General features: G+C 69.1%; 111 protein-coding genes, 6 tRNA genes and 8 pseudogenes (2 of these 125 cut by a window edge). 46 read left to right on the plus strand and 79 right to left on the minus strand.

What is annotated here, in order from left to right; all coding sequences use genetic code 11:
• On the minus strand, positions 1-911 hold the 5' portion of the coding sequence (locus tag ACFJIX_RS29695; protein WP_377156484.1) for an LD-carboxypeptidase. It extends 100 nt beyond the left edge of the window; only the first 911 of its 1,011 coding nucleotides appear in the window; it begins with the start codon at positions 909-911; its stop codon lies off the left edge, out of view.
• Positions 908-1,606 (minus strand): tRNA adenosine(34) deaminase TadA, encoded by a 699-nt coding sequence (gene tadA, locus ACFJIX_RS29700; protein WP_377156485.1) that lies wholly within the window; start codon positions 1,604-1,606, stop codon positions 908-910. The genes ACFJIX_RS29695 and tadA overlap by 4 nt, the downstream gene beginning before the upstream one ends.
• 48 nt (positions 1,607-1,654) lie before the next feature.
• Here tadA and ACFJIX_RS29705 point away from each other — a divergent pair, with 48 nt between their 5' ends.
• Positions 1,655-2,791, plus strand: a complete 1,137-nt coding sequence (locus ACFJIX_RS29705) for a DUF72 domain-containing protein (protein WP_377156487.1) — start codon at positions 1,655-1,657, stop codon at positions 2,789-2,791.
• Positions 2,792-2,836: 45 nt separating this feature from the next.
• Here the strand turns inward: ACFJIX_RS29705 and ACFJIX_RS29710 are convergent, their stop codons facing one another.
• The 3 genes from ACFJIX_RS29710 to ACFJIX_RS29720 all read right to left on the minus strand — a co-directional run bounded on the left by ACFJIX_RS29710 (position 2,837) and on the right by ACFJIX_RS29720 (position 4,446).
• Entirely contained in the window at positions 2,837-3,388 is a 552-nt protein-coding gene (locus ACFJIX_RS29710; protein ID WP_377156490.1) for a 2'-5' RNA ligase family protein, read from the minus strand.
• Positions 3,389-3,417: 29 nt separating this feature from the next.
• Positions 3,418-3,630 carry a hypothetical protein gene (locus ACFJIX_RS29715; protein WP_377156491.1) on the minus strand — a complete coding sequence of 71 codons (213 nt, stop codon included), beginning with the start codon at positions 3,628-3,630 and terminating at the stop codon, positions 3,418-3,420.
• Between the two features lie 75 nt (positions 3,631-3,705).
• The gene (locus tag ACFJIX_RS29720; RefSeq protein WP_377156492.1) at positions 3,706-4,446 is read right to left on the minus strand and encodes an NIPSNAP family protein; all 741 of its coding nucleotides are present in this window, start codon (positions 4,444-4,446) and stop codon (positions 3,706-3,708) included.
• Positions 4,447-4,688: 242 nt separating this feature from the next.
• On the opposite strand from ACFJIX_RS29720, the gene ACFJIX_RS29725 reads away from it, so the two are divergent.
• Together ACFJIX_RS29725 and ACFJIX_RS29730 are read left to right on the plus strand one after the other, a co-directional pair.
• The gene (locus ACFJIX_RS29725) at positions 4,689-4,904 is read left to right on the plus strand and encodes an AbrB/MazE/SpoVT family DNA-binding domain-containing protein (RefSeq protein WP_377156494.1); all 216 of its coding nucleotides are present in this window, start codon (positions 4,689-4,691) and stop codon (positions 4,902-4,904) included.
• On the plus strand, positions 4,891-5,391 hold the full coding sequence (locus ACFJIX_RS29730) for a type II toxin-antitoxin system VapC family toxin (protein WP_377156497.1): 501 nt from the start codon (positions 4,891-4,893) through the stop codon (positions 5,389-5,391). Before ACFJIX_RS29725 ends, ACFJIX_RS29730 begins: the two co-directional genes overlap by 14 nt.
• A gap of 67 nt (positions 5,392-5,458) precedes the next feature.
• On the opposite strand, the gene guaA is transcribed toward ACFJIX_RS29730, so the two are convergent.
• The 3 genes from guaA to guaB all read right to left on the minus strand — a co-directional run bounded on the left by guaA (position 5,459) and on the right by guaB (position 9,916).
• Positions 5,459-7,072, minus strand: a complete 1,614-nt coding sequence (gene guaA / locus ACFJIX_RS29735) for a glutamine-hydrolyzing GMP synthase (RefSeq protein ID WP_377156499.1) — start codon at positions 7,070-7,072, stop codon at positions 5,459-5,461.
• Between the two features lie 70 nt (positions 7,073-7,142).
• Positions 7,143-8,438 carry an MFS transporter gene (locus ACFJIX_RS29740; RefSeq protein ID WP_377156501.1) on the minus strand — a complete coding sequence of 432 codons (1,296 nt, stop codon included), beginning with the start codon at positions 8,436-8,438 and terminating at the stop codon, positions 7,143-7,145.
• A gap of 5 nt (positions 8,439-8,443) precedes the next feature.
• On the minus strand, positions 8,444-9,916 hold the full coding sequence (guaB, locus tag ACFJIX_RS29745; protein WP_377156502.1) for an IMP dehydrogenase: 1,473 nt from the start codon (positions 9,914-9,916) through the stop codon (positions 8,444-8,446).
• A 60-nt stretch (positions 9,917-9,976) separates the two neighbouring features.
• On the opposite strand from guaB, the gene ACFJIX_RS29750 reads away from it, so the two are divergent.
• The gene (locus ACFJIX_RS29750; RefSeq protein WP_377156504.1) at positions 9,977-10,495 is read left to right on the plus strand and encodes a DUF4124 domain-containing protein; all 519 of its coding nucleotides are present in this window, start codon (positions 9,977-9,979) and stop codon (positions 10,493-10,495) included.
• A gap of 124 nt (positions 10,496-10,619) precedes the next feature.
• On the opposite strand, the gene ACFJIX_RS29755 is transcribed toward ACFJIX_RS29750, so the two are convergent.
• Both ACFJIX_RS29755 and ACFJIX_RS29760 read right to left on the minus strand, forming a co-directional pair.
• Positions 10,620-10,943 carry an RnfH family protein gene (locus tag ACFJIX_RS29755; protein ID WP_377156506.1) on the minus strand — a complete coding sequence of 108 codons (324 nt, stop codon included), beginning with the start codon at positions 10,941-10,943 and terminating at the stop codon, positions 10,620-10,622.
• The gene (locus ACFJIX_RS29760) at positions 10,930-11,394 is read right to left on the minus strand and encodes a type II toxin-antitoxin system RatA family toxin (RefSeq protein WP_377156507.1); all 465 of its coding nucleotides are present in this window, start codon (positions 11,392-11,394) and stop codon (positions 10,930-10,932) included. The genes ACFJIX_RS29755 and ACFJIX_RS29760 overlap by 14 nt, the downstream gene beginning before the upstream one ends.
• Positions 11,395-11,530: 136 nt before the next feature.
• Between ACFJIX_RS29760 and smpB the strand changes: the two genes are divergently transcribed.
• Together smpB and ACFJIX_RS29770 are read left to right on the plus strand one after the other, a co-directional pair.
• Positions 11,531-11,995 (plus strand): SsrA-binding protein SmpB, encoded by a 465-nt coding sequence (gene smpB, locus ACFJIX_RS29765; RefSeq protein ID WP_377156508.1) that lies wholly within the window; start codon positions 11,531-11,533, stop codon positions 11,993-11,995.
• Positions 11,996-12,278: 283 nt separating this feature from the next.
• A complete protein-coding gene (locus ACFJIX_RS29770) occupies positions 12,279-13,625 on the plus strand; it encodes a hypothetical protein (RefSeq protein ID WP_377156509.1) in 1,347 nt (448 codons plus the stop codon).
• 7 nt (positions 13,626-13,632) lie between these two features.
• Here ACFJIX_RS29770 and ACFJIX_RS29775 read toward each other — a convergent pair whose 3' ends face one another.
• Positions 13,633-14,841, minus strand: coding sequence for a PLP-dependent transferase (locus ACFJIX_RS29775; RefSeq protein ID WP_377156510.1), 1,209 nt, complete (start codon positions 14,839-14,841; stop codon positions 13,633-13,635).
• 271 nt (positions 14,842-15,112) lie between these two features.
• Here ACFJIX_RS29775 and ACFJIX_RS29780 point away from each other — a divergent pair, with 271 nt between their 5' ends.
• A complete protein-coding gene (locus ACFJIX_RS29780; RefSeq protein WP_377156511.1) occupies positions 15,113-16,195 on the plus strand; it encodes a hypothetical protein in 1,083 nt (360 codons plus the stop codon).
• On the opposite strand, the gene rimO is transcribed toward ACFJIX_RS29780, so the two are convergent.
• Positions 16,137-17,564: a 30S ribosomal protein S12 methylthiotransferase RimO gene (gene rimO / locus ACFJIX_RS29785; RefSeq protein ID WP_377156513.1), complete on the minus strand. Its 1,428-nt coding sequence runs from the start codon at positions 17,562-17,564 to the stop codon at positions 16,137-16,139. The two genes, ACFJIX_RS29780 and rimO, sit on opposite strands and share 59 nt — an antisense overlap.
• Positions 17,565-17,776: 212 nt before the next feature.
• Between rimO and ACFJIX_RS29790 the strand changes: the two genes are divergently transcribed.
• The 3 genes from ACFJIX_RS29790 (at position 17,777) to ACFJIX_RS29800 (ending at position 20,481) form a co-directional block, all read left to right on the plus strand.
• Positions 17,777-19,537 (plus strand): ATP-binding protein, encoded by a 1,761-nt coding sequence (locus tag ACFJIX_RS29790; protein ID WP_377156514.1) that lies wholly within the window; start codon positions 17,777-17,779, stop codon positions 19,535-19,537.
• 56 nt (positions 19,538-19,593) lie between these two features.
• Positions 19,594-20,061, plus strand: coding sequence for a GFA family protein (locus tag ACFJIX_RS29795; RefSeq protein WP_377156516.1), 468 nt, complete (start codon positions 19,594-19,596; stop codon positions 20,059-20,061).
• A 150-nt stretch (positions 20,062-20,211) separates the two neighbouring features.
• Complete coding sequence (locus ACFJIX_RS29800) at positions 20,212-20,481, plus strand: hypothetical protein (RefSeq protein ID WP_377156517.1); 270 nt, start codon at positions 20,212-20,214, stop codon at positions 20,479-20,481.
• An 18-nt stretch (positions 20,482-20,499) separates the two neighbouring features.
• Here the strand turns inward: ACFJIX_RS29800 and phaR are convergent, their stop codons facing one another.
• From phaR to ACFJIX_RS29870, 14 genes and pseudogenes are all read right to left on the minus strand, one after another.
• A complete protein-coding gene (gene phaR / locus ACFJIX_RS29805; protein ID WP_377156519.1) occupies positions 20,500-21,090 on the minus strand; it encodes a polyhydroxyalkanoate synthesis repressor PhaR in 591 nt (196 codons plus the stop codon).
• Between the two features lie 138 nt (positions 21,091-21,228).
• The gene (locus tag ACFJIX_RS29810) at positions 21,229-22,233 is read right to left on the minus strand and encodes a tripartite tricarboxylate transporter substrate binding protein (RefSeq protein WP_377156520.1); all 1,005 of its coding nucleotides are present in this window, start codon (positions 22,231-22,233) and stop codon (positions 21,229-21,231) included.
• Positions 22,234-22,380: 147 nt separating this feature from the next.
• Positions 22,381-23,412, minus strand: coding sequence for a LacI family DNA-binding transcriptional regulator (locus ACFJIX_RS29815; protein ID WP_377156522.1), 1,032 nt, complete (start codon positions 23,410-23,412; stop codon positions 22,381-22,383).
• 63 nt (positions 23,413-23,475) lie between these two features.
• Positions 23,476-23,847 (minus strand): hypothetical protein, encoded by a 372-nt coding sequence (locus ACFJIX_RS29820; protein ID WP_377156523.1) that lies wholly within the window; start codon positions 23,845-23,847, stop codon positions 23,476-23,478.
• Positions 23,844-24,104: a ribbon-helix-helix protein, CopG family gene (locus ACFJIX_RS29825; RefSeq protein WP_377156525.1), complete on the minus strand. Its 261-nt coding sequence runs from the start codon at positions 24,102-24,104 to the stop codon at positions 23,844-23,846. Before ACFJIX_RS29825 ends, ACFJIX_RS29820 begins: the two co-directional genes overlap by 4 nt.
• Before the next feature lie 55 nt (positions 24,105-24,159).
• Positions 24,160-24,792 (minus strand): hypothetical protein, encoded by a 633-nt coding sequence (locus ACFJIX_RS29830; protein ID WP_377156527.1) that lies wholly within the window; start codon positions 24,790-24,792, stop codon positions 24,160-24,162.
• Between the two features lie 19 nt (positions 24,793-24,811).
• Positions 24,812-25,420: a VWA domain-containing protein gene (locus ACFJIX_RS29835; protein ID WP_377156528.1), complete on the minus strand. Its 609-nt coding sequence runs from the start codon at positions 25,418-25,420 to the stop codon at positions 24,812-24,814.
• Between the two features lie 30 nt (positions 25,421-25,450).
• Entirely contained in the window at positions 25,451-26,410 is a 960-nt protein-coding gene (locus ACFJIX_RS29840) for a substrate-binding domain-containing protein (RefSeq protein ID WP_377156529.1), read from the minus strand.
• A complete protein-coding gene (locus ACFJIX_RS29845; RefSeq protein ID WP_377156531.1) occupies positions 26,407-27,663 on the minus strand; it encodes a toxic anion resistance protein in 1,257 nt (418 codons plus the stop codon). The genes ACFJIX_RS29840 and ACFJIX_RS29845 overlap by 4 nt, the downstream gene beginning before the upstream one ends.
• A gap of 22 nt (positions 27,664-27,685) precedes the next feature.
• Positions 27,686-28,810, minus strand: coding sequence for a hypothetical protein (locus ACFJIX_RS29850; RefSeq protein WP_377156532.1), 1,125 nt, complete (start codon positions 28,808-28,810; stop codon positions 27,686-27,688).
• Positions 28,811-29,029: 219 nt separating this feature from the next.
• A tRNA-Val gene (locus ACFJIX_RS29855) sits at positions 29,030-29,106 on the minus strand.
• Between the two features lie 107 nt (positions 29,107-29,213).
• Positions 29,214-29,290, minus strand: a tRNA-Val gene (locus ACFJIX_RS29860).
• 104 nt (positions 29,291-29,394) lie between these two features.
• Positions 29,395-31,668, minus strand: a complete 2,274-nt coding sequence (locus ACFJIX_RS29865; protein WP_377156533.1) for a RelA/SpoT family protein — start codon at positions 31,666-31,668, stop codon at positions 29,395-29,397.
• A 45-nt stretch (positions 31,669-31,713) separates the two neighbouring features.
• Positions 31,714-32,578: pseudogene (locus ACFJIX_RS29870) on the minus strand (alpha/beta fold hydrolase).
• A gap of 48 nt (positions 32,579-32,626) precedes the next feature.
• Between ACFJIX_RS29870 and ACFJIX_RS29875 the strand changes: the two are divergent.
• A complete protein-coding gene (locus ACFJIX_RS29875) occupies positions 32,627-33,397 on the plus strand; it encodes a 3-hydroxybutyrate dehydrogenase (protein WP_377156535.1) in 771 nt (256 codons plus the stop codon).
• 3 nt (positions 33,398-33,400) lie between these two features.
• Here the strand turns inward: ACFJIX_RS29875 and ACFJIX_RS29880 are convergent, their stop codons facing one another.
• Complete coding sequence (locus ACFJIX_RS29880; protein WP_377156536.1) at positions 33,401-34,138, minus strand: SIMPL domain-containing protein; 738 nt, start codon at positions 34,136-34,138, stop codon at positions 33,401-33,403.
• Between the two features lie 237 nt (positions 34,139-34,375).
• Between ACFJIX_RS29880 and ompR the strand changes: the two genes are divergently transcribed.
• Genes ompR through ACFJIX_RS29895 form a run of 3 tightly spaced genes read left to right on the plus strand, consistent with a single transcriptional unit; the run spans position 34,376 to position 36,436 of the window.
• Complete coding sequence (gene ompR / locus ACFJIX_RS29885) at positions 34,376-35,104, plus strand: two-component system response regulator OmpR (RefSeq protein WP_067269272.1); 729 nt, start codon at positions 34,376-34,378, stop codon at positions 35,102-35,104.
• Between the two features lie 4 nt (positions 35,105-35,108).
• The gene (locus ACFJIX_RS29890) at positions 35,109-35,726 is read left to right on the plus strand and encodes a hypothetical protein (protein ID WP_377156537.1); all 618 of its coding nucleotides are present in this window, start codon (positions 35,109-35,111) and stop codon (positions 35,724-35,726) included.
• The gene (locus ACFJIX_RS29895) at positions 35,708-36,436 is read left to right on the plus strand and encodes an ATP-binding protein (protein ID WP_377162049.1); all 729 of its coding nucleotides are present in this window, start codon (positions 35,708-35,710) and stop codon (positions 36,434-36,436) included. Before ACFJIX_RS29890 ends, ACFJIX_RS29895 begins: the two co-directional genes overlap by 19 nt.
• A gap of 114 nt (positions 36,437-36,550) precedes the next feature.
• Here the strand turns inward: ACFJIX_RS29895 and ispF are convergent.
• The 3 genes and pseudogenes from ispF to ispD all read right to left on the minus strand — a co-directional run bounded on the left by ispF (position 36,551) and on the right by ispD (position 38,580).
• A pseudogene (ispF, locus tag ACFJIX_RS29900) lies at positions 36,551-37,040 on the minus strand (2-C-methyl-D-erythritol 2,4-cyclodiphosphate synthase).
• An 83-nt stretch (positions 37,041-37,123) separates the two neighbouring features.
• Positions 37,124-37,879, minus strand: a complete 756-nt coding sequence (gene map, locus ACFJIX_RS29905) for a type I methionyl aminopeptidase (RefSeq protein WP_377156538.1) — start codon at positions 37,877-37,879, stop codon at positions 37,124-37,126.
• Positions 37,876-38,580 carry a 2-C-methyl-D-erythritol 4-phosphate cytidylyltransferase gene (gene ispD, locus ACFJIX_RS29910; protein WP_377156539.1) on the minus strand — a complete coding sequence of 235 codons (705 nt, stop codon included), beginning with the start codon at positions 38,578-38,580 and terminating at the stop codon, positions 37,876-37,878. Before ispD ends, map begins: the two co-directional genes overlap by 4 nt.
• A gap of 136 nt (positions 38,581-38,716) precedes the next feature.
• On the opposite strand from ispD, the gene ACFJIX_RS29915 reads away from it, so the two are divergent.
• A complete protein-coding gene (locus ACFJIX_RS29915; RefSeq protein WP_377156541.1) occupies positions 38,717-39,775 on the plus strand; it encodes an RNA methyltransferase in 1,059 nt (352 codons plus the stop codon).
• A gap of 42 nt (positions 39,776-39,817) precedes the next feature.
• On the opposite strand, the gene ACFJIX_RS29920 is transcribed toward ACFJIX_RS29915, so the two are convergent.
• Complete coding sequence (locus ACFJIX_RS29920) at positions 39,818-40,837, minus strand: ShlB/FhaC/HecB family hemolysin secretion/activation protein (protein WP_377156543.1); 1,020 nt, start codon at positions 40,835-40,837, stop codon at positions 39,818-39,820.
• 543 nt (positions 40,838-41,380) lie between these two features.
• Here ACFJIX_RS29920 and ACFJIX_RS29925 point away from each other — a divergent pair.
• From ACFJIX_RS29925 to serB, 8 genes and pseudogenes are all read left to right on the plus strand, one after another.
• A pseudogene (locus ACFJIX_RS29925) lies at positions 41,381-42,631 on the plus strand (transcription-repair coupling factor); the annotation flags it as partial.
• 220 nt (positions 42,632-42,851) lie between these two features.
• Positions 42,852-43,250 carry a CarD family transcriptional regulator gene (locus ACFJIX_RS29930; protein WP_377162051.1) on the plus strand — a complete coding sequence of 133 codons (399 nt, stop codon included), beginning with the start codon at positions 42,852-42,854 and terminating at the stop codon, positions 43,248-43,250.
• A pseudogene (locus ACFJIX_RS29935) lies at positions 43,217-44,701 on the plus strand (TRCF domain-containing protein); the annotation flags it as partial. The gene ACFJIX_RS29930 and the pseudogene ACFJIX_RS29935, both read left to right, overlap by 34 nt.
• Positions 44,692-44,919, plus strand: a complete 228-nt coding sequence (locus ACFJIX_RS29940) for a hypothetical protein (protein WP_377156545.1) — start codon at positions 44,692-44,694, stop codon at positions 44,917-44,919. The pseudogene ACFJIX_RS29935 and the gene ACFJIX_RS29940, both read left to right, overlap by 10 nt.
• Before the next feature lie 16 nt (positions 44,920-44,935).
• On the plus strand, positions 44,936-45,487 hold the full coding sequence (locus ACFJIX_RS29945) for a hypothetical protein (RefSeq protein WP_377156547.1): 552 nt from the start codon (positions 44,936-44,938) through the stop codon (positions 45,485-45,487).
• Positions 45,474-45,836: a type II toxin-antitoxin system VapC family toxin gene (locus ACFJIX_RS29950; RefSeq protein ID WP_377156548.1), complete on the plus strand. Its 363-nt coding sequence runs from the start codon at positions 45,474-45,476 to the stop codon at positions 45,834-45,836. Before ACFJIX_RS29945 ends, ACFJIX_RS29950 begins: the two co-directional genes overlap by 14 nt.
• Complete coding sequence (locus ACFJIX_RS29955; protein ID WP_377156550.1) at positions 45,815-46,054, plus strand: hypothetical protein; 240 nt, start codon at positions 45,815-45,817, stop codon at positions 46,052-46,054. The genes ACFJIX_RS29950 and ACFJIX_RS29955 overlap by 22 nt, the downstream gene beginning before the upstream one ends.
• Positions 46,055-46,202: 148 nt before the next feature.
• Positions 46,203-46,925, plus strand: a complete 723-nt coding sequence (gene serB / locus ACFJIX_RS29960; protein WP_377156552.1) for a phosphoserine phosphatase SerB — start codon at positions 46,203-46,205, stop codon at positions 46,923-46,925.
• Here the strand turns inward: serB and ACFJIX_RS29965 are convergent.
• Positions 46,882-47,229 (minus strand): hypothetical protein, encoded by a 348-nt coding sequence (locus ACFJIX_RS29965; RefSeq protein ID WP_377156554.1) that lies wholly within the window; start codon positions 47,227-47,229, stop codon positions 46,882-46,884. The genes serB and ACFJIX_RS29965 overlap by 44 nt on opposite strands.
• On the opposite strand from ACFJIX_RS29965, the pseudogene ACFJIX_RS29970 reads away from it, so the two are divergent.
• From ACFJIX_RS29970 to ACFJIX_RS29980, 3 genes and pseudogenes are all read left to right on the plus strand, one after another.
• Positions 47,228-47,950, plus strand: a pseudogene (locus tag ACFJIX_RS29970) (diguanylate cyclase domain-containing protein); the annotation flags it as partial. The gene ACFJIX_RS29965 and the pseudogene ACFJIX_RS29970 sit on opposite strands and share 2 nt — an antisense overlap.
• A gap of 82 nt (positions 47,951-48,032) precedes the next feature.
• Positions 48,033-48,629 carry an EAL domain-containing protein gene (locus ACFJIX_RS29975; protein WP_377162053.1) on the plus strand — a complete coding sequence of 199 codons (597 nt, stop codon included), beginning with the start codon at positions 48,033-48,035 and terminating at the stop codon, positions 48,627-48,629.
• The gene (locus ACFJIX_RS29980) at positions 48,514-48,822 is read left to right on the plus strand and encodes an EAL domain-containing protein (RefSeq protein WP_377156556.1); all 309 of its coding nucleotides are present in this window, start codon (positions 48,514-48,516) and stop codon (positions 48,820-48,822) included. Before ACFJIX_RS29975 ends, ACFJIX_RS29980 begins: the two co-directional genes overlap by 116 nt.
• A gap of 25 nt (positions 48,823-48,847) precedes the next feature.
• Here ACFJIX_RS29980 and rraA read toward each other — a convergent pair whose 3' ends face one another.
• From rraA to ACFJIX_RS30010, 6 genes and pseudogenes are all read right to left on the minus strand, one after another.
• Positions 48,848-49,384 (minus strand): ribonuclease E activity regulator RraA, encoded by a 537-nt coding sequence (rraA, locus tag ACFJIX_RS29985; protein ID WP_377156557.1) that lies wholly within the window; start codon positions 49,382-49,384, stop codon positions 48,848-48,850.
• Positions 49,385-49,388: 4 nt separating this feature from the next.
• Positions 49,389-49,622: an RNA-binding S4 domain-containing protein gene (locus tag ACFJIX_RS29990; RefSeq protein WP_377156560.1), complete on the minus strand. Its 234-nt coding sequence runs from the start codon at positions 49,620-49,622 to the stop codon at positions 49,389-49,391.
• A 14-nt stretch (positions 49,623-49,636) separates the two neighbouring features.
• Positions 49,637-51,360 (minus strand): annotated as a pseudogene (locus ACFJIX_RS29995) (thiamine pyrophosphate-binding protein).
• 112 nt (positions 51,361-51,472) lie between these two features.
• Entirely contained in the window at positions 51,473-51,919 is a 447-nt protein-coding gene (locus ACFJIX_RS30000) for a hypothetical protein (protein ID WP_377156561.1), read from the minus strand.
• A 17-nt stretch (positions 51,920-51,936) separates the two neighbouring features.
• Entirely contained in the window at positions 51,937-52,410 is a 474-nt protein-coding gene (locus ACFJIX_RS30005; protein ID WP_377156562.1) for a Panacea domain-containing protein, read from the minus strand.
• A gap of 184 nt (positions 52,411-52,594) precedes the next feature.
• The gene (locus tag ACFJIX_RS30010) at positions 52,595-53,860 is read right to left on the minus strand and encodes an MFS transporter (RefSeq protein WP_377156564.1); all 1,266 of its coding nucleotides are present in this window, start codon (positions 53,858-53,860) and stop codon (positions 52,595-52,597) included.
• Between the two features lie 229 nt (positions 53,861-54,089).
• Between ACFJIX_RS30010 and ACFJIX_RS30015 the strand changes: the two genes are divergently transcribed.
• The 3 genes from ACFJIX_RS30015 to ACFJIX_RS30025 all read left to right on the plus strand — a co-directional run bounded on the left by ACFJIX_RS30015 (position 54,090) and on the right by ACFJIX_RS30025 (position 56,426).
• Positions 54,090-54,836 carry an AraC family transcriptional regulator gene (locus ACFJIX_RS30015; RefSeq protein ID WP_377156566.1) on the plus strand — a complete coding sequence of 249 codons (747 nt, stop codon included), beginning with the start codon at positions 54,090-54,092 and terminating at the stop codon, positions 54,834-54,836.
• A gap of 12 nt (positions 54,837-54,848) precedes the next feature.
• Complete coding sequence (nadA, locus tag ACFJIX_RS30020) at positions 54,849-55,961, plus strand: quinolinate synthase NadA (RefSeq protein WP_377156567.1); 1,113 nt, start codon at positions 54,849-54,851, stop codon at positions 55,959-55,961.
• 177 nt (positions 55,962-56,138) lie between these two features.
• Positions 56,139-56,426, plus strand: a complete 288-nt coding sequence (locus ACFJIX_RS30025) for a late competence development ComFB family protein (RefSeq protein WP_377156568.1) — start codon at positions 56,139-56,141, stop codon at positions 56,424-56,426.
• Position 56,427: 1 nt separating this feature from the next.
• Here ACFJIX_RS30025 and nadB read toward each other — a convergent pair whose 3' ends face one another.
• Positions 56,428-58,047, minus strand: coding sequence for an L-aspartate oxidase (gene nadB, locus ACFJIX_RS30030; RefSeq protein ID WP_377156570.1), 1,620 nt, complete (start codon positions 58,045-58,047; stop codon positions 56,428-56,430).
• Between the two features lie 7 nt (positions 58,048-58,054).
• Complete coding sequence (locus ACFJIX_RS30035; RefSeq protein WP_377156571.1) at positions 58,055-59,068, minus strand: GlxA family transcriptional regulator; 1,014 nt, start codon at positions 59,066-59,068, stop codon at positions 58,055-58,057.
• A gap of 136 nt (positions 59,069-59,204) precedes the next feature.
• Between ACFJIX_RS30035 and ACFJIX_RS30040 the strand changes: the two genes are divergently transcribed.
• The 6 genes from ACFJIX_RS30040 (at position 59,205) to ACFJIX_RS30065 (ending at position 63,316) form a co-directional block, all read left to right on the plus strand.
• Positions 59,205-59,774: a GNAT family N-acetyltransferase gene (locus tag ACFJIX_RS30040; RefSeq protein WP_377156572.1), complete on the plus strand. Its 570-nt coding sequence runs from the start codon at positions 59,205-59,207 to the stop codon at positions 59,772-59,774.
• A 19-nt stretch (positions 59,775-59,793) separates the two neighbouring features.
• Positions 59,794-60,534 carry a TenA family transcriptional regulator gene (locus ACFJIX_RS30045; protein ID WP_377156573.1) on the plus strand — a complete coding sequence of 247 codons (741 nt, stop codon included), beginning with the start codon at positions 59,794-59,796 and terminating at the stop codon, positions 60,532-60,534.
• Positions 60,531-61,055, plus strand: coding sequence for an MFS transporter (locus ACFJIX_RS30050; protein ID WP_377156574.1), 525 nt, complete (start codon positions 60,531-60,533; stop codon positions 61,053-61,055). Before ACFJIX_RS30045 ends, ACFJIX_RS30050 begins: the two co-directional genes overlap by 4 nt.
• Positions 61,056-61,241: 186 nt before the next feature.
• Positions 61,242-61,811, plus strand: coding sequence for an MFS transporter (locus ACFJIX_RS30055; protein ID WP_377162056.1), 570 nt, complete (start codon positions 61,242-61,244; stop codon positions 61,809-61,811).
• A 56-nt stretch (positions 61,812-61,867) separates the two neighbouring features.
• The gene (locus ACFJIX_RS30060; protein WP_377156575.1) at positions 61,868-63,088 is read left to right on the plus strand and encodes an aminotransferase class V-fold PLP-dependent enzyme; all 1,221 of its coding nucleotides are present in this window, start codon (positions 61,868-61,870) and stop codon (positions 63,086-63,088) included.
• Positions 63,089-63,097: 9 nt separating this feature from the next.
• Positions 63,098-63,316, plus strand: coding sequence for a hypothetical protein (locus ACFJIX_RS30065; protein WP_377156576.1), 219 nt, complete (start codon positions 63,098-63,100; stop codon positions 63,314-63,316).
• 56 nt (positions 63,317-63,372) lie between these two features.
• Here the strand turns inward: ACFJIX_RS30065 and ACFJIX_RS30070 are convergent, their stop codons facing one another.
• From ACFJIX_RS30070 to ACFJIX_RS30080, 3 genes are all read right to left on the minus strand, one after another.
• Positions 63,373-63,717, minus strand: a complete 345-nt coding sequence (locus ACFJIX_RS30070) for a response regulator (protein WP_377156578.1) — start codon at positions 63,715-63,717, stop codon at positions 63,373-63,375.
• Positions 63,718-63,890: 173 nt separating this feature from the next.
• Positions 63,891-64,058, minus strand: a complete 168-nt coding sequence (locus ACFJIX_RS30075; RefSeq protein ID WP_377156579.1) for a hypothetical protein — start codon at positions 64,056-64,058, stop codon at positions 63,891-63,893.
• Positions 64,059-64,186: 128 nt separating this feature from the next.
• Entirely contained in the window at positions 64,187-65,605 is a 1,419-nt protein-coding gene (locus tag ACFJIX_RS30080; RefSeq protein ID WP_377156581.1) for an aldehyde dehydrogenase family protein, read from the minus strand.
• Positions 65,606-65,734: 129 nt separating this feature from the next.
• Between ACFJIX_RS30080 and ACFJIX_RS30085 the strand changes: the two genes are divergently transcribed.
• Both ACFJIX_RS30085 and ACFJIX_RS30090 read left to right on the plus strand, forming a co-directional pair.
• On the plus strand, positions 65,735-66,646 hold the full coding sequence (locus ACFJIX_RS30085; protein WP_377156582.1) for a LysR family transcriptional regulator: 912 nt from the start codon (positions 65,735-65,737) through the stop codon (positions 66,644-66,646).
• 360 nt (positions 66,647-67,006) lie between these two features.
• Positions 67,007-69,136 carry a PKD domain-containing protein gene (locus ACFJIX_RS30090; protein WP_377156583.1) on the plus strand — a complete coding sequence of 710 codons (2,130 nt, stop codon included), beginning with the start codon at positions 67,007-67,009 and terminating at the stop codon, positions 69,134-69,136.
• A gap of 83 nt (positions 69,137-69,219) precedes the next feature.
• Here ACFJIX_RS30090 and paaZ read toward each other — a convergent pair whose 3' ends face one another.
• From paaZ to ACFJIX_RS30145, 11 genes are all read right to left on the minus strand, one after another.
• Positions 69,220-71,268: a phenylacetic acid degradation bifunctional protein PaaZ gene (gene paaZ, locus ACFJIX_RS30095; protein WP_377156585.1), complete on the minus strand. Its 2,049-nt coding sequence runs from the start codon at positions 71,266-71,268 to the stop codon at positions 69,220-69,222.
• Between the two features lie 151 nt (positions 71,269-71,419).
• Complete coding sequence (locus tag ACFJIX_RS30100) at positions 71,420-72,583, minus strand: ABC transporter substrate-binding protein (RefSeq protein WP_377156587.1); 1,164 nt, start codon at positions 72,581-72,583, stop codon at positions 71,420-71,422.
• Between the two features lie 117 nt (positions 72,584-72,700).
• Positions 72,701-73,363 carry a TetR/AcrR family transcriptional regulator gene (locus ACFJIX_RS30105; RefSeq protein WP_297530878.1) on the minus strand — a complete coding sequence of 221 codons (663 nt, stop codon included), beginning with the start codon at positions 73,361-73,363 and terminating at the stop codon, positions 72,701-72,703.
• A gap of 21 nt (positions 73,364-73,384) precedes the next feature.
• A complete protein-coding gene (gene paaE / locus ACFJIX_RS30110; RefSeq protein ID WP_377156589.1) occupies positions 73,385-74,464 on the minus strand; it encodes a 1,2-phenylacetyl-CoA epoxidase subunit PaaE in 1,080 nt (359 codons plus the stop codon).
• Positions 74,465-74,518: 54 nt separating this feature from the next.
• The gene (paaD, locus tag ACFJIX_RS30115) at positions 74,519-75,109 is read right to left on the minus strand and encodes a 1,2-phenylacetyl-CoA epoxidase subunit PaaD (RefSeq protein WP_377156590.1); all 591 of its coding nucleotides are present in this window, start codon (positions 75,107-75,109) and stop codon (positions 74,519-74,521) included.
• Between the two features lie 34 nt (positions 75,110-75,143).
• On the minus strand, positions 75,144-75,917 hold the full coding sequence (paaC, locus tag ACFJIX_RS30120) for a 1,2-phenylacetyl-CoA epoxidase subunit PaaC (RefSeq protein ID WP_377156591.1): 774 nt from the start codon (positions 75,915-75,917) through the stop codon (positions 75,144-75,146).
• A 10-nt stretch (positions 75,918-75,927) separates the two neighbouring features.
• Entirely contained in the window at positions 75,928-76,233 is a 306-nt protein-coding gene (paaB, locus tag ACFJIX_RS30125) for a 1,2-phenylacetyl-CoA epoxidase subunit PaaB (RefSeq protein WP_377156593.1), read from the minus strand.
• Between the two features lie 65 nt (positions 76,234-76,298).
• A complete protein-coding gene (paaA, locus tag ACFJIX_RS30130) occupies positions 76,299-77,300 on the minus strand; it encodes a 1,2-phenylacetyl-CoA epoxidase subunit PaaA (protein ID WP_377156594.1) in 1,002 nt (333 codons plus the stop codon).
• Positions 77,301-77,378: 78 nt separating this feature from the next.
• The gene (gene paaK / locus ACFJIX_RS30135; RefSeq protein ID WP_377156596.1) at positions 77,379-78,689 is read right to left on the minus strand and encodes a phenylacetate--CoA ligase PaaK; all 1,311 of its coding nucleotides are present in this window, start codon (positions 78,687-78,689) and stop codon (positions 77,379-77,381) included.
• Between the two features lie 45 nt (positions 78,690-78,734).
• Positions 78,735-79,202 carry a hydroxyphenylacetyl-CoA thioesterase PaaI gene (paaI, locus tag ACFJIX_RS30140; RefSeq protein ID WP_377156598.1) on the minus strand — a complete coding sequence of 156 codons (468 nt, stop codon included), beginning with the start codon at positions 79,200-79,202 and terminating at the stop codon, positions 78,735-78,737.
• Positions 79,202-80,065, minus strand: a complete 864-nt coding sequence (locus ACFJIX_RS30145; RefSeq protein WP_377156600.1) for an enoyl-CoA hydratase-related protein — start codon at positions 80,063-80,065, stop codon at positions 79,202-79,204. Before ACFJIX_RS30145 ends, paaI begins: the two co-directional genes overlap by 1 nt.
• A gap of 151 nt (positions 80,066-80,216) precedes the next feature.
• Here ACFJIX_RS30145 and ACFJIX_RS30150 point away from each other — a divergent pair, with 151 nt between their 5' ends.
• On the plus strand, positions 80,217-80,828 hold the full coding sequence (locus tag ACFJIX_RS30150; protein WP_377156602.1) for a phenylacetic acid degradation protein PaaY: 612 nt from the start codon (positions 80,217-80,219) through the stop codon (positions 80,826-80,828).
• 84 nt (positions 80,829-80,912) lie between these two features.
• Here ACFJIX_RS30150 and ACFJIX_RS30155 read toward each other — a convergent pair whose 3' ends face one another.
• A complete protein-coding gene (locus ACFJIX_RS30155; RefSeq protein WP_377156603.1) occupies positions 80,913-81,875 on the minus strand; it encodes a carbohydrate kinase in 963 nt (320 codons plus the stop codon).
• Positions 81,876-82,043: 168 nt separating this feature from the next.
• On the opposite strand from ACFJIX_RS30155, the gene moaA reads away from it, so the two are divergent.
• From moaA to ACFJIX_RS30170, 3 genes are read left to right on the plus strand one after another with little or no spacing between them, the layout of a single operon-like run.
• A complete protein-coding gene (moaA, locus tag ACFJIX_RS30160; RefSeq protein ID WP_377156605.1) occupies positions 82,044-83,180 on the plus strand; it encodes a GTP 3',8-cyclase MoaA in 1,137 nt (378 codons plus the stop codon).
• A complete protein-coding gene (gene mobA, locus ACFJIX_RS30165; RefSeq protein ID WP_377156606.1) occupies positions 83,180-83,797 on the plus strand; it encodes a molybdenum cofactor guanylyltransferase MobA in 618 nt (205 codons plus the stop codon). The genes moaA and mobA overlap by 1 nt, the downstream gene beginning before the upstream one ends.
• Positions 83,772-84,332 carry a GNAT family N-acetyltransferase gene (locus ACFJIX_RS30170; protein ID WP_377156608.1) on the plus strand — a complete coding sequence of 187 codons (561 nt, stop codon included), beginning with the start codon at positions 83,772-83,774 and terminating at the stop codon, positions 84,330-84,332. Before mobA ends, ACFJIX_RS30170 begins: the two co-directional genes overlap by 26 nt.
• A gap of 157 nt (positions 84,333-84,489) precedes the next feature.
• Here the strand turns inward: ACFJIX_RS30170 and ACFJIX_RS30175 are convergent, their stop codons facing one another.
• Positions 84,490-85,254, minus strand: a complete 765-nt coding sequence (locus ACFJIX_RS30175) for a hypothetical protein (protein WP_377156610.1) — start codon at positions 85,252-85,254, stop codon at positions 84,490-84,492.
• A 190-nt stretch (positions 85,255-85,444) separates the two neighbouring features.
• On the opposite strand from ACFJIX_RS30175, the gene ACFJIX_RS30180 reads away from it, so the two are divergent.
• Together ACFJIX_RS30180 and ACFJIX_RS30185 are read left to right on the plus strand one after the other, a co-directional pair.
• A complete protein-coding gene (locus ACFJIX_RS30180; protein WP_377156611.1) occupies positions 85,445-85,975 on the plus strand; it encodes a DUF962 domain-containing protein in 531 nt (176 codons plus the stop codon).
• Between the two features lie 166 nt (positions 85,976-86,141).
• Complete coding sequence (locus tag ACFJIX_RS30185; protein WP_377156613.1) at positions 86,142-86,570, plus strand: CBS domain-containing protein; 429 nt, start codon at positions 86,142-86,144, stop codon at positions 86,568-86,570.
• 3 nt (positions 86,571-86,573) lie between these two features.
• Here ACFJIX_RS30185 and ACFJIX_RS30190 read toward each other — a convergent pair whose 3' ends face one another.
• The 19 genes and pseudogenes from ACFJIX_RS30190 to tolB form a co-directional block, all read right to left on the minus strand.
• Positions 86,574-87,152 (minus strand): nitroreductase, encoded by a 579-nt coding sequence (locus tag ACFJIX_RS30190; RefSeq protein WP_377156614.1) that lies wholly within the window; start codon positions 87,150-87,152, stop codon positions 86,574-86,576.
• 37 nt (positions 87,153-87,189) lie between these two features.
• Positions 87,190-88,824 (minus strand): phosphonate ABC transporter, permease protein PhnE, encoded by a 1,635-nt coding sequence (gene phnE / locus ACFJIX_RS30195; protein ID WP_377156616.1) that lies wholly within the window; start codon positions 88,822-88,824, stop codon positions 87,190-87,192.
• A complete protein-coding gene (locus tag ACFJIX_RS30200; RefSeq protein WP_377156617.1) occupies positions 88,821-89,636 on the minus strand; it encodes a phosphonate ABC transporter ATP-binding protein in 816 nt (271 codons plus the stop codon). Before ACFJIX_RS30200 ends, phnE begins: the two co-directional genes overlap by 4 nt.
• 15 nt (positions 89,637-89,651) lie before the next feature.
• Positions 89,652-90,539, minus strand: coding sequence for a putative selenate ABC transporter substrate-binding protein (locus tag ACFJIX_RS30205; protein WP_377156619.1), 888 nt, complete (start codon positions 90,537-90,539; stop codon positions 89,652-89,654).
• A gap of 185 nt (positions 90,540-90,724) precedes the next feature.
• Positions 90,725-90,820, minus strand: a tRNA-Sec gene (locus ACFJIX_RS30210).
• A 16-nt stretch (positions 90,821-90,836) separates the two neighbouring features.
• Positions 90,837-92,831, minus strand: coding sequence for a selenocysteine-specific translation elongation factor (selB, locus tag ACFJIX_RS30215; protein ID WP_377156621.1), 1,995 nt, complete (start codon positions 92,829-92,831; stop codon positions 90,837-90,839).
• Complete coding sequence (gene selA, locus ACFJIX_RS30220) at positions 92,828-94,366, minus strand: L-seryl-tRNA(Sec) selenium transferase (RefSeq protein WP_377156623.1); 1,539 nt, start codon at positions 94,364-94,366, stop codon at positions 92,828-92,830. Before selA ends, selB begins: the two co-directional genes overlap by 4 nt.
• Positions 94,367-94,368: 2 nt before the next feature.
• Entirely contained in the window at positions 94,369-95,376 is a 1,008-nt protein-coding gene (gene fdhE / locus ACFJIX_RS30225) for a formate dehydrogenase accessory protein FdhE (RefSeq protein ID WP_377156624.1), read from the minus strand.
• On the minus strand, positions 95,373-95,993 hold the full coding sequence (locus tag ACFJIX_RS30230) for a formate dehydrogenase subunit gamma (RefSeq protein ID WP_377162058.1): 621 nt from the start codon (positions 95,991-95,993) through the stop codon (positions 95,373-95,375). The genes fdhE and ACFJIX_RS30230 overlap by 4 nt, the downstream gene beginning before the upstream one ends.
• A 105-nt stretch (positions 95,994-96,098) precedes the next feature.
• Positions 96,099-96,992 (minus strand): annotated as a pseudogene (fdxH, locus tag ACFJIX_RS30235) (formate dehydrogenase subunit beta); the annotation flags it as partial.
• 12 nt (positions 96,993-97,004) lie between these two features.
• Positions 97,005-100,073: a formate dehydrogenase-N subunit alpha gene (gene fdnG / locus ACFJIX_RS30240; protein ID WP_377156626.1), complete on the minus strand. Its 3,069-nt coding sequence runs from the start codon at positions 100,071-100,073 to the stop codon at positions 97,005-97,007.
• Positions 100,074-100,418: 345 nt separating this feature from the next.
• Positions 100,419-101,522 (minus strand): iron-sulfur cluster carrier protein ApbC, encoded by a 1,104-nt coding sequence (gene apbC, locus ACFJIX_RS30245; protein ID WP_377156627.1) that lies wholly within the window; start codon positions 101,520-101,522, stop codon positions 100,419-100,421.
• A 170-nt stretch (positions 101,523-101,692) separates the two neighbouring features.
• Positions 101,693-101,768: transfer RNA gene (locus ACFJIX_RS30250), tRNA-Lys, on the minus strand.
• Between the two features lie 177 nt (positions 101,769-101,945).
• Positions 101,946-102,021, minus strand: a tRNA-Lys gene (locus ACFJIX_RS30255).
• Between the two features lie 34 nt (positions 102,022-102,055).
• Positions 102,056-102,131 (minus strand) — tRNA-Lys (locus tag ACFJIX_RS30260).
• Positions 102,132-102,231: 100 nt separating this feature from the next.
• Entirely contained in the window at positions 102,232-103,044 is an 813-nt protein-coding gene (locus ACFJIX_RS30265) for a ThiF family adenylyltransferase (RefSeq protein WP_377156628.1), read from the minus strand.
• Positions 103,045-103,092: 48 nt separating this feature from the next.
• On the minus strand, positions 103,093-103,902 hold the full coding sequence (ybgF, locus tag ACFJIX_RS30270; protein ID WP_377156630.1) for a tol-pal system protein YbgF: 810 nt from the start codon (positions 103,900-103,902) through the stop codon (positions 103,093-103,095).
• A gap of 9 nt (positions 103,903-103,911) precedes the next feature.
• Positions 103,912-104,445 carry a peptidoglycan-associated lipoprotein Pal gene (gene pal, locus ACFJIX_RS30275; RefSeq protein WP_377156631.1) on the minus strand — a complete coding sequence of 178 codons (534 nt, stop codon included), beginning with the start codon at positions 104,443-104,445 and terminating at the stop codon, positions 103,912-103,914.
• A 274-nt stretch (positions 104,446-104,719) separates the two neighbouring features.
• Positions 104,720-105,974 (minus strand): annotated as a pseudogene (tolB, locus tag ACFJIX_RS30280) (Tol-Pal system beta propeller repeat protein TolB).
• A gap of 320 nt (positions 105,975-106,294) precedes the next feature.
• Here tolB and ACFJIX_RS30285 point away from each other — a divergent pair.
• From ACFJIX_RS30285 to ACFJIX_RS30295, 3 genes are read left to right on the plus strand one after another with little or no spacing between them, the layout of a single operon-like run.
• Positions 106,295-106,483 (plus strand): hypothetical protein, encoded by a 189-nt coding sequence (locus ACFJIX_RS30285; protein WP_377156632.1) that lies wholly within the window; start codon positions 106,295-106,297, stop codon positions 106,481-106,483.
• A gap of 7 nt (positions 106,484-106,490) precedes the next feature.
• Positions 106,491-107,135, plus strand: a complete 645-nt coding sequence (locus tag ACFJIX_RS30290) for a hypothetical protein (protein ID WP_377156633.1) — start codon at positions 106,491-106,493, stop codon at positions 107,133-107,135.
• Positions 107,132-107,734 carry a hypothetical protein gene (locus ACFJIX_RS30295; protein WP_377156635.1) on the plus strand — a complete coding sequence of 201 codons (603 nt, stop codon included), beginning with the start codon at positions 107,132-107,134 and terminating at the stop codon, positions 107,732-107,734. The genes ACFJIX_RS30290 and ACFJIX_RS30295 overlap by 4 nt, the downstream gene beginning before the upstream one ends.
• Here ACFJIX_RS30295 and rng read toward each other — a convergent pair.
• The 4 genes from rng to rsfS all read right to left on the minus strand — a co-directional run.
• Entirely contained in the window at positions 107,713-109,206 is a 1,494-nt protein-coding gene (rng, locus tag ACFJIX_RS30300; RefSeq protein ID WP_377156636.1) for a ribonuclease G, read from the minus strand. The genes ACFJIX_RS30295 and rng overlap by 22 nt on opposite strands.
• A gap of 127 nt (positions 109,207-109,333) precedes the next feature.
• The gene (locus ACFJIX_RS30305; protein ID WP_377156638.1) at positions 109,334-109,954 is read right to left on the minus strand and encodes a Maf family protein; all 621 of its coding nucleotides are present in this window, start codon (positions 109,952-109,954) and stop codon (positions 109,334-109,336) included.
• Between the two features lie 56 nt (positions 109,955-110,010).
• A complete protein-coding gene (gene rlmH / locus ACFJIX_RS30310) occupies positions 110,011-110,481 on the minus strand; it encodes a 23S rRNA (pseudouridine(1915)-N(3))-methyltransferase RlmH (RefSeq protein WP_377156639.1) in 471 nt (156 codons plus the stop codon).
• A 4-nt stretch (positions 110,482-110,485) separates the two neighbouring features.
• A protein-coding gene (gene rsfS / locus ACFJIX_RS30315; RefSeq protein WP_377156641.1) for a ribosome silencing factor crosses the window boundary here: on the minus strand, positions 110,486-110,676 show its end. It continues 751 nt past the right edge of the window; 191 of the gene's 942 nt are visible here — the last part of the coding sequence; the start codon falls outside the window, past its right edge; the stop codon is at positions 110,486-110,488.

A 110,676-nucleotide genomic window follows, 5' to 3' on the forward strand; every position in this document is an offset into this window, starting at 1 on the left:
TGATCGACGTGGCCCCAGGCGACGATGACGTCGCGGCCCTCGACCATCATCTCGGCCTTCGCGCCGACGGGCAGGCAGACCTTGGTCGGCACGTGACCGAAGGGCAGGCCGGTGAGGATGGGCACCTTGACGCGCTCGCGCAGCGCCGCGACGCAGGCCTTCATCGAATAGCCGCGATCCAGCGGCGACTTCTTCCAGCCGCTGAAGCTGCCCAGCAGCACCGCCTTCTGCGCGTCCAGCACGCCCGCCTGCCAGAGTTGCAGCAGCATGCGCTCGACGCGATACGGGTGCTCGTTGACGTCCTCGAGGAACAGGATGCCGCCCTTGATGCGCGGGAAGTGCGGCGTGCCCAGCAGCGAGCACAGCACCGCCAGGTTGCCGCCCCACAGCGTACCGCGGGCCTCGACGCCGTCCAGGCCGGCTTCGGTGCGGAAGCCGATGGCCTCGAGCGATCCGTCCATCGCCTCGAGGAAGCAGTCGCGGGTGATCTCGTCGACGCCGCCGTCCGTGTCGGCGCGGCCGAAGTCGTCGCAGGCGAGCGGGCCCGCCCAGCTCGTCTGCTTCGTGTGGGCGAGCAGCGCCAGCTGCAGCGCGGTCACATCGCTCAGGCCGACCCAGCGCGTGCCGCGCTCGACGCTGCGGGCGATCGTCGGCCAGTCGATGCCGTCCAGCAGACGCGTCAGGCCGTAGCCGCCGCGCGTGGCCAGCGCCACCGACGGCGCGGCCTGCGCGACACGGTGCAGCGCGGCCAGCCGCGTCTCGTCGTCGCCGGCGAAGCGCTGATGCTTCGCGAGCGCCGCGTCGTCGATCGCCACCTCGAAGCCGAACGCCGTCAGCCGCTTGGCCGCGCGCTTGAGCGCTTGCGATTGCGCCAGGACGCCGGACGGGGTGTAGAGGGTCAGGGAGCTCATCGCTGCGTGTCGTCCTGCGTGTCGTCCTGCGAGGGATCGGAATTCATGGGAAGGTACTGCGCGTCACCGACGGGGATCTCGGGAAACTCCTGGACCTCGGGCAACGCGCTCAGCGTGTCGAGGCCGGCGTCATCGAAGCCGTCGCCCGTGGCCCCGGTCTCGACCGCGGCGCGGCGGCGGGCCTCGCGCAACTGGCGCGCCGCCTCGCGGCGCTCGGCGAAGAACTCGCGCAGCAGCCGCGACGAGGCCTCCGCGAGCACGCCGCCGTGCAGCGCGGTGTGGTGGTTCAACTGCTTCTGCCCGAACAGGTCGAGCACCGAGCCGGCGACGCCGGTCTTCGGATCCGGCGCGGCGAAGACGACGCGCTTGAGCCGCGCATGCATCATCGCCATCGCGCACATCGCGCAGGGCTCGAGCGTCACGTAGAGCTCGCACTCCGGCAGCCGGTAGTTGCCGAGCAGTTGCGCAGCGTGGCGCAGCGCGACGATCTCCGCGTGGGCGGTCGGATCGTGGGTCGTGATCGGACGGTTGTAGCCGGTGGCGATCACCTGGCCGGCCCGCATGATCACGGCGCCCACCGGCACCTCGCCGACGAGCCAGGCGTTCTGGGCCTGGTCGAGGGCGAGCCGCATCGCGTATTCATCCGCGGGGTCGGCGGGGTCGGCGGGGAGGATCTGGGGGGACTCGGTGGTCATGGCGGCGCTCGCGCGGCAGTGTAGCCGCGCCCGCTATGCTGCCGGCCCATGCAACAGGAGTTCCCCGGTCACCAGGACGATCTCTTCGGCGAGCTGCTGCCGCCCGCGCCCGCCGCGCCGGCGCCGCGGGTCGCCGATCGCGACGACCTCGACGGCGATGATGACGTCGGCAGCGACGGCGCCGACACGCCCGCAGCCGGCGTCGCGCCGAAACGCCGTCGCGCCGGCATCCAGGCCCAGTCGCCGGACGAGACCCAGGTCGCGCTGGCGGCGGCGTTGTCGCCGAGGATCCGGCTGGGCACCTCGTCGTGGAGCTACCCGGGCTGGCAAGGCATCGTCTGGGAGGGCCGGCATGGCGAGTCCAACCTCTCCCGCAACGGCCTGACCGCCTATGCGCAGCAACCGCTGCACCGCGCGGTGAGCATCGACCGCGGCTTCTACCAATCGCTCACGGCCAGCCAGTACGAGCGCTACGCGCAGCAGGTGCCCGAGGACTTCCGGTTCACGGTCAAGGCCCCCAGCGTGATCACCGACGCCCAGGTGCGCGCCGAGGACGGCCGCGGCCGCCAGGCCAACACGGCCTTCCTCGATCCGCGCCTGGCGATCCAGGAGTTCCTCGAGCCGGCGATGGCTGGACTGGGCACGCGCATCGGCGCGCTGGTGTTCCAGCTGAGCCCGCTGCCGCTGGCGATGCTGGACCGCATGCCGGAGCAGCTCGACCGCCTGCACGCGATGCTGGCCGCCCTGCCCTCGCTGCGCGACGTGGCGCCGGAGGCGGTCGTGGCCGTCGAGGTCCGCGACCCGGAATGGCTGACACCGGCATTCGTCGCCGTGCTCAAGGACTGCGGCGCGCGCTACTGTCTGGGCCTGCATCCGAAGCTGCCGACGATCGAGGAGCAGCTGCCGCTGCTGCGCGCGATGTGGCCGGGACCGCTGGTTTGCCGCTGGAACCTGCACCGGATCCACGGCCCCTTCGGCTACGAGGACGCGGAGAAGAAGTACGGGGAATACGCCGAGCTGATGGATCCGGATCCGGAGACGCGGGCCGTGCTCGCGAAGGTGATCCGGGCGACGGCGCAGGCGGGCCACCCCGCCTACGTCACGATCTCCAACCACGCCGAGGGCTCCGCGCCGCTGAGCCTGCGCGCACTGGCGCGGGAGATCGTCGCACCAGGCGAGGCCTGACCCCCGCGCATTGCGGCGCATGACGACGAATCGCGGCTGACCGGCTCAAGCGAGCGGCCAGCGCGCGAGCTCAACGTGTGTGGACTGTCCCTGCAGACTGTCCATGAGCAGGACCTCCGTCGCCGTCCAGCCGGGCACGATGAACGGCTGCGGCTCCACGACATGATCGTCGTAGAACAGCGTCAAGTGCGGCGTGAAGTGGGGATCGGTCCGCAGGCCGCTGGCGCGCAGGCGCTCGCCGAGCGCGGCCCGCATCGTGCGCACGGGGTCGAGACACGCGCCGCCGCTGAGCACGAGCGGCAGGTTCCGCCGCTTTCGGGTGAAGCTCAGGAGCTGGTCGAAGTCCACCTGGACCGGACCGTGCCGCAACGAGGCGGCAGCGACTTCGGCAAGCAGCCTCACCTCCGCCATCACCTCGGCCTGGTCGGTCTGGTCGTCGTACCAGCCCAGGTGGTGCAAGGTCACGTGGAGGCGTTCGATGCGCGCCGCCTTGGCGCGCAGGCCGAAGCGCCGCACGAGCTCCCCGGAGATCGCGCTCAACCGCGCCGCGGTACCTGGATCGGGCCGCAGGCAGAAGAAGAGCGCATGGACGGTCACGATGCGATCACGACGCCATCACGGCGCGCTCATTCCGCTTCGGACGCGCGCTGCTCGCCCTGCTTCATCAGGTCCTGCACCTGGCGGCCGACGGCCTCCGGCTGAGGCAGCGCCGTCGATGCCGCGGACGCCGCCGGGTCCGCCGAGACCGGCGGCTTCATCGCCTGCATCTGCTTCTTCGCGGTCAGCATCACGATGGCGAGCACGATGACGAGGGCGAGGATGGACAGGGCGCTGCGCATGCAAGAACTCCGGAGTGGAAGCGGGGATGACGCGAAGCATAGCCACACTCCGCCGACCCGCCGTCACCCGGCGGCTCAACGCGGCACCGAGGCGATGCCCGGTCGCAATCGCAGGATCTGCGGCGATCGCTCCTGCGCGTCACGCCAGCGCGGCTCGAGCGCACGCCACGCGGTCGAGTGCCGGCAGGCGCTCCACCGAATGGCCCAGTCGTCGGCGTCCGCGGCGCGGGTCATCCAGACGAAGACCTTCTCCCCCTCGCGGACCGGCAGGCGTGGGAAGTTGTTGGGCGAGCGCTCCGGCACGAAGCTGCCGATCACCGGCAGGCCCGCCGCCTCGATGACCGGCGCGACCTCGTGCTCGAAGAAACGCGCGAAGCCGTCCTCGGGATCGGCCGGGTCCTTCCAGAGGGTGCAGAGGTGCAGGACCACGAGCCCCGGCGACGCTCCTCGCCGGAACATGCCGGCATCGCGCGCGCCATCGATGCGCGCGGGCTGCGGCCCGACGCCCGGGCTCCTCATCAACAGCACGTTGTCGTTATCGACGAGCATCGGATTCGCTTCGTCGCGATGCGCCTGCCACACGGGGCCGAAGTAGAACTCGCTCAGCGTCTTCTCGCGCGCCGCCATGTCGTCGAAGCCGCGGATCCAGACAAAACGGTCCGGGTCGTCGAGATCGGCGAACTGCCCGTACAGCCGCATGCCGACGGCCTCCTGCGATTCGACGAAGGCCGCGTCGAACAGCCGCATGAAGCGTTCGCGCTCGCCCTTGACGATCTTGTACTGGCGCAGCTCGTAGACGGGGTGGTCGTCGGCCATGGGGTCTCCGGAGTGGTGGCTAAGCGATCCGCCGATTCTGGACAGAGGCCCTGACATCGCGTGTCAGCACAGGAACTTCGTGAATTCATCCTATGGCCATGAACGTCAATCACACAAGCAAGTTGAAGCGATACCGATCGTCGCCAGTACAGACTGAATGACCACCGATCGAGGCCGTGGATCAGGAAGAACCGGAAGCGAAGAATCGCCAGTCTTGTTTCGCTAGACGCACTGGAGTCCACATGCCCGCGCCCGTCGCCATCCTGTCCTCACGACACCGCGTCGCGCTTCCGAAAGAGATTCGAGACACGCTCGATTGGAAGCCAGGAGAGGAACTCAAAGTCGTCCGACACAAGGACGGCATCTTCATCTACAAGCGCATCACCATCGACCAGATCATGGGCATTGCAAAAGGCGCTGACACGGGCAACTACCGGGATCGCAATGACCGCTACTGACCACTCCGGCTCACAGAATTCAGGACGAAACGTGGTCGTAGACACGTCCGCCTGGATCGAGTGCTTTGCCGAATCTGACTTGGGTCGATTGATCTGGCCCAACCTCCCGCCCTTGCAGCACTGCATCGTCCCGACGATCGTGCAACACGAGATTGAGAAGTGGGCACTCCGAACCTTGGATGCCGAGCGCCATGAAAGTCTTGAACGGACCTTGGAAGATTGCCCTGTCGACGAGCTCGACACCGCCACGGCCAAGGAAGCCGCAAAGATCAACGCCAAGTACAAGCTCGCGTCGGCAGACGCTTTGATCTACGCGACAGCGCAGAAGTTCGGTGTCGAAGTGATCACCTGCGATGCTCACTTCAAAGACCTTCCCTCGGTCAGGTTCTACCCGAAGAACGCCAAGCCCCGCAGCGTCGGCATCGGACCTGACGGGTGTTGGGAAGGCTGGCCGACATCGGCTCAAATGTCTCCGCTGATTCAATGAATGGGTTGAGAGCTCAAAAGCAAACAAGGGCCCGACGGGCCCTTGTTTGCTTGTCAGCGCGAAGCGCTCATTCCCATTCGATCGTCGCCGGCGGCTTGCTCGAGACGTCGTAGGTCACGCGGTTGATGCCGCGCACCTCGTTGATGATGCGGCCCGAGCAGCGCTTGAGCAGGCTGTACGGCAGTTCCGCCCAGTCCGCCGTCATGAAGTCGCTGGTCTGCACCGCGCGCAGCGCGACCACGTAGTCGTAGGTCCGGCCGTCGCCCATCACGCCCACGCTCTTCACCGGCAGGAACACCGTGAAGGCTTGGCTCGTGAGCTCGTACCAGGTCTTGCCCGTCGCCTCGTCGCGCGTGTTGCGCAGCTCCTCGATGAAGATCGCATCGGCGCGGCGCAGCAGGTCCGCGTACTCCTTCTTCACCTCGCCCAGGATACGCACGCCCAGGCCCGGGCCCGGGAACGGGTGGCGGTAGACCATCTCCGGCGGCAGGCCCAGCGCCACGCCCAGTTCACGGACCTCGTCCTTGAACAGCTCGCGCAGCGGCTCCAGCAGCTTCAGGCCCAGCTGCTCCGGCAGCCCGCCCACGTTGTGGTGGCTCTTGATCGTCGTGGCCTTCTTCGTCTTCGTGCCGCCGCTCTCGACCACGTCCGGATAGATCGTGCCCTGCGCCAGGAAGGTCGCGCCCTTGTGGACACCCTTGCCGCCGTCGCCGGACTTCAGGCGCTCGGCCTCGGCCTTGAACACGTCGACGAACAGGCCGCCGATGATCTTGCGCTTGCGCTCCGGATCGGTCACGCCGGCCAGTTGGCCGAGGAACAGCTCGCTCGCATCGACGCGGATCACCTTCGCGTGCAGCTTGCCCGCGAACATGTCCATCACCGCGTCGCCTTCGTTCAGGCGCAGCAGGCCGTGATCGACGAACACGCAGGTCAGCTGGTCGCCGATCGCGCGATGGATCAGCGCCGCCGCCACCGACGAATCGACGCCGCCCGACAGGCCCAGGATGACTTCCTCGTCACCCACCTGCTCGCGGATCTTCGCGACGGCTTCGGCGATGTAGTCGCCCATGATCCAGTCGCCCTTGCAGCCGGCGATCTCGCGCACGAAGCGGTTGAACACCGCCGCGCCCTGCACCGTGTGCGTGACCTCGGGATGGAACTGGAACGCGTAGTAGCCCTTGTCCTCGTTGGCCATGCCGGCGATCGGGCAGCTCGGCGTCGAGGCCATCAGCTGGAAGCCCGGCGGCAGCGCGGTGACCTTGTCGCCGTGGCTCATCCAGACCTTGAGCATGCCGTGGCCTTCGGGCGTGGCGAAGTCCTGGATGCCGTCCAGCAGCTTGGTGTGGCCGTGCGCGCGGACCTCGGCGTAACCGAACTCGCGGTGATCGCTCCACTCGACCTTGCCGCCCAGTTGCACCGCCATCGTCTGCATGCCGTAGCAGATGCCCAGCACCGGCACGCCCAGGTCCCACACCGACTGCGGCGCGCGCAGCTCGTGGTCCTCGTAGGTCGAGGCGTGGCTGCCCGACAGGATGATCGCCTTCGGCGCGAACGAGCGGATGAAGTCGTCGCTGACGTCGTTGGGATGGATCTCGCAGTAGACGTGGGCCTCGCGCACGCGGCGCGCGATCAGCTGCGTCACCTGGGAGCCGAAGTCGAGGATGAGGACTTTGTCGTGCATGGTCAGCTTCTGGGGATGCTTGGGAATGCTGGGATGTCGGGGATCGGGCGGAAGCCGGTGGCGCGCCGGCTCAGGCCTTGGCCGCGGCGGCCTGCGCCGGCGGGTCCGTGTTGAAGTGGCGCCACGCGAAGGCCAGCGAGGCCAGTTGCAGCAGCGCGCAGAGGTAGAACGGCGCGCCGATGCGCCAGTCGGTCTTGGGGAGCTCGGCGACCAGCGCCATCAGCCCCAGGCCGGCGATCGGCGAGATCACCGCCATCAGGCTGTTGATCGCGGCCACAGCGCCCATGGTCTCGCCCTGCGTGCGGGCGTCGGCGGCATTGGAGATCAGGCTCTGCATCGCCGGGGCCGCGGCCACGCCGGCGATGTTCAGGAAGATCGCGCCGACCATCATCCAGGCCTCGGTCGACAGGCCCCAGATCAGGTTGGTCAGGATCGAGGTCGTCAGACCGATCAGCACCAGGCGCCGCGCGCCCAGCCAGCGCATCAGCGGCTGCAGCAGCACGCCCTGCACCACCACCGCGACCAGGCCCACGACGAACAGCGACAGGCCGTTCTCGCGCGGTCCCCAGCCGAACTTGTGCTGGTTGTAGAGCACCCAGCTGGTCTGGATCACCAGCTGCGCCAGGCCCGAGCACGCGATCACGTAGATCAGCGGCCCGACACCGTTCAGCTTGCGCAGCCGGCCCAGCGCCACGACCGGATTGGCCTTGCGCCACTCGAAGGGTCTGCGGTGCTCCGGCGCCAGCGACTCGGGCAGCACGAAGAAGCCGTACAGCCAGTTGAGCAGCGCCAGCGTGCCGGCGACGTAGAACGGCAGGTGCAGGTCGATGCTGCCCAGCAGCCCGCCCATCACCGGACCGAGGATGAAGCCCATGCCGAAGGCCGCGCCCAGCATGCCGAAACGCTTGGCACGATCCGCCGACGGCGTGATGTCGGCGACGTAGGCGTTGGCGACGGCCGCGTTGGCCTGCATCGCGCCGGAGAACAGCCGCACCACGACCAGCATCCACAGCGCGTTGGCCAGCGCCGTCACGAAGAAGCTCAGCGCGAGGCCGCTGAAACCGATCAGCATCACCTTCCGACGGCCGAAGCGGTCGGACAACCCGCCCAGGATGGGCGAGCCGAAGAAATTCGCGATGCCGAAGGCGAACGCCACGGCCAGCTGCGCCAGCGTATGCTGCGTCTCGCTCTGCGTGAAGGTTCCGACCAGCGGCGGCAGCACCGGGATGATCAGGCCGATCGACACCATGTCGATCAGCACCGCGATCAGGATGAACGACATGGCGGCCTTGCGGCCGCCATGCGTCGTCGTTGCTGCGGCGGCGTCGGGGCCGGAGCCCCGCGCCGCGTCGACCTGTTCGGACAAGGGCGTCACTCCAGGCGGTAGTTGGGCGCTTCCTTCGTGATCTGCACGTCGTGGACGTGGCTCTCACGGATGCCCGCCGAGGTGATCTCGACGAACTCGGCCTTCTCGTGCATGTCCGAGATGCTGCCGCAACCGCAGTAACCCATCGAGGCGCGTACGCCGCCGGCCATCTGGTGCACGATCGCGACCATCGACCCCTTGTACGGGACGCGGCCTTCGATGCCTTCCGGCACCAGCTTGTCCGCGTTCGGGTTGGTCGTCTCGTCGTTTTCCTGGAAGTAGCGGTCCGCCGAACCCGCCTTCATCGCGCCGATCGAGCCCATGCCGCGGTAGCTCTTGTAGCTGCGGCCCTGGTAGAGGATCACTTCGCCCGGGGCTTCCTCGGTGCCGGCGAACATGCCGCCCATCATCACCGTGCTCGCGCCGGCGGCGATGGCCTTGGCGATGTCGCCCGAGTAGCGGATGCCGCCGTCCGCGATCGCCGGCACGCCCGTGCCCTTCAGCGCGGTGGCGACGAAGTCGATCGCCGCGATCTGCGGCACGCCGACGCCGGCCACGATGCGGGTCGTGCAGATCGAGCCCGGGCCGATGCCGACCTTGACCGCGTCCGCGCCGGCTTCCACCAGCGCCAGCGCCGCGGCGCCGGTGGCGATGTTGCCGCCGATGACCTCGACGCCGGGGTAGTTCTTCTTGACCCAGCGCACGCGTTCGATGACGCCGCTGCTGTGGCCGTGCGCGGTGTCGACGACGATCGCGTCGACGCCGGCCTTCACCAGCAGCTCGACCCGTTCCTCGGTGCCCTCGCCCACGCCCACCGCCGCGCCGACGCGCAGCTTGCCGTGCGCGTCACGCGCGGCGTTCGGGAAGTTGGTCTGCTTGGTGATGTCCTTGACGGTCATCAGACCGCGCAGTTCGAACGCGTCGTTGAGGACCAGCACGCGCTCCAGCTTGTGCTTGTGCATCAGCGCCTTGCCATCGCTCAGCGAAGCGCCTTCCGACACGGTGATCAGGCGCTCGGCCGGGGTCATGATCTCGCTGACCGGCACGTCCATGCGGGTCTCGAAGCGCAGGTCGCGGTTGGTGACGATGCCCACGACCTTCGCGCCCACCAGCACCGGGAAACCGGACACGCCGTGGTGCTCGCTCAGTTGCTTGACCTGGCGGACGGTGGTCTCGGGCGTGATCGTGATCGGGTCGCGGAGCACGCCGGACTCGTAACGCTTGACCCGGGCCACTTCCGCGGCCTGCTGCTGCGGGGTCAGGTTCTTGTGGACGATGCCGATGCCGCCTTCCTGGGCGATGGCGATCGCCAGGCGCGCCTCGGTCACGGTGTCCATCGCGGCGGACACGAGCGGCAGGTTCAGGCGGATGCCACGCGTGAACTGCGTGGCCAGACTGGTGTCGCGCGGCAACACCTGGGAGAACGCCGGCACCAGCAACACATCGTCGAAGGTGAGGGCCTTTCCGAGTAGGCGCATGAGGGAAGCTCCAGACGCAAAGGCGCATTATAGAGAAGCCCGGCGGTACACTCCACGACCATGATGAATCCCCCACTCCCGCGACGCCCGCGACGCCCGCTGGGCATGATCTGCGCGCTCGCGCTGATGGCGCTGACCTCGGTCGCGCACGCCCAATGGAAGTGGCGCGACGCCGATGGCCGCACGCAATACAGCGATCGTCCGCCGCCGCCGAGCGTCGCCGAGAAGGACATCCTGCAGCGCCCGTCCAACGCGGCGCGTGCCGCCCCGTCGCCGGCGCAGGTGGCGCTGGCAGGCGCCTCCGCGGCGGCTTCGGCCGCTTCCGCGCCGGCCCGTGCGGCGAGCGAGGCCTCCTCGCGCGAGAAGGTCGAGCGCGAGCGCAAGGCCCAGGAAGACAAGGCCCGCGCGGACGCGATGGCCGAGAACTGCCGTCAGGCCCAGAACCGCCAGCGCGTGCTCGAGTCCGGCGTGCGTCTGCGCAGCGGCACCCAGACCGGCGACTCGCAGCCGATGACCGAGCAGATGCGCCAGGAAGAGATCCGCAACATGCAGGCCGTGGTCACGGCGAACTGCAAGTAAGGCCGGAACGAGTCCCGGAAACAACACCGGCGGGCAAACCGCTCGTAAGTCCGGTGACCGCTGGTAAGACGACAGGCCGCTGATGCGGCCTTTCCTGTTTCCAGGCCCGGACCTGCGTCCGGTGTCAGGCCTTGCGGCCCAGCGGTCGATGCCGCGTGACGATGCGGCTGCCCGCGGCCTGGAAGCGCTGGCGGCGTGCTTCCTTCGGATCGACCGTCAACGGACGGTAGACCTCGACCCGGTCCTGTTCGCGCAGCGGGGTCTCCAGCGGCACGGTGCGCCCCCAGATCCCGGCCGTCAGCGCGGCGATCTGGTCCGGCGCGAACCAGGCGCTGGCCGCCAGGGCGTCGCGCAGGGTGCTGCCGGCGGGCAGGGTCAGTCGTTGCTCGCGCAGTTCGCCCTGGGCCGGGCTCCAGAAGAGCTCGATCGACAGGTCAGCGGGCGCCATGGACCTGCTCGGCGCGCTTCACGAAGCTGTCGACGAAGGTGTTGGCGATGCGGTCGAACACCGGACTGACGACGGCCTCGAGCGCAAAGCTCGAGAACGCGTAGCGCAGCTCGAACTCGATCTTGCAGGCGCGCGGTTCACCGTCGGCCGGCGCACCGGGGCGGCTCAGCGGCAGGAACTGCCAGTCGCCGTCGAGCATCGAGAACGGCCCGTCGACGAGTCTCATGCGCACGCGCTGGTTCGGCTCGTTCGTGTTGCGGGTGGTGAACGCATGACGCAGGCCGGCGTACTGCAGGGACAGCTTCGCGGTCACGCCGTCGTCGTGGCGTTCCAGGACCTCCGCGGACGAGCACCAGGGCAGGAACTCCGGATAACGCTCGACCTGGGTGACCAGGTCATACATCTCGCGCGGCGAGTACCAAAGGAGGACGGTCTTCCGGACGTGCTTCATGGCGGTTCTTAGAATGGCGGGATTGTAGGCGGCCCGATCGACCCCATCTGGGCGTCACCGGGCCGCCATCCGGCCCGCCTGCCCTCGGCGCTTGCGCCGACCTGGCGCGCCCGCGACCCGCACAAGAAGAGCTCCCATGTCCATTGCAGAAAACCGTCGCGCCCGATTCGAGTACCACCTCGAGGAGCAGTACGAAGCCGGCATCGTCCTCGAAGGCTGGGAGGTCAAGGCCATCCGCTCCGGCCAGGTGCAGTTGCCGGACGGTTATGTCGTCATCCGAGACGGGGAACTGTTCCTGATCGGCTGCCGGATCGATCCGCTGCGCACGGCGTCGACGCACGTCAACCCGCTGGCCGACCGCACGCGCAAGCTGCTGATGAGCGGCGCCGACATCCGCCGGCTGATCGGCAAGGTGGAGCAGCGCGGCTTCACGCTGATCCCGCTGGACCTGCACTACAAGAATGGCCGCGTGAAGGTGCAGATCGCGCTGGCCAAGGGCAAGGCCCAGCACGACAAGCGCGAGACCGAGAAGAAGCGCGACTGGGAACGCGAGAAGGGCCGCCTGATGCGGCACAAGGTCTCGGGGCCGTCGAAGGACTGAACGGCCGGCGGCCCCCGGCCAACTCAGCGCGCCTTCGTCGACGAGCGCGCGCCGCTTCGTCGCTCCTCCAAGCAGCGGCAGCGGCAACGGTGCCGGGGAGTCGACCGTGTTCATCCCGTCCAATCCAGGCCCAGCGACATCGCCTCCATCGGATGACCCGTCGCCGGAGGCCTCGTCCGCAGGTCCCGATCCGTCATGCGATCCGGACGGGCCTGACAAGCCTGGGCAGCCCGATCGCTTGCGCCTCGGGTCGGCCCCTCGGCTTGCGGCCACCAACTCCCTGTTGGTCGCAAGAGGACTGACCGATCTCGACGCCACGCTGCGACGCGTCGTCCTGCCCCTGCCACCGGGCAGGGACGGCAGCGCCGAGACCCTGATCCGCCTTCGCGCGATCAGTGCGCACCTGGCGCAGTCCGCTGCGGACACCGCCCAGCGTCGCGCGCTGGCCGAGCAGTTGATCCGGTGGGATGTGGTGTCGCACATGATCCGGATGAACCGCGCTGATGGCCATCAACAAAGGTTCCCAGACTCCGCGATCGGCGGACGCGACCAGGAATGCTGGCATCAGCTCGACGCCGTGCAGGCCTGCGCGAACGCCAACTACATGACGCTGCTGGGACGCCTCGCGACGAGCGGCGCGCTCACGCCCGAGGAGGTCTGGACCGCCCTGTCCACGGTGCCGCCGGGACGCACCCTCGATGCCTACCTGAACGTGGCGGCCAACACGCTGTGCATACGGCCGCCGCAGCCCCATCGGCGGCTCCTCGCGACCTTGGATCTCGGCGACGCGGGGGCCCTGGCGCAACTGCTTGGCGACCTGCTCCCGCGGCTCTCGGGCCTGGACGACCGGAGCCCCTTCGAACGGCTGGCCGCCGTCGGCAGATCCAGCCGTGACGATGCGCGCACGGCGCCGCCACGCTTCTACGACCGACTGTTGCCGGAGAACTCGCGGACCACGCCGCTCCCGCTGGCCCTGTTCTGCCGCGAGCTGGACGCATTGGACGCTGGCGTTCCACCGCCGCGTCGCGCGCCGATGCTGCTCGGCTGCTGCGCCGGCGCGCCGCCTCCTTCCCTGGCTCGCCGCTTCGAGGCGGCATTGAAGGCCGCGCCTTCCTCGGACGAGTTCCCCCGGCTCGGGCAACGGCATCCAAAGGCTTTCGCGGCGATCAGCGATGACCTGGCGGGTGCACTCGACTGGGACGAACCGCGATCGCGCTGGGGTTACCGCAACGCGGTGTCGCGATTCCCCTTGCCCCTGTACCGGCGATGGAAAGCGGAGGACTTCGTCGATCGGCAGATCCGCGACGTGCTTCAGCGTCAATGGCAGTCGGAGGCGCGGCGAACTTCGCGGTCAGGGGACCGCTGCGGTCCGGCGCACATGCCCGCCGCGCTGATGGAGACGCTCTGCGGCGAGACGATGAGGTCCGCCGTCGCCGCCCATTGGATCCGGGAGATGACAAGGGCCCCGGAGGAGCTGTTGCCGTCGGTCCAGGACCGATCCATGAGCGCCATCGAGACGCACCTCGCGCACAACGGCGGCCTGACGGCACGTGTGGCCTACGCGGCCGTCGCCGCGAAAGAGCGACCGGCCGGCCCACCGGTCGTGAGGCAAGCGCGCGACACGCCCTGAACGCGGCTCACGCCAGCGCCGACAGGGCCTGCGTGAGGTCGGCCCGCAGGTCCTCGACCTCCTCGAGCCCGATCGCGAAACGCACCAGCGTGCCGCCCTCTTCCGCTGTCCACGGCAGCCCCAGCGAGCGGCTGCGACTGAGGTCGTAAGGCACGACCAGACTCATCGGACCGGCCCACGAATAGCCGATCCCGAAGCAGGTCAGCGCGTCCACGAAGGCGTCGACGCGACGCGCGTGGAACTCGGGACGGAACACCGCGGAGAACAGGCATCCGCCTGCCTGCGGGCAGACACGTTGCCAATGCACATGGCCGGGCGAGTCCGGCAACGCCGGATGCAGCACCCGCGCCACTTCCGGTCGCGCGGCCATCCAGCGCGCAAGTTCGCGGGCAGCCGCATCCTGCGCGCGGTAGCGCAGCGCAATGCTCGGCAGGCCGCGCAGCACCGCCTCGACGTCGTTCTGGCCGACGCCGTAGCCGAGGTACTCGTGCGTGGCCACCAGTTGGCGGTTGAGCACCACATCGCGCGTGCAGACCGCGCCCATCAGCAGGTCCGCGCCGCCGGACGGGAACTTGGTCAGCGCCTGCATGCTGATGTCGGCACCGAGTCCCGGCGCGACGTCCGGCGCCACCTCGAAGGCATTGAAGGCCAGCCCCGCGCCCCAGGTGTTGTCGAGCGCCGTGAGCACGCCGCGCGCGCGGCAGGCCTGGAGCAGGCCGATCAGATCGGGGAACTCCAGCGTGATCGATCCGGCGGCCTCGAGCCAGACCAGCTTCGTGCGTGGCGACAGCAAGGCCTCGAACGCCGGCACGTCCAGCGGATCGTAGAAGCGGTGCGTGATGCCGAGCCGGGTCAGCAGGCCGTTGGCGAGGTGCCGGTTCTGGCCATAGACGTTGTCGGGCAGCAGCACCTCGTCGCCGGGCCGCAGGAAGGCCAGGCTGGTCAGCGTGATCGCGGACACGCCGCTGGGGGTGAGCACGCAGTGCTCGGCATGCTCGAGCGTCGCGATGCGCGCGGCCAGCGTGTAGGTCGTCGGTGTGCCGGGCAGGCCATAGCGATAGCTGACACCGTCCTGCGTGCGCGGCCGGTGCAGTTCGGCGGTGTTCCTGAACAGCACCGTCGACGCCTTGGCCACCGGGACGTGCACGGCGTCCCAGCCCTCGGGCGCCCGGTACGGGTGATGGATCTGTTCGGTGGACGGGCCGCGTCGGGTCACGACATCTCCTTGGAGTCAGGGGAACCAGACGGGCATTCTCCGGCACGCGTCAGGTCCGATGTCGAATGCGTCAAGCGGGCGCCCCGTGAACGGCGCCTGCATGGCGCCAGATGGGTTGTCGACCGGAAACACCCACTGAGCCCGACGACTCCACTCCCAAGGACCCGCGATGCCGTCGATTTCACGCCTGCTCTCACACCTCATTCCCTGCTTCAGGCAGTCACCGCCGCAGACGCCACCCGGCCGGCCGCGCCCTTCCGACGACGGCCCGGTGACGCTGTCCGATCGGCTCGCCCCGTTGAAGGAGGAATGGCCTGCGGCCGATTGCGCGGCCAGCGCCAGGATGAAAACGCTGAACCAGAGGACGGCCATGCCCACCGCGACTCAACAGCTGCTGCACGCGATGCACCTTCACCTGGCGCTGAGAGCAACGGTGAGACGCGGCGGGAGCGATTCCGGCCCGCCACCACCCGACCTGACTCGAGCCATCACGCAGGCTGCCACCGCGCTGACCCAGACCGAACGCCGGGCGTTGCAGCCCCATCTTGCGGAGCCGCAAGGATGGCTGGAATGGTCGAGATCCCAGCTGCTGCGCCGAGGCGAGAAGGCCGCGGTCGCGCGGAAACAGGGCGTCCTTGTCGAGACCGATGCCCAGCGCCTGCTGCAGTCGTTACGAGACGCCTTGAGGTCGCCCGCCCCGCGTGACGGGACGAGGATTTCCGCGAAAGCCGCGCAGATCGACGATCCGGAGGACGTGCATCAACAGCTTCGGAAAGCAGCGGCGGAGATCCGCACCTCCGGACATTGGACTGGAGCGGGGGGCGACCTGGCGCCGCATCTGGTCACGACCATGCCGGGATGGCCCGAAGGCCTCTCACTGCGAATCGAGGACAAGGCGGGGGTACGGGCGCCGATGGAATTCGGTCAATTGGCGCCGGGCCGGACGCCCGTCACGGTCCAGATCGACCATGTCCGCCACCACTATTCGCCGATCGTCGATGGACGACCGCGCGACGTGCCGGCGAAGGGAGACTGCTTCTACGAATCGGTCCTCCGGGCGATGCGAGTGGAAGACCAGCGCGCGCTCTTCAAAGGCATGCGCTTCCAGAAAGGCGCCGGCATGGGCGATCTGATCCGGGCCATGCGTCGCCAGGTGGCGGATGAACTCGAACGCCAGATCGAGCGTCCGGGCGGTCCACCGGATGAACTGTGCGCACAGGTGATCGCCCGGTGGGAGCGGGCGGATGTCCGCGCGCTTCCGGAGCGGCGCGCATCCCACGGATTGACCCAGGGATTCAGATCGGCAATGCGATCAGGTCGTGGCCCTCGACACCCACGATGCGGGCGCGGGTGAACTCGCCGACGCGCAGTTGCTTGCTGGCCTTTTCGGGCGGCAGCAGGCGCACGGTGCCGTCGATCTCCGGCGCGTCCGCGTACGAGCGGCCGACGCCGCCCTTGCGGCCGAGCGCCGGCGCGGAGTCGACCAGCACCTGCATCGTCGCGCCGATGCGGCGTTGCAGCTTGGCGATGGAGACTTCCTCGGCCACGGCCATGAAGCGCGCGCGGCGTTCCTCGCGGACCTCGTCCGGCAGCGCGCCGTCGAGCGCATTCGCCGGCGCGCCTTCAATCGGCGAATAGGCGAAGCAGCCGGCGCGGTCGATCTGCGCCTCGCGCATGAAGTCGAGCAGGTACTGGAACTCCGCCTCGGTCTCGCCGGGGAAGCCGGCGATGAAGGTCGAGCGGATCACGAGCTCGGGGCAGATCTCGCGCCAGCGCAGGATGCGCTCGAGGTTCTTCTCGCCGTTGGCGGGGCGCTTCATGCGCTTCTGCACGTCGGGGTGCGCGTGCTGGAACGGCACGTCCAGATACGGGAGGATGAGGCCCTCGGCCATCATCGGCACGATCTCGTCGACGTGCGGGTAAGGGTAGACGTAGTGCAGGCGGACCCACGCGCCGTAGGGCTTGGCGATCTCGCCGAGCTGGGCCACGAGGTCGAACATGCGCGTCTTGACCGGCTTGCCGTCCCAGAAGCCGGTGCGGTACTTGATGTCGACGCCGTAGGCGCTGGTGTCCTGGCTGATGACCAGCAGCTCCTTGACGCCGGACTCGAACAGCGCCTTGGCTTCGGACAGCACGTCGCCGATCGGGCGCGAGACCAGGTCGCCGCGCATGCTCGGGATGATGCAGAAGCTGCAGCGGTGGTTGCAGCCTTCGGAGATCTTCAGGTAGGCGTAGTGCTTGGGCGTCAGCTTGATGCCGGCGATGCCGCGGGCCTCGGGCACGAGGTCGATGAACGGGTCGTGCGGCTTGGGGACGTGGGTGTGGACGGCGTCCATCACTTCCTGCGTCGCATGCGGCCCGGTCACGGCGAGCACGCTCGGGTGGATCTCGCGGACCATGTTGTCGGAGCTCGCGCCGGCCTTCGCGCCGAGGCAGCCGGTGACGATGACCTTGCCGTTCTCGGCCAGCGCCTCGCCGATGGTGTCCAGCGATTCCTTGACGGCATCGTCGATGAAGCCGCAGGTGTTGACGATCACCAGGTCGGCGCCGGCGAAGGTCTTGGAAGTCTCGTAGCCCTCGGCGCGGAGCTGCGTCAGGATCAGCTCGGAATCGGTCAGCGCCTTCGGGCAGCCGAGGCTGACGAAACCGATCTTGGGCGCCTGGCTGCCGGTGGGGCTGCCAGTCTTCGCGGCGGCGGTGGGGTCGTAAGTCGTTGATTCCATTTGGGTTCCGCCGGGCGATCTGGCTGATGGGCTGGGGCGGCATTGTAAGCGAGGCGCTACTTTCCAGACAGGGGCCGGTGCTTTGCGCCCCGCCCGCCACCGTGGACGAGTGCCGCTGCACGCGCCCGGCCACGGCCCCCGTCCGCCGCGTGCCGGCCCTGCCGGTCGCTGCGTGGATACTCGCGCTCCGGTCTCTCCTCACGTCCGCCTCGATGTCCGACCCTTCCTCGCGCTCCGAGCTCCTGCCCCTGATCGGCGACCGTGCCTCGGTGGAAATCGCCGCGCTGGTGATTCCGCCGGCCGTGATCGCGAGCACGCAGGCGGGACCGGCCAGTGGGGCGTGGACGTGGGCGTGGGCCTGGGCGACCGCCTGTGCGCTGGGCTCGATCGGCGTCGCCGTTGCGCGCCGCCGCTTCCGGCGCGAGGCCGCGCTCATGAAGCCCGACGACTTCGTGACGCGCTGGTCGCGACCGCTGGAGCGCTTCGCGCTCGCCTCCGGTCTGCTGTGGGGTCTGCTGCCCTGGGTCGCCGCCACCGGCGGTGTCTTCGAACACGCGGTCTTCCTGTACCTCCTGCTCGCCGACACGACGGCATCGATGGCGGCCTTCGCGGCCGCGGACCTCCCGTTCTTCGCCCGCTTCCTCTGTCCCGCGTGGGCGATGGCGGCGGTGGCGGTGCCGTTTGCCTTCCCCGCGCAATGGACGATCGTCCTGCCGCTGTGCCTGCTCTTTCCGTGGCTCGTGTGGCGATACGCACGGACGTCCAACGGCCTCCTCGTCCAGCAGTCCCAGCTCAAGCGCCAGAGCGAGTCCCTCGCGCTCGCGCACAAGGAGGCACGCGATGTCGCGAACGCCGCGTCGCGCGAGAAAAGCCTGTTCCTGGCCACCGCCTCGCACGACCTGCGTCAACCGCTCTACGCGCTGACGTTGACCGCGCAGGCCGCGCTCCAGCGCAACCAGGATCCGTCGCTGCGGCCGCTGCTGGTCGACATCGCCCAGGCCGCCGGCCACGTCAACGATCTGCTGAACTCGCTGCTCGATGTCTCCGTGCTGGACAGCCGCAGCGCCGAGCTCGCGCTCCAGCCATTGGCGCCGGCGCCACTGCTGTCGGAACTGCATGAGCGCTTCCAGCCGGAGGCGCAGGCGCGCGGCCTCGACTGGCGCATCCGGGTCCCGGAGGCGCCCGCCTGGGTCATCGCCGAGCCGATGCTGCTGCGCCGCGCGCTCGCCAACCTGTTGCACAACGCCTTGCGCTACACGCCCGAAGGCGGCGTGCTGCTCGCGGTACGGCGCCGCGGCGGGAACTGGGCCATCGAGGTCTGGGACACCGGCATCGGCATGGCCGCGGCCAAGCGCGAGGCGCTGTTCTCCGAATTCCGTCGCGGCGACGACGCCGCGCAGGTCACCGGCGACGGCCGGGGCCTGGGCCTGTCCGTCGTGCGCGATTGCGTGCAACGGATGCAGGCGTCGATCGATTGGCACTCCACGCCGGGGCGGGGTTCCTGCTTCCGCATCACCTTGCGCGGCGCGGCCGTCCCGACAACGCCGGTGAAACGCGCGCCCATGGCGCCGCATGCGTTCGAGCCGCTCATGGGCCGCGTGCTCGTGGTCGACGACGACCTCGGCGTGACGCGCGGCCTCGTCCATCTGCTGGGCGAATGGGGCCTCGATTGCCGCGTCGCCGGTGACGCCGCCCAGGCGCATGCGGCCCTTGATGCGGGCTTCGAGCCCGATGTCGTGATGAGCGACCTGCGGCTGCGGCACGACGACGGCGGCTACGCGCTGCTGCAGGACCTGCTGGACCGGCTCCCGCTCGCGCGCGGCCTGGTGGTCACCGGCGAGCTCGACCTGCCCGACCTGCGCCGCGCCGAAGCCGATGGCCACCTCGTGCTGCGCAAGCCGGTGCAACCGGGCCCTCTGCACGCGGTGCTGCGGTCGATGCTCCCGTCGCGGGGGCGGTCGTCACCAGGCTGATCGAGCACCCGTGGCATGCGCGTTGCCGGCACAGAGCGATGAAGGAGAGCATCCCCATGCACCTCGAAGGCTCCTGCCACTGCGGCCGCATCCGCTTCTCGGTCGACTCGACCGAGCCGTATCCGTTCATGCGCTGCTACTGCACGATCTGCCGCAAGACGGCCGGCACGGGCGGCTACGCGATCAACATCGGCGCCGACCACCGCACGTTCAAGCTGATCAAGGGCCAGCGCGACCTGCGGGTCTATCGCGCCCTCCTCGACGGCAAGGAAAGCAGCGGCCAGCGCCACTTCTGCGGACATTGCGGCACCGCGCTCTGGATGTACGACGACAACTGGCCGGACCTGATCCATCCGCACGCCAGCGCGATCGACACGCCGCTGCCGGAGCCTCCGGAGAACGTGCACGGCCTGCTGGACTCCAAGGCGTCCTGGGTGAAGGTCGAGGGCCAACCGGGCGATGCCCGCTTCGGGCACTTCCCCGACGAATCCCTGGCCGACTGGCACCGGCGGCACGGCTTCTAGGGCAGCGCTTGTGCCGATCACCGGCGAGCGTTGCCGGCCCCCTCGACCCGGGGGACCGCGGCGCCGGATCCTCGCGCGCCGCGCATTCGGTCACGGCGACGCGGACGCCACCCGCCGACGATGCAGGACCGGCTGACTAGCATCGCGCCCATGTCGAACACACGCCCCGCCCCGCTCCTGGACGTCGCGCCGCGCACGCGCGCGCAGCCCTTCGCCTGGATGAAACGGCGACCCGTGCTGGCGGCGATCGCCCTGAGCGCGGCGATCGTGCTGCTGGCGGTGTGGACGGGGCAGGACCCCTACGCCGATCGCGACGACTGCCTGGCGCGGCAAGGCACGCCGGTGGTCGTGAACGCAGCCCTGCATCAGACCCAGTGCCGCATCGTCGGCGAAGGCGCCGACGACGGGCTCAAGCGCTGAAGGTGCCGAACGCGCCGTTCACTTCTTGGGCGGCGGCGGCGGGAAGCCCGGCATGCCGGGAACGCTCGGGAAGATGTTCCCGGCGCTCTGGAACTGCTCCTGCATCTGCAGGAACAAGTTCTTGGACTGCTCGAGATAGTTGCCCATCAGGCCCTGCATCATCGGCGCCTGACCGCTCATGAACTGCGACCACAGCTGCGGATCGAAGCCCCCGCCCTTGCTCGGGTCGGCGAAGCGGCTCTGCAGCTCGGTGACGGCCTGCAGGTTCTTCTCGAGGTAGGCCCCCATCAGGCCCTGCATCGCATGGCCGTAGAAGCGGATGATCTGCGCCAGCAGCGGCGTCGAGAACATCGGCATCCCGCCCATCTCTTCCTCCAGGATGATCTGCAGCAGGATGGAACGGGTCAGCTCATCGCCCGACTTCGCGTCGCGGACCTCGAAGTCCTCGCCGCCGAGCACCATCTTCTTGACGTCCGCCAAGGTGATGTAGCTGCTGGTCTGCGTGTCGTACAGCCGCCGGTTGGGGTACTTCTTCAGCACCCGCGGCCCCTTGGGGTGCGCGGGGTCCTCGCTGCCGGTTGCGGTCTTGCCGCGTCGGGCCGTCGCCATGCTGTCTCCTCTGAGGGTCTTCAACCCATTCTAGGAGGCGCCCGGCAAGCGGCCCGCCGGGGTGATTTCCCTTGCTGTGCGGGAGGCGGATGGGGCTGCCGTCGATGAGCCGCCAGTCTCCCGCCAGCTCCGTCCGGCTCAGTCCGGCTTGACGTTGCCGTCCTTGATCACCTTCGCCCACTTGGCCTGCTCGGCCTTCTGGAATTCGAGGAACTGCGCCGGCGTGTTGGGCGTGTACTCCAGGCCCAGCGATTCCATCTTGGCCTTCACCTCGGGCAGCGCGACGATCTTCTGCACTTCGGCATTGAGCTTGGCCACGATGGGCGCCGGGGTGCCCGCCGGGAAGTACAGCGCCTGCCAGCTCGAGACGTCGAAGCCCGGCACGCCGGATTCGGCCAGGGTCGGCACATCGGGCAACTGCGCGCTCCGCTTGGCCGAGGTCACCGCCAGCGCCTTCACCTTGCCGCCCTTGATCTGAGGCAGGGCCACGGTCACCGTCTCGAAGCTCATCGGCACCTGGCCGCCCATCACGTCCTGGATGGCCGGCGCACTGCCCTTGTAGGGCACGTGCGTCAGGTCCGCGCCGGTCATCAGTCGGAACACCTCGCCCGAGAGATGCTGCGACGTGCCCTGCCCCGCCGACGCGAAGGTGATGTCGCCGGGCTTGGCCTTCGCGGCGGCGATGATGTCCTTCACCGTCTTGGCCTGCGAGCCGGGCCCGATCAGCAGCACGTTGGAGATCTTGCCCAGCAGGATCACCGGCGCGAAATCGCGATCGGCCTTGTACGGCATCTTGGGCAGCAGCGAAGGATTGATCGCATGCGTCGCGATCGTGCCCAGCAGCAGCGTGTAGCCGTCCGGCGCGGCCTTGGCGACGCTGTCGGCACCCAGCACTCCGCCGGCGCCGGCCTTGTTGTCGACCACGATGGTCTGCTTGAGCGAGACCTGCAGCCGTGCCGCGATCTCGCGCGCCAGCACGTCGGACGTGCCGCCCGGCGCGAAGGGGACGATCAGCTTGACCGGCTGGGCCGGCCAGTTGCCGGCATCGGCGGCCTGCGCCGCCGTCATCGCCGCCATGCCCAGCACCACCGTCGCCGCCGCAGCGGCCAGGGCGCGCACGCGACCCCGCATCACCGAATTCATGTCGCTTGTCTCCATCCATGACGGCACGCAGCCCTCGCCGTGATCGACTCGGTACCGATACCATCTTCTTGATGAGAGGAATGGTATCGGTACCATCCATCGCGTCAAGATCGTGTTGATGAGGGATTTCACCCGGTCAGTGGCCGTTCATGCGCTGGCCCGCTGGACGAGTTCGAAACCGATGTCGACGGTGCGGCGATCGACCGTGCCGCCGGCCCGGTCGAGGATGAAACGCGCCGCCTGCCGGCCGATGGCGAAGCCGTCGATGCGCACCGTGGTCAGTGCCGGTTCGAGGTCCCGCGCCAGCGCCAGATCGCCGAAGCCGACGATCGCGAGGTCGTCGGGGATGCGCAGGCCGCGCGCCTGCGCCTCGATCACGACGCCCAGCGCCAGCGAGTCCGAGCTGCAGAACACCGCGTCGACGCCGTCCGGATGCGCCAGCAGTTCGGCCAGGCCACGGCGGCCGCTGCCCAGCGTGGTCGGCGTGGCGACGGTGGCCACGGGCACGTCGGCGATGCCGAGCGCCCCGGCCTGATCCTGGAAGGCGCGGAAACGCCGCATCGCGCGCTCGTCGCTGCCCGCCACGCCGGCCAGGCGGCGGTAGCCGCGCGCATGCAGATAGGACGCGACCTGCCGGCCCACCTCGACATGGGAGAAGCCCACCAGCATGTCGATCGGATCGGCGCTCTGGTCCCAGGTCTCGACGACGGGGACGCCGGAGGCGCGCAGCCGGGTGCGCGCCTGCTCGGAATGGCTGGTGCCGGTGAGCACCAGGCCGTCGGGCCGCCGGCCGATCATCGCGTCGAGCCAGGCTTCCTCGCGCGCGTTGTCGTAGCCGGTCTGGCCGAGCAGCACCTGGTAGCCGGCCTCGAACAGCGCCTCGGTGAGGCTCTGCACGGTGTCGAGGAACACCGGCCCGGCGATCGTCGGCACGGCGACGCCCACCATGCGGCTCTTCATCGACGACAGCGCGCCGGCGAGCAGGTTGGGGACGTAGCCGGTCTTGCGCACCGCCTCGGACACCCGTTCGCGGACCTCGGGCGACACCTGCGCGGGGGTGTTGATCGCGCGGGACGCGGTGATCGGCGCCACGCCCGCGAGCTGCGCCACGTCGCGCAGCGTGACGGCGCCACTGCCCTTGCGGCGGCGGGGACGGGGGAAGGTCTCGATGTCGGACATATGGCGGCTGATTATGGCGGTCGGGCGCAGGCGCGCCGGCGGACGATCGCGCGTCCGGCGTGTTCAGCGACGCCCCTCGTAGGCCATCACGACGTTGCGCCCCGCGCCCTCGATCCCGTCGCGGCGCGAGGTCACGAATATCAGCTGATTGACGTTGGCCGTCGCCCAGGCGATCGCACGCGGATGATCGAGCGACGGCGAAACGAGCCGCAGCCGCAGCGCCTCGTCGGCGACGGCTTCGCTGATCGACAGGCGCTCGAAGGTGCGGAGAAAACCGCGCGTCGGCTCCAGCAGTTCAGGCGGGCAGCGCGCCATCACCGCGAGCCAGGTGAGCACGCTGATCGAGCGGTGCGTGCAGGCGTCCAGCGCCCGCGCCGCCGTCGGCACGCCGTTCAGGTAGTCGAGCAGCACGTCTTCGTCGATGACGGCATTCATCGCCGGGAACTCCGCCGGGGCGCGTCGTCGTCGGATCTGCCCGGCCGGCCCGCCCCGCCCGCCTCGCCCGCCGGGTCGACGGAGGCGCCGCGCGAGGCCCACAAGCCGAAGGCCTCCGGGGTCACGTCCGCGTGGCCGTCCGCAAAGGCGACCAACGCGCGTCGCACGGCTTCGGCGCGGGAGATGCCCATCAGCTTGCACAGACGGTCGATCTCGACGAGCTGCGCGGCCGGGATGTCGACGATGGTGCGGGTCATGCGGGCCTCCGGGTTCTACGCTGAGGGTTCTGCGCTGACGGGTGCCGCGCCCGGCTCAGCGCGCGAGGAAGTCGGGCTGGCGGAACTTCTCTTCGAGGAAATGCCCGTTGGCGATCAGCGCCTGCGCGTCCTGGCGGGCGACGTTGGCGACAATCTCGCGCATCTGGGTCTCCAGCAGCGACAGCTGTTCCGCGAGCAGTTGCCGCGCCGTCTTTCCGTCCTTCAGCGCATGGCTGACGCGGAAGGCCGGCGGCAGCGCGACGTAGTTCGCCAGCGTCTCCGGCAGATAGCGCAGCACCGTCTGGCGGACGGTGAACAGATCCTCGTTGTGCAGGCCGGTCGCGCGCAGCCGCGGCAGCACCTCGGCGACGGCGTCGCGGATCGCGGCCAGACGGGGCTTCACGTCCTCGGGCAGGTGCGGTGAGGCGTGCGCGATGACCTCGTCCAGGCGCTGCATCGTCTGTTCGAAGCTCAGGCTGTCCTCGATCGCGCGTTCGAGCTCGGGCTGGCGACGACCCAGCAGCAGACCCGCGACGTACAGGCCCGCCGTGATCGCGAGCCAGCCGCGGTCGATCACGCCGGCGAACAGCAGCGCCGGTCCGACCAGCGCCAGCGCACAGCCCAGGATGTTGCCGCTGCCGTAGAGGAACAGCAGCGCCCGCAGTTTCAGCGATCTCGATGCGGCCATGGCGGCGTTCCCGGCGCGTTCACTGATAGCCGCGGATCTCGCGGAAGACCTGCGCCAGGCGCGAATGGCGTCCGTCGAATTCCCGCCCGCCGGTCATCTGCGCGATCTGCTTCATCTCGTCGACGTTGCCCTCCCCGAACAGGATCGGGAACACGCGCGCCGGCGCGCCCTGCCCGTAGCGCGAGCGGAAGGCGGCGAACGACATCCCGCTGTTGCTCTCGCCGTCGGTCAGCAGCGCGATGCTGACGAAGCGGTCCGGGTGCTCGCGCGATTCCCGCGCGGCCAGTTCCAGCGCGGCCGACAGCGCCGAATACACGGCGGTGCCGCCGCGCGGCCGCAGCTCGTCGGCGACGCTGGTCAGCCGCGCCCGCGCGGCATCGATGTCGCCGGCGTCGAAGGGCACCAGCACCGGATCGCTCACCCGGTCGTCGAACGGGATGAGGATCACCCGCTCTCGGCCCTGGAAAGCGCTGAGTCGCGCGCTGGTCGTCGCCTGCGACGCGCCGCTGAGCACCTTGAGCGCTTCGCGCATCAGCTCGATGCGCTCGCCCTTCATCGAACCGCTGATGTCCAGCACGAAGATCGATGTCGACGGCTTGCGCCAGGTCGACTGGTAGGCGGTCAGCACCGCGTCGATGACCTCGAGCCGGTTCGGGAATCAGAGCTCCGCGATCGCCGCCGTCGGCAGCGCCGACGCGGTCGCGACCTGGGGATTCGCGGGCCGCAGGAAGGCGGGGCCCAGCGCGTCGCGCTGGAAATCCACCGCCTTCAACGCGGCGACCAGCTTGTTGTACGGCTCGCGCTGCGCTTCGCGCAACAGCATCAGCGGATAGTCGGCCGAGATCATCCCGTCCCGCGGATAGACCAGCGTCAGACGCTGGTCCTGGGCCAGCTTTTCGTTGGCACGCAGGATCACGGCCTCGTAGTTCACCATCGCGTCGATGGCAGCCGGGTCCTTCGTGAAGGCGTCGGCCAGCCAGCCGGAGCTGCCCGCGGTCAGCCGCTGGCCGGACAGGAAGGCGGTGATGACCTTGGCGTCGACATCGGACGCGGCCATGTCCTCGGTCTTGCCCGACGACGCGGCGGCCACCGCGAAGAGCGCGCTCATGCCCGAGTTCGAACTCGCCGCATTGGTCATCGCGTAGCGCAGCCTGCCGGTGCTGGCGGCCTTGGCGATGTCGGCCCAGGTCGGCGCGCGCTGGCTCCAGCCGAGTTCGGCCACCTTGGCCGCCTTCACGCCCAGCGCGATGCGCGAGTAGAAGAGCTTCTCGCGCGCCAGCGGCGGCGTCTGGAGCGCCAGCGACGGGTAGGCGCCGTTGGGCGGCAGGATCGCGTCGAAGCGCTCGCCGGCGTTGATCCGCTCGACGATGTCGAGCGTGCCGGCGTAGCTCATGCGCACGGTCACGCCCGCCGATCGTCCGGCCGCGACGATCGCCGGCTCCAGGTCCTTGACCTCGGAGCCCGCGAGCACGGTGAACGCGGCCTCCGCATTGCCCGCCTCCGCCGTCCTGGCCGGCGGCGCGTCGGACTCACGCCTGCCGCAGCCGCCGAGCACCAGCGCCATCGACAGCAGCGCGACGGAGCACCATCCCATCGCAGCGCGGCGCGCGACGCTCACAGCGACACCTCTCCCGACGCCTGCAGCGCCGCGGCGGATTCCTGACGCCGCACCCGGTCCAGGTAGGTCCGGCTCTTGGCGACCTCGTCGGACAGCGTATCCACGGTCGTCTGCATCGACGCCAGCGCCTTCGTCTTGAAGTCGGCGATGGTGTCCATCGTCTGGTAGATGTTGGTGAAGGCCAGCTGCAGCTTCGCGATCTCGATCGTGCTGGACGCGGCCTGCTGATGGATCGCGGCGCTCTGGTCGCGCAGCATCTCGCTGGTGCCGGCGATGAGCTGGCCGGTAGTGGTGTTCAGCGCGGAGATCTGATCCAGCACCAGCTTCTGGTTGTTGAGCGCCTGGGCGACGATGACCGCGGTGCGCAGCGCCGACACGGTCGTCGTCGTCGCGCGGTCGACGCCCTTGACCAGCTCCAGGTTGTTCTTGCGGATCAGGTCGAGCGCCAGATAACCCTGGATGTTCACCGCCTGCTGCGTCAGCAGGTCCGTCACCTTCTGGCGGGTGTAGAACAGCATCTCCTCGCGGACGACGCGCGCCTTTTCGCCGTCCGAGTGTTCGAGCTCCCGCGCCTTCGCCTCGAGCTGGCCGTCGAGCGTCCGGCCGATGTGGATGTACTTCTCCAGCCGTTCCATCAGCGTCCAGAGGTTGACCTTCTCCTGCTCGATCGCGGCGTTGTCGCGCAGCAGTTCGTCCTTGCCGCCCTTGAGCGCCTCGATGATGCCGTTCAGGTGCGACTGCGAGGACTGGTAGCGGTCGAAGTAGTCGGCCAGCCTGTTGCCCAGCGGGATGAAGCCGAGCAGCTTGCGCGCCGAGAACAGGTCGCCCTGGCGCGACGGGTCGAGGTCCTCGACGGTGCGGCGCAGGTCGACCAGCGATTGCCCGATCTGCGCGCCCTGGTCCAGGAGGCCGCTCTTCAACGATCCGACGGGCCGGTCGAGCATCCGGTTGGACGCGGCGGACGCGGCCTCGATGTCCTTGCTGCCCATCGCGTGGATGCGTTCGACGGCCTGCTTGAAGGTCGGATGCTGGCTGTCGTGCGTCGTGATGTCGTCGATGAACTGGCGGACCTGGCCGTCGAGCTCGGCGACCTCCTCCGGCTTGAGCTTCACCTTGCCGCCGGCGGTCTCGACAGGCACGACCTGCACCGGCGCGGGCGGCTCCAGCGTGAAGGCCTGCGGGGGCTGGAGTTCGTCGAGCGCGACATTGCCGGTCGAGTTCGGGACGGGCGTCGGGGTCTGCGATGCGGTCATGCGGTCCTCCTCGGGATGAGCTTCACTTGAACCGGGCCTCGATGCCCTGGATCATGCGTTCGAGCCATTCATGGCTGGGCGGGTCGACGACGTCGACGAGCACCGGCGGCACCTTGACGCCGCGCTGGGCCCAGGTCTCCGGGCCCTTCACGTCGCCGCCGGTGCGGAAGCCGTATTCATGCGCGAGCTCGCGCAGCTTGGGGTCGGTGTCGAGTGCCTCGCCCAGGCGGGCGCCCTTCTCGTTGTAGGGCACCAGCACATGCTTCGAGTACACGGTCGGACGCGGGTAGAGCACGACCATGTCGCCCTTGAGCCGATCCGGATTGCGCAGCCAGAACTCGACCATCTGCGACTCATAGGCCGCGAGCAGCGGCGCCTTGCCCATGCCGAGCGCGAGGTAGTCCTCGAACGGGCCGGCGGAGCTCTGCTCCTGGAAGCCCTGGCGCAGGAACAGCGGCGCGACGAGCGGGAGGACCTTGTCGACTTCCTCCTGGCTCTGGACGATCTGCTGCTGGTTGGCGAGATAGCTCGCCAGCGCGAGGTACATCGCCGCGGAGTTGGAGGTGCGCACATCGGTGGAGTTCACCAGCACCGCCTTGCCGGTGGCGAAGGCCTCGCTCTTCTTGAGGTCGCGCCAGCGGGCGTTCTGCTCGATCAGCGTCATCAGCCGCTGGAGATCGACGATGTAATAAAAGTCGCCCTCGCGCTGCGCGATGCCGTTGGCGACGAGGATCTCGGCGATCGGCTTCCAGCTGGCGAAGACGACCGGCGTATAGAACGGCGTGTAGACGTTGGCGGCCTTGGCGGCCACTTTCAGCTGCTGGCCCGCGGGGGCGCCGGACGGGAAGCCGAAGTCGTACTTCGACGCGTCGACGCGGTTGGCGATGGCACGGGACCCGGCCTTCTCGACCGTGACCGTGAGTCCTCGGGCAGCCAGCGCCTGCTGGACGCGGGGGTCGTTGAAAAAGGCTTCCTTCTCGGAGCCGATGAGACCGCGGAGCGTGACCTGTCGGTCCCGCACCTGCTGCGCGGTGACGGCGGCGACCTTGTCCTGGTCGAGCCGCGCGTTGGAGTACCAGACGCCGCCGCCGACTGCGGCGAGCAGGGCGATCGCCAGCACGGGGGCGACCAGTTTGCGAATGTCCAAGGTGACGAGCCCCTGAAGGCGCGTGGAAGGGTCACGCTGCGGCGGACGATATCGCCGGGTGATGACGGAAATGTGTCACACGACTGTCACGAGCGCGGGAGTCCGCGGCGTCCGGCAGGCGCTCGCCGCTGGTCTGCCCGACAAGTGGAAAGCACAAAGCAGAACGCCCGCTGGGAAGCGGGCGTTCTGCCGAGGTGTCCCGAAGGACGTCCTACCGTCTGGTAGGCGCGATTGGATTCGAACCAACGACCCCCACCATGTCAAGGTGGTGCTCTAACCAACTGAGCTACGCGCCTGAAAAACCCGGCCAGTGGTGGTCAATCCACTGGTCCGTAAACAGAATCGCCCGCCGTTTGAAGCGGGCGACCTGTCGAGGTGTCCCGAAGGACTTGCCTACCAATTCTGGTAGGCGCGATTGGATTCGAACCAACGACCCCCACCATGTCAAGGTGGTGCTCTAACCAACTGAGCTACGCGCCTGAAGAGCCTCGCAGTATATGCCGGATTTTGAGGTCCGTCCAGGAAGTCGCCCGAAAAAGAACGTCAGACGCACGACGGACTCAACGATGAACTGAGCGATGAACTCAGCGACGTCGCGCGCTCCGGATGCCCGAGACCTGCGACAGCGCCACCAGCGTCTGCTGCAGGCGCTGCGCATCGCTCACCTCGACGGTGAAATTCATCCGCGACAGGTCGCTGCGCGCGGGCTTGCCCTTGCCGCTCTGCTGGTTCACCGAGACCACGTTGAGCTTGTCCTTCGCGAACAGCTCCAGCACGTCCCGCAGCAGCCCCGGCCGGTCCGTGGCCTCGACGACCAGGTCCACCGGGTACATCGCGCCCTTGCCCGCCCGGTCGGGCGCGGGCTCGCCCCACGCGACCGCGATCACTCGCTCCGGCGCTGCCTGCGCCATCTGACGCAGGTTCGCGCAGTCGCAGCGATGGATCGCCACGCCCTTGCCGCGCGTCACATACCCCGTGATCTGATCCGGCGGCGCGGGCCGGCAGCAGCGCGCCAGACTCGTCAGCAACGAGTCCACGCCCACCACCAGCACGCCGCCCTTGGGCGTGCGTCCTTCCCCGACCGCGCCTTTCGTGTGGCGCTGGACGAGCAGTTCCTCCTCGTCCGCCTCCGGCACCGGGGGACGCAGCAGCGTCTCGATGTTGCGCAGCGAGTACTCGTCCTTGCCGACGACCTCGAACAGCGCCTCCGCGCTCTTGAAGCCGAGCCGCCCCGCCAGATCGTCGAGCTTGATCGCCGTCTTGCCTTCGCGCTGCAGCAGCTTCTCGACCAGCTCGCGGCCCTTGGAGATCGTGTGCGTCTGCACCTGCGCGTTGAACCACGCGCGCACCTTGGCCTTGCTGCGCTGGCTCTGCAGATAACCGAGCTCCGCGTTCAGCCAGTCCATCGACGGGCCGCCCTCCTTGAGCGCGACGATCTCCACCGTCTGGCCGCTCTGCAACGGCGTGTTCAGCGGCACCATCTGGCCGTCGACCTTCGCGCCGCGGCAGCGGTGCCCCAGGTCGGTGTGCACCGCATAGGCGAAGTCGATCGCGGTCGCGCCCGCGCAGAGCTCGACCACGTTGGCCTGCGGCGTGAACACGTAGATGCGGTCGTCGAAGTTCGAGTCGGTCTCGGCGACGTAGTCGCGTTCCCACGCCAGCAGTTGCCGCAGCACCGCCTTGCGGGCCTGCGCGACCTGCTCCTCGAACTCGCCCGCGGCGCTCACGCCGGCGTAGCCCTTGGTGCCCGCTTCCTTGTAGGCCCAGTGCGCGGCGACGCCGTGCTCCGCATGCTCGTGCATGGCACGCGTGCGGATCTGCACCTCCATCGGCCGGCCGTCCGCCGCGATCACCACCGTGTGCAGGGACTGGTAGCCGTTGGGCTTCGGACGCGCGATGTAGTCGTCGAACTCGCCGTCCACCGGCAGGTAGCGCTCGTGCAATTGCGCCAGCACCGCGTAGCAGTCCGCGACCTCCGGCACGACGACGCGCAACGCGCGCAGGTCGAAGACGCGTTCCAGCGTCAGGCCCTTGCCGCGCATCTTCTTCCAGATGCTGTACAGGTGCTTGGGCCGGCCCTGCACCTGCGCGTCGATGCCATGCGCCCGCAGTTCGCGCTCGAGCGCGGCCCGCACCGTTTCCACCGATTGCTCGCGCTCGACGCGCTTCTCGTGCAGGCCCTTGGCGAGTTGGTGGTAGTGCTCGGGCTCCAGGAAGCGGAACGCCAGGTCCTCCAGTTCCCACTTGATCTGCCAGATGCCGAGCCGGTTGGCCAGCGGCGCGAAGACCTGCAGCGATTCCGCCGCCAGCTCGCGCGGGCACGGCGTCTTGCTGGCCGCGAACCAGCGCAGCGATTGCAGCCGCGACGCCAGCCGCAGCAGCACCACGCGCAGGTCGCGTGAGAACGCCAGCAGCATCTTGCGCACGAGCTCGGTCTGCTCCTGCCGGCGTTGCTCCTCGACGCGCGCCTCGCGCGCCGCGCGCTGGATCTGCACCAGCCGGCGCGTGTGCGCGACCAGGCTCGCATCGCTCTCGCCGAAGGCCTTGGCGACGATCTCTTCAGGCTTGTTCAGGTAATCGCCGGCGTACACCAGGTAGGAGGCCGCCTGCATGGACGGCGCCGCGCCGACGCCGGCCAGGATCGCCGCCACGCCGTCCGCGTGGTCGAGCGCCGGCTCCCCGGTGCCCAGCAGGTGATCGGCCAGCAGCGGCTCCGCGAACGCGCGGGCGCGTCGCACCGGGTCCGCCGTCTCTTCGGCGCGCGGCTGCGCCGCGGGCAACCGGTGAGGCAGGTCCCCGTCCAGCAGGGCCACGATGGGCGCCGCCTGGTCCTGCCGCAGCCCCAATTCCGTCTTCATTCGTCGTTCATCCGTGTCGTCGGGGGCGCGTGCGCCGCCGGGACGTCATCCGCGGTCGAGGAATTGCTCCACCACGCGGATCTGTTCTTCATGCACCAGCGTCGGCGCATGGCCGACTCCTGGGAACTCGTGCAGCTCGGCGCGCGGGCCGCGCTGCGTCATCAGCTCGGCGGTCGTGCGCGTCAGCAGGTCCGAATCGCCGCCGCGCAGCAGCAGCGTCGGACAGCGCACCGCGTCGTAGGCCGCCCAGAGCTGGGCCTCGCCGGCTTTCGCCAGCTCCGGCGTCAGTCCGGCCAGGCCCTGGCCGATGCGCGGGTCGTAATGCAGCCGGCAGCGATCGCCGTCCGGTTTGAACATCGCCCGCGACAGCGCCAGCCACTGGTCGTCCGTGTGCGGCCCGAAACCTTGCGAGATGCCGCGCAGGTAGTCCGCGCCCTGCTGGCAGTTCTCGAACTGCGGCGCCCGGCCGAGGTAGCTCGCGATGCGCTGCAAGGCGACGAACTCGATCGTCGGTCCCACGTCGTTGAGGATCAGCCGCTTGATCGGGCTAGCCGGCATCGCCGCCAGCGCCAGGCCGATCAGGCCGCCCATCGAGGTCCCCAGCCAGTCCACCTGCGCAGGACCCAGGCGCGCCAGCAGCGTGACCATGTCCGAGACATATTGAGGAAGCTGGTAGTTGCGAGGATCGCCCAGCCATTCCGACTCCCCGCGACCGACGACGTCGGGCAGATCACCCGGAAACGGTCGCTCAGGCGTCGCGCGATCACGTCGAAGTCGCGGCCCTGCCGCGACAGCCCGTGCACACACACCAGCACCCGCGGGTTGTCGGCCTGCCCCACTCCCAATACGCGACCCGGTGAAGGCCACAAGGGCTCAGCGCCTGGACTTTTTTCAACAAGGGTTCAGACATCGCTCGTATCCTTTGTCCCCATCCTAACAACCCTGAAGAGGACGCGGCATGTTGAAAGGCAAGACGGCGCTGGTCACCGGCTCCACGAGCGGCATCGGATTGGGGATTGCCCTGACCCTCGCCGAGCAGGGCGCGAACATCGTGCTCAACGGCTTCGGCGACCACGCGGGTCCGAAAGGACAGGTGGAGGCGCTCGGCGTGAAGGTCGGGTATCACGGCGCCGACATGAGCAAACCCGCCGAGATCGAGGCCATGATGGCCTACATCGACCAGGAATTCGGAGGCTGCGACATCCTGGTGAACAACGCCGGCATCCAGCACGTGGCCAACGTCGACGAGTTCCCGCCGGAGAAGTGGGACGCGATCATCGCGATCAACCTCAGCTCCGCCTTCCACACGATGCGCCTGGCGCTGCCCGGCATGAAGAAGAAGAACTGGGGCCGCGTCGTGAACATCGCGTCGACGCACGGGCTGGTGGCGTCGGCCGGCAAGTCGGCCTACGTGGCCGCCAAGCACGGCCTGGTCGGCCTGACGAAGTCGGCGGCGCTGGAGACCGCGCTCCTCCCCGTCACCGTGAACGCGATCTGCCCCGGCTGGGTGCTGACCCCGCTGGTGCAGAAGCAGATCGACGATCGTTCGGCCAGGGAGAAGCTCGATCCCGCCGAGGCCAAACGTCAGCTGCTGGCCGAGAAGCAGCCCTCGCTGCAGTTCACGAACCCTGAGGAACTCGGCGCGCTGACCGTGTTCCTGTGTTCGGACGCCGCGATCAACGTGCGCGGCCAGGCCTGGGCCATGGACGGCGGCTGGACCGCGCAGTGAGCCTCACTTCGTCATCAGCACGTTGCCGTTGACGTTCACCGTGACGGTGGCCTTGCCGGATTCGACCGGCAGGGCTTCGTCGGCCGACGAGGCCATCGTCTTGAAGCGCGCCTGGGCCGCCATCATGACGGGCGCCGGCTGGTCGGCGTTCACGCTGACCTCGCCGATGCGGTAGCCCGAATAGCCGAACTGCTTCGCGTACAGGGCCGCCTTGGTCTTGTAGCTGGCGATCGCCTGCGCGACCACGTCGTCCTCGGCCTTCTCGCGCGCCTCGCGCGACAGCCCGTAGCTGACGTTGGCGATGGCCAGCGAGTTGATGCGGCCGCTCAGCTTGGAGATCGCGTCGATGTCGCGGCCCTGCACCAGCAGCTCGACGCTGCCCTGCCAGCCGGTGATCTGCGGCGCGGCGCTCGAGCTGCCCTTGGGCTGGCCGTAGCGCGGATAGACCGACAGGTTGCCCGCCTGCAGATCGACCTGCCCCGGCCTGGCGACCTTGCGCGCCTCGGTCAGCGCGGCCTCGAGCGCCTGCTTGAGCTCGTTCTGGACGGCGCCCGCCTCCTTGCCCTCGCGGGTGGTGGAGAAGCGCAGCTGCAGCAGGTCGCGGGTCACTTCGGTGGTGGCCGAGGCATTCAGCGCGAGCACGTCGGTCCGGGCGGCCTGGGCCTGCGCCATCGCGGGCAGCACCGCCACCGCACCGGCGGCGATCAGGGTGCGGGCAAGGATCTTGGAGCTTCGGATCATTCGGGTTCCTACGGAGAGTCCAGGTGGGAACCAGCATAACGCGTGAGGAAAGCGTCACGGTTGACCACCACGGCGCGCCGTCCATCCGCCTTTTTGGGTCATTCATCGACCTCCGGTAGGGATATGGACAGCCCTGTTACAAAAGATGTAACCATCCGGTAAGGACTGATGCATCCCGCAAACAGGTCGAAAAACAGCCCTTACAGTCCCGCTGTTACAAATTCCGGAGTGGCCGCCATGCAAACCACAACCCGCCCCAACCGTGTCCTGGTCGTGGATGACGACGCCCGCATCCGCGACCTCCTTCGCCGCTATCTGGCCCAGGAGGGCTTCGAAGTCCTGCTGGCCGAAGACAGCAAGGCGCTCAACAAGCAGCTGACGCGCGAGACCGTGGACCTCATCGTCCTGGACCTCATGCTGCCCGGCGAGGACGGCCTGTCCATCTGCCGACGGCTGCGCGCTGCGGGCGACAGCACGCCCATCATCATGCTGACCGCCAAGGTCGAGGAAGTGGACCGGATCGTCGGCCTGGAGGTCGGCGCCGACGACTACCTGGCCAAGCCTTTCAACCCGCGCGAACTGCTGGCCCGCATCAACGCGGTGCTGCGCCGCCGTCCGCCGCCGGAAGCGCCGGGCGCGCCGTCCAAGGAACCGATGACGGTCCAGTTCGGCCCGTTCGAATTCGATCTGGCGCTGCGCCGCCTGGCCAAGAACGGCGATCCGGTGCCGCTGACCACCGGCGAGTTCTCGATGCTGAAGGCGCTGGTGCGTCACCCGCGCCAGCCGTTGTCGCGCGACAAGCTGGCGATGCTGGCCCGCGGCCGCGAGTTCGAGCCCTTCGACCGCAGCCTGGACGTGCAGGTCTCGCGCCTGCGCAAGCTGCTGGAAGAGGATCCGGCGCAGCCGCGCTTCATCCAGACCGTGTGGGGGGTAGGCTACGTGTTCGTTCCGGACGAGGCGGCCTGATCCCGTGGCTCCCCCGCGTCTGGCGCTGAACCTGTTCTGGCGCACGTTCGCGCTGCTGGCGCTGCTGCTGGCGGCCGGTGTGCTGGCGTGGCAGCAGACCTTCAAGGCCCTGGAGGCCGAACCCAAGGCCCTCGAAGCGGCGCAGCAGCTGGCCGGCCTGGTCAACCTGTCGCGCGTGGCGCTGTCCAGCACCGACGCGATCAACCGCGTGGCGGTGGTCAAGTCGCTGGCGCGCAGCGAGGCGGTGTCGGTCGAGGTCGCCGAAGCGACCGACCGCTGGCTCCCCTACGAGAACTCGCCCTTCGCGCAGCGTCTGCGCAAGGAGCTGGTCTCGCGGCTCGGCCCGCAGACGGTGCTCGCAAGCGGCCTGAACGGCGTGCCGGGGTTGTGGGTGAGATTCGATGTCGGCCCGGACCAGTTCTGGCTGCAGACCAATCCGGCGCCGCTGCAGGCCAACATCTCCAGCAACTGGTGGTGGATCGCGATCGCGCTGGGCGCGTCGCTGCTGGGCGCCGCGGCCATCGCGCGGCTGATCAACCAGCCGCTGCGCGCGAGCTGTCGATCGCCGCGAGCCGCATCCGCGAGGGCGAGTACGACTCGCGCCTGGACGAAAGCACGCTGACCAGCGAGATCCGCGAGGTCAACATGGGCTTCAACCGGATGGCGCGCGAGCTGGCCAAGATGGAAGAGGACCGCAGCGTGATGCTGGCGGGCATCTCGCACGACCTGCGCACGCCGCTGGCGCGGCTGCGGCTGGAAGCGGAGATGAGCGTCAACGACGAGCAGGCGCGGACCTACATCGCGCAGGACATCGATCAGCTCGACGCGATCATCAACAAGTTCATGGACTACGCGCGGCCCAGCGAGCTGCAGCTGCAGGCGCTCAACCTGCGCGAGCTGGTGGAACGCGAGGCGCAGGGCTTCCGCGACCCGCAGCAGATCCAGATCAGCGTGCGGCTGTCCGCGGCGCTGCGCATCTGGACCGACCCGACCGAGCTGGGCCGCATCCTGCTGAACCTGTTCGAGAACGCGCGCCGCTACGGCCACCACGGCGACGAGCCGACGCGCGTCGAGGTGACGGCCGAGGCCGACAGCGCCTGGGTCCTGCTGACGGTGCGCGACCACGGGCCCGGCGTGCCGCCGGACAAGCTCGCGAAGCTGACGACGCCCTTCTACCGCGGCGACACGGCGCGCACGGCGGCGACCGGCGCGGGCCTGGGCCTGGCGATCGTCGAGAAGTCGGTGCAGCGCCTGGGCGCGCAACTGCGGCTCGCGAATGCCGACGACAGCGGCTTCGTCGCGCAACTGAGGCTCAAGCGCGCGAGCGTCTGATCGCGGTCGACGTCCCCGCGGTCAACGTGCCTCACTGGGCCCGGAACAGGGCTTGAGGGTCCTGGAGGGAGCCCTCATGCCCTGTGATGGGCCGCGCTTGGCGGTGATGGGGAGTCAGTCTCCGCGCACCAGCAGGCAGACGGCGCGTGCCTCGATCGCCTTGAGTTCGCCGACGGGCCCCATCTTCTCGGCCGTCTTGGCCTTCACGTTGATCTGGCCGGGGTCGATGCCCAGCACCTCGGCGAGCCGCTGGCGCATCGCCGGGATATGCGGCGCCATCTTGGGCTGCTGCGCAATGATGGTGCCGTCGAGGTTGCCGATCACCCAGCCCAGGTCCTTCACGCGCCGGTAGGCCTCTTCGAGCAGCACCATCGAATCGGCGCCCTTGAACTCGGCGGCGGTGTCGGGGAACAGCTTGCCGATGTCGCCCAGCGCGGCCCGCGCCGAGCAGCGCGTCGGTGATCGCGTGCGCGAGCGCGTCCGCGTCCGAGTGGCCCAGCAGGCCGTGCGTGTGCGGGACCGTGATGCCGCCGAGGATCAGCGGGCGGCCGGTGACGAGCTGGTGGGTGTCCCACCCCTCGCCGATGCGGAAATTCAGGACCATGAGGATGTGGCGTTGACTGCGGGGAACAAGCGGGTCGGCGGTCGAAAAAGCAGACGCGACGGAAGGAGCGGACGGGGCAGCGCTCAGTGCGGCAGCGCGTTCGTGACGACGAGCGGACCGTTGCGGGTGACGATCATCGTGTGCTCGAACTGCGCGGACAGGTTGCCCTTGACGCCGGAGAGGGTCCAGCCGTCGGCCTCCTCGTCGACCCAGCGGCTCTTGGTCGACAGGAAGGGCTCGATGGTGATGACCATGCCTTCGGTCAGCACGCGCGTGTCGTTCGCGTCGTAATAACCGGGGATGCTCTTGGGCTCCTCGTGCAGCGAGCGGCCGACGCCGTGGCTGCAGAGGTTCTCGATGATCTTGAACTTGTGCGCCTTGGCCACGCGTTCGATTGCGTGACCGATGCGGTTGATCTTCGCCCCGGGTCTCACTTCCTTCATCGCCTGCTCCAGCGCGTACTGCGCGGCGAAGACCAGCTGCGTCTTCGTCGGCGTCGTCGGCGGGACGATGCGCGTGCCGCCGGTGTCGCCGAAGTAGCCGTTCAGCTCGGCCGAGACGTCGACGTTGACGACGTCGCCCTTCTGGATCACGCGGTCGCCGGGGATGCCGTGCGCGGCCTGCTCGTTGATCGAGATGCAGGTGGCACCGGGGAAGTTGTACATCACGCGCGGCGCGGACTTCGCGCCGAATTCCGTCAGCCAGCGCTCGCCCATCTGGTCGAGCTCGAGCGTGGTCATGCCGGGCCGGATCGCGTCCAGCATGCGGCGCAGCACGGTGGCGACGGCTTCGCCGGCGGCCTTCAGGCCCTGGATATCGTCATCGGATTCGACAGTCATGCGCGGCTCCTGAGCAGGCGTTCGGCCAACGCGAAGTCGGCGGGATAGGTGACCTTGAAGTTTTCCATGGAAGCCTCGACCAGACGCGGCGAATGGCCCAGCGCCTCGACGGCGCTGGCCTCGTCGGTGATGCCTTCCATCGGGCCGGCCAGCGCGGGCATCAGCAGGCCGAGGCGGAACATCTGCGGCGTCTGCGCGGCCCACTTGCCGCGGCGGTCGACGGTGGCGGCGACGCGCGTCGACGGCGCCGCGCCGGGATCGGTGCCCGGGCTCGCGACCATCGCGTCCTTGAGCGTGTCGGCCACGGGCAACGCGAGCAGGCCGCCGACCTCGTCGTCGTCGCAGGCATCGATCAGCGCATCGACCCATTCGGGACGGAGCAGGCAACGGGCGGCATCGTGGACGAGCACCCAGTCGTGCGGCTGGGCACCGCGTTCGCGCAAGGCCTGCAGGCCGGCGGCGACGGTGTCGGCGCGTGTCGCGCCGCCGGTCCGTGCGATCCAGCCGTGCTCGCCTTCGAAGCCGGGCACGGCGGATTCGAACTGGTCGTCGTCGGGTGAGAGCACGACCAGCGTGGCCTCGACCCGCGCGACGGCGCCGAGCGCGGCCAGCGTGTGCGCGATCAGGGCGCGGCCGGCGAGCGGGACGTACTGCTTGGGGCGGTCGGCGCCGGAGCGACTGCCGACGCCCGCGGCCGGCACCAGCGCGAAGCAGCGCGGCGTCAGGCCGATGGGGAAAGGAACTCATGGGGCGGGATTGTAGGGAGAGCGAACCATGCCGTCGCGCCGGATCGATCGGCGAAAATCGGATCTCCTGATCCTCCCTGCCCTGCATGCCGTGTTAGCCATCGCCGACATCCACCGCCGCCTGACCGCGCTCGGCGCCAACGAGGCGCACGCGGGACGCGTGCTGCGGCACTGGGTCCAGGCCCGGCCGCTGACCGAGGGCCGGCGCCAGCTGGTGCACTACCTGCCGCTGGCGGTCCGCGACGCGCTGCCGGCGCTGATGGACGAACTGCACGGGCTGGCGACGCTTGTCGAGCGCCATCCGGGCGAGGACGGCTCCGCGCGACTGCTGGTGCGGCTGCAGGACGGCCAGACGGTCGAGAGCGTGCTGCTGCCGCGCGACGGCCTGTGCGTGTCGAGCCAGGTCGGCTGCGCCGTGGGTTGCCGCTTCTGCATGACCGGCAAGGACGGGCTGCTGCGGCAGGTCACCAGCGCCGAGATCGTCGCGCAGGTGGCGCTGGCGCGTCGCGAGCGGGCGGTGAAGAAGGTCGTGTTCATGGGCATGGGCGAGCCGTCCCACAACCTGGAGGCCGTCATGGAAGCGATCGAGCTGCTCGGGCTCGAGGGCAACATCGGCCACAAGCATCTGGTGTTCTCGACGGTCGGCGACCTGCGCGCGTTCGAGCGGCTCGCCTCAGGTCCCGTGAAGCCGGCACTGGCCCTGTCGCTGCACACGACCAAGCCCGACCTGCGCCGCGAGCTGCTGCCGCGAGCGCCGCGGCTCACGCCGCGCGAGCTGGTCGAGGCCGGCGAGCGCTACGCCCGCCAGACCGGCTATCCGATCCAGTACCAGTGGACGCTGCTGGCGGGCATCAACGACGGCGAGGACGAGCTCGACGGCATCGTCGACCTGCTCAAGGGCCGGTACGGCGTGCTGAACATGATCCCGTACAACAGCGTGCCCGAGCTGCCCTACGTGCGGCCCGACTGGGATAAGGCGCGCGACATCGCCCGCCGGCTGCATCAGCGCGGCGTGCTGACGAAGCTGCGCGACTCCGCCGGACAGGATGTGGACGGCGGCTGCGGGCAGTTGCGGGCGCGCAGCCTCGATGTCCAGCCGACGTCGATGCGCGAGGCCCGTCGGTCGATTCCCATCGCCTCGGCAAACTGAGCATCAGCGCGCCTCGACGCGCATCACATCAACGCGCCTCGCTCACAACGCATAAGCGACGCTCATCCACAGCTGCGGCATCCGCGCCTTCGGCGCCGACATCGACCTCCGATGCATCGCCGTGCCGAGGCGCCATCCCGCCGTGCCGTCTGCGCTCCAGGGCCCGTGCTGCCAGCGCAAGCCGACGCCCGCGCCGGCGAGCGTGCGACCTGGGGGCAAGACGCGCGCGCGGGCGCTCGTCTCCCACGGCGTGTGGCTGAACTTCACCCGCCCGGCATCGACGAACCCGAACGGCTCCAGGGCCTTCCACCGGTATCGCAGTTCCATCTGCGCCAGGAAGCCGTGGTCGCCCGAAGCTTCGCCCAGTGGCCACGCCCGCACGCCGTGCGCGCCGCCCAGCGGAAACTTCCTAGAGGCATCCAGGTTCTTGTCCGCAATCTGCCCGCTCCCACGCAGCAGCAGTCCCCACGCGGTCCACTGCTTGAGCCATGCCAGGTCGCTCGACAACAGCAGGTATTCACCCGCCGAGCGCGCGCTCGCGGCATCCGTCGCCACCGCCGCATCGCGCAGGCGCACGTCGCCGACCTCCATCCACACACCGCCCCAGGCAGCACTGCCCGGCGACGGAACCATCGCCGCCTGCAAGCCAGTCGTCACCGCCACCGCCCGTCGCGAATCGGTGAACGCCATCGCCTTGCGCGCGTTCGACGAGTTGGACGCGTTGGACGTGGCGGATGCCTTGGACGTTGCGGATGCCTTGGACGTATTGCGCGCGTGGTCCATGCGCCGCAACTCCACGCCGATCTGCCAGCTCAACCGCCCCGTCCGCGTCGTGGTCAGCGGCACGATCACCGCCGCCCCCACTGCGTCGACCTGCCCCTGCGCGCCGGACCGCGCGAACGCCCTGCCCAGCCCGTAGTGGTGATGGCTGGCCACCACCGCTCCTCGCATGCCACGCGAGCCGAGCGGGAACTGATAGGCCGCGATGCCGTCCCAGCCCTTGGCGCCCGGCCCCGCACCCGAGGTGATCGAGACACCCGACGGGCTCGACAACGCCCGCACCTGAGATCCTGTCGACAGCGACGCGGGTGATCCGGTCGGCGGCGACGAGGGCGTCGGGGTCTGACCGAGGACCGGCGCTACGCCCGTCAGACAGGCGAGGCCAACCGCCACGGACAGCGCGTGCCGCCGGGCACCGGGAGAACACACGGATCGCCGCGACAACCGTCCGGTCGCTGGCGCCCCTTCGATGAATGAACTGTGCATGCTGGAGAAATGCTCAATGAGAGACCCCCATTCTTCGAAGCGCGGGCGTTCTCACCAATCGCCGCGGATCACCAACGCGGCGTCACCACCAGCCTCATCGCGGCACCTCGACCCCGGAATGCATCAGGAACCGCGCGCCGGGTACGCCGACTGCTCCCGGGATGCTCCGCACAACGCCCATGCGCCCCTGCGCCTCCTTGCAACTCCGCCTTCTTGCGTCCCCCTGGCGCCCCCCGTGCGTCCCCCGAGCGTCCTTTGTCGCTCCTGTCATGCCGTGTCGCGGCGGGCTCCCTACAATTCCCCCGAGCCCCTTCCCGGGGCTGTTCTCATTTGTGCGCCATGCAGCTGTCCACGATCTCCCCCGGCAAACGCTTCACCCTGCCCCGCCCCACCGGCTCCGCCGACGCGCTGCTGCTCGCCCGCTTCGCGCGGCAGCAGCAGGCCGCCGGCCGGCTGACGCTGATCGTCACCGCCGAGCCCGGCGACACGCAGCGCCTGGAGGACGAGCTCAAGTTCTTCGCGCCCGAACTGCGCGTCGCCGTCTTCCCCGACTGGGAGACCCTGCCCTATGACAGCTTCAGCCCGCACCAGGACCTGATCTCCGAACGGCTGGCCACGCTGTGGCGGCTGCTGCAGGCCAACGGGAAGCCGGTCGCCGAGCGCGACCTCGACGTCGTGCTGCTGCCCGCGACCACCGCGCTGACGCGGCTGGCGCCGCCGTCCTTCCTGGCCGCGACGACCTTCAACTTCCGCCAGAAGCAGCGCCTGGACGAGGCCGGCCTGAAGCGCCAGCTGACGCTGGGCGGCTACCAGCACGTCAGCCAGGTCGTCTCGCCCGGCGAATACGCCGTGCGCGGCGGCCTGATCGACCTCTACCCGATGGGCTCGCTGGTGCCCTACCGTGTCGACCTGTTCGGCGACGAGGTGGACTCGATCCGCGTCTTCGACCCGGACTCGCAGCGCTCGCTGTACCCGGTGCCCGAGGTCCGTCTGCTGCCCGGGCGCGAGTTCCCGATGGACGAGGCCTCGCGCAAGGCCTTCCGTGCCCGCTGGCGCGAGAAGATGGACGGCGATCCGACGAAATCGCGCATCTACAAGGACATCGACACGGGCCTGGCCACCGGCGGCATCGAGTACTACCTCCCGCTGTTCTTCGACGAGGTCGCCAGCGTGTTCGACTACGTGCCCGCCGAGGCCGGACTCGTCCTGCACGGCGAGGTGGACGAGGCGCTGCAGCGCTACTGGACCGACACGCGGGAACGCCACCGCTTCCTGCAGCACGACCCGGACCGCCCGATCCTGGCGCCCGAGGAGATCTTCCTGCGGCCCGAGGAGTTCTTCACCGCGACGCACCGCCACGCGGTGCTGGCGGTGCGGGGCCACGAGGCCGTCGACTACGCACGCCCGCTGCCCGACGTCAGCGTCGAGCGCGGCGCGCAGGAGCCGCTCGCGCGCCTGGCCGCGCACCTGAAGTCCACCGACTTCCGCGTGCTGCTGCTCGCCGAAAGCGAAGGCCGCCGCGAGAGCCTGCTGGAGCTGCTGCGCGACAACAAGATCGATCCGCCGTCGGTGAAGGACCTCGCCGAATTCGAGGCGAACAAGGACGAGCGCTTCGCGATCACCGCCGCGCCGCTGGCGGCGGGCTTCTTCTGGTTCGAACCCGACGAAGGGGCGCCAGATCCAGCTCTTCACCGAGACCGAGCTCTTCGCGACCACGCCCACCACGCGCCGCCGCCGCAAGCAGGAGCAGGTCAGCGACGTCAACGCGCTGATCAAGGACCTGTCCGAGCTGAAGGTCGGCGATCCGGTGGTGCACACCAACCACGGCATCGGCCGGTACCTCGGCCTGATCAACATCGACCTCGGCGACGGCCCCAGCGAGTTCCTGCACCTGGAGTACGCGGACAAGGCCACGCTCTACGTGCCGGTCGCGCAGCTGCACCTGATCAGCCGCTACACCGGCGTCAGCGCCGAGGAGGCGCCGCTGCACCGCCTGGGCTCGGGCCAGTGGGACAAGGCCAAACGCAAGGCCGCCGAGCAGGTCCGCGACACCGCCGCGGAGCTGCTCAACCTCTACGCCCGCCGCGCCGCGCGCGAGGGCCATGCGTTCCGCTACTCGCCGCACGACTACGAGGCCTTCGCCGCGAGCTTCGGCTTCGAGGAAACGCCGACCAGCGCGCCGCGATCCACGCCGTCATCCAGGACATGATCAGCCCCAAGCCGATGGACCGGCTGGTGTGCGGCGATGTCGGCTTCGGCAAGACCGAGGTGGCGCTGCGCGCCGCCTTCGTCGCGGTGATGGGCGGCAAGCAGGTCGCGCTGCTGGCGCCGACGACGCTGCTGGCCGAGCAGCATTACCAGAACATCGCCGACCGCTTCGGCCGCTGGCCGGTCAAGGTCGCCGAGATGAGCCGCTTCCGCTCCGCCAAGGAGATCAAGGCGGCGATGGAGGGCCTGGCCGACGGCTCGATCGACATCGTCATCGGCACGCACAAGCTGCTGTCGGCGGAGGTGAAGTTCAAGCGCCTGGGACTGCTGGTCATCGACGAGGAGCACCGCTTCGGCGTGCGCCACAAGGAAGCGATGAAGGCGATGCGCGCCGAGGTCGACGTGCTGACGCTGACCGCCACGCCGATCCCGCGCACGCTGGGCATGGCGCTGGAGGGCCTGCGCGACCTGAGCGTCATCGCCACCGCGCCGCAGCGGCGTCTGGCGATCAAGACCTTCGTGCGCAGCGAGACCAGCGGCACGATCCGCGAGGCCATCCTGCGCGAACTCAAGCGCGGCGGGCAGGTCTACTTCCTGCACAACGAGGTCGAGACGATCGAGAACCGCCGCATGAAGCTCGAGGAGCTGCTGCCGGAGGCGCGCATCGTCGTCGCGCACGGCCAGATGCCCGAGCGCGAGCTGGAACGCGTGATGCGCGAGTTCGTCGGCGGCAAGCACAACGTGCTGCTGTGCTCGACCATCATCGAGACCGGCATCGACGTGCCCAGCGCCAACACCATCGTCATCAGCCGCGCCGACAAGTTCGGCCTGGCACAGCTGCACCAGCTGCGCGGGCGCGTCGGGCGTTCGCACCACCAGGCCTATGCCTACCTGATGGTCCCGGACGTCGAGGGCCTGACCAAGCAGGCGGCGCAGCGGCTGGAGGCGATCCAGGCGATGGAAGAGCTCGGCTCGGGCTTCTACCTCGCCATGCACGACCTGGAGATCCGCGGCGCCGGCGAGGTGCTGGGCGAGCACCAGAGCGGCAACATGATGGAGATCGGTTTCCAGCTCTACAACGAGATGCTGTCGGAGGCCGTGCGCTCGCTCAAGGCCGGCCGCGAGCCGGACCTGCTCAGCCCGCTGTCGGCGACCACCGAGATCAACCTGCATGCGCCCGCGCTGCTGCCGGACGCCTACTGCGGCGACGTGCACCAGCGGCTGTCCTTGTACAAGCGGCTCGCGACCGCGGACCGCGCCGAGCAGATCGACGCGATGCTCGAGGAGATCACCGACCGCTTCGGCAAGCTGCCGGCGCAGGGACAGACCTTGTTCGACACGCACCGTCTGCGCGTGCTGGCCAAGCCCTACGGCGTGATGAAGATCGACGCGCGCCCAGCGTCATCAACATCAACTTCCGGCCCAACCCGCCGATCGATCCGATGCGGGTGATCGAGCTCGTGCAGAAGAACCGCAACATCAAGCTGGTGGGCAACGAAGAAGCTGCGCATCGACAAGGCGCTGACCGATCCGAAGGACCGCGCGCAGGCCGTGCGCGAGGTGCTGCGGCTGCTCGGCGCGCCGGTGGCGCAGGCCTGATCGCAGGTCTGCTTTGCAAGGGTGAAACGGCGGCTCCGGCCGCCGTTTTCAATGGCAATCCGGAGAAGTGACTGACCCTCACTTGAATTGCTGGAAGACGATCTGCAGGTCCACCAGTTCGAGTCAATGACCGCAGAGGAACCGCTTCCTAGACTGACGGCTTCTCAACTTCTGGGGATGCCGATGCATCAACACACGCCACTGTTACCCCTGATCGAAGCAAGCCGTCGGATCGATGCAGTCGAATCGATCGATGTCATGGCCGCCCGCCAAGCACAGGAAGACGCGGAAGACGCGGAAGAGGCGGCCTGGGATGCCGCACGCGAAGCCGAGTTCGCTGCCAAGGAGAGGGGATGCGCCTACGCGATGACTTGCTTCAGGTGCCGGCACCTGCCGCCGGACGACCGGCTGACCGATCCGGATTCGCTCATCCGCGCGATCTCCGAAAGCAAGCGCATCTCTCGCCTTATCCTGCATGCGCGCGAGGGCTGCGAGACCTGCCCGTACCTGCCGGAGAACTACGGTAAGCCGGTGCGGGCCCGGGTTCTCGGGCTGGACGACTGGGAGGACGATGCTGAAGTCGACAGGATCCGTCGCGCGCGCTTCGACGCCTGGGAGGCGCAACATGGATCGCGTTGAACCGCTCTACATGCTCGACACGAACATCATGAGCTACCTGATGGAGCGTCCCGGATCGGAACGGCTGGCTCACTGCCAGAAGCGCCTCGATTCACTCACCGGACGTGTCGCCATCAGCGTCATCGTGCAAGCCGAGATCTTCGCCGGGCTTGAGAAGAAGAACTCCAACCGCAAGGAGCTGCGCTTGCGGGAGCTGATGCGAGAGATCCGGGTCGAGTATCCGATCGAGGACTCTGGTTTTCCGACCTCTACGCTTGCATCAGGTCCGCCAGCGAGCAGCGCGGCCAACGCATCGAACAGTGCGACGCAGCCATCGCCGCGCACGCGATGGCGCTGGGCGCAACCTTGATCAGCAAGGACAAGGGCCTGGCGCGTGTGGAGGGCCTGAAGCTGGAGTCCTGGGATGTTCCTGGCATCAGTGACCGGCAGCACGCTCCTCGCGTCTCGGAGCCGGCCGCCGCATACCTCTCGCGCTTGAGCGATACCCGCTTCGGTTGGGCCGAAACGCCGACATTCTGGATGACCGGCACTCGCGGAGCGACCTACGTCGGCGCGCATGCGCGCTGAGGCTTGCCTCGGCGAGTGCGCTAAGCTCCCGCCCGTCCCCGCCGACTGATCCAAGTGATCATCGGCGGGGACCTTCCGCATTCAAGGTCCCGCGCGCCGGGCCCCATCTTCCAGGCCCGTTTCCAGGCCCGCTGCAGGTTCCGATCGCATGACCACCACGCCGTCCCCGTCGTCCACCTTCTCCCCGCTCGTCCTGCAGGGCTTCACGCCGCCGCTGGCGCTGCGCGACTTCAAGCTCGCCGCCTTCGACATGGATTCGACGCTGATCTCGATCGAGTGCATCGACGAGATCGCCGCCGCCGCGGGCCGCAAGGCCGAGGTCGCCGCGATCACCGAGGCCGCCATGCGCGGCGAGATCACCGACTTCAAGGACAGCCTGCGCCGCCGCCTCGCGCTGCTGAAGGGCGTCGGCGAGGACGCGCTGGCACAGGTGCTGCGCGAGCGGCTCAGCTTCAACCCCGGCGCGCGCGAACTCTGCGCCGCGCTGAAGGCGGCCGGCCTGAAGCTGGTGCTGGTCTCCGGCGGCTTCACCTACTTCACCCGCTTCGTCGCCGCCGAGCTGGGCATGGACTTCGTCCGCAGCAACGAGCTGGAGATCGTCGACGGCCGGCTGACCGGCGCCCTCGTGATGCAGGACTGGGGCGACATCTGCGACGGCGAGGAGAAGCGCCGCATGATGCTGGCCTGCGCCGGGCACATCGGCGCGACCTCCGCGCAGTGCGTCGCCGTCGGCGACGGCGCCAACGACCTGCCGATGATGGGCGCCGCCGGGCTCTCGGTCGCCTATCACGCCAAGCCCAAGGTCCGCGAGCAGGCCATGGTCGCGATCAACGACGGCGGCCTCGACCGGTTGCTGACAGTGTTGCGCTGAGGTTCTTGCCGACCGGCGTCGAGCCTGCGATGCTCCCGGCAAACAGGGAGCAGCGATGCGAGAACAGCACGCGACAAGGACGGACGAGCAGGCCGACATCGATCACCTGCAGCGCGACGTGCTGGAAGCCGTCGCGCTCGGCCGCCCGCTGGCGGCGGTGATGGACCTGCTGTGCCGCGCCGTGGAGGCGCTGGCACCGGAGGTGATCTGCTCCGTGCTGGCGGTGGACGAGGACGGTCGCGTGCACCCGCTGGCCGCCCCCCAGCCTGCCGACCACCTTCAGCGGCGCGCTGGAAGGCTTCATGATCGGTCCGCAGGCCGGCTCCTGCGGCACCGCCGCCTGGCGCCGCCAGCCGGTCGAGGTCACCGACATCGCCAACGACCCGCTGTGGGCCGACTTCCGCGAGCTCGCGCTGCCGCACGGGCTGCATGCCTGCTGGTCCACCCCCATCCTGCTGGGCGCCGACCAGGTCGTCGCCACCTTCGCGCTGTACTACCGCGAACCGCGCGGCGCGGCGCCCTTCCACCGCCGCATGGTGCAGGCCTGCACGCAGCTGTGCCAGATCGCGTTCATGCACGACCGACACCAGCGCGAGATCGAGCGCCTGGCCTACTTCGACGGCGTCACCGGCCTGCCCAACCGTACCCTGCTGGCCGACCGCGCCCGGCAGACGCTGATGCAGGCCTCGCGCACCGAGGCGCCGGCCGCGCTGCTGCTGCTCGACATCGACCGCTTCAAGACCGTCAACGATTCGCTGGGCCATGCCGTCGGCGACCAGGTGCTGAAACACATCTCCGAGCGGCTGCTGGGCGCGCTGCGCGACAGCGACACCCTGGCGCGCCTGGGCGGCGACGAGTTCGTCGCGCTGCTGCCGGGCTGCTCGGCGGACGACGCGATGCATGTGGCCGGCAAGCTGCGCGCGGTGCTCGAGGCCCCGATCCCGCTCGCCGGCAGTCATGCGCGCGTGCAGATGACGGCCAGCATCGGCGTCTGCGCCTATCCGCGGGACGGGCTCGACCTCGACCAGCTGCTGAAGAACGCCGACATCGCGATGTACGAAGCCAAACGCGCCGGCCGTGACTGCGCGGCGCTTCTTCCTGCACGCGATGAACCAGGCGCTGGACGAGCGGCTCGACATCGAGGCCGCGCTGCGTCACGCGCTGTCCCACCAGCTGCTGCAGCTGCACTTCCAACCCAAGGTCCGGTTGACCGACCGCGCGCTGGTGGGCGTCGAAGCGCTGCTGCGCTGGCACGACGCCGAACGCGGCTGGGTGTCGCCGGACCGCTTCATCCCGGTCGCCGAGGAGAGCGGCCTGATCAATGCGCTGGACGCCTGGGTGCTCGCGCAAGCCTGCGCGCAGCTGGCACGCTGGCGAGCCGAGGGGATCGCCGTGCCGGGCGTGTCGGTCAACGTCTCGCCGCAGCGTTTCCATCAGGACGACGTCGCCGCCCATGCGCGGGCGCTGCTCGCGAAGCACGGACTGGCGGCGAGCGATCTGACGCTGGAGGTCACCGAGCGGTTGATGCTCGACGACACCAGCCGCCCCCCGCGAGCAACTGCAGCAGTTGCACGAGATGGGCGTCGGCGTGTCCGTCGACGACTTCGGCACCGGTTATTCAAGCCTGAGCTACCTGAAGCGCCTGCCGGTGACCGAGCTGAAGCTCGACAAGAGTTTCGTGCGAGACCTGGAGCAGGACGCTGACGATCGCGCGTTGTCGAGCGCGGTGATCGGCATCGGGCGTTCGCTCGGACTGACCGTGGTCGCGGAAGGCGTGGAGACCGAGGGGCAGCGCGCCGTCCTCGTCGCGATGGGCTGCGACGCGGCGCAGGGCTGGCTGTTCGGCAGACCGATGGCAGCGGAGGCGCTGGCCGGCTGGATCGCCGCCCAGGGGTGAGATCCGGGCCCGGCGCAGGCCTCGCTCAGCCGGCCGCGTGCACGGCCTTGGGCGTGACGACGATGCCGTCCTCGTCGGCGTAGAGCCAATCGCCTGGACGGATCCAGACGCCCTCGATCTGGACGGGCAGGTCCGCGAGGCCCTGCTCGCGGCGCTCGGTCGGCATCGGCACATGGCCTAGCGCGAAGATGCCGACGGCCGCCGCGCGCAGCTCCTCGAGGTCGCGCACCGCGCCATGGACCAGCACGCCGGCCCAGCCGTTCTTCGCCGCGCTGACGGCGAGGTTGCCGCCCAGCAGCGACCGCCGCAATGAACCGCCGCCGTCGACCACGAGCACGCGTCCGGCGCCGAAGCTCTCGACGGCCGCCTTGACTTGCGAGTTGTCGTCCAGGCATCTCACCGTGGCCACCGGGCCCGCGAAGCGCGGATGGCCGCCGTAGCTGCGATACAGGCTGCCCGGCAGCCAGCGCGTGTCGCCGCTGGTGTCGGCCTTCAGCGAGTCGCAGAGATCGCAGGTCGAGAAACGGATCGCGGCGCGGGTCGCGGCGCTGGGACTGGTCATCGGGTCACTCCTCCGGGTCGTTCAGGATCTCGATGCGTTGGCCGTTGAACTCGACCACCTGGCCGGCGCGGATCTTGGCGGTCTTGCGCAGATCGACCTGACCGTCGACGCGCACCTGGCCCTCGGAGATGAAGTGCCGGGCCTCGCCGCCGCTGCTGGCCAGCGAGGTGGCCTTGAGCAGCTTGTCGAGTTCGATGTATTCGCCGCGCAGGGCGAAGGGGATGGCGGAAGCAGTCATGGCGTGATTTTCCGTCATCCGGCCTTCCGCTTCAGCGCCGCCTCGCGGATGCTGCTGAGCGTCGCGCGGCTGGTGGAGATCTCGACCGGCAGCTTCAGGTGGATCAGCGTCGGGACCTGCGCCGAGAGGGCCTGCCGCAGCGCGGGCTCGACGTCCTCGGTGCGGGCCGCGCTGAACGCGAGCCAGCCGTAGGCGCGGGCGAGCGCGGCGAAGTCCGGGTTGTGCAGGTCGCTGCCGCTGACGCGGCCGGGATACTCGCGCTCCTGGTGCATGCGGATCGTGCCGTAGCTGCCGTTGTCGACCACGAGACAGATCAATCGCCGCGCGCCATGGGCCATCGCGGTGGACATCTCCTGGCCGGTCATCAGGAAGTCGCCGTCGCCGGCAATGTTGACGACCCAGCGCTCGCGCTGCAGCAGCGCCGCCGCGACGGCGGCCGGGAAGCCGTAGCCCATCGCGCCGCTGGTCGGCGCCAGCTGCGTGCGGCCGCCCTGATGCAGCGCCGTGTAGCGATGGAAGCGATGCAGCCAGCCGCTGTAGTTGCCCGCGCCGTTCGTGAAGATGGTCTCCGCGGGCAGCAGCCGGTCCAGCAGATGCATGACCTCGGCCAGGTCCATCGGGCCGACCGGCAGCGCCTGCTGGTTGCGCTGGTAGTCGGCATGCGCGTCGCGCGACCACTGCAACCACGGCAGCTCTTCGACGTCGGCGGGCGGGCGCAGCTGCTGCAGCGCCAGCGCGGCGCCGCTCATGCTGGCCTGGATCATCTGGTCGGCCGCGTAGACGCGGCCCAGTTCCTCCGCCCCGGCATGGATGTGCACCAGTTGCTGGGCAGGCCGCGGTGCCTTCAGCAGCGTGTAGCCGCCGGTGGTCATCTCGCCCAGGCGCGGGCCGATGGCGATGATGAGGTCCGCCTCGCCGATGCGTTTGGCGAGCGCCGGATTGATGCCGATGCCGACGTCGCCCGCGTACAGCGGATCGCGGTTGTCGTAGAGGTCCTGGAAGCGGAACGCGCAGCCGACCGGCAGCTGCCAGGCGTGCGCGAAGTCCTGCAGCGCGGCGCAGGCCTCGGCGGTCCAGCCGCCGCCGCCGGCGATGACGAACGGCCGCTGCGCGCCTTCGAGCCGCGCCTGCAGTTCGACCAGGTCCGCCGGTGCCGGCCACGCGACGGCGGGCTTGGCGCGGGGAAGCACCGGCGCGTCGGTGAGCTGCGTGAGCATGTCCTCGGGCAGCACGAGGACGACCGGACCGGGGCGTCCCTGCATGGCGGTGTGGAAGGCCCGCGCGACGTATTCCGGCAGGCGATGCGGGTCCTGCACCTCGCCGACCCATTTCGCCATGCCCAGCGTGCCCGGGCCGAACATCTGGCGGTAGTCGACTTCCTGGAAGGCTTCGCGATCGCGCTGATCGGAGGCCACCTGCCCGATGAACAGGATCATCGGCGTCGAGTCCTGGAAGGCCGTGTGCAGCCCGATGCTGGCGTTGGTGGCGCCGGGTCCGCGGGTCACGAAGCACACGCCGGGCGACCGGTCAGCTTGCCCTGGGCATCGGCCATGAAGGCCGCACCGCCCTCCTGCCGGCAGCCGATGAAGCGGATGCGCTCGCGGTGCTCATGGAAGCCGTCGAGGACCGCGAGGTAGCTCTCGCCTGGAACTCCGAAGACCTCCGTGATCCCTTGCTCGATCAGGGCCTCGACGAGGACGTGCCCGGCGGGGCGGCTGACGGTGCGGTGCTGATCCATGACGGACGACTGTAGCGAGCGGCCCCGCCATTGCAAGCGGGTGGGATGTCCCCTGTTGCGGCGCGGATGCGGGTTGCGAAATCCAGGGCTTCGGGGTCAAGTGTTGCCCGGGCTATTTCCTGGGTTCGAACACGCGTTCCAGCGCGTTGGCGAAGCTGTCCGCGACCGTGGTGAAGACCGTGTCGGGCAAGGGCTCCCGCTTCGGCGATGCCGCCCGCAGGATGGCGATCAGCAGCACCGTCGGGACAGAGAACAGCGCGAGCATGACGCCGGCAAAACCGTGCAAGGAATCATCGCCAAGCCTCGGCGAGACGCACTCCACCACGCGCGAGATCGTAGCGGTCACCTCCGACAGGGGCTCGCAATTGAAGGGCCAGATGGCCATCCATTTGAGAATGACCAGGACGCCCACCAGATAGAGGGCACACGCCACGGTCAGCCCTCCGTAGGTGCCCGCCCGCTTGATCTTGAAGTCCAGCAGTTCATCAATGAAGTCAGTGGATTCCTCGCCCGGTGGGGGATCGAATGGAACATCGATCGGCGGCACGGTGGTCAACATGGGACGAGGCTGTTCGTTCATTGCAGCTTCCCACGATAGAACTGCCGGAGCCGGTCATCAGGAATCACCGCCTGCTTCGCCTCACGGGTCTGCTCCCAAGCGCCTCCGCGCTCATGCCCCAGTGCCGAGAGCTGATCAGCGCTGAGGTGCCCATAGCGATCCATCACCTGATCAAGCACGTCCCAGAAGGCCTCGTCCTCAAATGCGGGCATCAGCGTGACGTAAGCGTTCCGTCCTTCGTCGACCGTCTTGAGAAACGCCGTGATCGGTCGACCCTGTTGCGGGCGAAGTCGATGGAATAGCGAATCGAACACCGGGCCGTACCGCCATGCCTCTGGCCGCTCTTCCACCACCGGTGCATCGTGAAGCGCCAAGCTCCACGCGTGAGTGAAGAAGACCAACTTCTGCAGCTTCAAGTGATTGACGAAGATCCTGCGCTGCTTGGCGCGGTGAAGCACGGCATTTGCAACGATCGCGGGGGAATACGGCATGGTCGGGAACCTCCAGAGCCAATGACTCTAGATCCGCTGCATGCCGATGCAAACGAAGGTCGCCGCACTGTTGCGTCCGCGACGCGATGCAAGTTTCAGGACCTACCTCGATCGCTAGACAGACCTCGAATGACCACTCATCCCAGTCATCCGGCACCCCGCAATGACTTCCCCCTGAGGGGTGTCAGCGCTTCCCTTGCCGCACCAGGCTGGCCGCACCGATACCGAGCAGCAGCGCGAACGACGCGCCGAAGAACACCGCGTTGTTCCAGTGCCGGTCCATCAGCGCGCCGAAGATCGGCGCCGCGACGGCGAAGCCGGTGTCCAGGCCGGAGTACACCGTGCCGTACACGCGCCCCGTCGCTCCGGGGGGCGCCGCGCGCTTGATCAGCATGTCGCGCGACGGGCCTGCGAGGCCCGTGCCGAAGCCTGCCGTCGCCGCCGCAATCAACGCTGCCGTCGCCGGCAGCCAGCCCGTCGCCGTCAACGCCAGCAGCGCCGCGGCGACGAACATCGCGCCGGCGATGTTGCGCTCCAGGTTCTGCGACTTCGCCACCAGGAAGCCGCCGACGATCATCCCCGCCGCGCCGGCCAGCATGTAGCCGGTCACGACGAACGCGGTGCTCGCCAGGCTCACGCCGTACATCGCCGACAGCGCCGGCGACGCGAAGCTCTGGATCGCGCTCAGCGCGGAGGTCGTGAAGAAGAAGAACGAGAAGCACAGCCACACCGACGGCAGCTTCAGGAAGGCCATCGGATGCTCGTCGACGGGCGCCTTGGCCGCGCCGGCCTTCTCATGGCCCCACGAGCCCTGCGTGTCGTCGATCGCGTCGCGCTTGAAGACCAGCAGCGCGATCACGAACAGCGCCCACGCCGCCGTCGCCACGTAGCCCAGACGCCACTGGCCGGTCGCCTCGTGCATCGAGATCAGCAGCACCGGCGCCACGGCCCAGCCGAGGTTGCCCGTGATGCCGTGCACCGAGAACGCATGCCCCAGCCGCTGCTGCGACACCCGCTTGTTCAGGATCGTGAAGTCCACCGGGTGGAAGGGCGAGTTGCCCAGCCCCGCCAGCGCAGCGGCCAGCGCCAGCCCGACGAAGCTCTGGGCCGTGCCCGCCGCCAGCGACGCCAGCACGAAACAGCCCAGCGCCGCGAACAGCACCGGGCGCGCCCCCGTCCTGTCGACCAGGAAGCCCGACAGCGCCTGCCCCACGCCCGAGATCACGAAGAAGATCGTCACCAGCAGGCCGAGTTCGGAATAACTCAGCCCGAACTCCCGCATGAACACCGGGAACAGCGGCGGCAGCAGCATGTGGAAGAAGTGCGAGGTGCCGTGGGCCAGACCGATCAGGCTGATGGTCTGGATGTCTCGTTGCCTGCTCTGTGCGGCGCTCTGTTCGGGGCTCGGCGACAGGCCGGCCGCGTCGGCGGTGGTGGTGGCGGTGTTCATGAACGGAATGGTGACAGGGCCTTTACGTCGGAATTACGATAGCCGGACAAGTTCTGTCGAGTTTCCGCCATGGATCATCCGACCCCTCCTTCGCACCTTCCTTCGGCCTCTCCTTCGGCCTCTCCTTCAACCGCTCGTCCGACGCCGCACCCCACCCCGACCCTCACCCGTCGCACCAGCCTGCCGCCGCTCGATCCGCGCCCGCTATGCGCCCAGCGCCGTGCGCCCGGTGCGGGCCAAGTCGCGCAGCCTGGACGGGTTCATGGACATCCAGGCCCACCACCACACCTGGGGCCAGTTCGTCTTCTCGGTGACCGGCGTCGTGCGCGTCAGCACCGACCGCGCCACCTTCCTGGTCCCGCCCTCGCGCGGCGTCTGGATCCCCGCCGGCGTGGTCCATGCGGTGACCGCCGTCGAGCGCTGCGAGCTGCGCACGCTCTACCTGCTGGATCCGCCCGACGACGGCGAGATCTGGGCCGAGAACCGCGTCCTCGAGGTCTCCCCGCTGCTGCGGGAGCTGGCGGTGCAGCTCGCGCGGGACGAGATCGAGCCCGCTGGAACCGTGGCCGAGGTCGTGGCCGATCGCGAGGGCTGGATCGGCAAGCTGATCCTCGACGAGATCCGCCGCGCGCCCAGCCTGCAGCTCGGCGTCGCGCTGCCGACCGACAAGCGCCTGCGCCGCCTCTGCGAGGCCGTGCTGGCCGAGCCGATGCGCCATGCCAGCCTGGACGACTGGGCGGCGGAAGTCGGCGCGAGCGCGCGCACCGTCTCCCGCCTCTTCCGCCAGGAGCTGGGCAGCAGCTACGCGCAATGGCGCCAGCAGGCGCTGCTGGCCGAGGCGCTGCGGCTGGCGGCGCATCGCAAGCCGATGCAGGTCATCGCCGCGGAGCTCGGCTACGCCAGCGCCAGCGCCTTCACCGCGATGGTCACAAGGACGGTCGGCATGCCGCCGAGCCGGTTTTTCGGCCAGACCTAGAATTCCTCCCCTATGGAACAGGTTCTCTACGACTTCGCCCGCCAGGACGCGGACGGCGCCACCTGCACCGCCCATGCGTGGGCCAAGGTGCCGGCACCGTTGACGCCCAGCCAGCGCTCGCAACTCAAGGCGCGTGCCGCCGAACTGCTCAAGGCCAAGGGGGCGGTGCTCGTCGCCCACTACTACGTCGACGGCGACCTGCAGGACCTTGCGCAGGAAAGCGGCGGCATCGTGTCCGATTCGCTGGAGATGGCGCGCTTCGGCCGCGACCACGCGGCGCAGACGCTGGTGGTCGCCGGCGTGAAGTTCATGGGCGAAAGCGCCAAGATCCTCAGCCCCGAGAAGCGCGTGCTGATGCCCGACCTGGACGCGACCTGCTCGCTGGACCTGGGCTGCCCAGCCGAGGACTTCGCCGCCTTCTGCGACGCGCATCCCGACCGCACCGTCGTCGTCTACGCCAACACTAGCGCCGCGGTGAAGGCGCGCGCGGACTGGATGGTCACCAGCTCCTGTGCGCTGGAGATCGTCAGCGAACTCAAGGCCCGCGGCGAGAAGATCCTGTGGGCGCCCGACCGCCACCTCGGCCGCTACATCCAGGAGCAGACCGGCGCCGACATGCTGATGTGGAACGGGGCCTGCATCGTCCACGACGAGTTCAAGGGCCTGGAACTGGAGCTGCTGCGCGAGCAGCACCCCGACGCGATGATCCTGGTCCACCCGGAGTCGCCGGCCTCGGTGGTCGCGCAGGCGGACGTCGTGGGATCGACCTCCGCGCTGATCAAGGCCGTGGTCGAGGGCACGGCGCGCGAATACGTCGTCGCCACCGACAACGGCATCCTGCATGCGATGCGGCAGATGGCGCCGGGCAAGGTCCTGATCGAGGCGCCGACGGCGGGCAACAGCGCGACCTGCAAGAGCTGCGCGCACTGCCCCTGGATGGCGATGAACGGCCTGCAGGGCCTGGTCGATTGCCTGGAGCGCGGCACCGGCGAGATCTTCGTCGAAGAGACGATCCGGGTCGAAGCGAAGTCGTGCATCGACCGCATGCTGGACTTCACCGCGAAGCTCAAGGCGAAGAAGGCGGCGGAAGCGGGCGCGATGGTGCCGGGCATCGGCGCGGCCTGATCGCACTTCGGCGGCCGCTGGCCCTCACGCCTGCCCTCTCCCGCAAGCGGGAGGAGGCGTCTCGTGAGGGCGTCGCTGAGTGCGCCCCGCGTGAACGAGTGTCACCGGGGGCTTTCCATCTGCGCGGGGGGCGGCCTATGCTGTGGCCATCCCAGTTGCCCACGGCAGGACGTGCTCATGGACTTCACCTCGCTCTACAACCATCACGAACGCGAAGTGTTTGCCGCGGTGATGGAGAACGCTCCGCAGTTCCCCGAGATCCACCGTGAAGCCGAATTGCTGGCCGACGTGGCCTGCGTCGCGCTGAACCGGCTGCCTCCGCGCTACATCCGCCATGCGGTGGACTACTCGTTCTACCTGACCGAGCAGGAGCGGCTGGACGTGGATGCCGCGATCAAGGAAGCGGTCAGCTACGCCTTCAACTTCGTGCAAGCGCGCAGCGTGCTGCGCACGAAGCAGCGATAGATCAGCGCGTATTGCCGTTGCGCACCAGCACCGTCGGCAAGCTCGCCGGCAGCGTGCGCGGGTAGTCGCGGCTGTAGTGCAGCCCGCGGCTTTCGTGCCGCAGCAGCGCCGAACGCACGATGAGTTCCGCGCAATCGACCAGGTTGCGCAACTCCAGCAGGTCGCGGCTGACGCGGAAGTTGGCGTAGTAGTCGTCGATCTCCGCGCGCAGCAGGTCGATGCGATGCAGGGCGCGCTCCAGGCGCTTGGTCGTGCGCACGATGCCGACGTAGTTCCACATCAGCGAACGCAGCTCGTCCCAGTTGTGGGCGATGACGACCTGTTCGTCCGCGTCCTCGACCTGGCTTTCGTCCCAGGCCGGCAGCGGCGCCGGAGGGAGCACCTCCTGCGCCAGGATGTCGGACGCGCAGCCCTGGCCGAGCACGACGCATTCCAGCAGCGAGTTGCTCGCCAGCCGGTTGGCGCCGTGCAGGCCGGTGTGGGCGGTCTCGCCGACCGCGTAGAGGCCGGGCAGGTCGGCGCGGCCCTGCAGGTCGGACACCACGCCGCCGCAGGTGAAGTGCACCGCCGGCACCACCGGGATCGGCTGGCGCGCGATGTCGATGCCCAGCGCGAGGCAACGCGCATGGACGGTCGGGAAGTGTTCCTTCAGGAAGTCCTCGCCGAGGTGCGTGGCGTCGAGCCACACGTGGTCGAGGCCGTGCTTCTTCATCTCGAAGTCGATCGCGCGGGCGACCACGTCGCGCGGTGCGAGTTCGAGCCGCTCATCGTGCGCGGCCATGAAGCGCGTCCCGTCCGGCAGCTTCAGGTGGCCGCCCTCCCCGCGCAGCGCCTCGGTGATCAGGAAGCTGCGTTCCTGCGGGTGGTACAGGCAGGTCGGGTGGAACTGGATGAACTCCATGTTGGCGATGCGGCAGCCCGCGCGCCACGCCATCGCGATGCCGTCGCCGGTGGAGGTGTCCGGATTGGTCGTGTAGCGGTAGACCTTGCCGGCGCCGCCGGTGGCCATCACCACGGCGCGCGCCGCGATCGCGTCGACGCGCTGGGCGTCCATGTCGAGCGCGTAGATGCCGTAGCAGCGGGACGGCTCGTCGCGCTGCACATGCCGCGAGGTGATCAGGTCCAGCGCCATCCAGCGCTGGCGCAGCTCGATGTTGGGATGGGCCTGCGCCTTGGCCAGCAGCGCGTCGTGGATGGCCTTGCCGGTGGCGTCCGCGGCGTGGGCGATGCGGCGCACCGCGTGGCCGCCCTCGCGGGTCAGGTGCAGCCCGAGCGGCCCCTGCTCATCGAGCGTGAAGGGCACGCCCTGCTCGACCAGCCAGCCGACGGCATCGGCGCTGCGTTCGGCGATGTAGCGGGCGGTGGCCTCGTCGACCAGACCGGCGCCGGCTTCCTGCGTGTCGCGGACGTGGCTCTCGATGCTGTCGTCCGAGCCGAGCACCCCGACGATCCCGCCCTGCGCCCAGGCGGTGGCGGCCTCGTTGAGTTCGCGCTTGGCCAGCACGATCACCGGCACGCGGTCGGCGAGGTGAAGCGCCACGGTCAATCCGGCCAGGCCGGCACCCACGATCACCACCGGCGCCAGCGCGGCGTCGGTCCGAACAGCTGCTGTCATCGTCATCGCCCGGTCATCGGGGCGTCATCGCTTGGGAGTGGGGATTCTGAGCATCGGACCGTGGCGCGCCCCCGCCGCGCCGAAGCAGCGAGGGCGGCAGGCGCTCGTGCTTGTTCCAGTTCGCGCGGAAGGCCTGCACGCTGCCGTAGCCGCAGGTGGCCGCGATGTTCTCCAGCGACAGCCGTGAACTGGTCATCAGCCGGCGAGCCAGGTCCATGCGCAGCGCGATCTGGTACTGCTTGATGCTGACGCCGGTCTCGGCGAGGAACAGCCGGGCCAGATGGCGTTCGCTCAGGCCGGCCTGAGCGGCCAGTTCGTCGATCGTGACGCGACCACCCAGTTGTGTCGCGATCGCATCCTGGACCGCATGGATGCGCTGGTTGCCGTGGGCGCGGTAACGCGTCGCGGCGGACAGTTCGGGGTCGGCGCCGAAGCGGCGGAAGTTCACCACGTTCTCGCGCGCGACCTGGATGGCGACGTCCTCGCCGAAGGCCTGCGCCACCAGGTGCAGCGCCAGGTCGATGCCGGAGGTGACCCCGGCGGACGTGAGCAGGTCCCCGTCCTCGACGAACACGCGGTTCTCGAGCACCGTCGTCTTCGGACTGGCCGCGCGCAGTCGGGCGATGAAGCGGTGATGCGTGGTGCACAGGCGGCCGTCGAGCAGGCCGGCATCGGCCAGCAGGAAGGTGCCGGTGCAGACGCCGCAGATCCGCAGCCCGTCCGGCCGGTCGCGGCCCAGTTGCGCCAGCCAGTCCACGGCCTTGCGCCAGGCCGACGAGCGCATCAGCGCCGGCGTCAGCTTGCTGCCGACGATGAACAGCACCGAGTCCGGCGGCAGGGTGTGCGGCAGCGGGCGGATGTCGGTCAGCGTCAGCGGCTGGAAGGCGCCGACCGAGACCTCCGGCCCGATGCAACGCACATCGACCGTGCCGGCGCCGATCTCGCCGATCGAATGGATGACTTGCAGCGGGCCCGCCAGGTCCAGCACATGCGCCGACGGGATCATCAGGAAGTGGACGCTCTTCATCGCCGAAAAAGTTCCTCAGGACTTATCCCCTCCCATCATGTCTGGTTTCTTGCCGTTCTGAGCGCGTTTGTTGCCGCGTCGGCCGCGGAGGCGTCGCTAATCTGCCCCTCCCGATCAATCGCGAAGGAGACCGCCCGTGAAGTCAGAGCCATCGTTCATTGCCCGTTACGACTGGATCGATCGGATCGACGATCGACTCGCCGGGCAGCTTGTCGAACTCGTCAACAGCACCGTGGCCGACGGCGGCATGCTGGGCTTCGAGCGGGCGCTGACGCCGCATCAGGAAGTCCAGTTTGTTGCCGCCCTGCGCGTGGGCATCGCCTCGGGCCGGACCCACCTGTTGATGGGACGCGTCGACGCGCGACCGGCCTTCATGGCGCTGCTGCATCTCAACGGCATGGCCACCTGCCGTCACCGCGCGGAACTGGCCAAGGGCGTGGTGCACCCGGACTTCCGCGGCCTGCGCTTCGTGCAGCTCGCGCTGCGCGAGATCACGCGCCGCGCCGAACAGCTGGACGTCGAGCAGCTGGTGCTCGACGTGCGCGAGAACACCCGCGCCCACCACCTCTGGCAGTTCTTCGGCTTCGAGACCTATGGCGTCCTGGAGGACTACGCCCGCGTCGGCGACGCGGTCCATCGGGGCCATTTCATGGCGCAGGCGGTTCAGGCATTGCGCCGTCGCGTCGATGCCCCCGCCGCCCTTTGATCCCGCACAGGAGTCCCCCATGCCGCAATCCAAGGCCGCCTTCAAGGAACAGCTGCGATCGCTGCTGCACAGCCATCTGACGATGGCGCATCCCCTGTTCGACCGCCTGATGAATCCTGACGGGAAGGACATCGTGCTGCTGCGCCAGGTGGCGCTGCAGGGCTATCAGCTGACGAAGCACTTCCTGGGCTACGTCGAGCACCTGTTCTTCCACTGCCCGCTGCCGACGTTCAAGCGCGCGCTGCTGATCAACCTGTACGAGGAGGAAACCGGCCGGCTCTCCAGGACCGACAACCACGTGGTGCTGATGCAGAACTTCCTCCGTGCGCTGGGCATCGGCGATGAGGAGCGCGACGCCGCGCGTCCGCTGCCCGCGACGCAGGACCTGATCGACTACCGGCTGTACGCGGTGCGAGGCCGCGGCAGCTATCACATCGCCGCCGCCGCCGTGATGATCGCCAGCGAAGGCCAGAACCTGGAGCTCAAGGCCGGCGAAGCGCGCCACGAACTGCTGGGCAAGGTTTACGGATTGACGGAGGAGGACCTGTTGTTCTTCTCCGTCCACCAGGCCGAGGATGTCGGCCATGTCGAACAGGGCTTGAACCTGGTCGCCGAGCTGTGCGACACCGACCGGCTGCAGCAGGAAGCGCTGCACGCGGTCGATCACACCTGCCGCCTGTTCTACACGATGTACGACGGCATGTACCGCGCCTACTGCCTTCCGGCCACGCGCCGCGGCATCCCGGGGCTGGTCGCATGAAGCCGGCAACGCCTTCCCGGCCGCTGGTCTACGCCCTCGTGGCGGTGGGCTTCCTGGTGATGTTCTTCTCCACCAGCATCAAGAGCCTCTACCAGGTCTACTTCGCCGACCTGGCGACCCACTTCGGGCGCGGCCGTTCCGACTTCGCCTGGTCGGGCGCCGTGTTCATGCTGGTCACCGGGCTGGCATCGCCGCTGGTGGGGTGGCTGAGCGATCGCCACGGGCCGTTGCGCACCGTGGTGATCGGCTGTCTGGCCGCCGGTGTCGCGCTCGCGGGCACCAGTCTGTTCGACCGGTCGATCCCGGTCTTCGTCCTCGGCTACGGGCTGTTCGCGGCCTTCGGCCTGGCGGCCATGACCTACGTGCCGATGGGCGTGCTGGTCGATCGCCTCTTCGAGCAGAAGAAATCCGGCCTGGCCTTCGCGGTGGTCACCAACGGCACCTCGATCAGCTTCATCGTGCTGTCGCCGTTCTGGCTGTGGCTGGCGCCGAAGGCGACGTGGAGACCACCTTCCTGCTGACGGGCGCCTTCCTCGCGCTGCCGCTCGCCGGTCTGGCGTGGTTCGCCGCGGCGAAGTCGAAGTCGGCCGGCCTGGATGCCGCCAACGCCGCTTCCGAAGCGGACGAGCCGACGGTGACGGCGAAGGCGCCCCCCACCCCGCGCCTGGTCCCTGCTGCGGCGCGACAGCGGCTTCCATGCCCTGGCGATCGGCTTCATGGGCTGCGGCGCGAGCATGGCCTTCATCGATGTCCATCTGGTCGCGTTCTGGCAGGACCATTCGACGCCGCGCGCGCTGATGGGCGTCAGCCTGAGCCTGCTCGGCGTGCTGGAGCTGATCAGCGGCTTGCTGACCGGCTGGCTGGCGATGCGGCTGCCCAAGCGCACGCTGCTGGGCGCGTTCTACGTGCTGCGGTCCTGCGCCGTGCTGCTCCTGCTCGGAGCGTCGGAAGACCTTCGCACGCTGGGCTTCGCCGTCGTGTTCGGCGCGACCTACCTGGGCACGGTGGTGCTGACGTCGATGTTCTGCCTGGCGCGCTACGGTCCGGCGATCAAGGGACGGGCCTTCGGCTACCTGTTCCTGGCGCACCAGTTCGGCGGCTTCGCTTCGGTGCAGCTGGGCGCGCTCAGCCACGACCTGTGGGGCAGCTACCAGCCCTACATCGTCGGGTTGGCAGGCCTGACGGCACTGGGCGGTGTGACGAGCTGGCTGTTCCTGCGCGATCCGGACGTCGACACCGCCCCGCCTCCGGGACTGCAAGCCCGGCCCTCCGCCTGACACGTCGCCGCCCGTCGGCCACGGCCCCACCGACACGCCTTCGAGAGGAAGCTGCCTTGGATCACCAATCCTTCACCAACGCCGTCCGCACCGGCCAGTTCCAGGACCTCAGCGACGCGCACTGCGAGCCGGTCGCCATCACCTCGGCCTATGTCTTCGCCTCGGCGGCGGACGCGGCGCGCAAGTTCAGCGGCGTGGCCGCGGGCAACGTGTACTCGCGCTTCTCCAACCCGACCGTTCAGGCGCTCGAGCGACGCATCGCGGCGATGGAGCGCGCGGAGGCGGCGGTCGCCTTCTCGTCGGGCATGGCGGCGATCGTGGCCATGGCGCAGGCGTGGGTGGCGACCGGCAGGAACATCGTCTGTTCCCGCGATGTCTTCGGCACGACCCTCATGGCCTTCCGCCATCACTTCGGCAGACTGGGCGTCGACGTGCGCGTCGTCGACCTGACCGACCTGGCGCAATGGGACGCCGCGATCGACGATCGCACCGCCTTCGCGTTCATGGAGACGCCGTCCAACCCGCTGCAGAACGTGGGAGACATCGAGGCCGTCTCCCTGCTCGCCCATGCGCGCGGCGCGCTGCTGGCGGTGGACAACTCGCTGCTCACGCCGTACCAGCAGAATCCCTTGCGGCTGGGCGCCGACATCGTCATCCATTCCGCGGGCAAGTACATGGACGGTCACGGCCGCGTGGTGGCGGGTGTCGCGGTCGGCGCCGAGCGGCTGATGGCCGACCTGCGCGGCGTGCTGCGCGTGACCGGCGCCTCGTTGGGCGCGATGGACGCGTGGCTGCTGCTCAAGAGCCTGGAGACCTTGCATCTGCGCATGGCGGCGATCTCCGCCAACGCGATGCAGCTGGCGCGCTGGCTGAAGGCGTCCCCGAAAGTCGCCGCCGTGGTCTACACCGGCCTGGCGACACACCCGCAGCATGCGCTGGCGGCGACGCAGCAGTCGGGCTTCGGCGGCGTGGTGGGTTTCCGCGTCCCGGGGGGCCGCGAGGGCGCGTGGTCGGTGGTGGACGCGCTGCGGCTGATCTCCATCGCCACCAGCATCGGGGACACGCGCAGCATGATCACCCATCCCGCCTCGACCACGCACGGCAGGCTGTCGGCGGCGGAGCGCCGGCAGTCCGGTATCGGCGAGGATCTGCTGCGGTTGTCGGTCGGCCTGGAAAACGTGTCCGACCTGATGTCGGACCTGGATCTCGCGATGGCCGGGCTGCCCGATCACGAACCGGCCGGTGGGACGCTGCAAGGTGTCGCGGCGCTGGGCTGAACGGTCATCATGGACACCGCCCTGCACGCGCTGTTGACCGCGCTCTTCATGCTTGGCGTCGGCGCGCCCTTCCTCATCTCGGCCTGCCGCCCGCTGCCGCGATCGGCGCGGGCGCTGCGCGTGGGCCTGGGCGTGCTGGTCATGGGGGCGTCGCTGGCGTCGGACCCCTTGTCCGTCGCGCTGCTGCACGTCGACGGCCTGATGGCCATGGCCGGCTGCGGCCCCTGAGCGGCGCCATCCCCGCGATGGCCCCTTCGACGCGATAGTCGCGAGCGCCGCGCGCCTCAGAACAGCGGCTTCTCGCCGGCCAGCACGCGCAGGTCGTCGAGCAGCTGCAGCTGCTCATGCGCCTTGTCGTAGAAGCCGTCGGCGCCGTGCTTCTCGCACAGCGAGCGGTAGAAGTCGGGGTCGCGGCTGCTGAGCACCCACAGCTTGCCGGTGTAGCCGCCGGCGCGTGCGCGCCGCAGCACATGCATGCCGGAGCCGACCTGCAGGTTCAGGTCGAGCAGCACCACATCGGGTCTGAGCACCGAGATCGCCTGCACGGCGTCTTCCTCGCTGTCCCGCGTAGCCCACCACTTCCACGAAATCGAGTCCCTCGAACAATCGCAGGAACTGCTCGCGAACAAACTCGGAATCCTCGACGAGCAAGACGCGCATGCCCTTCCCTTCCTCTCACTGAATCGTTCGTCACATTTTGGCGCGGCACCGATTCACGCGCGGCCGTCAGGGGCGTCGACTTCGCAACGGAGCGTAAACCGGCGCCTGTGGCGTGCGCTCTTCGCGCCGGCTTCAGGGGCGCTCAGACGACCGCAGCGATCGCTGTGCAGACGCCGCCCAGACCGGCGGCGGAAGCGAGGAAGGTGACGTCTCGCCGCTCACTGCCGCCCTTCCACGCCATCAGCGCGACCAAGGCCAGGGTGCCGGTGAACAACAGACCGGCGATGACGGGAGTAGTGAGGAAGTCCAAGGCAGTTCGAAGTGGGGTCAACAGAGGCCTCAGTGTGGGCGACCCGCGCACGCGGCTCAAGGTCGAACTTCCTTGCCCGGCATTCGGCTTTGCCGATCCCGCGAAGGCCCTCCGCCGTGCCGGCCGCCTCAGGCGGTGGTGATCGTCTTCGGTTCCAGGAAGGCCTCCATGCCCATCACGCCGAACTCCCGGCCCACGCCCGATTGCTTGACGCCGCCGAACGGCGCCAGCAGGTCCGGCGCGACGCGGTTGATCAGCACCGTGCCCGCCTCCAGTTGTGAGGCCACGCGTCGCGCGCGGTCCGCGTCGGCGGAGAACACGTAAGCCTGCAGCCCATACGGCGAGTCGTTGGCCACCGTGATCGCCTCGTCCTCCGAGTCCACCGGGAGCACGGACAGCACGGGGCCGAAGATCTCCTCACGCGCGATGTCCAGGTCGTTGCGGACGTCGGCGAAGACCGTCGGCCGCACGAACCAGCCGCGATCGCGTCCGTCCGGCCGCCCCTCTCCGCCAGCGATCAGCGTCGCGCCCTGGTCGAGGCCGCGGCGGATGAAATGCTGGACGCGCTCGTACTGCGCGCGGCTGACCATCGGACCGATCGTCGTCGCCGGATCGCGCGGATCGCCGACGCGCATCGCGGCGACGGCGGACCGGATCCGCTCGACGACCTCAGGCATCCGGGCACGCGGCACCAGCAAGCGTGTGCCGGCCACGCAGGCCTGCCCGCTGTTCATGAAGGCCGCAGCCAGCGCGAGGGGGAGCGCCACATCGAGATCCGCGTCGTCCAGCAACAGCGAGGCCGACTTGCCGGTCAAGGCCAGGCTCACGCGCTTCATCGTGTCGACGGCGCCACGCGCGATCAGCTTGCCGGTCGGCGTCGAGCCGGTGAACGACAGCTTCGCGACGCCCGGATGCGTGCCGATCTCGGCGCCGACGTCGACACCGCGGCCGGTCACGATGTTGACGACACCCGGCGGCAGGTCCGCCGCGTGGATCGCGCGAGCGACGACATGCGCCTGCCACGGGCTCAGCTCGCTGGGCTTGATCACCGTCGCGCAGCCGGCGGCGATGGCAGCCGCGAGCTTGCTGGCCATCGTGCCGGCGGTGCTGTTCCAGGGCGCGAAGAGCCCGGACACGCCGACCGGCGCCATCACCACGGTCGATGCGCCGACGCGGCGTTCGAACGCGTAGCTCGGCAGCGCGCGCGCCGCGTCGCCGAAGCACTGCGACGCGTAATTGGCGACCCACTGCGCCCGGGCGACCGGACCGCCGTACTCGGTGATCGTCGCTTCCAGGAGGTCTTCGGCATGCGCCAGCATCGCGGCCTGCAGGCGCTCGAGCATCGCGACGCGCTCCGCGACGGAAGTCCGCCCGAAGGCCGGCTGGGCGCGCATCGCGGCTTCGACGGCGCGACGGGCATCGTCGCGATGCGCGAGCCGGGCCTGACCGACCACGGCCTCGGTGGCGGGATCAACGATGTCGACGACCTCGTCGCCGGTCACGGCAACGAAGGCGCCGTCGATGTAATTCTGGTCGAAGTTCCGCATGGCTTGTCCTTTCGGCATGAACCTCAGCGACACGCCGTGGCTCGTTGAGAGGAATGTAGGCAGCGGCATCAATTTCGATAAGCCATCCAATGATGGACGAGTCATCCCGATTCAAAGAACAATGCAGGCATGCAGAAGGACAGCCTGACCGAATTCGAGGTGATGCTCGCCGTCGCCCGCCGGCGGGGATTCCGGCCGGCGGCGGTGGAGCTGGAGATGTCGACTTCCGCCGTCAGCAACGCCGTTGCGGGGCTGGAGGCGCGAATGGGCGTGCGGCTCTTCCATCGCACGACGCGCAGCGTGTCGCTCACCGAGGCGGGGCGGCGCTTCATCGACCGGGTCGGTCCGGCGGTGGCGCAGATCCAGGAGGCCGTCGCGTCGGCCGACGATCGTGCAGGAACGCCCACGGGCACCTTGCGCTTGAACAGCTCGCTGGGCGCGGCGCAGATGGTGTTCCGGCCGATCCTGGCGGAGTTCCTGCGCCGGCATCCGGGCGTGACGCTGGATGTGGTCACCGAGGGTCGGCTGGTCGACATCGTCGCCGAGGGCTTCGACGCGGGACTGCGGCTCGCGCCGCAGGTGCCGCGGGACATGATCCGCGTGCCGATCGGCCTGCCGCTGCGGATGGCGGTCGTCGGCTCGCCCGATTACTTCGAGCGCCACGGCCTGCCAGCGACGCCCGCGGACCTCGCACGCCATGCCTGCATCCGCGCGCGGATGCCGAGCGGACTGCCGTCCCCGTGGGAGTTTGCGCGCGCGAAGCCCGGCAGAGCCGCCGCGAGCGAGACGCTCGACGTGCCGGGACCGATGGTGCTCGACTCGCCGCTGCTGATGCTGGAGGCGGCGCGCGCGGGACTGGGACTCGCACAGATCGCCGAGTGGTACGTCGCTGAAGACCTCGCGAGCGGACGCCTGCGCCGCGTGCTGGACGGCTGGGCGGCGCCGCTGCCGGCGCTGTGCCTGTACTACTCCGGCCATCGGCACATCCCGTCGACGCTGCGCGCGTTGATCGACCTCATCCACGAGATCAACCGACGCTGAACGTCGGCGCACGGCTCGCAGCCTCCCCCGATCGGGTGCCTGCGGGCCATGAGCGCCCCACTATCATTGCGGCCACACCATTCATCGGCCAGTCGCCCCCGCGTCCCTCCAGGTCGCGGCGAGGCCGGTCACCGGCGTCGCGCCGGGAGACCGTCAGGACGGCCTTCAGGGAGCTCCCGATGCCGCTTGTTCTGAAGCATCCCCGGATGCTGCCGTTCCTCTTCGCCTGCCTGCTCGCCGCCTGCGGGGGCGGTGGTGGAGGCGGGGGGCGCCGACGGCGGCTCGCCGCCCTCCACCGGATCCGGCGGGACCGGTTCGGCCAGTTCGATCTCCGGCTACCTCGTCTCGCAGGCGGCACCGGTGTATTCCGCCTCCGTGCCGTCCGGCACGGTCCTGCGCTTCGCGGCCGACGTCCGTGCCACCGCGCTGAGCGAGTCCAGCAAGCCCGTGCCCGGCGACTTCAGCTACAGCTGGACCTTCGGCGACGGCAGCACGGCTGACACGCCCTGGGTGGAGCGCGTCTTCACGACCGCGGGCTCGTTCCCCGTCAGCCTGAAGGTCTCCGACACCGCCAATCGATCACTGAGTTCCAACACGAATCGCATCACCGTGCGACCGGTCCAGGTCGACCCGCTGTCCATCATCGTGGGCGGCCCGGGCATGCGGGACGGCGGACCCGTGGCGCGCTTCGACACGCCGGTCGCCCTGATGCCCACGACGGACGGCGGCATGCTGGTTCTGGACAAGGGCAACAGCGTCATCCGCAGGATCGCGGACGGGGTCGTGTCCACGGTCGTCGGTGCGCCCTCGATGCCGGGCTATCAACTCGGCAAGGCGGGCATCGGACGTCTGGAGGCGCCGGTCGCATTCACCCGGGACGTACGGGGCACGATCTACGTGGCCGATGCCTACAGACTGGTGAAGGTCGCATCGGACGGCAGCGTGGACGCGGTCGCCGGCGGCAGTTACATGGGCAACCTGGATGACACGACGTCCGGTGTCCCCTGGGCCAGGGCGATCGCCGCGACGCCGGAGGGCGACCTGTACGTCGCCGGCACGAACACGATCCGTCTGTTGAAGGGTGGCGTCGCGACGCTGGTCGCCGGTTCCGCGTCGTCGTCCGGCGCGGCCGACGGCAGCGCGGCGCAGGCCCGCTTCAACGATATCCGGGCCTTGGCCCTGGGCAGCGACGGCGCCCTCTGGATCCAGGACGGTTGCACGCGTCTGCGCCGCCTGACCCGGGACGGCAGGGTGGAGACCGTCTCCGGCGCAGGCGCGCCCGACTATGGCGTTCGCTGCGGCTCCGGGATCGCCACCGCGCCCGAGGGCGACGTCTACTTCGCCACGGCGACCGACGTGAAGCGCGTGCGGCCCGACGGAACGACGCAGGCGGCCGTCTTCGCCGCCGGCGTGGACGCCGTGGCGGTGGACACCGCCGGGCGCGTGTACACCGCCCGCGCGGACGAACACACCGTCAGCCGGCACGAGGTCGGCGCCCTGATCACCTTCGGCCTGTCGCCGAAGTCCAGCGGCAGCTTCCCGGCAGCGCTCCAGGACCTGACTGCTTTCGCACCGGTCAGGAAATTCGCCGTCCATCCGAACGGCGATGTCTACTTCATCGACAGGGCCCGGCTGTGCCGCGTCCGTCCTCCGATCGGGGATGTGACCTGCGTCGCCGGACGCACGGGCGAGGAGCGGCCCGTCGACGGCACCCCGATCGTGGCCAGACTGTCCGGCTGGACGGACGCCGACGTCACCGTCGACCGCGCCGGCATCGTCTACTTCTCGGACCAGCAGACGCTGCGCCGATACGAGCCCGACACCGGTGACATCCGCACCATCGCCGGCACGCCGCCATTCCTGCCGCAAGTCGGCGTGCCGCCGGCCACCGGTCAGGTCGAGGATGCCGACGGCGACGGTACGGCGGCCGCGCTCCGCAACCCCTTCTCGCTGGCGACGGACAGCAAAGGCAATGTCTACGCCATCGCCAACGGCGGTCGCGTCATCCGCGTCTCGCCCACCGGCACGGTCACGACGCTGGCGCGGCACACCGTCGCCAACTGGCCGCTGTACCGCCTGCTGGTCGGCCCCGACGATCAGGTCTACGCCTTGAGCGGCGAAGCCCTCTTCAAGGTCGTCGACGGCGGCACGATGTCGCGCTCCGAGTGGCCGGGCAATCCTCAACTCGGATCCGGCTACGCCGGCGGCGCCGCCGTCGTCGGACCGGACGGCGCGATCTGGGCCCTCGCCAGCAACGGCTACGGCCAACGCTACGCCTCGACCTGGCTCGAGCGCATCACGTCGACGGAGCGTCGAGCCGCCCTCTTCTTCGGGCCGATCCGCCGGCAGATCGTCTCGGGCATGCCCGATCACGAATTCAATCCGGGTTTCATCGGCATGGCCATCGACCCGCAAGGTCGGCTCGTGCTGTCGGACGCCAAGCAGTTCGGCTTCTGGCGCCTGTCGGAGCCGGCCTCTCCGACGCTCTGAGGCCCTGATGTCGTTCCCGCTCCGACGCGCCACGCGCGCGACGAGCGGCTCACGCGGGGCCACGGTCGTGGCCCCTTGCGCGCTCAGCCCTTCTTCGCCACCAGCGTCAGGATATCGTAGCTCGCCACGAGCTCACCACGCTGGTTGGTGACCTGCACGTCCCAGGCGACGACGCCCTGAGGCGGCTGGTCGGGGCGGTTGCCGCGGTCGATGCGGCGCTTGCAGGTGAGGCGCGCCTGGATGGTGTCGCCGATGGCCACGGGGTTCACGAAGCGCAGCGTGTCCAGCCCGTAATTGGCGAGGACCGGTCCCGGCGCGGGCGACACGAACAGGCCCGCCGCCGCCGACAGCACGAAGTAGCCGTGCGCGATGCGCTGGCCGAATTGCGTGTCCTTGGCCGCGACCTCGTCGAAGTGCATGTAGAAGAAGTCGCCGCTGATGCCGCCGAAGTTGACGATGTCCGCCTCGGACACCGTGCGGCGATGCGTCAGCAGCGAGTCGCCGACCTGGATCTCTTCGAAGTACTTGCGGAAGGGGTGGATCGCGTCCTCGGTGACCTTGCCGCCGCGCACGTACTCGCCGGTGATGGCCGTGAGTATCGTCGGCGAGGCCTGCACCGCGCAGCGTTGCAGGTAGTGCTTGACGGCGCGGATGCCGCCAAGTTCCTCGCCGCCGCCGGCGCGGCCCGGGCCGCCGTGCTTGAGCATCGGCAGCGGCGAGCCGTGGCCGGTCGACTCGCCGGCCGCGTCGCGGTCCAGCACCAGCAGTCGGCCGTGGAAGGCGGCCGCGTGATAGACGGCCTGCGCGGCCAGCGCGGGCGTCTTCGTGACCACCGATCCCACCAGGCTGCCGCGGCCCTTGGCGGCGAGCGCCAGCGCCTCGTCGAAGTCGTTGTAGCTCATCAACGTCGACACCGGCCCGAAGGCCTCGACGTTGTGGACGGCCTCGCTGTTCATCGCGTCGCGGCACAGCAGCAGCGTCGGCGCGAAGAAGGCGCCGTCGCCGACGCCCTCTCCCACCGGCGCGAAGCCGTCGCGCTCGCCGTAGACCACCTCGTTGCCCTGCGCGAGCTGCGCCAGGCGCTCGGCCACGTCGGCCTGCTGCGCCTTGGACGCCAGCGCGCCCATGCGCACGCCCTCGATGGCCGGATCGCCGATCTTGATCTTCGCGAGCCGCTCGCGCAGCGCCGCGGCCACCGCGTCGATCTGCGCCGCCGGCACGATCGCGCGGCGGATGGCCGTGCACTTCTGGCCGGCCTTGGCGCTCATCTCCCGCATCACTTCCTTGACGAAGAGATCGAATTCGGGATCCCCGGGCACCACGTCCGGCGCCAGGATCGCGCAGTTGAGGCTGTCCGCCTCGGCGTTGAACGGCACCGAGCGGCGGATCAGGTTCGGATTGACGCGCAGCTGCGCCGCGGTGTCCGCCGAGCCGGTGAAGGTGACGACGTCCGTCTCCTCCAGCCGGTCCAGCAGATCGCCGGAACTGCCGATGACCAGCTGCAACGCGCCGGCCGGCAGCAGGCCGGACTGTTCGATCAGGCGCACGCAGGCCTCGGCGACATAGCTGGTCGCGGTGGCCGGCTTGACGATGCAGGGCATGCCGGCGAGGAAGCTCGGCGCGAACTTCTCCAGCATCCCCCACATCGGGAAGTTGAACGCGTTGATGTGCACGGCGATGCCGCGCTTGGGCACCAGCACGTGCGTGCCCATGAACTGGCCGAGCTTGCCCAGCGCCTGCGCCGGGCCTTCATGGACGATGTTGCTCGAGGGCAGCTCGCGGCGGCCCATCGACGCGTAGGCGAAGAGCGTGCCGAAGCCGCCTTCGATGTCGATCCACGAATCGGGCCGCGTCGCGCCGGTGTGCGCGGAAATCGCGTAAATCGATTCCTTGTGTTCCTGCAGATAAGTCGCCAGCGCCTTCAGGATCGCGGCGCGCTGCTGGAAGTCGAGCGCGAGCAGCGCCGGCAGCGCCTGCCGGCGCGCGAAGTGCAGGCTCTCGCCGAAGTCGATCTCTTCCGCATGGGTCTGCGTCACCAACCGTCCGTTGACGGCGCTGTGCAGGCCGCGCGCGGCGGTGGCGCCGATCCAGCGACCAGCAATCAAGCTCTGAAGAACGGGGGTAGCGCTCATAGGATTCTCACAACGTCAATCGCAGGATATTTCGCGGACGAGCGGCGTAGCGAGCGGGTCGAGGTTGGGCCTGAGGCGCGCAGCCATACTCCTGTATGGCGAGCACCGCAGGCCCAAGATCGGCCCGCGCAGTAGCCGAGCGTCGGCGAAATTAGGGTTGGTATTTCCAGGTGCCGTTCTCGATCTTGACCATCACGCGCGCGCGCTGGTCCAGACCCAGATGGTCATTGGGCGACATCGTGAACACGCCGTGCGCGGCCGGCAGTTCCTTGACGCCTTCGAGCGCATCGCGCAGCGCCGCGCGGAACTGGGGCGTGCCGGGCTGGGCCTTCTTGATGGCCTCGGGAATCGCCGCCTGCAGCAGCAGTCCCGCATCCCACGCATGGCCACCGAAGGTCGACACGCTGCCCTTGCCGTACGCGCCCTCATAGGTCGTCACGTAGGCCTTGGCGCTCTTCTTGGCCGGATGGTCCGCGGGCAGCTGATCGACGACCAGCACCGGGCCCGACGGCAGGAAGGTGCCCTCGACGTCCTTGCCGCCGACGCGCAGGAAGTCGTTGTTGGCCACGCCGTGGGTCTGGTAGTACTTGCCCTGGTAGCCGCGCTCCTTGAGCGTCTTCTGCGGCAGCGCCGCCGGCGTGCCGCTGCCGCCGACCAGCACCGCGTCCGGCTTGGCCGCCATGATCTTCAGCACCTGGCCGGTCACCGAGGTGTCGGTGCGGTTGTAGCGCTCGTTGGCGACGATGCTCAGGCCCTTGCTGGCGGCGACCTTGTTGAACTCGCCGTACCAGCCCTCGCCGTAGGCATCGGCGAAACCGACGTAGGCCACCGTCTTCACGCCCTGCGCCTGCATGTGGCTGGCGATGGCCAGCGCCATCATGATGTCGTTCTGCGGCGTCTTGAAGACCCACCGCTTCTTCGCGTCCATCGGCTCGACGATGCGCGCCGAGGCCGCCATCGAGATCATCGGCACCTGCGCCTCCGACACCGCGTCGATCATCGCCAGCGAGTTCGGCGTGACCGTCGAGCCGACCACCACATCGACCTTGTGCTCGGTGATCAGCTTGCGGGTGTTGGCGACCGCCGTCGTCGTGTCCGACGCGTCGTCCAGGATGATGTAGTTGACCTTCTGCCCGGCAATGGTCTTGGGCATCAGCGAGAAGGTGTTCTTCTCGGGAATGCCCAGCGACGCGGCCGGCCCCGTGGCCGACACGGTCACGCCGACGTTGATGTCGGCCCAGGCGCTGCCGCCCGCGCCCATCAGCGCGGCACCCGTCATGGCCATGGCCAGCAGGGTCTTCTCGATGCGTTTCATGTTGTCTCCTTCGGAATGTGTTTTTCAGGAACGCAAGGTCAATGAGGTACTGCTACTGCGATGACTGCAAGCACTGCTTGGATTGCATGTCGGGGGCGATGGTCCTCCGCGAAGCCTTCATGAGACTTGCGGCGCCGCCGGGTCGAGTTCGTTGCGCTCGTGGCGCGCCGAAGGATCGGTGAGTTCGGTGCGGACCGCGCCGAGCCCGCCGAAGAACAGGTCCGCCACCATCGGCGCCACCGCCTCGTAGGTCAGCGCGCCGTCGGGCCGCAGCCAGGTGAAGGTCCAGTTGATCATGCCGAACAGCAGCATGGTCAGCGGCTTGTGCAGGTGGGCGCCGCGCAGTTCCGGCCGCACCGCGGCCACCGCGTCGGCGAAGCGGCCGACCACCTGGCGCTCGACCGCCACCATGCGCTCGCGGTGTTCGTCGTCGAGGAACTTCAGGTCCTCGGTCAGCACGCGGTGCTCGTTCTGCGCCTCGCCGTAGGCCTGCACGAAGCGGTGGATCAGCCCGCGCAGGTGCTCCGGCGGCGGCAGCTGCTGCGCGCTGACCTCGTCGACCAGGTCGACCAGGTGCTGCAGATGGTTCTGGCAGATCTGCGCGAGCAGCTCATGCTTGTCGCGGACGTAGTGGTACAGCGTGGGCTTGCTGACCTCGCAGGCCTCGGCGACCTGGTTCATCGAGGTCGCGGGGTAGCCCTGGTTGGCGAACAGTCGGGCAGCCTGCGCGAGGATCTCCTCGCGGGTGGCATCGAATCCTGGAGCTCGACCTCGGGCCATGGGTGTTGTTTTCCTTGTGAATCAGCGTTCGTCGAACGAGATCACGACGCGCGGCGTCAATGCGTGCGCTTGGCAGCTCAGGATGAATCCCGCCGCCACTTCGTGCTTCTCAAGGGCGAAATTCTTATCCATCCGGACCTCGCCTTCGATCAGCTTGCAACGGCAGGTCGAGCACACGCCGGATTTGCAGGAGAACGGCACGTCCATGCCGGCCCGCGCCGCGGCGTCGAGCAGGCTGGGATCGCTCTTGCGGAACTCGATCTCGCGCGACACGCCGTCGCGGATCACGACGACCTTGGCGGCCTCCGCGTCCTCTTCATGGACCTCGTGCGGCGCCGGGCGGCCGGTCTGCATCTCCGGCGTGCCGAAGCGCTCGATGTGGATGCGTTCCTCGGGAACGCCGGCCGCGCGCAGCGCCGCCTCGGCCTGCTCGTTCATCTCGAACGGGCCGCAGACGAAGACCTGGTCGATGCCGGCCGCGGGGACGGGGCCGCTCAGGAAGTCGCTCAGCTTGGCCTGGTCCAGCCGGCCCGCCATCAGCGGCGAATCGACATGCTCGCGCGAGAACACGTGATGCAGCGTCAGCCGCGTCATGTAGCGGTTCTTCAGGTCCTCGAGCTCTTCCTTGAACATCGTCGACGCCGGCCGGCGGTTGCCGTAGATCAGCGTGAAGCGGCTCAGCGGCTCGCGGGCCAGCACGCTCTTCATGATCGACAGGATCGGCGTGATGCCCGAGCCGGCCGCGATGCCGACGAAATGCCGACCGACGGCGGGCTCCAGGGGCACGTGGAAACGCCCCTGCGGCGGGAAGACCTGGACCTCGTCGCCGGCCTTCAGGTGCCGGTGGACCCAGGTGGAGAAGGCGCCGCCGTCGACCTGACGGACGCCGACGCGCAGCTCGCCGTCGTCGACACCCGCGCAGATGGAGTACGAGCGGCGCAGGTCCTGGCCGTCGACATCGCCGCGCAGCGTCAAGTACTGGCCTTGCGTGAAGCGGAAGGTCTCGCGCAGCGCCTCGGGCACGTCGAAGCACAGCACGACGGCGTCGTCGGTGTCCTGGTGCTTGGCGCTCAGGCGCAGCGGGTGGAAATGCAGGCTCATGGCGGTGGCTCGGCGTCTTGTGGTCTGCGGGATCTGGGCGATCGGCACCCGGGCTCAGATCGGTTTGAAATGTTCGAACGGCTCGCGGCAGGCGAGGCAGCGGTACAGCGACTTGCACGCGGTCGAGCCGAAGGCGGACAACTGCTCGGTGTGCGCGCTGCCGCAGCGCGGGCAGGCGATGGCCTCGCGGCGGCGGACGATGCGGATGGGCACGCCCTGCCCCGCGTCAACAGGCCCCGGCGGTGCGATGCCGTACTGGCGCAGCTTCTCGCGGCCTTCGTCGGTGATCCAGTCGGTGGTCCAGGCCGGCGCGCGGCGCATCGTCACGGTGACGGTGCCGAAGCGCGCGAGCGCGTCCCGCACGCTCTGCTCGATGACCTCGGTGGCCGGGCAGCCGGAGTAGGTGGGCGTGAGCACGACCTCGACGCCGTCGGCGGTCTCGACCAGGTCGCGCACGATGCCGAGCTCGACCAGCGACACCGCCGGCACCTCGGGATCGAGCACCTGCGACAGCACCTCCCATGCGGCGGACAGGCGTCCGCAGCCGAGGTCCGTCGCGCCGCCATCGGACGACGGCGAGCGCGGTCCGACCGGCGTCAACGACGACAGCCAGTTCAGATGCGACGGTGTCGGGGCGGCGTTCATGGCGTGTTCATCGGTGTTCGCGGCGATCCGGGGATCACCACACCCCGCCCGGGTAGGTGCGCTGCAGCGACTGCATCGTCGCCAGCATGTGGCCCATGTGCTCGCTGTGGACGCCGCGCACGCCGGTATAGACGTGCGGCGTGTCCTTCGGACGCGCCAGGCGCGCCTCGGCGAGGACCTCGTCCATCGCCGCGTCCCAGTCGGGCTTCAGCGACGACCAGGCGGGGCCCAGGCCGCTGGCCTCGGCGGCGGCATCGATGTCGTCCGACGCGAACAGCTCGTTGACGTAGGGCCACAGCTGCGCAAGCGCGTCCTTCATCCGCTGCGCCGACTCGTCCGTGCCGTCGCCCAGGCGCACCACCCACTCGGCCGCGTGCTGCTGGTGATAGCGGACTTCCTTCACCGCCTTGGCGGCGATGGCGGCGACCTCGGCGTCGCTCGACGCCTGCAGCCGCGTCCACATCGGCATCAGCCAGCAGGCGGCGATCAGGTTGCGGGCCTGCGTGAAGGCGAAGTCGCCGCGCGGCAGCTCCATCATCACCGGGTTCAGGTAGTGGCGTTCCTCGCGCAGGTAGGCGAGCTGGTCCTCGTCGAGCGGCTGCTCGTTGAGCTGGCCGGCGCGCGTCAGCAGCGCGCGCGACTGGCCCAGCAGGTCCAGCGCGATGTTGCCCAGCGCGAGGTCCTCTTCCAGGATCGGCGAGTGGCCGATCCATTCGGAGATGCGGTGCGACAGCACCAGGCAGGCGTCGCCGACGCGCAGCAGGTAGTGGACGTCCGCGCGTTGGCCGGGTTGGACGGAAGTGCTCATCGTCCGGTCCTCACATGTGGTCGAGCGATTCGGGCAGGTCGTAGAAGGTCGGGTGGCGGTACACCTTGTCCTCCATCGGATCGAAATACATCGACTTCTCGCCCGGATCGGACGCGACGATCGCCGACGACGGCACGACCCAGATGCTCACGCCTTCCTGGCGGCGGGTGTAGACGTCGCGGGCCATCTGCAGGGCCATCTTCGCGTCGGGCGCGTGCAGGCTGCCGCAGTGCTTGTGGTCCAGGCCCGCCTTGTTGCGGACGAAGACTTCCCACAGGGGCCATTCGTTGGCGCCGGTCGTTTGGTTGATGCTCATGATTCGGGTGCTCTGAACGGTTCGTGGCGGAGACGGCGTGATGACGGATGCGCGGGGGCGCTCGATCAGGCCGCCTTGGCTTCGGTGGCGCGCTTCTTCGCGTGGGCGAGCGCGGCGTCGCGGACCCAGGCGCCGTCGTCCCAGGCCTTGACGCGGGTGCCCAGGCGTTCGGTGTTGCAGGGGCCGTTGCCGCCGACGACGCGCCAGAACTCGCTCCAGTCGATCGCGCCGAAGTCGTGGTGGTCACGCTCGGCGTTCCACTTCAGATCGGGGTCGGGCAGCGTCACGCCGAGCAGCTCGGCCTGCGGCACCGTCGCGTCGACGAACTTCTGCCGCAGCTCGTCGTTGGTCAGGCGCTTGATGCCCCAACGCATCGACTGCTCGGAGTTCGGCGAATCCTTGTCCGCCGGTCCGAACATCATCAGCGACGGCCACCACCAGCGGTTCACCGCGTCCTGGACCATCGCCTTCTGCGCGGCCGTGCCCTCGCGCATCATCACCAGCAGGCTCTCGTAGCCCTGGCGCTGGTGGAAGGACTCCTCGCGGCAGATGCGGATCATCGCGCGCGCATACGGGCCGTAGGAGCAGCGGCACAGCGGCACCTGGTTCATGATCGCCGCGCCGTCCACCAACCAGCCGACCACGCCGATGTCGGCCCAGGTCAGCGTCGGGTAGTTGAAGATCGAGCTGTACTTGGCCTTGCCCGTGTGCAGCGCGTCCAGCATCTGGTCGCGGCTGGTGCCCAGCGTCTCGGCGGCGGAGTACAGGTAGAGCCCGTGGCCGCCCTCGTCCTGCACCTTGGCCAGCAGGATCGCCTTGCGCTTGAGCGTCGGGGCGCGTGTGATCCAGTTGCCCTCGGGCAGCATGCCGACGATCTCCGAATGCGCATGCTGGCTGATCTGCCGCACCAGCGTCTTGCGGTAGTGCTCCGGCATCCAGTCCTTGGCCTCGATGAAGTCGCCCGCGTCGATGCGGGCCTCGAAGGCCTCGTTGCGCTGCTGCTCTTCAGCAGTCTGCAGCTTGGTCGCCTGGTCCTGCGGACCGACGCTCATGGCTTGCGTGTACATGGATGCTCCTTGCTTCCTGCTTCGAAGCGGCGTCCTTGTGGGACACCGCCGCGTGGCCGTCGGACGCCGTCCGACGGGTTACGAGTTCTTCGGTCGCTGGTCGACAACGCGGCGGGCTTTTCCGACCAGCGTTCTTTCGATTGAATCCGGCGCGCCGACCGTCACCCGGGTCGACACGCCGATCAGCGTCTTGATGCGGTGCTGCAGCGACTTCGACATCGCCGCCGCGTCGCCGCCGCCCGCGGCCGACAGCTCGCAACGCACCTCGACCTCGTCGAGGTGGCCGTCGCGGCTGACGACGATCTGGTACTGGCCGGACAGGCCGGGCTCGGCGAGCACCAGTTCCTCGATCTGCGTCGGGAACAGGTTGACGCCGCGGATGATCAGCATGTCGTCGCTGCGGCCGACGATCTTGCCCATGCGCCGCATGCTGCGCGCGGTCGGCGGCAGCAGCCGCGTCAGGTCGCGCGTGCGGTAGCGGATCACCGGCAGCGCCTCCTTGCTCAGCGAGGTGAACACCAGTTCCCCTTCCGAGCCCTCGGGCAGGACCTCGCCGGTTTCGGGGTCGATGATCTCGGGATAGAAGTGGTCCTCCCAGATCACCGGACCGTCCTTGGTCTCGATGCATTCGCTGGCAACACCTGGCCCCATCACCTCGGACAGGCCGTAGATGTCGACCGCGTCGATGCCGGCCTTGTGCTCGATCTCGCGTCGCATCGCCTCGGTCCAGGGCTCGGCGCCGAAGACGCCGGTCTTCAGCGAGGACGCGCGCGGGTCCAGGCCCTGTCGCACGAATTCCTCGACGATCACCTGCATGTAGCTCGGCGTGACCATGATGACGTCGGGCTTGAAGTCCTGGATCAGCTGGACCTGCTTCTCGGTCTGGCCGCCCGACATCGGGATGACGGTGCAGCCCAGCCGCTCGGCGCCGTAATGCGCGCCCAGGCCGCCGGTGAACAGCCCGTAGCCATAGGCGATGTGCACGATGTCGCCCTTGCGGGTGCCGGCGGCGCGCAGCGATCGCGCGACCAGGTCGGCCCAGGTGTCGATGTCCTTCTGCGTGTAGCCGACGACCGTTGGTTTTCCGGTGGTGCCTGACGACGCGTGCACCCGCACCACCTGCTCGCGCGGCACGGCGAAGAGACCGAACGGGTAGTTGTCGCGCAGGTCCTTCTTCGTCGTGAACGGGAACAGGCGCAGGTCGGCCAGGTCCTTCAGGTCATCCGGATGAACGCCCTTCGCATCGAACGCGGCCTTGTAGTGCGGCACGTTGTCGTAGGCATGCTTCAGCGACCACTTCAGGCGCTGGAGCTGCAGCGCGCGCAGCTCGTCCTGGCTGGCGCGCTCGATGGGCTCGAGGTCCTCGGGCCGGAAGGTCTTCACCGTCATGGGGTCTGTCTCCTAACCTGTCTCGTCGTTCCTGGGCGGGCGCGCTCAGCGCGCGGTCGCCAGTTCCGGCACCACGGGCTTGCCCTTGATGCGGTAGGAACGTCCGCGGAAGACCGCGATCAGCTCGTCGCGTTGATTGGTGATGCGGATGTCGTAGACGCCGGTGCGCCCGGCCAGCGAGATCTCGGTGGCGCGCGCGCTCAGCACGTCGCCCAGCCGGGACGGCGCGACGATGTCGATCGCGAAGCCCGAGGCGACCGTCACCTCGTTGTGCGAGTTGCAGGCGAAGGCGAAACACGAATCGGCCAGCGTCGTCACGAAGCCGCCGTGGCAGATGTCGAAGCCGTTGAGCATGTCCTCGCGCACCGTCATCGACAGCGTCGCGGTGCCGGGACCGATCGCATCGATGCGCATGCCCAGGCCCTTGGAGGCCCGGTCGTTGGCGAACATGGTGTCGCGGACCGCTTCGGCCACGCGCTGCGCATCCATAAGGGGATCCCGGGTCGCGCTCATCAACGGTCCTTGAAGGTCGGGGACCGCTTGGTCAGGAAAGCGGCGGCGCCTTCGAGATAGTCGTGCGCATAGCCGAGCTGGCTCTGCAGCCGGGCCTCGAGCTTGAGGGCGTCCTCGAACTCCAGGTCCATCGAGGCGTCGAGCGCCTCGCGCGTCTGCACCAGCGCCTTGGTCGGCATCTTCGCGAGCTTCTGCGCGGTGGCCATCGCCTCGCTCTGCAGCTCGGCATCGGCGACGCAGCGCGCGATCAGGCCCCAGGCCTGCGCGTCGGCGGCGGGCAGCTTGTCGCCGAGCAGCGCCAGCTGCATCGCGCGGGCGCGGCCCACGAGGCGCGTCAGCAGCCAGGTGCCGCCGCAGTCGGGCACCAGCCCGATCTTGGAGAAGGCCTGGATGAAAGACGCCGACTGGCCCGCCAGCACGAGGTCGCAGCCGAGCGCGAAGTTTGCGCCGGCGCCCGCGGCCACGCCGTTGACCGCGCAGATGGTCGGCACCGGCATGCTGCGCAGGCGCAGCGCGAGCGGGATGTAGTAGTGGTCGAGCAGGTTGCCGATGTCCTTGGCCTTGGGCTTCTTGTGGGCATCGACCTCGCCGGAGTGCTCGTCGAACTCCGGCTTGATGTGGGGATCCGACAGGTCCTGGCCCGCGCAGAACGCGCGGCCGGCACCGGTGATGAGCACCGCCCGCACGGTCTCGTCGTGCGCCGCCTCGTCGAGCGCGATCCGCAACTGGCCGAGCAGGCCGGTCGTGAACGCGTTCAGCGCCTGCGGCCGGTTCAGCGTGAGGACGCGGACGGCGCCCTCGGTGCTGATCAGCAGCGGACTGTCTTCGGCAGCGGTGGATGGGGTCGTGTTGGCGGTGCTCATTCGGCTTGTCTCCTCGGCCGTCGATGGATTCAGCTTTTTCAGCTTTTATGGGTCGGCTTCTATTTACCGACCGGTCGGTAGATACTACGAGCCATCGCATCGCAAGACAAGGTCGGAAACCTAGGGTTACCACCTAAAAAGGAGCTGTCCCATGCCCTGTTACGCCATCGACGGCCTCTCGCCGGTCGTCCATCCGAGCGCCTACGTCCACCCGACGGCGGTGCTGATCGGGGACGTGATCGTCGGTCCGGGGTGTTATGTGGGGCCTTGCGCCTCCCTGAGGGGGGACTTCGGCCGCATCCGGCTGATGGAGGGCGCCAACGTGCAGGACACCTGCGTGATCCATGGCTTCCCGGATTCGGACACCGTCGTCGAGACCAACAGCCACATCGGCCACGGCGCGGTGTTGCACGGCTGCGTGGTGCGGCACGACGCGCTGGTGGGCATGAACGCGGTGGTGATGGACGAGGCGGAGGTCGGCGCGTACAGCATCGTCGCGGCCTGCGCGTTCGTGCGCGCGGGGCTGAAGCTGCCGGAGAAGTCGCTCATCGCGGGCCTGCCGGCGAAGGTGATGCGGCCGCTGACGGACGATGAGATCCGCTGGAAGCGCGTCGGCACCGAGACCTATCAAGACCTGGCACGGCGCTGTCATGCGAGTCTGGTCGAGGTGCAGCCGCTGGCCGAGGAGGAAACGGGCCGCCCTCGCCTGCAGGTCGGCGGGCCCAAGACCCTGGTCGCGACGAAGCGCGACGGCGACGGCTGATCGACACGCAGCGCCGTCCCGCGACCTCGCACGCGAAGTCCCCGTTGGGTTCCCTGGGAAGGCGCCGGGCCGCCAGGCCCAGCGCTACGCCATCTCGGCGCGCCTGACCTGCACCTGGTCGATGAGCGAGGTGACCAGCCCGGCCGACAGGCCGTCCACGCCCGCGCCGGCGCAGGCCGCCGCGCCCGCGGCGACGGCCCAGCGCAGGTGGTCCTCGGGATCCTGCGTGCCGCCGTTCATCAGGCTGTAGAGCAGCCCGGCCATGGCGGCGTCGCCGGCGCCGATGGTGTCGACGATCTGCTCGAGCGGCGGCGGCGCGGCGCTGAGGTCGGCTTTCGGATGGAACAGCTGCGCGCCGCGTTCACCGAGCGTCAGCATCACGATCGCGCGCGGGTTCCAGGCCGAGATCTGCGCCAGTCCGAAGTGGTGGTCGCGGCTGCGGAACAGGCCGCGGAGGTCTTCGTCCGAGACCTTGATGACGTCCGCCAGCCGGCACATGCGTTCCAGCGTGCGGTCGTAGCGGGAGTCCATGGACATGCGGTAGTTGGGGTCGTAGCTGATGCGCACGCCCTCGTCCTTGAGGGATTCGGCCAGCGCGATCAGCCGTGCCGCGAGCGGTTCGCGGGTGAGGCTGATCGAGCCGAAATGCGCCCAGCGCAGTGCGCGGCGCCATCCGGCGGGCAAGGCGTGGGGGCGGAAGTGCAGGTCGGCGCTGTCGTCGCCGACGAAGGCGTACTCCGGCGGATCCACCTGATGGACGTAGGCCACCAGCGGCGACTTGGCGAACTGCTGGATGAAGCGCAGGTCCAGGCTGGCATCGGCGCTGGCCTGCCAGATCGCCTGGCCGAACGCGTCCTTGCTGATGCCGCCGGCGAAGGCGCTGAGCTGGCCCAGGCGGGACATCCCGACGGCGACGTTCCAGGGCGAGCCGCCGCTGCGGCTGCGCCAGTGGTCGTGGCCGACGCGGATCATGTCGGTGAGGGCTTCGCCGAAGGAGACGAAGCTGGCCAGGTCCGCATGGACCACGGTCGTGGGGGTCAAGCTCATCCCGCGATTCGACCGCTGCCGGCCTCGCTGCGCAAGTGACAGGTCCTACAGGGTGACGACGCGGTTTCGGATGCATAGCGCACAGCCCAGCCCCTGGCGCAGGAGCACAGTGGCTCCCCGAAGGGCCTCCGCGGGCGCGGGCGGGCTGGCGGCGGCACAATCCGCTTCATGACCGATGGTGTGATTCCGCTGCTCGATCTGCGCCAGATCGGGCGGACGCCTCCCGTGCCGCATCCGCTGCCGCCACCCCGCAGCGGCCCGTGGCTGGATGCGCGCGGCCGGCCGCTGCGCGACCTGCGGATCTCCGTCACCGACCGCTGCAACTTCCGCTGCAGCTACTGCATGCCGAAGGACGTGTTCGACAAGGACTACGCCTTCCTCCCGCACCGCGACCTGCTCTCCTTCGAGGAGATCGCCCGGCTGGCCCGCGTGTTCGCCCAACTCGGCGTCCAGAAGCTGCGCCTCACCGGCGGCGAACCGCTGCTGCGCCGCAACCTCGAGGCGTTGATCGCCCAACTGGCCGCGCTGCGCACGCCCGAGGGCCAGCCGCTCGACCTCACGCTCACCACCAACGGCTCGCTGCTCGCCCGCAAGGCCCAGGCGCTCAAGGACGCCGGCCTGAACCGCGTCACCGTCAGCCTGGACGCGCTGGACGACGCCATCTTCCGGCGCATGAACGACGTGGACTTCCCCGTCGCCGAAGTGCTGCGCGGCATCGACGCCGCCCACGCCGCCGGCCTGGCGCCGATCAAGGTCAACATGGTCGTCAAGCGCGGCACCAACGATGACCAGATCGTCCCGATGGCGCGCCACTTCCGCGGCACCGGCGTCGTGCTGCGCTTCATCGAGTACATGGACGTCGGCATGAGCAACGGCTGGCGCATGGACGAAGTCCTGCCGTCCGCCGAGGTCCTCGCCCGGCTGCGCGAGCACGCCGACCTGGTGCCGCTCGCGCCCTCCTCCGACGGCGAGACCGCCACGCGTTGGGGCTACGCCGACGGCAGCGGCGAGATCGGCCTGATCTCCAGCGTCACGCAGGCCTTCTGCGGCGACTGCAACCGCGCGCGGCTCTCGACCGAGGGCCGCCTCTACACCTGCCTCTTCGCCGGCGACGGCCACGACCTGCGCGCGCTGCTGCGCGGCGATGCCGCCCACGACGCGCGCAGCGACGACGAGATCGCCGCCGCACTCGGCGCGCTCTGGACACGGCGCAACGATCGCTACTCGGAACTCCGCGCCAGCCTGCCCGCGGCCTCGGAATCCGGCCCGGCGCGCCGCGTCGAGATGCACTACATCGGCGGCTGATGCGCGTCACCGCGCTGCTCCTCTGCGGCGGACGCGCCACGCGCATGGGCGGCGTCGACAAGCCGCTCCAGCCCTTCCAGGGCCGGCCCCTCGTCGATCACGTGCTCGACCGCATCGCCCCGCAGACCGGCGGCCGCGTGCTCATCAGCGCCAACCGCCACCTCGACGACTACCGCCGCCTCGGACATCCGGTCCTCGAGGACACGCTGCCCGACTTCCCCGGACCGCTCGCCGGGATCCTTGCGGGACTGGAGGCGATCGCCGCTGCAGATGAGCGCGACGATTGGCTGCTCGTGGTCAGCGGCGACAGCCCCTGGCTGCCCGTCGACCTCCTCGCCCGCCTGGCCGAGGGCCTCGCCCCTGACCGGACCTCGGCCATGGCGATGGGCCGCGAGGCGCCGGACGCACCGCTGCGCAGCCAGCCGCTCGCGAGCCTGATCCACGCCGACCATCGGGCCTCGCTCGATGCCGCGCTGCGCGCGGGCGAACGGCGCGTCGAGAGCTGGCTGTCCAGCCTGCCGCTGGCGCGCGTCGCCTTCGATCGACCGGGCGACGACCGCGCCTTTGCCAACATCAACGACAGGAGCGAGCTTGAGCGACTCGAACGACTCCGATAGCGCGAACGTCGGCGCCATCACGCTGCGCCTGCTGACCGAAGGCGACCTGGTGGCCTACAAGGCGCTGCGCGACGCGATGCTGGCGAGACACGAGCAGGCCTTCACCTCCGACGCGGAGACCGAACGCGCCCGCGAGGCTGCGAGCTATCGCGTGCGACTGCATCCGCAGGCCGGCGGCAAGTCGCTGTTCACGCTGGGCGCGTGGCGCGGCGAGCAGTTGGTGGGTGCGCTGACCTGCGAGCACGAGAACCGCAAGAAGGTGCAACACATCGCGCATCTGATCGGGATGATGGTGGACGACCGGTTCCGCGGACGCGGCATCGGCAAGCGCCTCTTGCAGCAGGCGCTTGCCTTGCTGCGCCGCGAGCCGCGCCTGGAGACCGTGACGCTCAGCGTCACCGCCGGCAATCAATCCGCCATCGCGGTCTACCGGCAGGCCGGCTTCACCCGCTACGGTCACCTTCCCCGCGCCATCCGTCTCTCCGACGGCCGTTACTACGCCAAGGACCTGATGAGTCTCGATCTCCGCGCCTGACCCCGACTCCCAAGGCCCGATCACGGCCAAGGCACCGGGCCGAACTCCCAGGGCCCGATCACAGCGAGTCCCACTGGGGCCGGAATACTGCTTGGGGGTCCTGGAGGGATCCCCCATGCAGTGTGGAGCGCCCGCGCCCGGCCTCCCGCAGGCGACATCAATCGCAGGCCACCGAAGGCCGAGCCGCCACATCGACGTCGACCGTCAGTTCATCCTGGATGGCGAGCAGCCCTCCGAAGACGGAGAACGGCGCGATACCGAACTCGCTCTGCCGCAGGACGAGCGCGCCTTGGGCGTGCAGCGGCGCATCCCCTGAAGGTCGGGCGACCCGCACGGGCACGTCGATCTCGCGGACCTGCCCGTGCCATCGCACCGCGAGCTTGACTGCGAGCACTGGGAACGCACCGCCCACCGCCGAGCTGCGCATCGAGATCGCCGGGAAGCGTTCGCCGTCGATGGCGCGGAGCATGTTGGTCCGGGTGCCGGCGACATCGGAGGCCGTGGGCACGCTGGCGAATTCGGGGCCGAGGCTGGCGCGCCATTCGGGCTTGTCGATGCCGATGTCGTCGAGGCGGAACCCGAGTTCGACGCCTGCGCCCGCGATCCCGTCGGCGGGCAGGAAGACGTGGCCGTCGAGCCGTTCGACCCCGAGCACATGGTTGTGGCCGAGCTTGGCGAGCCGTCCGGCGCGGAAGACGTGGATCCGGACCTGCGAGCCTGCGGCGTCGACGCGGTAGAGCCGCCCCTCGCCGCGCTGCTGCGCCGCGAGCCAGGTGGGGCATGAGGACGGCGGCGCTTCAGCGCCCGGCGCCGCGCCCAATGCAGTCGATGTGGCCGATGCAGCGGCTGCACTGCGGCCCGTCGTCGACTCCGCTGTCGCCCCGATTGGTGCACTGCCGCATCCTGCGACCGCCAGCGCCACAGCGACGATCGCCGCGTGGGCCGCCCCCCGTGTCCACGGGGTCCACAACACCGGAGGCACCTCGCTTGCCCGCGTCAACACTTGCATAGGGGTAAACCAAGAGTGGTCAGACCTGCATTCTGAACGGCACAAACAAGCTGGTCGCACTAGCATTGCGACATCACGACGACACCTCGCACGGAGGACTGCCATGGCACGCCAAGCCAACGACCTGATGGCGCAGTACGCCGCCTACCACCGCGACCGCCGCAACATCGCCACCCACTTCGTCGGCATTCCGCTGATCGTCTTCGCGATCGGCGTGCTGCTGGCGCGGGCGCAATTCCACGTCGCCGACTGGACCGTGTCCGCCGCCTGGGTGGTCTGGGGCGCCGCCACGATCTGGTACCTGACGCGCGGCAACTTCGTGCTCGGCCTGTCCACCGCGATCGTCAACGCGGTGCTGATGGCGCTGGCACATCCGCTGGCGGCGGGTTCCGTCGGCGGCTGGCTCGCCTGGGGACTGGGCAGCTTCCTGGTCGGATGGATCATCCAGTTCGTCGGTCATTATTACGAGGGGCGCAAGCCCGCCTTCGTGGATGACCTGATCGGGTTGCTGGTCGGGCCGATGTTCGTTGTCGGCGAAGCGCTCTTCGCGATGGGCTGGGGCCGCGACCTGCTCGCCGAGATCGAACGCCGCGCCGGTCCCACCCATCTGCGCGACTTGACGCATCCTGCCTGAGCCTCGCGGCATGACGACCTCGCTCCTTTGGGGGTCGGGTCTTGATGGGGCTTGCGGCGCGCCGCCAAGGCGCTTATCTTGGGGCGTCCGAATCCGTCAGCGATTTGCCCAAGTCCCGGCCAGGATTCAAGTCAGGATCCCAGCCAGGATTCCGCCAGGAGGCCCCATGAAACCGGTGTCCGAACTGTTGAAGAACCGCGGCCCGAGCGTCTGGCGCATCACGCCGGAAGCGACGGTGTTCGATGCGCTGCATCTGCTCGCGCAGCATGATGTCGGTGCGCTGCTGGTGATGGAGGGCGAGCGGCTGCTCGGCATCTTCTCGGAGCGCGACTACACCCGCAAGATCGCGCTGCAGGGCAGAGATTCGCGCAACACGCAGGTCAAGGAGGTCATGACGGCCAACGTGTTCGTCGTGAAGCCCGACACCGAGTGCCGCGAGTGCATGAGCCTCATGAGCCAGCGCAAGATCCGCCACCTGCCGGTGGTCGAGGGATCGACCGTCGTGGGCATGCTGTCGATCAGGGACCTGATGGACAACATCATCGCGGACGATGAGCTGACCATCGCTCAATTGCAGAGCTACATCTACGGTTAGGGGCTAACCGCCCCAGAACTGCAACGCGCGGTCGGCGCCGTCCTTGGCGGCGCGCGGCTTGGGCGGCTTGTCCGACGGCGTCGGCGTGCCCATCGCGATCCAGCCGAGCAGCGTCTCGCCCGGCTCGCAGAACGCGGCGATCAGACCCGGATCGCGCGCCTTCGCGCCGCTGAGCATCTTTCCGCCGAAGCCGAGCGCCTGCGCGGCGTTCAGGAAGTTCGTCAGCGCCCCACCGACGCAGGCCCACTGCTCGTGCGCCGGCACCTGCGGATGCCCCAGGTCCAGCCGCACGACGACGGCCACCGTCACCGGCGGCCGCAGCGCGCGTTCCTCGTCCATCGCCAGGCCGGCGGCGTCCTTGCCCGCGCGGCGTGCAGCCTCGACGAAGAGCGCCGCCATCGAGCGCTTCGCCTCGCCGCGCACGACCTTGAACCGGAAGGGCACCAGCCCGGCGTGATCGGGCGCGTGCAGCGCGGCATCGACCATCAGGCGCAGATGCCCGTCGTCGGGCCCGGGTTCGATCAGGTACTTCGGCCCGACCGAAGCACGCGTCAGCAGCAGCTTGAGGGCTTCGTCGTTCATGGCGGCTCACTTCCACGTTGCTCGGCAACGTCTCTCTTCAACGATTCAATTTCCGGCGCGCCGCGTAGGAACAGGCGTCGACCAGCATCACCAGCGCCAGCATCGCCAGCAGCACGGTGCAAGTCTCGCGCATCTGGAACAGGCTGAGGTGCAGGCTCAGCATCTGGCCGAGCCCGCCGGCCCCGACCACCCCCAGCACCGTCGCGGCGCGGATGTTGTTTTCCCACCGGTACAGCGTGTAGCTGAGCAGTTGCGGCGCCGCCTGCGGCAGCGTCGCGAACGCGAAGACCTGCCAGCGTGACGCGCCCGCCCAGCGCAAGGCCTGGGCGGTCTGCGGCGGTGCGTTCTCCAGCGCCTCGGCCATCAGGCGGCCGAGCACGCCCGTCGTGTGCAGCGCCAGCGCCAGCGTGCCCGGCATCGGCCCCAGGCCGGCGGCGACCAGCAGGATCGCCGCCCAGACCAGTTCCGGCACGCTGCGCAGCACGTTCAGCAACAGCCGCGAAGTCCAGCGCAGCAGCCCCGGCGGCCGGCTGGCCAGCAGCGCGATCGCGAGCCCGGCCACCGCCGCCAGGACGCTGCCAAGCGCCGACATCGCCAGCGTCTCCAACGCCCCCTGGCCGACGCGTCCGAGAAAGGCCGGCGCCCATTGCGGCGGAAAGAACTCCGCGATGAAGCGGCCCATCTGAGCGAGCGCCCCCGCCCCCAGCAGTTCACCCCAGCGCAGCGGCAACGTCGCGAAGCTCGCGACCAGCAGCATCAGCAGGCCGATGAGCAGCCCACGCACGCCCCATCGCGGAGACGGCCGGGCGGCGCGACGGGACGCCTCCGCGCCCTGGCCGGCTTCACGCGCTGGCCGCAGCCAAGCGCTGATCCGATCGGCCATCGCCACGAGCGCGATGAACACGAGCAGGATGGTCGCGACCTCGGCGCCGGCGAACATCTTGGTCGCGTTGTCGAGCTGCTGGCCGAGCCCGCCGGCGCCGACGAAACCGAGCACGACCGAGGACCGGATCGCGCATTCCCAGCGGTAGACGGTGTAGCTCACGAGCTCGTCAGCGCAACCGGGCAAGGTGCCGAAGAGCAGCGCCTGCAGACGTCCGGCGCCACCGCGCAGCAGCGCCTGCGTGGGCGCGGCGTCGGCGCTTTCGAGGATCTCGGCGTAGACCTTGCCGAGCATCCCGCCATAGGACAGCGCGATCGCCAGCACGCCGGCGCCGGGGCCGAGGCCGATCACGCGGACCAGCATCAGCGCCCAGACCAGCTCCGGGACCGAGCGCAGCACGATGAGCACGAGGCGCACGATCCCGCGCAGCGCCGCCGGCCCCGGGCCCATGCGACCCGCCACCGCGGACACCGACAGCCGCGCCGTCGCCAGCAGCGCCATCGGCACGGCGATCACCCAGGCGAGCGCCATCCCCACCGTCGCCATCGCCACGGTGCGCCACGTGTCGGCGGCGAGCATCGTCAGGAACTCGGCATCCAGGCGCGGCGTCAGGAACTGCGCGCCGAAACGCATCGTCGCGCGCAGGCTGCGTTCATCGAGCAGTTCCCAAGGATGGAACTCGCACCAGACAAGGAGGGGCCACAGCAGCACGAGCAGGCCGACGGCCAGACCGAGTCGTCGCGTGGCGGCGGGATCGCGGCGCCACGGGGCCGCGGCGGCGGCGCTCATCGACACATCGCCTGTGGCAACGACGCCGGCGGCAACGTGTCCTGCGCCACAGGCGGCGGCTCGTTCAGCAGGTCGGCGTAGATCTCGTCCAGTTGACACGCGCCGAGGTCCCGCGGCGGGCCGTCGTAGACGAGGCGCCCTTCGCGCAGCGCGATCACGCGAGGAAACACCCGGCATGCCAGGTCGACCTGGTGCAGGCTGCAGACCAGCGTGCGGTCCTGGGCGCGGGCCGTGTCTCGCAGGACCTCGAGCACGCGCTGCGCGCGCTGCGGGTCCAGCGCCGACAGCGGCTCGTCGGCGAGCCAGAGCCGCGCCTTCGACACCAGCAGCCGCGCAACCGCGACGCGCTGGCGCTCGCCGCCGGAGAGCTGATCGACGCGCGACCAGAGCCGATCGCCGAGCTCCAGACGGTCCAGCGCGTCGAAGGCGAGCCGCGCCTGCGCCTCGGTCGGGTTGAACAGCATGCGCAGGGTCTGCGCCATCGACGCGCCGGGCAACTGCCCGGCCAGCACCGCGGTGACCACGCGCTGGCGCGGCGGCAGCGGCGGATGCTGCGGCGCCAGCATCAGCTCGCGACGCAGCCAGTGGCGATCGCGGGACGCCAAGGCCCAGGCGTCCTGCCCCGCCAGGCGCATGGTCCCGCCCACAGGTGCCAGGGCCATCGCCATCGCGTGCAGCAGCGAGGTCTTGCCGGCGCCCGACGCGCCGATCAACGCGACCTGCTCGCCGGTCTCGATGCGCAGCGTCAGCGGCTCGACCAGCGTGCGCGCCCCGGCCCTCAGGTGCAGGCCGTCCAGTTCCAGCAGCGGCATCGCGATCGTCTCAACTCACTTCAGCAGACCGGCGTTCTCGGCGGCGGCCTTGATGCCGGCGTAGTTCTCGGGCTGCGTCGGCACGAACTTCGTCGCGCGCTGCAGGTCGAGGATCTCCTTGCCTTCCGGCGTCGACGGGTTGAGCTTCAGGAACGCGGCCTTGAGCTTCTCCTTCGTCGCGGCCGGCATGTCGGCGTGGACGCTCCAGTTGTAGTCGTAGTACGGCGGCGTCGTGAAGAAGACCTTGACGGCCGCGGCGTCGACCTTCTTCTCGGCGACGAGCTTCTCCCAGACGGAGATGTTGAGCGCACCGGCGTCGACCTTGCCCGAGGACACGGCGGCGACGGTGGCGTCGTGCGCGCCGGAGAAGGAGATGCGCTTCAGATCCGCGTCGGGGTTGATCTTCGCGGCCAGCAGGAACGAGCGCGGCATCAGGTGACCCGAGGTCGACGACGCGGAGCCGAAGCTGAGCGTCTTGCCCTTGAGGTCCTCGAGCTTCGTGATGCCCGACCTGGCGTCGGTGATGAAGACGGAGCGGAACTTCTCGTCCTCCTCGCGCTGGACCAGCGGGACGATCCTGCCGCCCGAGCGCACGTTGGCCTGCACGAAGGTGAAGCCGCCGAACCAGGCCAGGTCGATCTTCTTGTTGACGACGGCCTCGACGGCGGCGGCGTAGTCGGTGACGGGCGTCCACTCGACCTTCACGCCGAGTTCCTTCTCCAGGTACTTGCCGAGCGGCGCGAACTTGCGGGCCAGCTCGGTCGGCGATTCGTCGGGGATGGCGGTCACGCGCAGCACCTGCGGCGTCTGCGCCATCGCGGGCCCGGACAGGCCCGCCGCAATCAGCGACGTGGCGACGATTCCCTGCAGCGCACGGCTGACTTGTCGGAAAAGGCTAGGCATCGAAAGCTCCAGTCGAAACGGTCGAAGTCAAAGAAATTGCCGCCCCGAGGGCGGCCGCAAGAACCAGCGACATCGGATTGCCGAAGCGAGCGGCCCGAGCTTGCGCCGAGGCGCACAGCCGTACGCCCGTACGGCGAGCACCGCAGGCGCAAGATCGGGTCGCGCAGCCGGCAAGCCGATGTTGCTGGCGGAGAGACGTGGGAGTCGAACCCACCCGGCGATGCGTGGCATCACCCACCGGATTTGAAGTCCGGCCGATCCACCAGGATCGTTGTCTCTCCATTGATCGTTGCGCGTTCATGCGGTCTCGACGGCGTCGACGCGCGCGGCGCCGCCCCCCTCATGATCGTCGATGAACAGGCGGCTGTCGGTCCGCAGCCGGTGCGCGTCGCCGACGCGCCGCAGCACGCCGACCTTGTCGAAGAACTCCAGCACCTGGATCGCGCGCTTGCGCCCCAGGCCGCTGCGGTCGCGGAACACCGCGGCCTTCACGTCGCCGCCGAGGGCCGAGGCCCGCGCGATGCGCGCCAGCTCATGGATCGCCGTCGGCGCGTAGTACAGGTCCTTCACGACCTGGAACAGCTCGCCCCGCTGCGACAGGCGCGCCAGGGTCGTGCGCACCAGCGCTTCGGGCTCGTGCGCGTCCTTGGCCAGGTCGCGCGCCCAGGCGCCTTCGAAGCCCGCCGACAGCAGCCGCGGCATCACCTTCTGCGCGAGGCGCTCGTCCAGCGCCGACAGCTGGATGCCGTGCGCCGGCAGATGCGCCGACGCGCCGCTGATCGCCACCTGTCCGGCCGACGCCATCCGCCGCACGAGCGACTGCCACAGCGCCTCCGCCATGCGTGGGGCGGCCAGTCGCCGCCAGCGCGCGAGGTCGGGGCCGAGCTCTTCGGGCTGTTCCTCGTGATACCGCGCCAACCTGGCCAGCGCGACGCCCTCCCACTGCGCCGTCTGCGCGGCGCCGAGCGCCCACGCCGGTCCGTCGGCGCCGGGCACGACCATCGACGCACTGTCCGCCGCCAGCAGGGCCGCGCGCGCGTCGCTGGCCACGCCCTGCCCCGCGGCGAATCGCGCGAGATCGACGCCCATCGGCGCCTGCGCCAGCAGGCCGGCCAGCCGTTGCGCGGGCGAGTCCGCCGTCAGCGCGACGAGTTCCGCAAGCCGCTGCGTCGTGCGGCGATAACGTGCCGGCGCGTGCGGATCGAGCACGACCCCGCCGGCGAGCGCGCGCGTCGCCGAGGCGTCGCGCAGCACGACGCGATCGCCGGCCCAGGCGCCGATCGGTCGATGCAGCACGAGCTGCACGAAGCCTTCGCCACCGGGCCGCAGCGCATCGAACGCCTCACCGTCGACGCCGCCCAGCACCGCCACCGTTCCGGTCACCTGCTCCGCGCCGACGTGCACATGCACCGGCGTGCCGCCGCGCAGCGCCCGGGCTTCCCCGGACCACAGCCGCAGCCGCGCATCGAGGCGGTCCGTCCACTGCGCGACCTCGGGCGCGGCCAGCCATTGGCCGCGCTCGACCTCGTCCTTCTCCAGACCGGCAAGGCCGATGGCGACGCGTTGTCCGGCCGACGCGCGCTCCGCCGGCTCGTTCTGTGCATGCAGGCTGCGCACGCGGCCGCGCCGCGGCGACTGTCCCGGCGCGGGCGGCAACAGCAGGAGTTCGTCGCCGACCGCTACCTCGCCCGCATGCGCGGTGCCGGTGCAGACCGTGCCCACACCGGGCAGGCTGAACACGCGGTCCACCGCGAGCCGGAAGGCCTGTCCCGCGACCTCGTGCGGCGGCAGCGCCTTCGTCTCGGCGATCAGGTGCTCGCGCAACGCGCGCACGCCCTCGCCCGCGGTCGCGGCAACCTCGAAGACCGGTGCGTCCGCCAGCGGCGTACCGGCCACCAGCGCGCGGATCTCCTCGCGCCGCTGCGCGCGCGTCGCGATGTCCACGCGGTCGCACTTCGTCAGCGCGATCGTCCCGCGCGCGATCCCCAGCAGCGACAGCAGCGCCAGGTGCTCGCGGGTCTGCGGCATCACGCCGTCGTCGGCGGCCACCAGCAGCAGCGCGTGGTCGATGCCGGTCGCGCCGGACAGCATCGTGTGCACGAGGCGCTCGTGTCCCGGGACATCGACAAAACCGATGCGCGGGCCCTCGCTCGCGTCCAGGAACGCATAACCGAGCGTGATGCTGATGCCGCGCCGCTTCTCCTCGGGCAGCCGATCCGTGTCGACGCCGGTCAGCGCCTTCACCAGCGTCGTCTTGCCGTGGTCGATGTGGCCGGCGGTTCCGACGATCACGCGAGCGCCTCCTTCAGCTGCGCGAGCTGCTCGAGGAAGTCGGGCTCCTCGCGCGCCTCGTCCAGGCAGCGCAGGTCCATCCAGAGTTCATCGGCCTGCACGCGCGCGATCACGGGCAGCGGCAACCCGCGCAGGGCCGTGAGCAGGTCGTCGAGCGCGCGCCCGATTCCCCGCTTGCCGGGCAGCCGCGGCGTCAACACCAGCCCCGCCGACGGCAACGTCTCCACCGGCAACGAGCCCGAGCCGATCTGCCCGCGCATCGCGCTGACGCGCGCGTCGAAGCGGGGCGCGACGGCGTCCTCGACGCGGGCCAGCAGCCGCTGCGCCTGCGCCTCGATCTGGCCCACCGGCCGCGTCAGCAGCCGCAGCGTCGGCAGGTCCTGCGTCAGCCGGTCCGGCTGCAGGTACAGCCGCAGCGTCGCCTCCAGCGCGGCCATCGGCAGCTTGGACAGGCGCAACGCGCGCTTCATCGGGAACTTGCGGATCTTCTGCACCAGGTCCTTGCGACCGACGATCAGACCGGCCTGCGGCCCGCCCAGCAGCTTGTCGCCGCTGAAGGTCACGATGTCGCAGCCGTCGGCCAGCATCGCCTGAGGCAGCGGCTCGGCCGGCAGGCCCCATTGCGCCAGGTCGACCAGCGAGCCGCTGCCCAGGTCCGTCATCAGCGGCACGCCCGCGGCCTTGGCGATCGGGGCGAGTTCGGCCTCGCTCACCGACGACGTGAAGCCCTGGATCGCGTAGTTGCTGGTGTGGACCTTCAACAGCAGCGCGGTGTCCGGACCGATCGCGGACTGATAGTCCCGCGCATGCGTGCGGTTGGTCGTGCCGACCTCCACCAGCCGCGCCCCCGCCGCCGCCATCACGTCGGGCATGCGGAACGCGCCGCCGATCTCGACCAGCTCGCCGCGCGACACGACGACCTCCTGGCCGCCGGCCAGCGCGGCGATGCCCAGCAGCACCGCGGCGGCGTTGTTGTTGACGACCGTCGCCGCCTCGGCGCCGGTGATGTCGCACAGCAGCGATTCGACGAGGCTGTCGCGGTCGCCGCGCTCACCGCGCGCAAGGTCGAACTCCAGGTTGTTGGGCGAGCTCATGCAGCTCAGCACATGGCGCAGCGCCTCGTCGGCCAGCAGCGCGCGGCCCAGGTTGGTGTGCAGCACCGTGCCGGTGAGATTGATCACGCGGCGCATGCGCGGCGCGAGGCGCTCGACGCACAGGCGCTCGAGCTCGGACGTCAGGCGCTGAAGTTCCTCTGCCGGCAGCGTGCCCGCCAGCGCGCGCTGGCGCCACGATTCGAGCAGGTGTCGCGCCTGCGCGGCGACGAAGGCGTGACCGTGTCGCGCCATCAGGTGCGTGACCGCCGGATCGCGCAGCAGACGATCAACGGAGGGAAGGTCCTTCGGGGCCGCGGCCGCGGCGCGCGGCGCGGCCTGCCCGCGCGAGGGAACAGGGCGATCGTCGGGCGCGGCTGGGTCCTGACTGCTGACCGGGGAGCCTGCCGTCGGACCATGAACCATGGATGCCTCGGGCTTCATGCTCAGTGTCCTCCGGGGTCCGGAGGAGGCGCCTCGGCCTCGCCGAGGATCAGCAGCGGGTTGAACCCCTGCCTCACGAGGCCGAGTTCGCCGACCAGCAGATCGAGCGTCAGCGTCGCCAGGTCGTCGGCCAGCGGCTCGACCTGCAGGTCCTTTTCCATGTGGACCTGCTTGAGGTAGTGCCCGCAGGTCTCGCAGCACTCGGCCGCGACGGCCTCGGACTTGTTGCCGTCGGCGTCGACGAGGCTCTGGAAGGTGATGCCCTTCGTGCCCTGGCAATGCGTGCACTTGATGCGCACGTAGTGCCACTGCGCGCCGCACAGCGAGCAGGCCAGGAAGCGCTGCCCGGACTGTTCCGCCGCGATGCGCGTGATCGAGGCCACCGGTCGCGAGCCGCAGCACGGACAGACCGTCGGATCGTCGATCATGCCGAAGGGGGCGACGTGCTCGCCCTGGTCGCTGCCGTCGTAGCGCGCCTGCAGCTGCACGACGAGCCGCGCCCAGTACACCTGCAAGGCCGCGGCGATCAGCGGCGCCGCCGCCGGGTCCAGGCCCGGCGCGCCGCCGGCGAGCAAGGCGCCCGCCTGCTGCTCCAGCCAGTCGTCGTCGGCTTCGCCCAACTGCGTCACCAGCGCCTTCGCCGGATCGGGGATCGCCGCCGTCGCCATCGCGCGCAGCAGTGCGCGGAGTTCCTCGCGCCACACCGGATCACGCCGGAAGGTCGTCACGTCGAGCGGCGGCAAGCCACCGACCATCGCGCTGTTGACCAGCACCTCGTCCAGCAGCTTCATCGGCTCGGCGCGCCGGAAGCGCTCATGCTGCGCCTGCGCCAGCTCGGCCACGAACAGCAGGTAGTCCCGCATCGCATGCCCCTCGGCCAATTGGCGCAGGCGCAGCGCGCGCTCGGCGAAGAGGCCGGGCTCCGGCACCTTCACCGGCGCGGCGCGTGCGCCGGCGTTGACCGCGATCTCTTCCGGGGTCATGACCCGGACGGGGCTGGGGGATGTCATGCGCGGGGCCGCTCCTTCGCTTCCTTGTGCCACAGCGGGTGATGGTGCGCGGCCCAGGTGTCGGTGACCGTACCACGGGTCATCGCCCGGAACGAGCCCTTGACCCAGATTGCCGCGTAGACATGGATGATGATTGTCAGGATCAGGATCGTCGCCGATACCGAGTGCAGCAGCACCGCGATGCGACGCAACATGATGTTGCCTTCCGGGAACCAGGCGTGCCAGAACATGAAGCCGGTGACCAGCAGGAGGATCAGCGTCACGACCATCACCCAGAACACGATCTTCTGGCCGGCGTTGTACTTGGCCGCGGGCTGGACGCCCTCCTTGCCGGCGCCGGTGATCATGGCGGGGCTCTGCCGCATCCATTGCGTGTCGGCGCCGATCCAGAGGTTGTCGCGCCACATCCGCACCGCGAGGAAGGCGAAGGCGATCACCATGCCCACGCCCAGGTAGGGATGCAGCACGCGCGTCCACGGCCCGCCGCCGAAGAGATTGCTGAGGAAGTAGAGGCTCGGGTGGAAGAAGGCCAGGCCCGAGAGCCCGGCGCACAGGAACAGCAGCACGATGAGCCAGTGGTTGAGCCGCTGGCTGTCGCGATAGCGTTGCAGCAACATGGTGAGCTCCCGGTGGGTCAGAGGCCGCCGCTGGGCGGGGGTGTACGTCGAACGCCGCGGCTCACCGCCCGGCGCGCCGTCGGGGCCTTCGCCATGCTTGGCGCGTTCGTAGGCCAGTTCCTCTTCGGGATCCGGCTCGTCGTGCTCCGTCTTCTGCGGGCCGACCTTCATGTAGTGGAAGAAGCCCGCCACCGCCGCGCCGACCATCGCGGCGACGGCCAGCGGCTTGGCCGCGCCCTTCCACAAGGACACCAGCGGACTGATCTGCGGATCCTTCGGCAGCCCGTGATAGAGCGTCGGCTGGTCCGCATGCTGCAGCACGTACATCACGTGCGTGCCGCCGACGCCCTGCGGGTCGTACACACCGGCGTTCTGGTAGCCGCGCTCCTTCAGGTCGACGATGCGTTCGGCGGCGAACTCGTGCATGTCCTCCTTCGAGCCGAAACGGATCGCCCCCGTCGGGCAGGCCTTCACGCAGGCGGGTTCCAGGCCCACGCCGACGCGGTCCGAGCACAGGCTGCACTTGTAGGCCTTGTTGTCGGCCTTGCTGATGCGCGGCACGTCGAACGGACAGCCGGTCACGCAGTTGCCGCAGCCGACGCAGTGCTCGGAGATGAAGTCGACGATGCCGTTCTGGTACTTCACGATCGCGCCCGGCGCGGGGCAGGCCTTCAGGCAGCCGGGGTCCTCGCAGTGCATGCAGCCGTCCTTGCGGATCAGCCACTCCAGCTTGTTCTCGACGACTTCCACTTCCGAGAAACGCATCACCGTCCACGACTGCGGGGTCAGGTCGCGCGGGTTGTCGTAGGTGCCATGGGTTTCGCCGACGTCGTCGCGCAGGTCGTTCCACTGCATGCAGGCGACCTGGCAGGCCTTGCAGCCGATGCACGAGGAGACGTCGATCAGCTTGGCGACTTCCGTCGTCGTGCGCCGCGCGTCGGGGCTGGGCAGCGTCGTCGCGGAGCGCTTGGCGATGTCGAGGGATTGCAATGAAGACATGGCTGAGGCTCCTCAAGCTTTCTCGATGTTGACGGTGAAGCTCTTGAACTCCGGCGTCTGGGTGTTGGCGTCGCCCACGAACGGGGTCAGCGTATTGACCAGATAACCGGGCTTGGCCACGCCGACGAAGCCCCAGTGATTCGGCAGGCCCACGGTGTGGACCCGCTTGCCGCCGACATCGAGCGATGCCACGCGCTTGGTCACCACCGCCACGGCCTTGATGAAGCCGCGGTTGGAACTGACCTTCACCTGGTCGCCGTTGCCGATGCCCTTCTCCTTCGCGAGTTCCTCGCCGATCTCCACGAACTGCTGCGGCTGGATGATCGCGCTCGTGCGCACGTTCTTGGTCCAGTAGTGGAAGTGCTCGGTGAGCCGGTAGCTGGTCGCCACGTACGGGAACTTGTCCGGCTTGCCGAACTGCTCGCGGTCGGCCTTGAACACCCGGCCGGCCGGGTTGTTCATCGCCTTGGCGTTGGTCGGGTGCATCGGGTTGACCGTCAGCGGCGACTCGAAGGGCTCGTAGTGCTCCGGCAGCGGGCCGTCGACCATGCCGCTGGGCGCGAACAGGCGCGCCACGCCCTCGGCGGTCATGATGAAGGGCCGCACCGCGTCCTCGTCATTGGGGTTGGCGTCCGGCCGGATGTCCGGCACGTCGGAGCCGCCCCATTTGTCGGTGTAGCTGATCAGTCGCCGCTTCGGATTCCACGGCTTGCCGCTCGGGTCGCAGGACGCGGCGTTGTAGAGCACGCGCCGGTTCGCCGGCCAGGCCCAGGCCCAGTTCAGCGTCTGGCCGATGCCCCACGGGTCGCTGTTGTCGCGCCGGGCCATCTGGTTGCCCGCCTGCGTCCACGCGCCGGCGTAGATCCAGCAGCCGCTGGAGGTCGTGCCGTCGTCGCGCAGCAGGCCGAAGCCGGAGAGCTGCTCGCCCGCCTTCGCCAGGACCTTGGTCGGATCCTTCGGATCGGTCACGTCGGCCAGCGCCTTGCCGTTGAACTCCATCGCCAACTCCTCGGCGGAGGGGCTGTGCGGGATCTTGTACGGCCAGCTCAGGTTGACGATCGGATCCGGATACGCACCGCCGTCCTTCTGGTACAGCGCGCGCAGGCGCAGGAAGATCTCCGCGATGATCTCCGCGTCGCCCTTGGCCTCGCCCGGGGGCTCGGCGCCCTTCCAGTGCCACTGCAGCCAGCGTCCGGAGTTGGTCAGCGAGCCGTCCTCCTCCGCGAAGCAGGTGCTCGGGAAGCGGAACACCACGGTCTGGATCTCTTCCGTCTTCACGTCGTTGTGCTCGCCGTAGTTCTTCCAGAACTCGGCGGTCTCCGTGTTGAGCGGATCGATGATCGCGAGGAACTTCAGCTTGGACAGGCTCTCGACCACCTTCTTCTTGTTGGGGAAGGAGCCCACCGGGTTGAAGCCCTGGCAGATGTAGCCGTTGACCTTGCCCTGGTGCATCAGCTCGAAGGCCTGCAGCACGTCGTAGCCCTTGTCCCACTTCGGCAGGTAGTGGTAGGCCCAGTCGTTCTCCTTGGTCGCGGCCTTGCCCCACCACGCCTTCTGCTGGCTGACGAAGAACTTCGGATAGTTCTGCCAGAAGCTCATCTGGTTGGGACGCAGCGGCTTGAGCGCGCGGGTCTTGTAGTAGGTCTCGAGGTCCTGCTCCGAGTCCTTGGCCAGCGACATGTAGCCCGTCAGCGAGGTCGACAGCAGGCCCAGGTCGGTGAGGCCCTGGATGTTGCTGTGGCCGCGCAGCGCGTTCATGCCGCCGCCGGGCTGACCGATGTTGCCCAGCAGCAGCTGCACCAGCGCGCCGGTGCGGATGATCTGCGAGCCCTGGCTGTGCTGCGTCCAGCCCAGGGCGTACAGGATCGTCATCACCTTGCCGGGGGCCGAGGTCTCGCCGATCTGGCGGCAGATCTCGACGAACCGGTCCTTGGGCGTGCCGGTGATCTCGCTGACCTTCTCGGGCGTGTAGCGCGAGAAATGCTGCTTCATGACGTTGAGCACGCAGCGCGGGTGCTGCATCGTCATGTCGACCTTGGCGAAGCCCTTCTCGTCCATCTCGTAGGCCCACGACGCGTTGCTGTAGGCGCGCTTGGCCTCGTCGTAGCCCGAGAAGATGCCATCCTCGAACTTGTAGCCCTCACCGACGATGAACGGGGCGTTCGTGTAGTGCCGGACGTACTCGGTCTGGATCTTGTTGTTGCTCAGCAGGTAGTGGATGACGCCGCCCAGGAAGGCGATGTCGGACCCCGCGCGGATCGGCGCGTAGTAGTCGCTCATCGCGGCCGAGCGCGTGAAGCGCGGGTCGACGACGATCAGCCGGGCCTTGTTGTGATGCTTGGCCTCGATCACCCACTTGAAGCCGCAGGGATGCGCCTCGGCGGCATTGCCGCCCATGATCAGCACGAGATCGGCGTTCTTGATGTCCACCCAGTGGTTGGTCATCGCGCCGCGTCCGAACGTCGGGGCCAGACTGGCCACCGTCGGTCCGTGTCAAACGCGAGCCTGGTTGTCGAACGCGAGCATCCCCGTCGAGCGCATCGCCTTGTGGGTGATGTAGCCCGACTCGTTCGAGGATGCCGAAGCGCAGATCATGCCGGTCGAGAGCCAGCGGTTGACCGTCTTCCCGTCGGCGTTGCTGGCGATGAAGTTGGCGTCGCGGTCGGCCTTGAGCAGCTTCACGAAGCGGTTCATCGCCTCGTCCCAGCTGACGCGCTTCCACTCCTTGGCGCCGGCCTCGCGGATCTCCGGGTACTTCAGCCGGTTGGGGCTGTGGACGAAGTCCAGCAGGCCCGCGCCCTTCGGGCACAAGGTGCCGCGATTGACCGGATGATCGGGGTCGCCCTCGATGTGGATGATCTCGGAACTGACGTTCTTCGCCTTGTCCCCGAGCGAGTACATGATGATCCCGCAACCGACCGAGCAGTAGGGGCAGGTGTTGCGGGTCTCGGTCGCCCGGGCGAGCTTGAACTGGCGCGTCTCGGCCAGTGCGGCAGTCGGAGAGAACCCCAACGCCACGAGGCTCGAGCCCATCACGGCCGCCCCGCTCACCCGGAAGAAGTGCCTCCGGTTCATGTCCATCTTGTGCCTCCTGGGCTCGGCCTCCGCTCACGAAGGCCGACCTGGGTGAAATGCACGGCCGTCACGCGGCCCGTTCGAGCATTTCGGCACAAAGCTCCCGCTTTGTCCAATGGGGACTCACCCTCTGACGCGAGGGAGAACCGCAGGGCGCACCGCGATAGGCGATGGGATTTTCTGACGGTCCGGTTTGTGCGTTGCAGCGACCGAGCGGCCCGCCGCGCAGGCCGGTGCCCCTCTGCGCTCAATCTCCTCCTCGCCGCTCGGAATTCGCTCCGAGGGGCACCGGCCTGCGCGGCTCCCGTTGCAGTGCAGCACGGCGTGGAGGGACCGCCGCGGGCGGTGGGGTCAGGTGTTTTTCGAGATGGTGATCGTCGGGAATTTCGATGAGTAGTCCTTGGCCTGGCCGGCCAGCTTCACCGCGATCTTGCGCGCGATCTGCTTGTAGGCCTGGGCGTGCGGGCCGTCGGGCTCCGCGACGACCGTCGGCTTGCCGCTGTCGGCCTGCTCGCGGATCGACAGGGCCAGCGGCAGGGAGCCGAGCAGCTCCTGCGAGTACTGGTCCGCCATGCGCTGGCCACCGCCGCTGCCGAAGATGTGCTCGGCATGGCCGCACTGGCTGCAGATGTGGATGGCCATGTTCTCGACGATGCCCAGGATCGGCACGCCGACCTTCTCGAACATCTTCAGGCCCTTCTTCGCATCGATCAGCGCGATGTCCTGCGGCGTGGTCACGATCACCGAGCCGCTCACCGGCACGCGCTGCGACAAGGTCAGCTGGATGTCGCCGGTGCCCGGCGGCATGTCGATCACGAGGTAGTCCAGATCGCGCCAGCGCGTCTGGCGCAGCAGCTGATCCAGCGCCTGCGTCGCCATCGGACCGCGCCAGACCATCGCCTGGTCGTCCTCGACCAGGAAACCGATCGACATCAGTTGCAGGCCGTGCGATTCCAGCGGCTCCATCGTCTGGCCGTCGGTGCTCTCCGGACGCCCGTGGATGCCCAGCATCAGCGGCAGGCTGGGGCCGTAGATGTCCGCATCGAGCAGGCCGACGGTCGCGCCTTCGGCCGAGAGCGCCAGCGCCAGGTTGGCGGCCGTCGTGCTCTTGCCGACGCCACCCTTGCCGGACGCCACCGCGATGATGTTCTTCACCCCCGGCAGCAGTTGCACGCCGCGCTGGACGGCGTGGGCGGTGATCCTGGTCGTCAAGCCGACGCTGACGTTGCCGACGCCCGGCACCGACCGCGCCGCCTCGACCAGCGCCGCGCGCAGCGCATCGATCTGGCTGGCGGCGGGATAGCCCAGCTCGACGTCGAAGCTGACCGCGTCGCCCTGCACCTTGAGGTTGCGGAGTTGCTTCGTGGAGACGAAATCGCGACCGGTGTTGGGATCGACGACCTGCTGCAGGGCCTGCAGCAGCGGCGCTTCTTGAATCTGGGGAGCTTGGGACATGGGCGAAGGTGATCGTGGCGATCAGAGGAATGTCGACGGGCAGTCTAGCCGAGCGGCCAAAACCCGATACTCGAAGGCGGATGCCGGAATCAGTTTCCGGCGCACTTTCCGGGCACATCCGGCGCAGAAATGGAAAAAGGGGTTGCAGCGCTGCTGCAACCCCTTTGTTCTGGTGGGCCCTGAAGGATTCGAACCTTCGACCAACGGATTAAGAGTCCGCTGCTCTACCAACTGAGCTAAGAGCCCGAAATTCTCTTTGTCTTCTTGTCGTCCTGCAGGTTTCTATCGAAACTTGCGAAGCCGAGATTATGTCAGATATTTTGTCCTCGTCACACCGAATCCCCTCTGACATCGTCTCGTCGTCCGTGAATCGCACGCAACATCCTGCGCGTCCTTCACTCTGACGATCCGACAAGGATCGGTTGGTGGGCCCTGAAGGATTCGAACCTTCGACCAACGGATTAAGAGTCCGCTGCTCTACCAACTGAGCTAAGAGCCCCCGAGAACAATCAACTGACTGCCATCTGAAACGATGGTGGGTCGTGCAGGATTCGAACCTGCGACCAACGGATTAAAAGTCCGCTGCTCTACCGACTGAGCTAACGACCCGAAGCCTGCACGCCTAAGCCTGCTTCAAGCAGTGAAAGCCGAGTTGCCCCGACCTCCGCTGCATCGCTTCGAGGTGTTCGCCCCTCAGCAGAGCCTCACATTATAGGACGGTTTTTTGTGGTCGCGCAAGCGCCTTCAGATACCGTTTCACCAGCTCCGCCGCCGCGACCATGCCGAAGCCGGCAGTGACCGCGACACTCGATCCATACCCATGGCAATTCAGGTTGCCATCCAGGTCGCAGGCATCGACGCCTTCCGGCCGCGTCACCGGCTCTCGCGAGAACACGCAGGTCACGCCCATCGCGCCCTGGCGCGGCGCGGCGTGGAACTTGCGCAGCCGCTGACGCAGGTTGGCCAGCAGCGGATCATGGGTGGTCTCGGACAGGTCCAGGATCTCGACGTCCTGCGGCCGGTGCTTGCCGCCGGCGGCGCCGATGCAGATCTGGGGGAGCTTGAGCGCCCTCGCCCACGCCGCGATCTGCGCCTTGGCGCGGACCTGGTCGCAGGCATCGACGATGCCGTCGACCTGCACGTCGCCGAGCAGCGAGGGCCAGTTCTTGTCGTCGACGAAGTCCTCGATGGTGACGACCTCGCAGCCCGGGTGGATGTCCGCGATGCGCTGCTTCAGCGCTTCCGCCTTGGCCATGCCCAGCGTGCTGCCGAGCGCCTGCACCTGGCGGTTGATGTTGGATTCGGCGACATGGTCGAGGTCGACCAGCACCAGTCGCGCCACCCCCATGCGGGCCAGCGCCTCGACGACCCAGGAGCCCACGCCGCCCAGCCCCACGACGCAGAAACGCGCCGCGCGCAGCCGCGCGTAGTCCCGCTCACCGTGCAGACGGCGCAGACCGCCGAAGCGGCGCTCCGCGTCCGCTTCCAGATCGAGGGGGCCGTGCCCGGTCTCCAGACTCAAGATCGTTGCGCGCCGGAGCGCGTCCTCAGCAGGTCGGCAAGCAGCGGTTCAGCGCAGTCCCGCCGCGCGTTCCTTGGCGGCCTTCGCGGCCTCGCTGCCGGGGTAGGCCTTCTGCAGGTCTTCCAGCGTCTTGCGGGCGCTCTTGGTGTCCTTGAGCTCGATCTGGCAGTTGGCGATCGCCAGCAGGCTCTCGGCCGCGCGCGGATGGTCCGGATTCGCGGCGACGAAGGCCTTGAAGGTCGCGATCGCGCCCTTGTAGTCGCGCTTGCCGTATTGCGCGTTGCCCAGCCAGAAGCGCACCGAGTCGGAGAAACCGCTCGCCGGGAAACGCTGCAGGAAGGACGTGAAGGCGGACACCGCCTCGTTGAAGTCGCCGCGGCGGATCAGGCCCATCGCGGCATCGAACTGGCGCTTCTCTTCCGGATCGGCCTGGAATTCCTTGCCGTCCAGCGACACCTTCTGCGGCTCCAGCGGGCGCAGCCGGTTGTCGAGCGTGGCCGACTGGTCGGCCACCTTGCGCTGGGTTTCGGACAGGTCGCGCGCCAGCTGTTCGTTCTGGCCGCGCATCTTGGCCAGGTCCGACTTCAGCGCCTCGATCTGTCCGGACAGGTCCAGCAGACCGCGTCGCGCGGTCTCGAGCTGGCCCTGCAGCTCCGTGACACGGGCACGCTGCGCGTCCTCGTTCTGCGCCATCTTGGTCCGCAGGTCGAGGATGGCCTTGCGGGCCTCGTCGTCCTCGAACAGCGCCGCCCGCGCGGGGCCGGCGGCGCTCAGCGCCATCAGCACGCCGATCAGCGCGGCCTTGGCCGCCGACACCGGCGCGAAGGGGAAGGAACGATGGAATCGCAGCATGCTCATGTCACCGGATCACTTGTCGCGCAGTTCGACGCGACGGTTCTTGGCCCACGCCTCTTCGTTGTGGCCGGTGTCGGTCGGACGTTCCTTGCCGAAGCTCACCGCCTCGACCTGGCCCGAGGACACGCCCAGCAGCGTCAGCGACTTGGCGACGGCTTCGGCACGCTTCTGGCCCAGGGCCAGGTTGTATTCGCGGCCGCCGCGCTCGTCGGCGTGGCCTTCGAGGCTCAGCTGCAGCGCCTTCTTGTTGTTCAGGCGCTTGGCGTGGTTCTCGATCAGGCTGCGGTACTCGTCCTTGACGACGAAGCTGTCGAAGTCGAAGAACACGACGCGCTGGTTGGACACGGCGGCGTCCAGCTGGGCGCCCAGGTCGACGGTCTCGACCTTGCGTTGCGCGTTGGCGTTCGGGTCGACCTGCGGGCCGCTCGGCTGCGTCACGACCGGGGTCTTGTTCTCGACCGGGGCCGGTTCATCCAGCTTGGTCGAGCTGCAGGCGGACAGGGCTGCCGCGGCCACCAGGCCAAGCATCAGTTTTTCGAGTTTCATGGGCATACGCTCCTAGAGGTCAAGCGGGCGGGAGTTACGGTCTGGACATGGCGGTGGACAGCGCCGCCGGTGAAGCCGCGGGGAACAGCAATTGTGAATCATCGGCTAACACATCCGTGGGGCCGGCATGCCGGCGCGGAGGGGTCGTCGAATCGTCGCGATCACGCTTCGCACGGGATGGGCGAAGCGCGACGCCAACGTAGGCAATCCATGTGCCCGGCGTTGCGAAATGCTTCGATTTCCCGGACGTGCGAGCGCTCGGCACCGGAGGTCCTCAGTTGCCGAAGGGGCCCCACGCGGGTTCCCGGATGTCCGAGACGCCCGGCGTGGCCAGCTTCGCCTTGACCTTGCCGTCGAGCGTCGTCGTCATCAGGACGTCGCGGCCGCCGGCGCGTGTCGCGTAGACGATCAGCTTGCCGTTCGGGGCGAAGCTGGGGCTCTCGTCGTCGCTCGTGTCGGTGATCTGCTGGACCTGGCCGCCGCCGAGGTCCATCACGCACAGCTTGAAGGTGCCGCCGCCCACGCGCGTGACATAGGCCATCGTGCGGCCGTCGGGGCTGATGGACGGGCTGATGTTGTAGTTGCCGCTGAAGGTGTACCCGTTCCGCGTTGCCGCCGCCGGCCGGCATGCGGTAGATCTGCGGCGCGCCGCCGCGGTCGCTGACGAAGTAGATCTGCGCGCCGTCGGGCGAGAAGGTCGCCTCGGTGTCGATGGCGGAGGTCTGCGTCAGGCGCTTCGCGCCCGAGCCGTCCTTGTTGATCAGGTACAGCTGCGAGCCGCCTTCGCGCGAGAGCGTGACCACCAGCTGCTGGCCGTTCGGCGAATACGACGGCGCGCTGTTGGTGCCGCGGAAGTCCGCGACCTTGCGGCGCTTGCCGGTGCGCAGGTCCTGGATCCAGACCACCGCCTTGCGCGATTCGAAGCTGACGTAGGCGACCTCGTTGCCGTCCGGCGACCAGGCCGGCGAGATGATCGCCTCGGGGCTGTTGAGCACGGTCTGCTCGCCCTCGCCGTCCGCGTCGGCGACGCGCAGCGAGTAGCGCGGGCCGGCCTTGTTCACGTAGACCAGCCGCGTGGCGAAGACGCCGCGCTCGCCGGTGAGCTTCTGGTAGATCGTGTCGGCGATCTTGTGCGCCGCCAGGCGCAGGTCGCCGGCGACGACGGGGACGCTCTCGCTGCCCAGGTCCGTGCCCTTGACGACGTCCCACAGGCGGTAGCGCACGTCGAAGCGGCCGTCGGCCAGGCGCGTCGCGGAACCGGCCGCCAGCGCGTCGGCGGCGCGCGCGCGCCAGTCGACGAACTGGGGTTGGGAGGTCTCGCTCATGCCGGCCTGGCCGGGCACGATGCTGAACTGGCCGCTGCGCTCGAGGTCGGCGCGGATGATCGCCGCCAGCGGCTGGCCAGTGGCCGATTCGTTGTTGAAGTCGCTGATCGCGATCGGCAGCCGGGTGGCGCCGACACCGGCGATCTCGACCCGGAACTGCGCGAGCGCCGGCATCGCCAGCCCTGCGGCCATGCCGCCGAGCAGTCCACGGCGCGTCAGCGCGCCGATGCCGGGAGGAAGAAGAGCGGAAGGGGTGGCAATCGTCTTGGTGCTCATCGGCTTGCGGAACGAATGGAGGCCTGATTGTGCCCGAGGCCTGAACGGGTGTTTCGGATCGGCGAGGTTACAAAGGGCAAGGCCGTCGGCAAGCGGCGCGCCACCCTGCATGGACAAGTTGGCCGACTACTCGAACCAGTTGATTTCAACGGCGCATTCCATCAATTGCAGTCATGGCGTCGGATCCGCCCTTTCCCAGAATCACTTCTTTCGCCCGCGCGCCCCGCCGCGACCACCGAAAGGAAGTCATGTCCCTGCCGCCCTCCGTCCATCGCCCGCCCGCCTGGTCCTGGTGGTCGTTCGTCGGCCGCCTGCTTCTGCCGCGCATGGGCGGCACGGTCCAGGCGTGGCTGATCGCCATCGTGTGCCTGGTGTGCATCGGGCTCTACCGGGCCGTACTGGCCCAGACGCTGCCCCCCCGCCACGGACACCCGTGAAGGGTCGTTGACGCTGGTGATCCCGTTCAGTGCCGGCAGCGGACCGGACCATGTCGCGCGCACGATGGCGCTGGTCTGGCGCGAGCGTTCAGGGGAGCAGGTGCTGGTACGCAATCTCCCGGACCGCCAGGGCTACGTCGCGTCGCGCCAGGTGGCGAGCGCGCCACCCGACGGACGGATGCTGCTGCTGACCTGCAGCACCTTGCTGGAGCGCCCCGCGCGCCTGGCCGACGACCCGTTCCAGCCCCCGGCCGCTTCGGCGGAGGACTCCACCCCGATCGCGCGCGTCGGCCAGCTCCCGTTCGTCACCGTGTTCCCGCCGCGCATGTTCGGTCGATGGCTGACGCCGCTGTCGACGCCGCCGTCCCTGGCCGGCGTGGCCAGCGCCCTCCCCGCGTCGATCGCCGATCCCCGGTTCGCGGCCGGTGCGGCACTGGCCGATCCGCCGGATCGTGCGGATTTCGACGACCTCGACATGCGCGACGTGCCGGCCTGGAACGCGTTGCTCGCACCGCCGCGACTGCCCGGTGCACTCGCGGCCCGGTTGCGCACGGTCTGGGGGCAGGTCGTGTCCGATGCCCGCGTGCGCCTCGCGCTGGCGCAGAGCGGCACGGAACTGTGGGAACGGATCCCCAAGGAGTCCTCGCGATGACCGGCATTTCCTTCAAGCACGTCGTGGCGGCGACCGCACACTTCCACCGGCTGGTCCGCGCCCGGCTGGTGATCGAGGACGGCCTCGCCCATGCGCAGACGCAGATCCTCGGCGCCGCACGGCTGGCGGGTCTGCTGATGTTCCGCAGCTTCCGCGTGGACATCGCCACGCTCGCGCCGGGCATGCGACTGCCGTCGGAAGAGGCCGAGCTTCACGGTGCCCGGCTGCGGGAGGTCCTGCTGGCGACCTTGCAGCAGCTCGGCCATGCGCTCCACCTCGACGAGGTCGATCATCACTGCAAGAGCGCGGCACTGTCCCGGCTGGCGTTCGTCGAAGTGCACGAGCGCCTCACCCTGCCGGTGCTGGCGTATCTGGAGCAGTCGCCGATGAGCGTGCGCGATGCGGCGGTGGCCGCGGCCACCGCGACAGCCGGCGTGATCCATGACCATGCGCCCGCGATGCCCGCGTACCAGGCCACGGCGCTCGCGCTCCACGGCTTCGAGGAAGGCTTGACGACGGTGCCCTGGCCGCTGGCGTCGACCTGCGCCGCCGCGATCTTCGGCCGGCCCTCCCGGGCCTACATCAGCACGATGTCGTAGTGCTCGGTCTGGTTCGTCGGCTCGGCGGTCAGCGAGATCGGCTTGCCGATGAAGTCCGACAGCCCGGCCAGATGCTGGTTCTCCTCGTCGAGCAGCATCTCGACGACGTTGGCCGCCGCCACCACGCGGAACTCCTTCGGATTGAACTGCCGCGACTCGCGCAGGATCTCCCGCAGGATCTCGTAGCAGACGCTGCGGGCGGTCTTGACCTGGCCGCGGGCCTCGCAGGTCGGGCACGGCTCGCAGAGCATCCGGGCCAGCGACTCGCGCGTGCGCTTGCGCGTCAGCTCGACCAGCCCCAGCTGCGTGAAGCCGCCGATCGTGACCTTGGTGCGATCACGGCTGAGCTGCTTGCGGAACTCCTGCAGCACCGCGGTCTTGTGCTCCTCGCGGGTCATGTCGATGAAGTCGACGATGATGATCCCGCCCAGGTTGCGCAGCCGCAGCTGGCGCGCGATGGCGCCCGCCGCCTCGAGGTTGGTCTTGAAGATCGTGTCGTCGAAATTGCGCGCGCCGACGAAGCCGCCGGTGTTGACGTCGATCGTCGTCATCGCCTCGGTCTGGTCGATGATCAGGTAACCGCCTGACTTCAGGTCCACGCGCCGCGCCAGCGCGCGGGCGATCTCCGCATCGATGTTGTTGAGGTCGAAGATCGGGCGCTCGCCGCGATACAGCTCCAGCTTGGCGGTCGCCGTCGGCATGTAGGTCTCGCCGAACTGGCGCACCACGTCGTACTGGAGCTTGGCGTCGATCCGGATCGAATTGGTCCGGTCGCTGGCCAGGTCGCGTAGCACGCGCTCGACCAGGCTCAGGTCCTGGAACAGCAGGCTGCCGGGCGGCAGGCTCAAGGACTTCTCGCGGATCGAGTTCCAGGTCTTGCGCAGGTAACCGATGTCCGCGCCGAGCTCCTCGTCGCTGGCCTCCTCGGCGTTGGTCCGCAGGATGAAGCCGCCCGTGTTGCCGTCCTGCACGCCGGCCGAGACCAGCGTCTGCATGCGCGCCCGCAGCGCGTCGCGCGCCTCGGGCGAACCGATCTTCTGAGAGATGCCGATGTGGTTGTCCTGCGGCAGGTGCACGAGCAGCCGGCCGGCGATCGAGATCTGCGTCGACAGCCGCGCGCCCTTGGTGCCGATCGGGTCCTTGATGACCTGCACGGTCAAGGCCTGGCCCTCGTAGACCTGGCGCTCGATCGGCACGGCCTGGGCGCCGTCCCCGTGCGCGCCATGATGGCCGCGGGGATTCACGCCGTTCAGGTGCAGGTCCGCGACATGCAGGAAGGCCGCCCGTTCCAGCCCGATGTCGATGAACGCGGACTGCATGCCCGGCAGCACCCGCGCGACCTTGCCGAGATAGACGTTGCCGACGAGGCCGCGTTCCAGCGTCCGTTCGATGTGCAGTTCCTGCACGGCCCCGTTCTCGACCACAGCCACCCGCGTCTCCTGCGGGGTCCAGTTGATCAGGATGTCTTCCATGTTCTTGTACTCCAGCGCTCTCGTCAGCCTCGGGGCTGGCGGCAACGCTCGAGTCGCCTTACGGAAAGCTTTGTCGGTCCAGGGTCCGCTCTTGATGCTTCGTCAGGCTCCGCGCCGCGCTCCGGTCTCAGACAACGACACCGGCCTCCCGCAACAGCTGAGCCGTTTCGAACAACGGCAGGCCCATGATGCCCGAATAACTGCCGGCGATGTGTTCGATCCAGGCGGCGGCCTGACTTTGTATCGCATAGGCGCCGGCCTTGCCCATGGGTTCGCCGGAAGCCACATAGGCGCGCAGGCGCTCGTCGCCGACCTCGGCGAAACGCACCAGCGACACGTTGACCGCGCTCAGCACGCGGCCGTCCGGCGTGCCGATGGCGACGGCCGTCAGCACGCGGTGTTCGCGCCCGGACAGGCTGGCCAGCATGGCCGACGCATGCGCGGCGTCGTCGGGCTTGCCGAGGATGCGATCGCCGATCGCCACCGTCGTGTCCGAACACAGCACCGGCGCCGGCGGCAAGCCGCGGCGTTCGCGGCGTTGCAGCGCAGCATCGAGCTTGGCCGCGGTGACGCGGCGCACGTAGGCGTCCGGCGACTCGCCGTCGATCACGGCCTCGAGCGCTTCGGCATCTTCCTCGGCGCCGGGCAGCAGCAGTTCATGGCGGATGCCGATCTGTTCCAGCAGTTGCCGGCGGCGCGGGCTCTGCGAAGCGAGGTAAACGAAGTCGGTGGAAGAGACGGCGGTCATGTCGAAGCGCTGGAACGATGGAGGCGGTGGAACAGCGACGTGGAGCGCACGAGGGCTCACTCCCGGTGATACGGATGACCTTCCATGACGGACCAGGCCCGGTAGAGGCCCTCGGCCAGCAGCACGCGGACGAAGGCGTGCGGCAGCGTCAGGTCGGACAAGCGCAGCTTCTCGTCGGCGCGCGACTTGATGCTGCCGTCGAGTCCGTCCGGGCCGCCGATGAAGATCGCGACGTCGCGCCCGTCGCCGCGCCAGGTCTCGAGCCGCTGCGCGAGCTGCTTCGAGGTGACGCGCTCGCCGTGCTCGTCGAGCACCACGCGCCTGGCGCCCTTGGGGCAGGCGGCGTCGAGGCGCTGGGCCTCGGCCGCCATCAGCTGCTCGGTCGACTTGCCGGTGGTGCGCGGTTCCGCCTTCACCGCCTTGAGCTCCAGCCGCATCTCGGGCGGGAAGCGCTTGGCGAAATCCTCATAGGCCTCATCGGCCCAGGCCGGCATCTTCTGGCCGACCGCGCACAACACCAGGCGCACGGGGTCAGGCCTTGGCCTTGGACTTCGTGCCGGTCTTCACCGTCGTCTTCTTGGCGGCGGGCTTGGACACCGACTTGGCCGCCGGTTTCGCCGCCGGCTTTCTCGCCGCGGCCGCCGGCTTGGCGGCGGCGACCTTGGGCGAGACCTTCTTCGTCGCCGGCTTCTTGCTGCCCACCTTCACCGTCTCGACCGGCG

This window comes from Roseateles sp. UC29_93 (assembly GCF_042695725.1).
Taxonomy (GTDB): Bacteria; Pseudomonadota; Gammaproteobacteria; order Burkholderiales; family Burkholderiaceae_C; genus Roseateles; species Roseateles noduli_A.

Bases quoted from the DNA above. Each gene is read 5' to 3' on its own strand.
- selA (WP_377156623.1), bottom strand. From the start codon at position 94,366: ATGAAGCCCGAGGCATCCATGGTTCATGGTCCGACGGCAGGCTCCCCG.
- ACFJIX_RS30230 (WP_377162058.1), bottom strand. From the start codon at position 95,993: ATGTTGCTGCAACGCTATCGCGACAGCCAGCGGCTCAACCACTGGCTC.
- rraA (WP_377156557.1), bottom strand. From the start codon at position 49,384: ATGACCAGTCCCAGCGCCGCGACCCGCGCCGCGATCCGTTTCTCGACC.
- paaB (WP_377156593.1), bottom strand. From the start codon at position 76,233: ATGAGCATCAACCAAACGACCGGCGCCAACGAATGGCCCCTGTGGGAA.
- ACFJIX_RS30010 (WP_377156564.1), bottom strand. From the start codon at position 53,860: ATGAACACCGCCACCACCACCGCCGACGCGGCCGGCCTGTCGCCGAGC.
- ACFJIX_RS30065 (WP_377156576.1), top strand. From the start codon at position 63,098: ATGGACACCGCCCTGCACGCGCTGTTGACCGCGCTCTTCATGCTTGGC.
- ACFJIX_RS30035 (WP_377156571.1), bottom strand. From the start codon at position 59,068: ATGAAGAGCGTCCACTTCCTGATGATCCCGTCGGCGCATGTGCTGGAC.
- ACFJIX_RS30180 (WP_377156611.1), top strand. From the start codon at position 85,445: ATGGCACGCCAAGCCAACGACCTGATGGCGCAGTACGCCGCCTACCAC.
- ACFJIX_RS29760 (WP_377156507.1), bottom strand. From the start codon at position 11,394: ATGAAGCACGTCCGGAAGACCGTCCTCCTTTGGTACTCGCCGCGCGAG.
- smpB (WP_377156508.1), top strand. From the start codon at position 11,531: ATGTCCATTGCAGAAAACCGTCGCGCCCGATTCGAGTACCACCTCGAG.
- ACFJIX_RS29865 (WP_377156533.1), bottom strand. From the start codon at position 31,668: ATGAAGACGGAATTGGGGCTGCGGCAGGACCAGGCGGCGCCCATCGTG.
- ACFJIX_RS29990 (WP_377156560.1), bottom strand. From the start codon at position 49,622: ATGACTGCTTCCGCCATCCCCTTCGCCCTGCGCGGCGAATACATCGAA.
- mobA (WP_377156606.1), top strand. From the start codon at position 83,180: ATGCGCGTCACCGCGCTGCTCCTCTGCGGCGGACGCGCCACGCGCATG.
- ACFJIX_RS29810 (WP_377156520.1), bottom strand. From the start codon at position 22,233: ATGAATTCGGTGATGCGGGGTCGCGTGCGCGCCCTGGCCGCTGCGGCG.
- ACFJIX_RS29755 (WP_377156506.1), bottom strand. From the start codon at position 10,943: ATGGCGCCCGCTGACCTGTCGATCGAGCTCTTCTGGAGCCCGGCCCAG.
- ACFJIX_RS29715 (WP_377156491.1), bottom strand. From the start codon at position 3,630: ATGCGCAGCGCCCTGTCCATCCTCGCCCTCGTCATCGTGCTCGCCATC.
- ACFJIX_RS29955 (WP_377156550.1), top strand. From the start codon at position 45,815: ATGGCGCTGGGCGCAACCTTGATCAGCAAGGACAAGGGCCTGGCGCGT.
- moaA (WP_377156605.1), top strand. From the start codon at position 82,044: ATGACCGATGGTGTGATTCCGCTGCTCGATCTGCGCCAGATCGGGCGG.
- ACFJIX_RS29815 (WP_377156522.1), bottom strand. From the start codon at position 23,412: ATGTCCGACATCGAGACCTTCCCCCGTCCCCGCCGCCGCAAGGGCAGT.
- ACFJIX_RS29790 (WP_377156514.1), top strand. From the start codon at position 17,777: ATGTCCGACCCTTCCTCGCGCTCCGAGCTCCTGCCCCTGATCGGCGAC.
- ACFJIX_RS29950 (WP_377156548.1), top strand. From the start codon at position 45,474: ATGGATCGCGTTGAACCGCTCTACATGCTCGACACGAACATCATGAGC.
- nadA (WP_377156567.1), top strand. From the start codon at position 54,849: ATGGAACAGGTTCTCTACGACTTCGCCCGCCAGGACGCGGACGGCGCC.
- ACFJIX_RS30005 (WP_377156562.1), bottom strand. From the start codon at position 52,410: ATGCCGTATTCCCCCGCGATCGTTGCAAATGCCGTGCTTCACCGCGCC.
- ACFJIX_RS30025 (WP_377156568.1), top strand. From the start codon at position 56,139: ATGGACTTCACCTCGCTCTACAACCATCACGAACGCGAAGTGTTTGCC.
- ACFJIX_RS29940 (WP_377156545.1), top strand. From the start codon at position 44,692: ATGCGGGTGATCGAGCTCGTGCAGAAGAACCGCAACATCAAGCTGGTG.
- ACFJIX_RS29720 (WP_377156492.1), bottom strand. From the start codon at position 4,446: ATGGCCGACGACCACCCCGTCTACGAGCTGCGCCAGTACAAGATCGTC.
- ACFJIX_RS30100 (WP_377156587.1), bottom strand. From the start codon at position 72,583: ATGAAACGCATCGAGAAGACCCTGCTGGCCATGGCCATGACGGGTGCC.
- apbC (WP_377156627.1), bottom strand. From the start codon at position 101,522: ATGTCCCAAGCTCCCCAGATTCAAGAAGCGCCGCTGCTGCAGGCCCTG.
- ACFJIX_RS30045 (WP_377156573.1), top strand. From the start codon at position 59,794: ATGCCGCAATCCAAGGCCGCCTTCAAGGAACAGCTGCGATCGCTGCTG.
- ybgF (WP_377156630.1), bottom strand. From the start codon at position 103,902: ATGAGCATGCTGCGATTCCATCGTTCCTTCCCCTTCGCGCCGGTGTCG.
- map (WP_377156538.1), bottom strand. From the start codon at position 37,879: ATGACTGTCGAATCCGATGACGATATCCAGGGCCTGAAGGCCGCCGGC.
- ACFJIX_RS29965 (WP_377156554.1), bottom strand. From the start codon at position 47,229: ATGAAGCCTTCCAGCGCGCCGCTGAAGGTGGTCGGCAGGCTGGGGGGC.
- paaK (WP_377156596.1), bottom strand. From the start codon at position 78,689: ATGACGGTGAAGACCTTCCGGCCCGAGGACCTCGAGCCCATCGAGCGC.
- paaE (WP_377156589.1), bottom strand. From the start codon at position 74,464: ATGAGCCTGCATTTCCACCCGCTGCGCCTGAGCGCCAAGCACCAGGAC.
- paaI (WP_377156598.1), bottom strand. From the start codon at position 79,202: ATGAGCGCGACCCGGGATCCCCTTATGGATGCGCAGCGCGTGGCCGAA.
- nadB (WP_377156570.1), bottom strand. From the start codon at position 58,047: ATGACGATGACAGCAGCTGTTCGGACCGACGCCGCGCTGGCGCCGGTG.
- ACFJIX_RS30080 (WP_377156581.1), bottom strand. From the start codon at position 65,605: ATGCGGAACTTCGACCAGAATTACATCGACGGCGCCTTCGTTGCCGTG.
- ACFJIX_RS30150 (WP_377156602.1), top strand. From the start codon at position 80,217: ATGCCCTGTTACGCCATCGACGGCCTCTCGCCGGTCGTCCATCCGAGC.
- rng (WP_377156636.1), bottom strand. From the start codon at position 109,206: ATGGAAGACATCCTGATCAACTGGACCCCGCAGGAGACGCGGGTGGCT.
- ACFJIX_RS29820 (WP_377156523.1), bottom strand. From the start codon at position 23,847: ATGAATGCCGTCATCGACGAAGACGTGCTGCTCGACTACCTGAACGGC.
- guaA (WP_377156499.1), bottom strand. From the start codon at position 7,072: ATGCACGACAAAGTCCTCATCCTCGACTTCGGCTCCCAGGTGACGCAG.
- ACFJIX_RS30285 (WP_377156632.1), top strand. From the start codon at position 106,295: ATGTCCCTGCCGCCCTCCGTCCATCGCCCGCCCGCCTGGTCCTGGTGG.
- rimO (WP_377156513.1), bottom strand. From the start codon at position 17,564: ATGGAATCAACGACTTACGACCCCACCGCCGCCGCGAAGACTGGCAGC.
- ompR (WP_067269272.1), top strand. From the start codon at position 34,376: ATGCAAACCACAACCCGCCCCAACCGTGTCCTGGTCGTGGATGACGAC.
- paaZ (WP_377156585.1), bottom strand. From the start codon at position 71,268: ATGAGCGCTACCCCCGTTCTTCAGAGCTTGATTGCTGGTCGCTGGATC.
- tadA (WP_377156485.1), bottom strand. From the start codon at position 1,606: ATGACCACCGAGTCCCCCCAGATCCTCCCCGCCGACCCCGCCGACCCC.
- ACFJIX_RS29875 (WP_377156535.1), top strand. From the start codon at position 32,627: ATGTTGAAAGGCAAGACGGCGCTGGTCACCGGCTCCACGAGCGGCATC.
- ACFJIX_RS30050 (WP_377156574.1), top strand. From the start codon at position 60,531: ATGAAGCCGGCAACGCCTTCCCGGCCGCTGGTCTACGCCCTCGTGGCG.
- ACFJIX_RS29880 (WP_377156536.1), bottom strand. From the start codon at position 34,138: ATGATCCGAAGCTCCAAGATCCTTGCCCGCACCCTGATCGCCGCCGGT.
- ACFJIX_RS29830 (WP_377156527.1), bottom strand. From the start codon at position 24,792: ATGGCCGCATCGAGATCGCTGAAACTGCGGGCGCTGCTGTTCCTCTAC.
- ACFJIX_RS30205 (WP_377156619.1), bottom strand. From the start codon at position 90,539: ATGCCTAGCCTTTTCCGACAAGTCAGCCGTGCGCTGCAGGGAATCGTC.
- ACFJIX_RS30000 (WP_377156561.1), bottom strand. From the start codon at position 51,919: ATGTTGACCACCGTGCCGCCGATCGATGTTCCATTCGATCCCCCACCG.
- ACFJIX_RS30155 (WP_377156603.1), bottom strand. From the start codon at position 81,875: ATGAGCTTGACCCCCACGACCGTGGTCCATGCGGACCTGGCCAGCTTC.
- ACFJIX_RS30085 (WP_377156582.1), top strand. From the start codon at position 65,735: ATGCAGAAGGACAGCCTGACCGAATTCGAGGTGATGCTCGCCGTCGCC.
- ACFJIX_RS30200 (WP_377156617.1), bottom strand. From the start codon at position 89,636: ATGCCGCTGCTGGAACTGGACGGCCTGCACCTGAGGGCCGGGGCGCGC.
- guaB (WP_377156502.1), bottom strand. From the start codon at position 9,916: ATGCGCCTACTCGGAAAGGCCCTCACCTTCGACGATGTGTTGCTGGTG.
- ACFJIX_RS29845 (WP_377156531.1), bottom strand. From the start codon at position 27,663: ATGACCGCATCGCAGACCCCGACGCCCGTCCCGAACTCGACCGGCAAT.
- fdhE (WP_377156624.1), bottom strand. From the start codon at position 95,376: ATGACATCCCCCAGCCCCGTCCGGGTCATGACCCCGGAAGAGATCGCG.
- paaD (WP_377156590.1), bottom strand. From the start codon at position 75,109: ATGAACGCCGCCCCGACACCGTCGCATCTGAACTGGCTGTCGTCGTTG.
- ACFJIX_RS30105 (WP_297530878.1), bottom strand. From the start codon at position 73,363: ATGGCCCGAGGTCGAGCTCCAGGATTCGATGCCACCCGCGAGGAGATC.
- ACFJIX_RS29725 (WP_377156494.1), top strand. From the start codon at position 4,689: ATGCCCGCGCCCGTCGCCATCCTGTCCTCACGACACCGCGTCGCGCTT.
- phnE (WP_377156616.1), bottom strand. From the start codon at position 88,824: ATGAGCGCCGCCGCCGCGGCCCCGTGGCGCCGCGATCCCGCCGCCACG.
- ACFJIX_RS29975 (WP_377162053.1), top strand. From the start codon at position 48,033: ATGAACCAGGCGCTGGACGAGCGGCTCGACATCGAGGCCGCGCTGCGT.
- ACFJIX_RS29825 (WP_377156525.1), bottom strand. From the start codon at position 24,104: ATGACCCGCACCATCGTCGACATCCCGGCCGCGCAGCTCGTCGAGATC.
- ACFJIX_RS30190 (WP_377156614.1), bottom strand. From the start codon at position 87,152: ATGAACGACGAAGCCCTCAAGCTGCTGCTGACGCGTGCTTCGGTCGGG.
- ACFJIX_RS29705 (WP_377156487.1), top strand. From the start codon at position 1,655: ATGCAACAGGAGTTCCCCGGTCACCAGGACGATCTCTTCGGCGAGCTG.
- ACFJIX_RS29730 (WP_377156497.1), top strand. From the start codon at position 4,891: ATGACCGCTACTGACCACTCCGGCTCACAGAATTCAGGACGAAACGTG.
- ACFJIX_RS29795 (WP_377156516.1), top strand. From the start codon at position 19,594: ATGCACCTCGAAGGCTCCTGCCACTGCGGCCGCATCCGCTTCTCGGTC.
- paaA (WP_377156594.1), bottom strand. From the start codon at position 77,300: ATGTACACGCAAGCCATGAGCGTCGGTCCGCAGGACCAGGCGACCAAG.
- ACFJIX_RS29800 (WP_377156517.1), top strand. From the start codon at position 20,212: ATGTCGAACACACGCCCCGCCCCGCTCCTGGACGTCGCGCCGCGCACG.
- ACFJIX_RS30145 (WP_377156600.1), bottom strand. From the start codon at position 80,065: ATGAGCACCGCCAACACGACCCCATCCACCGCTGCCGAAGACAGTCCG.
- paaC (WP_377156591.1), bottom strand. From the start codon at position 75,917: ATGAGCACTTCCGTCCAACCCGGCCAACGCGCGGACGTCCACTACCTG.
- ACFJIX_RS29750 (WP_377156504.1), top strand. From the start codon at position 9,977: ATGATGAATCCCCCACTCCCGCGACGCCCGCGACGCCCGCTGGGCATG.
- ACFJIX_RS30295 (WP_377156635.1), top strand. From the start codon at position 107,132: ATGACCGGCATTTCCTTCAAGCACGTCGTGGCGGCGACCGCACACTTC.
- ACFJIX_RS30185 (WP_377156613.1), top strand. From the start codon at position 86,142: ATGAAACCGGTGTCCGAACTGTTGAAGAACCGCGGCCCGAGCGTCTGG.
- ACFJIX_RS30305 (WP_377156638.1), bottom strand. From the start codon at position 109,954: ATGACCGCCGTCTCTTCCACCGACTTCGTTTACCTCGCTTCGCAGAGC.
- serB (WP_377156552.1), top strand. From the start codon at position 46,203: ATGACCACCACGCCGTCCCCGTCGTCCACCTTCTCCCCGCTCGTCCTG.
- phaR (WP_377156519.1), bottom strand. From the start codon at position 21,090: ATGGCGACGGCCCGACGCGGCAAGACCGCAACCGGCAGCGAGGACCCC.
- pal (WP_377156631.1), bottom strand. From the start codon at position 104,445: ATGAAACTCGAAAAACTGATGCTTGGCCTGGTGGCCGCGGCAGCCCTG.